We start from the raw sequence: 99,937 nt of genomic DNA, 5'->3' as shown, positions 1-99,937 counted from the left end.
GTTTTGAATCCCAAAACAGGCGACACAGAAGTAGCATGAAAAGTAGCCGCGACTACCCCAGCATAATCAACACCCTAGGTTTAACCCCTCCGCCAAAATCAAGCTCATAACATTGTTGAACAGCAGGGTGTAGCCAAAACTCAACAATGAATTGATCGGGTCCTTGGGTGGGCGACGGTTGCGTTTCATAAAGACCAGATCTGGATTGATCATTAACTGCCCCAGGGCCGGGAAGTAGCGCGCCGCCGTCATCCCTTCATAGCCCCGCAGTTGATCTAGGGTTTCGGCCCGCTCTAGGGCGGCAACATCTCGCTGAATGCCCTCAATCACCTGAGCCACTGGCTCCAAGGTACGCTTACGGTTCAGGCGTAGCAAAAGCTGTCTAGAGTTGGTCAACTTACCCCGGATCATGCTACGGGCCGTTTCTAGCTGAAAAGTGACGTCAGCATACTGGCCGAACTGGCGGCGCTCGGCCTCCAGATCACCTCGCTCAACCCCCCAAAGATGGCCCTTGTATTGGCCAGTCTGGCTCAAAAACACCACTGGAATTTGCCGCCCCAGACAGATCGCGATCGCGGCGGTGCTGAGGTGGATATTGCCAAAGAGCAAAATCCGCTCGACTTCACGAATCGGAATTTCTAGATCCTCGTCACGGCGTGACTGCAGCACAAAGCGCCCCTGATCCTTGCGCAGATAGGTACCCTGCTCGACCAGATAAAGATCACACATAGCGTATTCTCCATAGGATGGTAGAACTCGCCTTTAGCAAAAGACAGCAGATTGGCCCCAGGAAAACTCTGGGGTATCGAACTCGATGGTGGGGGTAGTTAGTTCGCTGAAAAAGGCGAGATGAACTGTGGTTGCGATCGCCTGATGGTCATCCCAAAGTGCCCTATGGCTGGGAAAAGGCCCAAAAGATCAACGGCCATCATAAAGACTTTGCATTTTGCCAGCCTGTAGGATAGTTTCAGCTGCGATCGCCAGCTCTGGAAACAACACCGATTGGATCACCTCGGGTCCGCGAAATTGGTTGACCTGGTACTCATCATCAACCAGGGTATAGATCGACAAGGTAGGACGCTTAGGATTGCCAATGTAGCGGCGTCCCCCCAATCCTAGATAATCCACAATCCAATATTCGACAATGCCCAGGGCCTCATAATCAACCAACTTTTTGCCATAGTCTACCCGCCAGTTGGTGCTCACCACTTCTATGACTAGCGGCACTGAACTGCCCTGGGTAATGGTCGATGCCTTTTTCCAAAGGGGTTCTTGGGATAGGGCTGGACGATTGACCAAGGCAATATCAGGCAAGTAGGCGGTGTCTTCCTCCGGCAGCTTGATTAACGCTTGCTTGGGCAAGATCAGCGGCTGCTGTCGCCGCTGCACTTCGACCAGCAGTACAGCATTTAGAAAAGCAATAACTTCTTCATGATCGCTGGTGGGCTGCATAGCAATGGGAATACCGTGGTGCAGTTCGTAGGGGAAATTCTCGGGTTTCCAGGCCAGAAACTCGGTGAAGCTGATGGGATGGGCGTCGGGGAGAGGGACGGTTACCATAGGAATTTCCATGGATGGGGCGATCGCCAGTATGGAGCCAGCATAGCGCAACCCTGTTTTGCTCTCCATCCCCCAGCCCCTTCCTCCCAGAACGGGAGGTAGCGCTTTGCGCTTCTCGAAGAGTAGGGGGGACAGACGCATGATAAATCGCTTGATTGAGGACTTGCGTGTCAAAGCTTAAACAGATTAAGTTACTTTCCCGATCCGGAATTACCGTAGGGGAACGTGAAAGAACCTATGACGGCCATTATCTTGTACCTTGCCAAGATTAACGGCCTTGCTCCAGCCATTGCCCCATCCTATGACTTATCTCAATGCAATTCCCCAGGCCCAAAACGAACCACAACAGCTTGAACGGCTGGGGGCCTATAGTCAGCTTTATCTAGAGGCCAAACGGCTGATGGGAATCCATATGCTGCTGAGTGTGCCCCTGGTGCTGGTCTGGGTGCTGGTGGTCGCGGCATTTCCCACCTTGCAGATTTATGCAGCCCTGTGGGGGATTTTGGTTACCTTGCTGGGGCTGTTTTATTTGACCCCAACCCAGAAAAAACTGCAAAAGCAAGCGGCTAAAGTACAGCAGCTTTTCGACTGCGATCTCTTTCAGCTGAACTGGCAAGATTTTCATAATATTGGCCAACCCCCTGACCCTGAAGTCATTTACCGGGCAGATCGGCGCTATCGCAAAACTAACCCGACCTATGAGCGACTCAGGGATTGGTACCCCAACGTAAGCCAGCTATCGTTGCCCCTGGCGCGACTCGTGTGTCAGCGCACCAACTGCTGGTGGGATGCTGATTTGCGGCGGCGATACGCGAGTTGGGTGATTATGCTCCTATCCATTTTCGCGGTGGTGGTGCTGCTGGTGGGAGTGGCTGGCGGACTGACGTTGGAAAGCTTCTTTCTGGTGGTGGCAGCCCCTTTAATTCCGGCCCTGGTGCTGGGCATCACCCAGTACCGAGACAACATGGAGGCCGCCAACCGGCTCGATCAGCTGAGGGATAGGGTCAACGATATTTGGCAAAGGGCGCTGAATAATCGGGAAACCCCGGATACGCTCTATCAGTATTCAGTTGGGCTACAGGACGCCATTTTTAAGAATCGTGCCGCTAGTCCATTGATTTTTAATTGGTTTTACCGCCGTCTGCGGGATGAGAATCAAGATTTGATGAATAAAGCAGCTGAAGACCTGGTTCAAGAGGCTAAAGCCGCCCAAGATCAAGTTAGCTAGGTCCGGCTAGCGCCCGAGTCGCTTTCTATATTGTTCGTTTTATTGATGAATGACCATGGCAGAACCGGTGTTTACCGCAATTACCTTTTCCCCGGTCACAGAATTTATCGAAAAAACCCGCAAGCTGCGGGACTTATATGGCAGTTCTTTTATTCTGTCTTACCTGGCTGATTCGGTCTGTGGCGCAGCCCGCCAAGCCTTAGGCGAAGATGCGGTCATCTCTCCGGCCCGGATAAATATTCGCATGGGCACCCCCGATCAGATTGTGATTCAGGGCGACTTTACGGAGGCCCAGGCCAGGGCTGCTTTTTTGCAAGCCTGGGGGCAAATTATGGATGCCTGCCGGGCCTGGGTTTGCACCGAACGTCAGGAGTGGATTGATAACCATTACAAGCAGTGGGTTCAAGCAAGGTCATGGCCTGACAGTCCGGCCCACACTCTCCCCTGGGATCGGGATTGGCAGCAGTGGAAAACCCATGCTTGGGAATTTTTCTGGGTGCAGAGACCCAGTATTTCAGAGGCGTTGGCGGCGATTGTTGAGGAAGAGAGCGATCGCGACTGGGTGGGCATCAACTGGGTGGGGGAAAGCTCGACCCTATCGGGGGCAGATGCCATTGCCTGGCCAGGGCTAGGGCTGAATATTGCGCCGAAGCGGCGATCGATGGCCGAGGCTGATCAGCAGATTCGCAGTTTCTTCGAGGTACTGAACCAGAAAATTGGGGCCGCGATTTTAGAAGACGACTTAGCTAATTTCCGCCAAGACCCCGCTGCTCGCTTACGCACGTTGGCAACGCGCTATGAGGTCGGGCTACCGGGGGCCGAAGCCGCTGATCATCCAGAGCATTCAACCTTAAGAAAGAAGCTGGCTGAGGCATTAGGGGAAGCTATTGTCACCCATCGAGAGCAGCTCAGCATTCCGGAACTGACCAAGCGGCTGTTTACCCTGCGGACTGTGGCTAGGACCATTCCTGATTTAGCCCGACAGCGTGGCGACGACTCCTTGCTAGAGGAATTGCCAAAGAGCTTTAAGGAGGTCAACCTGTGGAAGACCGACTTACCCATGGGTTGGTTTCGCGGTGATGGCGATCGCGCCGGGCACCATATTCGAGACATTACTCAAAATCCGGCCACCGCAGCCCAAAACCTGAGTGGCTTCAGCCATCAAATGCGACGGTGGGGCAAAGGGCTGAAAGACAGCTTCGACCAGAATCAGGGGCGGATTGTCTTTGCCGGGGGGGACGACTTCCTGGGGGTGTTTCACCCGGCGGAAAATCCTGGCCAGGCGATCGCATGGCTATGCCGCTTTAAAGAAAATGTCTGGCATCGGGGTGACGGAGGGATCGAAGACATCAAGCCAGTGACGCCCAGTGTGGGGTTTGTCTGGGCGTCGTCCCAGGTGCCCCAGCGAGATATTTTGCAGCACTGCGAACTGGCGGAACAAACTGCCAAGCACAGTGGGCGCGATCGCTTGTGCCTGCGGGTGCTCTTCAGCAGCGGTACCTATCTGGAATGGACCTGTCCCTGGTGGCTATTGCCCAAAATTGTGGGGGGATATTGCGATCGCCATGCTCGTTCTCCCCATCGCCCCCATCCCAAACACCAAAACTGGACCCACCTGTATAACGATGTGGCCACCCTCAAAGCTCGCCATGGGTTTCGGGGTAATCACCAGGTGGCCCTGGCCCTGTTCAACCTCTATTTTGTCGATCCAGATACCGGGGAAGCCCTGTTGGAGGGCAATCCTGAGGCGCTGTTTGGCGCACATAGCCTCCTCTGGACCCAGGACAGCCAAAGCGGCATTCTCAGCGACGACCTGAAAGACGCTGGCCTAGACCAACAACAAGCCGCCTTCAATGCCTGGGTCATTGCCCTGGCCGAGGTGGGTTTCCACCTCTTTAACCCTACCGACCAAACCCAAGCTGATCACCGTACTGCCGCCTGACCATGGTTAATGCCTCGAATAACCCTCGTTTTACCCAGTTCACCCACCGGATTTTGATCCATCCCCTGGGGTTGCTCTACGGCAGCAAGGGGCGATTTTTGTCTCCCGAAAACCTGGTGGGGCGATCGGGTGCCCACTTTCCCCCCGACACCCCCACCCTGTCGGGGATCTATGCCGCCCAATATCGAGACCAGCCCGACATTCTGGGGGCGCTGCTACTAGCCGGGCCGTTCTGGGCCAAGACCACCGAGCCAGAGAATATCTATGTGCCCACTCCCTTTCATGCCTGGGTGCGAGACCATCACATTCGGCATCGGCTGGTCTGGCGGGATGGCCGCTGGCAGCCTGAATCCTTTGTCAACGATCAGGACAAGGACTACAAGCACCGTCAAGCAGACACCTGGATAGGGTTGAAAGATTGGGCGACGTTGCGATCGCCCCAGCCCTTTGACCCAATTCCCGTGCGAGACGCGCCCTGGAAGCCAGTGCCCCACCTGCACCCTCGCCTGCGGGAGGAGGAACGGCGCAGCGTGGGCTCAAATGGCGATCTTGGCAGCTTATTTCTGGAATACGGCATCCAGCTCGACCCAGAGGTTTGCCTGGTGTACCTGAGCAATGCCCCCCTGCCAGAGAACTCGGTCTATCGGTTTGGGGGGGAGGGTCACCTGGTGCAAATCACATCCCACAAAATTCAACCTGGTGAGTACGTGCGATCGCTGCTGGATCAGCCAGTGGGCGATCATTTCTCGCTGGTCTGCCCTGGGGTGTGGGGGTCAAATCGTCTGTCCTACCGGGCTCCCTGCCGCCATAAAGACACGGGTTCTCTCTCCTGGCCAGATGGCAACGCGGTTCAGGCTTTGCTGACCCAGCGCCCTCGGCCATTTCGGTTTCGTATGGGCAATCAACAAGATGAGGCCGGTAACGATATACACCAAGAAAAACAACCGAAACTTCTGTCCCGAGGTCGTTATGCTGTTCCCTCTGGGAGTGTCTATGTGATGGAGCGATCGCTTCCCCCCTGGTTGCAATGGCCCGCAGAGCAGTTCCCAAAGGAGGGCTATTCCTTCAAGCGCTGGGGCTGTGGGCTGGCCTTGCCCCTGTCGGCTGCCTGACCAACGACGTTCTTTTTTTCGTTATTCTTTATTTCCCTATGTATCAGAAAGCCTACGGCATCATCGAAACCCTGGCCCCGCTCCATGTGGGGGCCAGCGCCGGAGAAGAAACCGGCAACCTGAACTTGATCTTTCGAGACCAGTTCACCCAGACCGGCATTATCCCCGGCAGCTCCATTCGCGGTCGCTTTCGCGCCGATATGCGAGGTCAGCGCCAGGCATGGCTAGAGCAACAGTTGGCCGATCAGGGCATCGAGATTCCTGACCCGTACCAACAGGACATTGAAGTCGAGAAAGACGGCAAGACAACCCTTGTTCCTCGGCTGAAATGGCTAGAAAGCCAGGCTAAACCTCACAATTGGCAGGCACCCAATGCCTTTAATGAACACCTGTGGTACGGCCATGAAGCTGTAGAGGGTCAGAACGATGGCGGCACCACTGAGGCGCTGGTGAAGTTTGAATATGCTTCATTGCTGTGGTTGCCGGTATTTTGCCCAGGGCAACCCGTGGTGTGGGTTAGCTCTCCCCGATTGCTGGCTCGCTACAAGTTGATGAATCCCAGCATTACAGCCACCGTGCCCGATGCTTACACCGCAGCTAAAACTCTGGAGGGAAAAACGATTCCAGGGGAGGCAGACAAGCCCGATCGCAAGCTGCTGTTTTTTAACCTGGGCTATTTGGAGATTCCTAACCTGGTAGAGGAGGATGAGATCACGCCCTGGATTCAGCACTGCCAGGGGCTAAACGCCAAAGATGTGGTGATTGTGGATGACAATGACATCGCCATGATCCACGACATGGCCCTATTTCGGCAGACCCGAGTGAAGCTGGCGGATACTGAAAAAAAGGTGGCGGGGGGAGCATTTTTCAACGTGGAAGCGTTGCCAGAGGGCAGCTATCTGGCGTTTCCGGTGGCGCTCAAGCTGCCGGATTGGCAACCCTTTGGGATGGAAGCTGAAAATAAACGCCAGCCAACCCAGGATTTGTACTTTGGTGGGCTGGAGTCCATTGGCTTCGGCCATTGTCGTGTGACCTTAGGAGGGGTTTAAGATGACCTGGCATACCTACAAGCTAGATGAAATTGCCCAGGAGCTGGTGCTGGATGCTTTGGCGCGATCGCAGGATTCCCTCAACCAGTCCTACAAAATGAGAACGACGGTAGCCTTTGGCCTAGAGCGGTTCTGGGGCGAGCATGTACGGCTGCTGTCAAAAAACAAAAAGGACGAGCGGGATAAGGGGCTCTACTGGCACGATACCTGGAAAGTCTTTCGTAAGACCATGGGTGAGGCGCAGATCCATCTGCCGAAACCGCTAAAGAAAGGCGGGAAACCTGAAGAACTGAAGCAGATTGCCGGGCAGTTTTGGGGATCTGTACCGATAAAAGTGGGTGAAACAGAGGTGATATTGACCTTGGAAGATCGGCGGGTAGCCCAAGCCGTCCTCACGCAGCTCTGCGATTGCCTGGTTTGGTGGACCCAGCGGTACAAATCATAATAGACCTAGTGAAGAAAGGCAGAAGTCCCGTAGGGTGGGCACTGCCCACCAGCCCCGAATCAGCGCCACCCATGTCCTAGAGCAGGCAGCGAAAGTCGCCATGACCACCACCACCCCACTATTGAGCTTTGAAGACTATGTTGCCTACGACGACGGCACCGCCGCCCGCTACGAACTCGTGGATGGAGAACTGGTCGAAATGACCCCGCCAACCTTTCGGCATTTCCTCATCGCCAAGTGTCTAGAACAGGCCCTAGATGCCGCCATTCAACAGCTAGGGCAGCCGTGGCTCTGTTTTAGAGCAGCCGGAGTAAGAACCGGCATTCGCAAATCTCGACTGACCGATGTTTGCGTCGTCACCCTAGAGCAAGCCCGAGAGCGACAGGGAAACGCCTTAATTTTCTCGACCCCACCGCTACTGGTTGTCGAAGTCGTCAGCCCAGAGTCGGTGACCCGCGATTATCGCTATAAACGCACTGAATATGCCGCCCTGGGCGTACCAGAATACTGGATTGTCGATCCCTTACAGGCCAAGGTGACTGTGCTGCAATGGCAGGAAGGCATGTACGAGGAGACCGTTTTCGTCAGCTCCCAGCCGCTGATATCGCCCACGTTCCCAGGGCTAGACCTGACGGTGGCCACCATCCTGGCGGCTGGGGACCTTGCAGAAGATGAGGAAACACTATGACCACAGACATCGCTGACAGCATTCCCCAAATGTTTCGTGCTCAAACTGAGCATCGCTGTCAGTTGCAACGGCTAAAGAAACGCCAAGAGCCTCACATCATCAAATGGACCGACGAATGGCGAAATTTTGTAGATTCAGAGATTCCGAATTTTGACGAATCAGTAGCTACAAGAACCTATCGTATTCAATGGCGTTTAGTCAGCAACAGCGGCCAAGATGAAGACCTAATTCGACCCGTAATGGGTGCTGGTGGTTGGCCTTTAATACCTGGTAGTTCTATGAAAGGGGCGTTTCGGCGAGTCTTTTCGGCCGCCCAGACAGAACAAAGGGATCGCTACTGTGGTAAGGAACTGGAAAATGGTGACTTTCGCCCAGGGATATTGCGCTTTCATGGGGGCTATCCAGCTGATCAAAGCTGGAAGAACGACCTAATCGACTTAACCCATCCTCAGCAAGACTGGCAGGTTAGAGGCAAATCCAAATCAGGGGGCGCATTTTCTGTCATTTCCCTGAAACAAACAGCCTTAAGGTTCGGAATCTCCAGTACTCAGCCCCTAAATGCAACAGAATGGGACACGATCTGGCAGCTTTGGGAGCAAGCCCTGGCCCAGGGGTTAGGCTGCCGGGTTTCCAGTGGCTATGGTCAGTTTGCAGAGGAGGCTGTAGCATCACTGGCAAAGGATGTTTTGCATGAAACGGGCCTCATAGGACAGGGGGTAGCGCCAATACTGCTAGGCAATGGCACTCCAGAAATTCGGCCTAATATCTTCAAAGCTGCCTTAAGGGGCCATGCACTGCGGCTGTTTGGTGGGTTTGTCGCCTGGGATGATAGTGCTGAAGCGTTAGTAGAAACTCTCTTTGGCGGTGTCCGGGGCAACGGCACCCAAGGACTAGTCGCCCTGGATGTGCAGTGGCAACGCCAGGACTTGCGGGAGGTGGATCATTACACAGGCAGTCCTGACTTAGTGACGTTCTACGACGTAGCCTGTACCGTACAGTGGCGCTTAGCTCGTCAACCGCAAGATGCCAGACAGAAGCAGGTACTGGCCCGACTGATGCAAAAGCTGACTGAATTTGCCGTAGTTCTAGGGGGCTTTGGCAAGTCTTGGCGACGGGCAGACCACAGCATTTTTCGGCCAGGGTATACCAAACATCCCATTGGCTGTCATTGGCAGTGGGGTAATGAAGCAGCTCAACCGATCCAGAGTTTAGCTGATGTGACGACCCTAATTGATGAGACCCGACAAGCTATCTGGGAATGGATTGATAGTCAACCTAAGGGATTCCATGCCCGCCATGAAGCTCGATTGATGCAGCATATCAATCCACCCATTATCCTCAAATCAGCAAAATATAGAGATGCTAAAACATCAGCTTGGCGGGAAGTTTGGCAACCAGGCAGGGTGGAAGTGTGGGGACGCCTGAGTAATGGAGATAGTAAGGTCTTAGACTGGCTGCATGATAAAAGCAGCTATCAGCGTCAATCAGCATCTTCACGCAATGGTCGTTCTGGCCCTAGACGCCGTGAGCAGAGAAGCATAGGTGCTGCCACTCAGCGATATCAAGCCCCAAAAGCTAATATTTATCGCACCACTGTTTCAGGTTATGTGGGTGAAGAAGTAACTCCAGGTTCCAAAGAAACTCGTGTGGGTCGTATTTGGCACCGCATGTATCCCCTAGGGGGTGAACAAGCTGGGAAATATTTAGAGTTGCTTACTTTTTTCCCAAGTTCTGAGGCCAATGATTCAGCTTCGCGAGATTTTCAAACTTTTTTGGCAAATCAACAGGAATTTCAACGACTTTGGAGGGCGTAATAGCTACAATACAGGGGTGCTTTCGTCGGGTACGGCCAACGGCTGAAACCCGCATTCTTTCGTCGAACCCAGCGGACGCCTTGCCACATAAGGGATACAGCGATTTTTTCACGACCTTGTTGAGAACGCACCCCCCTTTGTTGACAGCAGTCTGGGACCCCGAGAATTTTGGGGGTCTGGACCTGGCTCCTCGCAAGGGTTTCAGAGAGGCACCCTTACCGATTAGGCAAAATCGGACTTGTTGGAAACTCCCAGAGAGCTTGCATTGCTGCTCGGGTAAAACCTTACCGATTAGGCAAAATCGGACTTGTTGGAAACGCGATAAAGTTATCTCTACGATTCGGAACGTTTACCAAAGCTTACCGATTAGGCAAAATCGGACTTGTTGGAAACTTTTGCGATGGTGCAGGCGCTTGGGGTCCAGAGTGCTTACCGATTAGGCAAAATCGGACTTGTTGGAAACCAGGAGTTTACAACTGCAATAATGAGTATTACAGCTTACCGATTAGGCAAAATCGGACTTGTTGGAAACATCCATCTCGAGGGTTAGGCCCTGGAGAAGGCGGAAGCTCTTACCGATTAGGCAAAATCGGACTTGTTGGAAACGAGCTCCTAACTCTATTAATGCTTTTGCCTCTTCTTACCGATTAGGCAAAATCGGACTTGTTGGAAACTCTTGGGCCCCATCATGACCTTGGACTAGGGAGATACTTACCGATTAGGCAAAATCGGACTTGTTGGAAACTAGTGAGGCGGCGGATCACCACCTCACGTTTTGGAGCCTTACCGATTAGGCAAAATCGGACTTGTTGGAAACTCGCAGCGGCGCAAACATGCCTCCAGCGATCCAGCCTTACCGATTAGGCAAAATCGGACTTGTTGGAAACGTCGTATTTGCAGGCAAGGGCTCTGAAAAGGTAACGGCTTACCGATTAGGCAAAATCGGACTTGTTGGAAACATGTCGAATTACACACTGCGTATCATCATCTATAACTTACCGATTAGGCAAAATCGGACTTGTTGGAAACCTTGAGAATTCGCAGAACGGTAGAACTGCAAATAACCTTACCGATTAGGCAAAATCGGACTTGTTGGAAACACGAAGGTTGGGAGGGAGATTGTGGGGTCAAAGGAAACTTACCGATTAGGCAAAATCGGACTTGTTGGAAACACCCCCCAACCAATGCTCTGATGAGGTTGGTCCAGCTTACCGATTAGGCAAAATCGGACTTGTTGGAAACTCAAACCCGCCAGCGTTAAACCGACGAGCTGACCCTTACCGATTAGGCAAAATCGGACTTGTTGGAAACTTTGCCAGCGCACACGACTTGATGCATATCTACCCACTCTTACCGATTAGGCAAAATCGGACTTGTTGGAAACTCAAGCGGCTGGGTCATAGTTACACCCCAAATGCAGACTTACCGATTAGGCAAAATCGGACTTGTTGGAAACGCCCAGGCAGCAATGAACACCGAACTGATGACCAAGGACTTACCGATTAGGCAAAATCGGACTCGGCAAAAAGATCCCTGGGTTTTTGAAAAACCCAGGGATCTGAATCTCTTGGGTACCTATCCAGGGTGGCTCTGCCGCCTATAGCCTGAGGCAGAGCCTCGGGGGGGCATTCCCACGCAGAGCATGGGAACGAGCGGAAAGAACTCTGGGGGGTCTCTGGTGCCCAGGCTCCGCCTGGGTGCCTATCCGGGGTGGCTCTGCCGCCCATAGCCTGAGGCAGAGCCTCGGGGGGGCATTCCCACGCAGAGCATGGGAACGAGCGGACCCCAGGGATTCCCACGCAGAGCATGGGAACGAGGGGAAAGAACTCTGGGGGTTAACAGTGGGATTTCTGGTAACGGTAACAATTCTTACTTGCAACCAGGGCGCGATTGGGCTACCTTACTGAGCTAAGACTGTGTGCGTGCAGTCTTAGCTTCCCAAAAATTTGGTCAAGCGCCACTGGAAGGAGATTAGGCCCTCCAACCAGTGGCTGACCCCTTCGACAGATCTAGGCTGTCTCGGAGGCTGAGTAGCATTTTACTCGTGGCCGCTCCGAACTGCACATTGTCTGGGAGTGGCCAAGTTTTTGGGATTCCTACCCATCGTTTCTTGGAGGAATCCCGATTATGTTGTGTTTTACCCGTCAAGATCTCCGAGGTCTTCAAGACCTCGGAGATCTGAGTCCGCTGCACCTGACCACCCCCAGTCCCCAACCGGGCCGAGAGCGGTTGCGCCACCTGGTGATTGGCTCCCCCGCCGGGGTGCAATCCACCCTGCACACCCTGCATGTGCTCAACTACGCCGAGCAAGCCACCTGGAGCCAGTTGATTACCATTCCAGCCTCAGGCATTTTGCTGACCCCAGACCAGGGGGAGGTGTTTAGTTATCTGTTGCGGTGGCGACAGGGGTAGGGAAGAACGAAAAAAGAATAGGGGGGGAGGGATAAAGGGCAGGAGGATGAAAGGGAAATCCAGGCTAGGCAAATGTTTGCGCTAACAGCAGTAGGTGGGACATCTTTGCAGCAGAGCACTGGTACAAAGAAAGCCCCTAAAGCCAGCACAATGGTGTTCAGGTAACTCGTTACGGGCCAAGCCTATGAACCCACTGACCCTGAAGCTGTACCAGGCCTGGGCCGATGCTGTCGCCGCTGGAGATGTGACCAACCAGTTTGTCGCCCCCCAGGATGACAGCGCCGGTCGCTGGCAAGCGGGCGATCGCATCCTCTATGGCATTCGCCTTGATGACAGTGGCTTTGCCTTCTACGCCAAAAACCTGGACCAGGCCCAGGCCATCGATGGCGCCGTAGAAGAACGGACCATTGGCGAGGCCGGTTACATCTGCCAATACAACGGCTACCGGGCCTTGCGGCCAGGGTTAAAACGCAGCCCCCCCGGACCGCAGCCCCCCCTATCCGCCCAGGTGAGCGACTGTCGGTTTTTCTGCACCGACCCGCAGCAGCCCCTGAGCTTGCTCAGGCGACGGCCCTTGATGCAGTTGCGCCTCGACCATTACCTCTGGCAGGCCTACTACAACGCGGCCCCGATCGAAAAAGCGGGTCACTTTCTCTGGCTGCCGGTCCACCCAACCAGGCCAGCGGTGTTGCCCCACTTCCCCCAAATGTTGACCCTGGGGTTTTTGCAGGATGCGATCGCCCTATTTCGTCAGCTCGATCGCACCATCGTCTTTTTCAATGGCTTAGGGGCTGGGGCATCGGTCAACCACATCCACCTGCAATCGGCCTTCCATGCCCACCCCGTCGCCCTAGAGCAAGCGGCCCTGCGGCCCCTGGCCCAGGTGACCGTGCTGGCCGACTACCTGACCCCAGGCATGGTCTTCACCGCCGAGGCCACCGCCGAAGAGGTGTTCGCCTGGGTACAGCGGCTCCAACACCAGGGCATTCCCCACAGTCTGGTGATGGTGGGCGATCGCATCGTCCTATTCCCCCGCGACATCAACCATGAGGTGGTGGCAGAGTTCCCCAGCGATCGCCCTGGGGCACCGGCGTTTTGGGGGAAGCTGCTCACCGCCAACCACACCACCTTTACGTCGGTCACTCCAGCCCGCCTACGGCAGGCCTTTAACAAAATGGGCCTGGACGAAGACCGATTTATCGCCCTGGTAACTAGCCCGTGAGGGAAAGCGGAGGTGAGGAGGTGGGATACATTTCGCGCCGCTTTTCACCGTCATCAGAAAATTCAATCACCCCACAGATAGATCTTTAAATCAAAGGTGCTATCGTTCTTTTATAGACTTAAGTCGATACAAGAGTCTTTACCATTTACTAAAATCAATCAAAGGATGTAGGTGCTGCCATGGGCATCACGAATCGTGTACATTTCCGTAATCTGCGGGGCGATATATTTGGTGGCGTCACAGCGGCGGTGATTGCCTTGCCCATGGCCCTTGCCTTTGGTGTCGCCTCTGGGGCTGGGGCCGCCTCCGGGCTGTACGGCGCGGTGATCGTCGGCTTTTTTGCGGCGTTGTTTGGGGGGACGCCCACTCTGATTTCAGAACCCACTGGTCCCATGACGGTGGTGTTCACAGCCGTTATTGTCCAGATGATGGCCGCCAACCCTGACAACGGCATGGCCATGGCCTTTACTGTGGTGATGCTAGCAGGGCTGTTTCAGGTGGTGTTTGGTTTGCTCAAACTGGGGCGTTATGTCACCCTGATGCCCTACCCAGTCATTTCAGGGTTTATGTCAGGTATTGGCATTATTTTAATTATCCTGCAATTGGGGCCTTTTTTAGGCCATGCTGCCCCTCCAGGGGGTGTGATCGGCACCCTGACTCGTTTACCAGAGTTGGTCAGTACCCTAGACCTAGCGGAAGTAGCCCTGGGTGGGCTGTCCCTGGCAGTATTGTTTTTGATGCCCAAGTCGTTAAAGCGCTGGGTGCCGCCGCAATTGTTGGTGCTGGTGGCGGGTACCTTGCTGGCCTTGACTGTCTTCGCCGGGGCTGACCTACGGTTGATTGGCGAAATTCCCACCGGCTTGCCAAACCTGCAGTGGCCACACTTCCAACCCGCTCAATTGAAGACAATGCTGATTGACGGTCTGGTGCTAGGTATGCTGGGCTGCATCGACGCGTTGCTGACGGCGATGATTGCCGACAGCATCACCCGCACCCAAAGTGATGCCAACAAAGAATTGGTTGGTCAGGGTATCGGCAACCTGATGTCAGGGTTATTTGGTGGTATGCCAGGGGCAGGGGCCACTATGGGCACCGTAGTCAATATTCAGGCCGGGGGTAGAACGGCCTTATCAGGGCTGGTGCGGGCAGGCATTTTATTAGTAGTGATGCTGTGGGCCGCTCCGCTGACCAAGGTGATTCCCCTGGCTGTGCTGGCGGGCATTGCCGTTAAAGTTGGCTTTGACATTTTGGACTGGAGTTTTTTACGACGGGCCCATCATGTCTCTTGGAAAGGTACCGCCATCATGTACGGGGTAATGTTTCTGACGGTATTTGTGGATTTGATTGTGGCCGTGGGCGTAGGGGTGTTTATCGCCAACATTCTCACAATCGATCGCCTTAGCAGCCTCCAGGCTGAGCAGGTAAAAACCCTGACTGACTTTGACAGCGACCTACCCCTGACCTCTGAAGAAGAGGCGCTGCTAGATCGAGCCAAGGGACGAATTCTGGTCTTTCATCTGAATGGACCGATGATCTTTGGGGTGGCCAGGGCGATCGCCCAGGAGCACACCGCCATGGCTGACCATGATGTATTGATTATGGACCTACAGGATGTGCCCCACCTTGGGGTAACCGCAGCCCTGGCATTGGAAAATGCCATTCAAGACGCCATCGAGGCTCGACGTCAGGTGTTTTTGGTGGGGGCTCGGGGTAAAACCCTAAAACGTTTAGAGAAGCTAGGCGTGCTGCGGTTTGTGCCATCTGATCAGTTGATGGCTACCCGCACTGACGCCCTAAAAGCTGCCCTGCGCCAACTAGCAGCGATTGACGGCCAGGGCAGCCTCAGTCGGTCGGGGGAACCGGAAAGAACGCCTCTGTAGTAGGGTAAGGCTAAGGACAAACATGTCCTTAAGTGCTTTATCCGATCAATTACTCCATGTCTACGCTCTACACCCAGATTTTTCGCCTTAGCGGCGAGCATCCGGCCCTGTTTTGGTTAGGTCTGCTGGGTTTGACGGCACTAGTGGCCTGGGTGGTGGGTAGCTTGGGGTCCCGGGGGGTGACCTGGTTGCTGCGCCGTCTCACCTCCAATCGTACCGATGAATTTTACGATCGCGTGATCTACCCCCAGCGGCGGTTACTGGGGGTAGTCCTTGGCATAGGGCTCCTAGATGCGGGTCTGTGGCTGGTGCTCCACCAAGACTTGCAGGTGCGCTGGTACTCCAGGGTAGAGGTGCCGATTACCCTGGCCTTTACCCTAGCCCTGGGTTGGTTTTTAATCCGTAGCTTTCGGGCTTATTTCGACTCATATCTGCTCGATGCCGCGCTCAAAACTGGGCGCAAAACCAATAGTGAGTTGCTGGTGCTGGGGCGGGTGGCGGCCTACATCACGATTGTGGTGGTGCTCACCTTGATCTTTGGCCAAGCCCACAATCTAAACATTGTTGGCATTGTGGCCAGTCTGGGGGTAGGGGGGATCGCGGTCGCCTTTGCGGCCCAAAAGGTGCTGGAGCAATTACTCGGCGGCATTGTGATTTATGTGGATCGCCCCTTTGGGGTCGACGACTACATTGGGTTGTCCGACGGCACCTTTGGCCGGGTGGAAGCAATCGGGCTGCGCTCTACCAAAATCCGCAACTCTGGTAAGGGCACTGTGGCCATTGTGCCCAACAACGTGATTATTCAATCTACTGTAGAAAACTTCTCGGGGGCCAAAAAAGTGATGGCCCTAGTTTATTTAAATGTGTACCGCCGAGTCACTGACGAAGAACAGGCTCTAATTCGGCAGGTAATTTTAGAAAGTACCCAGGATATTTTCGGTATTGACCCCCGCAGTACCGATATCACCTTTCGTGATCTGGACGGCGGCCGCTTAACCCAGGTGCAAGTTACGTTCTTTATTCTGGGTTCAGGAGAGGTGTCTATGGATATCCGCCGCCAACTGCTGGACATCGCCAGTCAAAAGTTGACGGTGCAGCTCAAGGCCTATGGCATATCCTTTGAGCTGGAAGAGCCCACTATCTATGTCGATTCCCCGATTACCGTTTAAGCCATAGCCTTGTTTCTTCGTGATTCTTCAAGACCTGCTAAATCTAGTTCAAATCGAGCTACCTGATATCCCCAACTTCATCATGTTTTTGGTGGCTCTGCTGTTGTCCATCCTGGTGGGCCGCTACACCCCCAGCATTGTGAGGATTTTTCTGAATCGCTTCTCTCCGGGCCAATCGAGCCCCATTGCCAACAACTTTATTAAGCCGGTTCAGGGGCCTTTTCGGATGGCTGGCACCTTTTTACTAATCTCCCTGTCCATGGTGTGGTTACAGCCGGAATACCCAGGGCTATATAACTTTTTTCGGCCTTTTGTGGATTTTGCCACCATTTTCAGTGTGGCCTGGTTGGTCTCTCGCCTGTTTCGGCAGGGGGTGCGCATTTATGGCATCGACTTGCTGCGTCGCCTGGGGCGAGAAGTCGACGAGTTGTTGCTGGTGTTTGAGACCCTGGTGAATGTGGTGATTGGCTTTATCGCCATGCTGGCCTTTGCCCAAAGTCAAAACTTCAACATTGTCGGTTTGATTGCCAGCCTGGGGATTGGGGGGGTGGCCCTGGGGCTGGCCGCCCAAACCATTTTGGAACAGTTGCTCAGCACCATTGTGATTTATTTGGATCGGCCGTTTATTCCCGGCGAATACATTCGGTTGAATAATGGGCAACTCTGTCGGGTCGAGTCGGTGGGGTTGCGCTCCACCAAAATTCGCACAGCGGCCAAAAGTACGCTGATTATTGTGCCCAACTCAAAGCTAATTAAAGAAGAAATTGAAAATGTTAGTCGGGCCAAAAAGGTGATGGTGCTGCTTTATCTGGACTTTGTGCGTCTGCTGTCTGAAGAAGATGCGGCCTTGGTCAAGCAGGTGGTGACCAAGTGCACTAACTCGCTCTTTGGCATTGATCCAGGTAGCACCAGTATTCATTTTTCGGGCGGGGCGGTGGACGACAATGGGCGATCGCAGCGGTTCAGCGCTAATCGGGCCCGGGTGACGTTTTTTATTCTGGGGTCTAACGACAACTCGATTCAGCTGCGCAAGCGGCTGCTAGAGCTAGCCAATGATAGTGTTGCCGAGCAACTCCAGGCCTACGGCATTGAATTTACGGTGCAGGATCCCACCATTTATGTCGAGTCTCCTGTCACCCTGTAGCGATGAACGCCGTTACAGATCCCAGGGCAGAACCCTGGGATGCCCCGAAACTCATGGCTAACCAGCCTAAGGCAATCTCTGGATAACAAAATACCCCCGTAGGATGGGCAAAGCTTGCTTGCCCATCAGGTATCGAGCTACATCAAGGGAAAATCTTTCCTAGAGATCGCCTAAGAACCCTGGGATCTTGACATACTGTACCAATGCTCTAGCACCTGACACCCTCAGCAATGGGAGTCATATTTCTGCCTTCCTGTACAAAGCTGTCACAGGTTTTCCTGACTGGGGAAGTGTAGATTCAGATAAATCCGCAAATTTACGTATAAAGATTTTCCTGACTGGGGTGGTTTGCTTCCGTAACAAGGAGTAGAAGCGCTAAGAAACTCACTCCTATGGAAACGTCTTTAAACCGTTCAGTGATTGGTCGCTTAGCCTATACCACCAGTTTGGGCTTGCTAATCACCTTGCCAACCTTGACCTTTGTCCACAGAGTTGAGGTAGGTATACCAACCAACACCCATATCGTTGACCCCAATGACGATGATCGGGGTAGTGGCCGGGTGGCTGCTGTAACCCCGTTGCTGCTGAGTTGGCGGGGTAGTGGCCGGGTTGGTACCGACCCGACTCATCAAACCTCCCAGAACAGGCCCATGGTGACCCCCTTGGCTTATCGGGGTACGGGTCGGCTAGGGGGTAACGCCTCAGAGCAAACGGCCTACCGTGGCACCGGTCGGCTAGGGGGTAACGCCTCAGAGCAAACGGCCTACCGTGGCCGTTCAGTCAGTTAAGGAGCCGCTGAAATGCCACTGTTTTTAGGTCAGCCGCGGAATTTAGCGCGACCAAGGTACCGGCAAAGCGGTATAACTGGTAAGAGTGCATCTGCGTATATTGATTCTTAACCCCAAAGCTCGCCTGAGGTATCCGATCTCAGGGTTCCCTGGGCAAAGTTGTGACTGGGGTGTAAGTAGAGCTTCCTGACGTTCAGGACTGACTCAAACCAATATTTATAGTTTCCCTAAACAACTTATTTTCATCTTTACCTGAATAAGGCTAAAGTTATGGCCTGTTTCGGGTAGTTCTCTGGTGGTGTGGCGCTAGTCAGTCATTGTGCTAGCCAGCCATTGATGTTGTACTCAACCGTGTGTCTGATGGCAGATTCTTTTTTCCCAGCGGCCCAAGCCTTGCCTACGGTTCAAGACGAGGAGTTAATTCGCCGCCTTAGCCCCAGCGCCATCGATCAAATTCTGCTTTACATTGCCTTCAGTGCCATGCGCACGGGGGGGCATCGCCACGGCGCATTCTTGGATGCGGCCGCAACCGCAGCCAAGTGTGCCATCTATATGACCTATGTCGAGCAGGGGGAAAACCTGCGGATGACGGGGCACCTGCACCACATCGAACCCAAGCGGGTAAAAGCCATTGTCGAAGAAATGCGTCAGGCGCTGACTGAGGGCAAGTTGCTGAAAATGCTGGGCTCTCAAGAGCCACGCTATCTGATTCAGTTTCCTTACATGTGGCTGAACCGGTACCCCTGGCAGCCCGGGCGATCGCGGGTATCCGGCACCTCCCTATCCCCAGCCGAGCGGTCCCATTTAGAGAACAAGCTGGGGGCCGACTGCCCAGATGCCCAAATTATTAATTCGTTTCAGTTTCTAGAGCTGATTGAAATTCTACATGAAAAGTCCCAGGATGACCTACCGGCTGAGCGCTGTGTGCCCCTCAGCGATGCCTTAGCTGAGCACATCCGGCGACGGCTGATTTATTCTGGCACCGTAACCCGTATCGACGCCCACTGGGGAACCTCTTACTATGGTTTGGCGCGCTCGTCCTATGCCCCAGAAGATGACCAGGAACGGCTCTATTCCATGGTTGATGACACGGCTCAGTATTTTCGGATGATGCGGGAATGGGCCAACCGGGCATCGGGAACCATGCGGGTTTTGGAGGAATTAGATATTCCTGAGCAAGACCGGCAGGCGGCGCTGAAGGAGTTGGATCAGGTGATTCGGGCCTGGGCCGACAAATACCACCAGCCAGGGGGGGAACCCACCCTGTTGCAGATGGTGGTCGGGCATCAGTAAAGCATCACCTGATTAGAGTGGTCTGACCAGCCAGAAGTGACGGGTCAACCGGGTCTACGGTGCAAGGTTTGCGGTTCCCGGTTTAAGGTAGACGGGTCACCGTGAGCCGCGGGCCGTCAGCCGTAAACCCCAGCTCACAGAACCCGCCATTATTCAGATTGCCTGAGCATTAACGGTGGCGAGGGTTGCGACCAAAGCTGGGTAACTCAACAGCCGCAATGGATTTGATTTTTTTCTGCGATCGCAGCGGGTAGACCAGCGGCGACGGCGATCGCGAGGCACCAGGGCTGGGGCGGTGAGCAGCTGAGGCCATGGCTGGTATGGGGCTGGGGGCCGTCTCTAGCGGGGTGGCTGGAGCTGGCGTAGCCGACGGCGACGCAGCGAAGGGTGGGGTGGGGGCGACTTCAGCCACTGGTGGCACTGGCTCTGGGGCGGGGGTGGCTAAAGGCTCTCCCCAGGGGGAAGGCTCGGTAAATTCAGGGCTTGAGGCCTCAGTCGATGCGGCTGCCGGTGTCTGGGGAGCCGCATCGGAGCCACTGGTGGGGGCCTCAAACCAAGGATCGGTCTGAGGCGTGGAGGGCCGAGCCGCTGACTCTGCTGATGGGTCTGGGGACGACCAGAACGACACCTCTGGGGCAGGGGGGTCGGTGTGACTGGGGCTGGGCAAAGGCTCCGGGGCTGGTGCCTGAGCTGTTTCTGCCGCCTGGGGCTGGGCACCTTTAAGACCACGCAATAGATCCGTCAACGCAGGGGCATCAGCTGCCACCGTCTGGTTGGCTGACCAAGGGCGAATTTGCTGAATTTTTGGCATGGCTACGGGTTGAGCCTCAGCGGCATCATGCTCAGGGGATGGACTGGGAGCCACTCCCCCTTCCCGATCGCCCGTCATACTTAAGCACTTTTCTAAAGCAGCCTTAAATTGCAAGGTGTAGTGCTGTTGGCGATGCAGGCGAGATTTCAGATCACGACAGGAGGTTTCCGCCTGCTGCAGGGCATTGGCTTTGTCGTTAAATCGTTGCTGTAGCAGGGTGCAGTCCCGTTCCAGTTGCGCCACCCGCTGCTGGTTTACCTCTAGCTCGGCTTGCAGAGCCTCGTTGTGGATGGTGGTACGGCGTAAACCGTCGTTAGCAATGTCTAATTCACTTAAGAGCTGGGCAATTTGCTGGGCCACAGGCCCTGCCTGGCTAGGGGCAGGGGGGACCGCTGGCGCGGCCTGGGACTGGTTGCGTTCAATTTCGGCTTGCAGGGCTACCTGCGATCGCTCTAATGCTTCCTCTAGATCCGAAACTCGCAGAAGCAAGGCATCGTTGCACTGGTTTAAATCTTGAATTAATTGAACTAGTTCATTTGTATCATCAGAAAGAAACTGATTCCCTTGGGAATCAGTTTCTTCGGAGCCTGCTTCAGGACAAGAATTCGCTGGGCTTAATCCAGCTGATGTCACCTCAGAACTCTCGTCAGGGCTCTGATCGTCAAGGGTGATTTGCCCGGGCAATATCACTGGTTCCCAGTCGTTAGCAGGGGGCGTATTCCCCGCCTCAGGGGACATGCGGGCTTTAGTCTCGGGAACAGTTTGAGCCTCAGAAAGGTTCTGGTCTTGGGGATCTGGGCCGGGATTAGCAGCAATAGTGTCAGTCATGATCTTGCCTGAGCCTGGTCGCGTTATCTCTCATCAACACCCGAATTGTTAGCGGGGCTATTAGCCCATAAGAATAGCTAATTTTACTAATTTAATCACCCTTATTTGTTACCACGAAAATTCGAAGTTGGGGCAATCAAAATCGAATGGGATCAAGAATTGGGATCAAAGTTTTGTAAATGACACTGGCCAAGGCGGTTGACCGATCGGGGATGAATGGCGCAAACCTGGGCAGATTTTCCGGAAACGTACCCTGGCTTGCTGTTAGACATAAAGGGCGCTATCTCAAGGCTGTAGCCAAGGCCACAAAATGGCCCAAGAATGTCTACCATTAAAAGCGCGATCCTCATTCAGGATGTCGTTTCAGGGTTGAATACCGTCAAACCATGATCAAATTTGGGCTTCGTCACACTGTGTTGCTCGCGATCGCCGGGTTGGTAGTGGTAGCGACTACCAACTGTAGCCAATCGGCCAATGTTACCGATAGTCATCCAGATACAGATGCCTCCACCCAGATCGCCCCGGCCCGCGATCCCGACACCTTACGGTTGCTGTACAGTCGCGCCGCTGTGACCCTCAATCCTCACCTGGCCACGGGTTACCAAGATTTTGAAGCCGCCCGCATCACCTATGAGCCCCTCGCCAGCTTTGACCAAGAGGGCGAGTTAGTGCCGTTTTTGGCGGCGGACATTCCGACGGTTGAGAATGGTGGGGTGGCCGAAGACGGTACCACCGTCACCTGGGAGCTGCGCCCTGATGTCACCTGGACTGACGGAGAACCCTTCACCGCTGACGATGTAGTCTTTACCTACGAATTCATCAGTAACCCAGAGGTGGCGGCGGCCACGGCCCAGTACTACGAAGCGGTTGAGTCAGTGGAAGCCCTGGATGACTATACCGTTCAAATCACCTTTAACGCCCCTAACCCAGCCTGGGCGGTACCGTTTACAGGTCAAACGGGTGGCATTCTACCGCGCCATATTTTTGCAGAGTACAACAGCTTAACGGCCCGAGAGGCGATCGCCAATGTGCAGCCCGTGGGCACAGGTCCCTATCAGGTGGTGGGGTTTGAGTCAGGCAACATTATTTTTGAGCCTAACCGTCACTATTGGGGCGGCCAACCCGGCTTTAAGCGGCTGGAATTGCTGGGCGGCATTGCCCCCTATGCGGCGGCCCGAGAGGTACTGCAAGCCGGCAATGCCGATTTCGCCCACAACCTACAAATTGAATCCGAGGCCTGGGACGATTTAAAGGTGGATGCCCAAGGCCAAGTCACTAACCTGTTTGGCTCTAAAGTAGAGCGGCTTATGCTCAACTTCGCGAATCCCTTTGTGCGTACCGAGGAGGGAGAGCGCGCTAGTGCCACTGTACCCCACCCCTATTTCAGTGATTGGCGAGTGCGCCAAGCCATCAATCTAGCGATTGATCGAGAAACCATTGCCAAGGAGTTGTATGGGGCTGCTGGTAAGCCCGTGGCCCAGCTGTTAGTAGACCCCGATATTTACCAGGTGCCGGAGCTGACCTACACCTATGACTTAGACGCCGCCAAAGCCCTGTTGGATGACGCTGGCTGGGTAGACACCAACGGTGACGGCTTCCGTGAAAAGGATGGGATCACCCTAGAGGTACTGTTTCAGGCGGCAGTCAATCCTGTGCGGCAAAAAACTCAGGCCATCGTTAGCGATAGCCTTAAAGAATTAGGGGTTGATGTGCAAATTTCTCGGGTACGGGTGGATGAGTTCTTTTCCGCCGATCCCCAAGACACCAACAGCCTCAATCACTTTTATGCCGACATGCAAATTTACTCGATCGGCAACGAAAGCCCTGATCCCGCCACTTACATGGGCTGGTGGACCTGCGGTAAAATCGCCTCCCAGGAGAATCAGTGGCAAGAACCGAACAATGCTCGCTATTGCAACCCCGAGTACGATCGCCTCTGGGAGCAAGCCCGGCAGGAGCTAGACCCAGACCGGCGAGTGGCGCTGTTTCAACAAATGAATACCATTTTGGCCGAAGAGGTGGCGGTGATCCCAGTGGTGCATCGGGCCATGGCCAATGCGGTGAGCGATCGCCTCGCCCAGGTTCAGCTCACCCCATGGGATGCCAGCACCTGGGCCATTAAGGACTGGCAACTAGCTGACCCCGCCGACCAGTAGGGGATCAGGCCGGACGGACGGGCGGGCCTGGGATCAGGGGGTCGGGTGTCGGGTGTCAGGCAGGCTGGGCTGACTGATGCCCCAGACCGCTGGTGGTCTGTCAAGGCTAAACATTAGGGTAAGTGCTTTGCAAAAGCCTTTTAATCGTCAGGGAGGTTGCTTCAACACATCAGGACCTTTCATCCCCTCCCACGGAGGGGTGCCCGTTCGCGTTCGCGAAGCGTTCCGAGGAAAAGCGTTCCGCAGGAAAGGGCGGGGTAGTCCCCTCCTGGGAGGGGTGCCCGGAGGGCGGGGTGCCCGGAGGGCGGGGTGCCCGGAGGGCGGGGTGCCCGGAGGTAGGGGTGGGTCTTCGGGCTTGCTTGACCCACCCCTACCTACTTCGACAGGCTCAGCACAGGCCTCCAAAGGAGGGGATTTCGGACCTTGATGCCACCAAATCTCTACATCTGGAAACCCTAAATTCAAGACTGGACTTGGGTCTGGGATATTTTCAGAAATTTGTTTCCTATTTTCTCCCAACAAAAGTTAACATAGAGATTAATAAATCTTATTTGAATCCGGCTAAGTCTCGTTGCCCTGCGTTGATGGGAACTGGCCTGGCTTGGCGGATTCCCATTGATTTGCATCCATTGTGTTAACGCAGGAGAGGTCCATGACCGGATTCATTCGCGGATTGTTTGGTGGCAAGGCTAAAAACCCAGGGGAGTCAGATCGCCCTGTTCAGCCTACCCAACCGACCATTGAGCGGGCTGGGGAAGCCTTTTACCTAGATCCCGACGACGCTAAGAGCTACGGCGATATTGAGTTTATGCGATCGGCCAAAACCGTACGGCGCACGTTCGCCAAAAAGCGGGGTGAGACCGAAGAGAAGGAAAGCATCCGGCAAATTTCTTCGATGCAAGCGCTGCGGGTAGAACTGCAGGAAAATGGCTTGACCGCACAAAAGTTTGACAATATTCAGGGTTCATCTGCGTCCATGGTGAAAAAGGACAACAACTCTGACCGCCGCCGTACAGACACCAACCTTGACATGTTTCGCCAGATGGCTAAAGACATTAAAAAATAGCTTAGGGGATGGCGAGCTGAGCAGTTGACGAAAAGGGGGATGGGGCTAGACAACCCTACCCCCTTTTTCGCTAACCTTTGTTAAGGAACTTAACTAAGCACAAAGCACACCCCTCTGGAGACCCCCATGCTGCGTTTAGAGCACATCAGCAAAATCTATCCCACTGGGGAAGTCCTGAAGGATGTGAACTGGGAGGTGAAGCCTGGGGATCGCATTGGCTTGGTGGGGGTCAACGGGGCCGGGAAGTCTACCCAATTGAATATTATTACGGGTAAGACTGAGCCCACGGCCGGGGCGGTCATTCGCCCCGCAGATCTAAAGATTGCCTATCTGTCCCAAGAGTTTGAGGTCAACCCTGATCACACGGTGCGGGAAGAATTTTGGACCGTCTTCCACGAAGCCAACCAGGTGCAATCGAAGTTGCACCACATTCCCACCCTGATGGCCCAGGCTGAACCCGACGAGTTGGATCGCCTTATTCACCTGTTGGATGATCACCAGCGGCGGTTCGAAGCCATGGACGGCTACGGTCTTGAGGCCCGGATTGAAAAGATTCTGCCAGAAATGGGCTTTGCCTCTGGGGATGGCGATCGCCTGGTGAGCGAATTCAGCGGCGGCTGGCAAATGCGCATGGGGTTAGGCAAGATTTTGCTGCAAGCCCCCGATGTGCTCCTGCTGGACGAACCCACCAACCATCTGGATCTCGACACCATTGAATGGCTAGAGGACTACCTCAAAGGCCTCAATACTCCTATGGTGATTGTTTCCCACGACCGGGAGTTCTTAGACCGGCTCTGCACCCAGATTGTTGAAACCGAGCGGGGGGTATCCACCACATACCTGGGGAACTACACCGCTTACCTGACCCAAAAGGCCGAGAATCAGGCGGCTCAACTCAGCACCTTTGAGCGCCAGCAAAAGGAATTGGCCAAGCAGCAGGCCTTTGTCGAGCGCTTTCGGGCCAGCGCTACCCGCAGTACCCAGGCCAAAAGTCGCGAAAAGCAACTGGAAAAAGTGGAGCGGGTTGAAGCCCCAGAGGGCGGAACGAAAACCCTACACTTCCGCTTTCCTCCCGCCCCTCGCAGTGGGCGCGAGGTGGTGATGATCGAAGACTTAACCCACACCTATGACGACAAGATTTTGTTCTTGGGGGCCAATTTGCTGATCGAACGGGGCGATCGCATTGCCTTTTTAGGCCACAATGGTTCCGGCAAATCCACCCTGTTGCGCTTAATTATTGGCCTCGAACCCCCCAGCGATGGCCAGGTGCAACTGGGCCAGCACAACGTGATCCCCAGCTATTTTGAACAGAACCAAGCCGAAGCGCTGGACCTCAGCAAAACCGTGATCGACACCGTCCATGATGAAGTCCCCGACTGGACCAATGAAGAAGTGCGCACCCTGCTGGGGCGATTTTTGTTCAGCGGCGATATGGCGTTCAAATCGGTCAAGGCCCTCAGTGGTGGTGAAAAGGCCCGGCTAGCCCTAGCCAAAATGCTGCTGCGTCCGGCCAACCTGATGATCCTAGACGAGCCCACCAATCACCTGGATATTCCGGCCAAAGAAATGCTGGAAGAAGCCCTGCAACATTATGATGGCACTGTGTTGCTGGTCTCCCACGATCGCTACTTTATTTCCCAAGTTGCCACCAAGATTGTGGAAATTCGCGATGGCGAACTGCGCCTCTACCGGGGAGACTATCACTACTATCTGGATAAACTGGAAGAAGAAGCGGCGGCAGCTCGTCAAGCCGCCCTGGAGGCCGAACGGCAAGCCAAAGCTGAGGCTAAGCGGCAGCAGCAAAAACAAAAGAAAGCGGCTAAAGCTAAGCCTTAGCGTTCCCCAGAGACGAAGGGCCGCCCTCACCCAAGCCAGAGTCATACCAGTCTTATGGACAAATCGTTTAACTTGAGGCCGTTTCTAGAGTAAAATCCCTTTTATAAAATTTCTTGAATCTACCTTAAGTAGGTTCTCTGCGATAACAAACTTTGCTATACCAGGCCTAAGGGTGCTGTTTTGATTGTGCATCCTGTTTAGGATTGTCCCTTGGGTGGACGCCATAGGGCCGATGCGGCCTAGGCTAACCTAAAGTCGACAACCACTCATCAATCATTAGCATCGACCAACTGTAGAGCAAACTACTGCCATGGATTGGGCACTTTAGCCCCAAAAACCAGGTGGTATGATCGCTGAGATATTAGTCGAAATCACAAGGATTCTTACCCATGAATCAAGCATCTGTGCCGCCGATGGTGCTGGTTATCCTCGATGGTTGGGGATACCGGGACTCCGCTGACGGTAATGCTGTTGCCGCCGCCAAGACTCCTGTGATGGATAGTCTATGGACTGCTTATCCCCATACCCTGATTCGTACCTCTGGCAAAGATGTCGGACTGCCCGAGGGGCAAATGGGTAATTCTGAGGTCGGTCATCTCAACATTGGTGCTGGTCGGATTGTGCCCCAAGAGCTGGTGCGTATTTCCGATGCCGTCGAAGAGGGTACCATTCAGGAAAACGAAGCATTGCTAGGGGTTTGCCAGGCCGTACGCTATCGCCAAAGTAAGTTGCATCTGATCGGCCTGTGCTCCGAAGGCGGCGTACACTCTCACCTCAACCACCTATTTGGGTTGATTGAGATGGCCAAGGCCCAAGACATTGATGAGGTTTGCATCCATGTGATTACCGATGGCCGCGATACAAAGCCCACAGAAGGGCAGTATGCGGTGCAGAAAATTCAAGATTATGTGGCATCAGTGAGGCTTGGACGCCTGGTCACCCTGAGTGGTCGCTACTACGCCATGGACCGTGACAATCGCTGGGATCGGATTGAAAAAGCCTATCGGGTGCTGACCGATGCCGGGGAGGGCACCGGTCAATCTGCCCTAGAGGCTTTGCAGGCGTCCTATGCTGAGGGCATCCAGGATGAATTCATCGAACCCGTAAGACTAGCCCCAGGGGCCATTGCCCCTGGGGATGGTGTGGTCTTCTTCAACTTCCGTCCTGATCGGGCTCGCCAGTTAACCCAGGCCCTGGTTGACCCTAACTTTCAAGGGTTCGAGCGGCAGCTGGTTGATCCCCTCAGTTTTGTCACCCTGACCCAGTATGATGCAGAGTTGCCGGTTGGCGTCGCCTTCCATCCCCAAAACCTCAGTAATATTCTGGGAGAAGTGGTGGCTGACCACGGGCTCAAGCAGTTTCGCACGGCTGAAACTGAAAAGTATGCCCATGTCACCTACTTCTTTAACGGCGGTCTGGAAGAGCCACTCGCCGGAGAAGATCGAGAGCTGATCTCCAGTCCGATGGTGGCCACCTATGACAAAGCCCCGGCCATGTCTGCCCAGGCTGTGACCGATACGGCGATCGCAGCCATTGAGAAGGGAATTTATGCCATGGTGGTGATTAACTATGCTAATCCTGACATGGTGGGTCACACTGGCAAGATGGAGGCCACGATCACGGCCCTAGAGGCGGTCGATCGCAACCTGGGCCGTCTGATTGACAGCATTGGTAAAGCCGGGGGCACTGCGATTATCATTGCTGACCACGGCAATGCTGAGCTGATGCGGGATGAAAATGGCAAGCCCTGGACGGCCCATACCACTAATCCAGTTCCTTTTATTTTGGTAGAAGGGGAAAAGCTGAAGGTACCGGCCCACGGTGGTGACGTTAGACTCAGAGACGATGGTCGGCTGTCAGATATTGCCCCCACAATTCTGCAACTGCTGGACCTGCCCCAGCCGCCGGAAATGACTGGGCGTTCTATGTTCCTGCCAGCGGGGGTAGAAATGCGGCCTAACCGCACCCCGGTGAAGCTAACCCGTTAGGGCACCTAGGGCTCAGTCAATCTGATAAGGGTGGATTCTGCCAACTGGGGTTCACGGTTTACGGCCTGCGGTTCTGGGCCATCCGTAGACTTTAAACCGTGAGCCGTAAACCCTTTCAGCCCGTCATCTTTAACTTGATGGGATACCTAAGGCACAGCAATCTCTGATGCTCGTCTGGGATCTGCGGTACCATAGCAAATGGGTGATTTTGACCCACAGCGAAAGCGGGTGCCAAAGTCACTTCACTTTCCCCGGTTCGGGTTTAGACTTTGACACGTTAGGTGGTAAGCATATATGTCAGCGACGACTGTAATAACGGCGATTTGGGTAATCTCGGCAGTGGGCTTAACGGCGCTGGTGCTGTTACACAGTCCCAAGGGAGACGGTCTAGGGGGGCTGGGAGGTCAAGCCCAACTGTTTACCAGCACCAAAAGTGCAGAAACGACCCTAAACCGTGCCACCTGGATTTTGACTGTCCTGTTCATGGGGATGACAGTGATACTCAGCGGTGGTTGGCTGGATGCCCCTCCACCCACGCTATAGTTCACTGAGCGTCTATCCAAAGGGGATATTGAATTCCTGTTCTGGAAAAAATGTTTTTACCAGTCACCCGACAGAATCGGCAATCCCTGGCCATCGGTGGTAATCAGGGTTAGCGGTAGTTGAGTCGCTATGTCTTGACGCTGAAATTGCACAAGCTGGAGACCACCTTGGCTGGGCTCGACTGTTAACAAATAGTGATCTTCCTGCCACTGGAGATCCACCAGGCGATGATTTAGTAACCAGATCTCGGCCAGTTCCCCCGCATTAATTCGTTCTGGTTGGTCATCGCTATAGCAATCCCAAATCTGATCCATAGCCGTCCAAACCCCTGATAAATAGAGGGGATCAGTGCGGGCACTAAGGCCATAGGTGGTAAAGGAAAAAGCGTCGTGGTGCCACCAATCTTTGCTGTCCTCGGCAACGGTTTCAGGGATCAGTGTCGCTTCATAGCGCCCCATGGCCTCCAATTGCTTCACCTGATCGTCGGGGGAAGGGCGCTGCCAATGGGGCAAGTCGAGGCAAATGTCTGTGAGGATGCTGGCAGGAGCGTTAGCCAACTGCTCAAAAGAGCGATCGATGGTGGCTGCTGTTTCCCTGGTTGCTGCGCTGACACTGTAAAACCCATCAGCAGAATTGACGGTAGAGTCTACGGGCCTGATCCATAGACCCAAGGCGCTGGTGGTGAGGACAACTAAACTGGCAGTGGCGAGAAAATTGCTCATAGGGAATACAACGGCGAAATGATCAAAAGTGAGCAACTTGGCAGTGCCCCTGGGGGCGGCGCCTGGCGGCTAGGGCAATTCAGTCGTCGCAGTAATGGCGAGACCCACACCGAGTACTGAGTGCGGATTTACTGGCTAGCTTCGCTGCCTTGGGTTTAACTAGGGTCTATTCCCCGATTCCTAGGGTTTGTTAGGGGAGGTTCAGGGGCTCCGCGAGTCCTTACCATCGGGTTTGCAAACCCACGATGCCCAACTGTCACTGAAATCAGCTGAGGTCAACCCTTGCGAATCGCCGAAAGGCTTGACCTGCCCTAGGGTGGGCACTGCCGATCAGGCTTAGTTCAGTGCCATTTCACTATGCCCCAATCACACCGCTAAAGTAGTGAGAGTTAGCCTGTTTCCTAGCTGTCATAAACCAGATCGCGATCGCTAAAATTTTAGACGGCTAATTGTGGGCATAGAGCCATAGCTATAGACCACTGCACCGCCGGAGCCAAGGCTACCTTAAGGCTGAATTGACCCGTGATCTGGCGGCGGCTGTGTTGCTGCTCAATATACTACTTAGAATAGCGACTAGCGAATAAATTGACCTTGAAATGTAGCTGTTTATTGCGAGATTTTTCGCCAAAACTTTATTTATGGAAATCTAGCTCACCCTTGAGCGAGCGGACCCCAGCAGGGATCATGGCAGGGCAACCGTTAGCGCCATCTAAGGCGAGCCAATCATATCGGAGTCGCCTGGGGCAAGACCGCCTCTGGCAAGATCAACATGGCATCGCCAAAGGAATAAAATCGGTAGTGCTGCTGAATGGCCTGCTCATAGAGATCTAGTAGGCGATCGCGGCCAACCAGCGCACTGACCAGCATCAGTAGACTTGATCCCGGCAGGTGGAAGTTGGTGATTAAGCCATCGATCACCCGGAAGCGATAGCCTGGGTAGATATAGAGGTTGGTTTTACCCTGCCAGGGGTGCAACGGCCCCGCCTGGGCAGCCCCTTCTAAGGCCCGCACTACCGTCGTGCCCACGGCAATCACCCGTCCTCCCTGGGCTTTGGTAGCTTGAATTTTGGCCACGGTATCGGCGGGTACGTCGATCCATTCCCCATGCATCTTGTGCTCCAGAATATTGTTGGTTTCCACCGGACGAAAGGTGCCGACGCCCACATGTAGGGTCAGCTGCGATCGCCCGATTCCGGCCTGATCAAGCCGCTCAAAAAGCTCGGGGGTGAAGTGTAAACCCGCTGTCGGGGCGGCGACAGCCCCTGGTTGCTCGGCATAGATGGTTTGGTACTGGTCAGGGGAGGCGGTGGTGTCAGTGATGTAGGGAGGAAGGGGCACCTGGCCCAGGGCCTGGATTACCTCATAAAGGGTACCGTTGCCCCGGTGCTCAAACCGCAGGATGCGCCCCTTGGTGTCGGCATCGGTGCTCAAGACCTGAGCCGTGAGCAGCGGCGCTTGGGGATCAGGGCCAAACTGAATGGTGGCCCCGGGCTTAAGACGCCGCCCAGGCCGCACCAACCCAAGCCACTGATCGGGGGCCTGTTGCTCCAGCAAAAACACTTCCACCTGGGCACCACCGAGTTTGTACCCGAGTAACCGGGCTGGGATCACCTGGGTATTGTTGACCACCAGCAAATCCCCAGGCTGCAACAACTGGGGTAGATCGCGAAACTGGCGGTGTTGATGGCCAGTGGCCGACTCTACCACCAGTAAGCGGGATGCATCCCTCGGAATGACAGGGGTTTGGGCGATCGCCTCGGGGGGCAAGGTGTACTGGTAGGCGGCTAATGAGTAATCTACGGAAGAGCAGTCGGACATTGGGAACAACAGCTTTGGGGGGATACACCCAGGTCAGGACGGGGGGAATGCCCCTAACCAACCCGAACCCCAACCACGACAATAAGAACTGTAGCACCTGGCGGAATCTTCAAATGGAATACACTTACTACCTTGCCAATGCCAGTTTGACCTTACGAGTGGTTGAACATCTATTGGGCACCCCCAGGCTACCCTTTATGTTCATGACAGTGATTCACCAAATTGACGGCTGGGTGATTCGCATCAAGATGAATGATGCCATTACCCCCTCCGATGCCGAAGACTTTCGAGCCTACATGAATGAACTGGGGGTCGCTTACGACCCAGGCATTCGGGTGCGGATGGCCCTGTGGGGTCTAGAAAACGGGCAATCGCCGATTGATGTCATGCGCCGTTACCAGGTAGCCATTGTGTCCCACGGCACCCCCGATCGCGAAGAAATTGAGGCCTTTCGGCGTCAGTTTGTAATGGGGCTAGGTTACTGCCCGGAAACCCTAGCGTAAGCTATGGGGATCGCGCCCAGGAGCTTTCCCTAGGTAGATCGTTGGTGAGGGCTTAACTTTAGCTTTAGAGGCCGGGTAGCTGCTGTAGATAGCGGCGCTACCCGGCCTCTTTTAACGCTTGCGGCTATGCCTCTTGCGACTGTGGGATACCCACCGACCCCATACACCCGCTGGCACTATAGGATAAAGACATTGTCACTCAGTGCCATCGGCCAGACGCACCATCGTGGGGAACGGGAATGGGCCACCCAAAAAAAACATCATCACATCCGCCACAATCCAGCGAATCCAAGTCCAACCCGCTGGCGGGGCTGTGGCACCAGGTCACTCACCAAGTGGGCCAGTTACGACCGACCCGACAGATTAGCCGCTGGTTCAACGTCGACGACGAAAAAATAGCGGAGATTTTAGCGGCGGTGCGGCAACAACTGCCCACCACCGAAGCCCTGCTGATCGGCAAACCCCAAACCGGCAAAAGTTCGATTGTGCGCGGCCTGACAGGGGTCTCTGCTGACATTGTGGGCCAGGGGTTCAAGCCCCACACCCGCAACACCCAGCGCTATGCTTATCCATCCGAGGACTTACCCCTGCTGATTTTTACCGACACCGTCGGCCTGGGGGATGTTACCCAGTCCACCGACAGCATCGTGGCCGAACTGGTGCAGGACCTACAAGTCAGTAGTGGCAAAGCTCGCATTCTGATTCTAACGGTGAAAATTAGTGACTTTGCCCTCGATAGTCTGCGACACATCGCCCAGGATCTACGTCAGCAGTTTCCAGCGATCCCCTGTCTGCTAGCGGTTACCGCTGTGCACGAGGTTTACCCCCCTAGCCTCCATAACCATCCCCCCTATCCCCCCGACATTGAAACCGTCAGCCGTCCCTTTCAGGTCATCCAGGACAGCTTTAAAGACCTGGTAGATGGCACCGTGCTGATCGACTTTACCCTCGAAGAGGACGGCTTTGACCCGGTGTTTTACGGTCTAGAGAGCCTCCGGGATGCCCTGGCGGATTTATTACCCGAGGCGGAGGCTCAAGCCCTGTACCAACTCCTGGATGAACAGGATGACGCCTCTGAACAGTTGGGTAACCTCTATCGAGATGTGGGCCGCCACTATATCTCTGCGTTTGCAGTGATGGCCGCTACCCTGGCGGCGGTACCGCTGCCGTTTGCCACCATGCCCGTGCTGACTGCCCTGCAAGTGTCCATGGTGGGACTGTTGGGTAAACTCTATGGTCAAATCCTCACTCCGTCCCAGGCCGGAGGGGTGGCTAGCGCGATCGCAGGGGGCTTTTTTGCCCAAGCCATTGGTCGAGAACTGATCAAATTTATCCCTGGGTTGGGCAGTGTGATTGCCGCCTCCTGGGCTGCCGCCTACACCTGGGCCCTGGGGGAAGGGGCCTGTGTTTACTTTGGGGATTTGATGGGGGGCAAAAAGCCCGATCCCCAGAAGATTCAGGCGGCGATGAAAGACGCCTTTTCCACGGCCAAAGCCCGGTTTAAGGATGAAGGGCGACCGATCTAGATCGGTTATCGACATCTCCTCCTGGGAGGGGCAGCCAGATTTTGGATTTTGGATTTCTGGTATCGACATCCTCTCCTGGGAGGGGCAGGGGTGGGTTAGCCAGATTTTGAATGCGGCAAGTTACCAATTTGGTAACCAACGATTACCAATCGTTGTTCTATGGCAGATTGAATGGGCAATGCGAAAAAGGCGGTGTGAGGATGATTCAGCCTGTGAAACACTATGGAGTCAGACGGCTGGGAGCGGTGGTATTGACCTCTGTGGCCCTGGTCGGTAGCTGGGGATTTGCCCCTTTGATCACCCCAAGGGCGATGGCCCAGGAGATAATGATGCGTACGTTAACTGTAACGGGCCAGGGTGAGCAGTCAGTACAGACGACAAAAGCCCAGGTGGTTCTGGGGGTAGAAGCCCAGGGGCCTGATGCAGCCACGGTGCAGCAGGAGATCGCCCGGCGATCGACGGCGGTGGTGGACTTGCTGCGATCGCGCCAGGTGGAAAACCTGGAAACAACAGGCATTCAGCTCAGTCCCCGCTACCGCTATGAGGATGGTGAGTCTATCCTGGTGGGCTATAGCGGCAGCAACACCGTCAGCTTTCAAATGCCCACCGAAGCGGTCGGCCCTCTGCTAGACGCCGCCGTCGATGCCGGGGCCAACCAAATCCGTAGCGTCAGTTTTCTGGCCGACGACGACGCCCTAGACGCCGCCCGCCAGCAAGCCCTACGCGAGGCCGTAGCCGATGCCCAGGCCCAGGCTGACACCGTCCTAGCTAGCCTCAACCTTAGTGCCCAAGAGATTGTCAGCATTCAACTGGATGGGGCAGCTGTTCCCCCTCCCCAGCCCATGCCTCGGGCGATGAGTGCCGATAGTCTGGCCGAAGCCTCAACACCAGTCATCGGCGGCGAACAAACCGTAGAGGCGCGCGTCACCCTACAGATTCGCTACTAAACCAGATCCAAGTCCAGACCTGGAGTTCTGCCTGTGGGAAAACTCCAGATCCCGAGCTGGACTTGGTATAAAACGCCGGTTCATACCAAATCCTGCTGGACTACCCCCGATTTGATCGGGCGAACACTTGGGTTCGCCCCTACGGGTTGGCTGCTTGGGAATCGGGGTTATGCAGATCGGATTCGGTATCAGATCCCAGAGTTCTGCCCTGGGATACCCCAAAAATCCTGGTTAATTAGTCTAAGAGCCCTGGGATCTCGACATCCTGGACCGATGCCCTAGCCAGATCAGCTTCCCCGACAGGCACTGTCTCTCCTGCCCGTCGGGGTTTCTAGTCCAAGAAAGCAGAAAGATGAAAGGAATACCCTGAAAGGAATCCCTTGGCAAAAGGGGTTTTCACATTATGGTTAGCGACTGAGCATGCGAATGATTTCGTCATTCAGCTCCTTAAATACTCCCCGGGGGCTGACGTCGTCCAGCATAGCCACCATCCGCTGGATTTGAGCGTCTGTCAGCTCCTGGTTACCCGTTAGGGACTCTAGCTTGACCCGTACTACATGGTTGCGAATATCCTCTACCGGGGCACGGCTGGCTACCATATCGGCCACCACTTTGCTGGACTTGGCAAACTGAATAAAGTCTTTGTTGAGCAGGGCATAGGACAACTCGCCTTTTTTGTTGGTGTAGGCATCCACCACCGCTTGATATTCGGCACTGTCCACCGTCGCCAGTTCTTCCGGGGTCTCCGCTTCGGTGCCCGGTGCTTCCTCCTCGCTACTTAGCTTCACTGGCCCCCGCCGAGAGTAGGGCATCCCTGAAGTGAGCTCAATCGCCTCCTCAAAGGCCGCCAGGGGAAACACCTCAGGGTTGTTGTTGGAGGAAGGCTCAGGCTCGCCCGTGCGGCGGTCTACAGAGGCTAAGCCAGGCTGCTCCCTGTCGTAGCGCATGATCACAATCCCGGCTTTGCCCCCTTTCAGCTTCTGGCGATAGGCCGCTGCGTTCAAGGTGGATAGCTCAACCAGTTTAGTTCTAATCACTGTCGTACCTCATTCGTTTAATGTACTGAAGAATCATCTGTCACAACCGCCAAATCTAGCAGCGGCTGTCCATAGCGTCCATAGGATAAACGATCTTCTGCTCAGATCTGGCCAACTTCAGTCAGCCAGCTGAATAACGGCGGATCCTAAGAGCCGTTGCAATAGTGTGTAGCCTCTGCGTAAAAACGCTAATCTGTTGTATTAGGGAAGGTACAGATCCCAGAATTCTCAGGCTAGTTGGCCCTGAATTCTGGAATATCCCAGGGCAGAACCCTGGGACCTTGACAGACTGTACCGATGCCCTAGCCCTGCCCCCCGGGCGACCTTTGCCAGTAGCCTGCCCCCTCGTTAAGGTTCAGACCTATGCCCTCCGCCCTTCGCCTGTTTCGGGATGACAACAACGGTTATAAGTCCTTTGAAATGCCGGGAGCCAAGCCCCACTACAATCCTGATCGCCCTGGGCAGGTCGAGCACATCGCCCTGGACTTGAGTCTGGATTTGGAGGCCAAGATCTGCGAGGGCACCTGCAAGATCCGGATTAACCCAGTGCGGGATGGCATCGACAGCCTCACCCTGGACGCCGTCAACCAGCAGATCGAGTCGGTGAAGCTGGGCAGTGCCAAACAAACCTTTGACTACGACGGTGAGCAGCTACAGGTTCGACTGAAGAAACCCACCGTTGCCGGGCAGAGCTTTACCCTCACCATCGCCTATCGCCTGGAACAGCCGGAACGGGGCCTTTACTTCATCGGCCCAGACAAACACTATCCCGACAAACCGGTGCAGGTGTGGACCCAGGGGGAAGACGAAGACTCCCGCTTCTGGTTTCCCTGCTTCGACTATCCCGGCATGCTCTCTACCTCAGAAATTCGGGTGCGGGTACCGGCCCAATACCAGGTGGTCTCCAACGGTGAACTGGTGGACACCAGCGAAGACGGCGACCACAAAATCTATCACTGGCACCAGCAGCAGGTGCACCCCACCTACCTGATGGCCCTGGCTGTGGGCCAGTTCGATGTCATCCAAGACCAGTGGCAAGATATTCCCGTCACCTACTATGTGCAGCAAGACCGCAGCGATCAGGGCCAGCTCACCATGGGTAAGACCCCCCGCATGGTGGCCTTTCTCAGCGACAAGTACGGCTATAAATACGCCTTCCCCAAGTACGCCCAGGTGTGCGCCGCCGACTTTATCTTTGGCGGTATGGAAAATACCTCGGTGACCATCCTCACCGATCGCTGCCTGCTGGATGAACGGGCCGCCCTGGACAATCGTGGCTCTGAATCATTGGTAGTGCATGAGCTGGCCCACCAATGGTTTGGGGATCTGCTGGTGATCAACCATTGGAGCCACGCCTGGGTGAAGGAGGGCATGGCCACCTACTCCGAGATCATGTGGACCGAGCAGGAGTACGGCCCCGATGACGCGGCCTACTACCGACTGGGAGAAGCCCGCAGCTACCTCAGCGAAGACAAAAGCCGCTATCGCCGCCCCATGGTCACCCACATCTATCGGGAGGCGATTGAGCTGTATGACCGTCATATTTATGAAAAGGGGGCCTGCGTTTACCACATGATCCGGGCCGAACTGGGGGACCCCCTCTTCTGGCAGGCGATTCAGACTTTTGTGCAGGACAACGCCCACAGCACGGTGGAAACCATTGATCTGTTGCGGGCGATCGACAAAGCCACCGGGCGCAACCTGCGGCCGCTGTTTGACCAGTATGTGCTGCGGGGCGGCCATCCTGACTATAAGGTGGCCTATAACTGGGACGGCGACAGTAACCTAGCCAAGGTCACCGTCACCCAAACCCAAGCCAAGGATGGTGATACCAGCAGTACCAGCGGTCTGTTTGACCTGCGCATTCCCATGGGCTTTGGCTATGTCAGCAACGGCAAAACCCAAAAGGTGGAGGTGAAACCCTTCACTGTGCGGATCCACGAGCGAGAGCAGGCTCTGTTCTTTCCGCTAGATAAAAAGCCCGACTTCATTAGCTTTGATCTGGGCAACCACACTCTGAAGACGGTGGAGCTAGAGTATCCTATGGCTGAATTGAAGGCCCAGCTCCAGCATGATCCCGACCCCCTGGCGCGGATTGAAGCCGCGATCGCCCTGGCCAAGAAAGGTAACCTGGAAGCGGTCACCGCGCTGACGGCCGCTCTCACCGATGACCCTTTCTGGGGAGTGCGGGTAGAAGTTGCCGAGCAATTGGCCTCCGTGAAGCTGGACCAGGCAGTGGATGGGGTCTTGAAAGGACTTAAAGATCCAGAAGCCCGGGTGCGGCGGGCGGTGGTCGGTGCCCTGGGGGGGATTAAAGCCGCCGCTAGCTACAAGGCGCTCAAAACTGTAGCCGACAAGGGGGATCCCAGCTACTATGTCGAGGCGGAGGCGATTCGGTCTCTGGGCAAAGTGGGAGCCGCTGATTGGCAAGACAAACCCAAGCACAAAAAGACCCTGAAGTTGCTAGAGAGCATTCTCAAAGAACGCCAGGGCTGGAATGAGGTGGTGCGCTCCGGGGCGATCGCCGCCCTCAGCCAGTTTAAAACCTCAGAAGATGCTCTGGATCTAGTGCTGAAGTACACCGAGGCTGGCACCCCCCAAGCTCTGCGGCTGGCGGCTATTCGCGCCCTGGGTACTATTTCCACAGGCCAGAGCAAGCCTAATGTCGAGCGCATTCTAGACCGGCTCGACACCATTGCCAGCGAAACCTTCTTCCTCACCCAGGTGTCGGCGGTGTCAGCCCTCGGCACCATGGAGACCAGTCGGGCCATCAGTATTCTGCAAAGTCTGGCCGACCACACCCCGGATGGCCGCGTCCGTCGTCGCGCCCAGGAAGCCGCGCAGCAGGTGCAAAAGGCAATTGGCAAAGACAAAGCGGTGGAAAAGCTCTCCCAGGAGGTGGATGAGCTGAAAAAAACAAATCAGGCGTTGAAAAGTCGCCTGGAAGCCCTAGAAGCCAAAGCAAAGTGACCCGCAGGGCACTGGGGGCGGCCGAAAAAATCTGGTTGGTTGGAACGCAGGGTCATCCGATAGCCGTAGACCCAGCAGTAGACCTTGTCAGGTTTTACGATGGCTCACCCAGCTTTCAAAGCTAGGATAGATAGGTCCCTAGGGTGAGTTGCGATGACTAAGCCCAGTATTCTAGAGCCTGGGAAAGGCTATACTTTCCGCAACTATTTTGAAATGGCCTACGAGCCAGACGATATTCTGGCAGAATTTGGGATTGCCCTAGAGCGGCGATCGCTAACACTGCCAAACGCTAGCGGTAACGCTGAGCAAATTAAAGCGCTCAAAAGTAGTCTCCAGCGCCGATTACCCTATGTCAGCCTCACCAGTGAAGCCGCCCGCCGGGAAATTTTAATTTCGCCTATTGTGCTAGCACTGATCGACCAGACCCAAGCCCAGCTAAGGATTGAATACTCTGTTAACGTCTCCGAACAGCTCAGGGGTTCCCTAGACTACTATCTACACACGGATCGCAGTCTGCTGATTATTGAGGCTAAAAATGCTGATTTGGCCCGGGGGTTCACCCAGCTTGCCGTCGAGTTGATTGCCCTAGATCGCTGGACTACCTCAGAGGAACCGCTACTCTACGGTGCTGTGTCCACAGGGGACGTGTGGCAGTTCGGGCGGCTGCATCGCCAACAACGGCGGATCGAGCAAGACCTGAACCTGTACCGAGTGCCTGCCGACCTGGAAGAACTTTTTCAGTGCCTGACTGGAATTTTGGCCTCCAATTAGTACAGATTAGTACAGAAAGATAGCGGATTGGACTGGTTGGTCGGGTTGGGCAACTTGTCTGACTGTCACAGGGTGAGATAGGCAAGTCCTGAGATCTATTGTTAATGTTAGTAACAGGGGCTGATTTCCTGATCAAATCTTCCCTTCCCAACCCAGTGGTCTGTGCTAGATTGGGCGTAATTTGCTGCTAGAACTCTAAAGCCATATGACAATTGCAAAGCGGGGACTGATTTTAAGCGCAACTGCCCTAGCTGTAGCTGCGGTTTCGGTGACCGGGGCAGGGCTGCATTTGTCCCAGAGCAAAGCCTTCTTCCAAGAAAGTCCAAAGGAGCTGGTGGATGAAGTTTGGCAGCTGATTGATCGTAATTATGTGGATGCCACCTTCAATCAGGTGGACTGGGAAGCGGTCCGCACTGAATATTTAGAGCGCGACTATACCAATCAGGAAGAGGCCTACGTGGCCATCCGCGAGATGTTGGAGCAACTGGATGATCCTTATACCCGCTTCATGGATCCCCAAGAGTTCCGCAACATGCAAGTTGATACCTCCGGGGAGCTGACTGGTGTCGGCATCCAAATCTCTCAGGATGAAGATACTAAAGAGATTGTGGTGGTAGCCCCGATTGAAGATACCCCAGCGGCAGATGCTGGAATTCGCTCTAAGGATGTGATTCTGTCCATTGATGGCGAGTCCACCGAAGGCATGGAACTGAACGATGCTGTCAGTAAGATTCGGGGACCCGTTGGCTCTGAGGTGGTGCTGACCATTCGTCGGGACAACCGCGAAATGGATGTCCCCATTACCCGAGCTCGCATTGAGATTCATCCAGTGCGCTATGACGTGCAGACCGGTCCTGAAGGGCCAGTGGGTTACATTCGCCTCACCCAGTTCAGTGCCAATGCCGCCAGCGAAATGAGCGACGCCATTGAGGCTCTTGAAGAGCAGGGGGTAACGGGCTATATTCTTGATTTGCGCTCTAATCCGGGGGGGCTACTGTATTCCAGTATTGACATTGCTCGCATGTGGCTAAACGATGGCACGATTGTCTCCACTGTGAACCGCCAAGGTGTTGCTGATGAAGAAAGTGCTAATAACCGGGCCCTCACTGATAAGCCGCTGGTGGTGTTAGTGGATGGCGGCTCGGCCAGTGCCAGTGAAATTTTGTCTGGGGCACTGCAAGATAATGAACGGGCTGTCTTAGTGGGTACCCGCACCTTTGGAAAAGGGCTGGTGCAGTCAGTGCGTAGCCTGGGGGATGGCTCTGGGGTAGCTGTGACCGTGGCCAAGTATCTTACCCCCAGCGGCCGCGATATAGACAAGCACGGTATTGACCCTGACATCGCTGTCGAACTGAGCGATCAGGAACGGGAACTACTGGCCGAAGACCGCGATCGCATTGGCACCAGTGAAGACCCACAATTTGCCCGAGCTTTCGATACCCTGAACGATGTGATTCGGGCGGCCCAGTCCGGGGAAAACCTGACGGTTGCCCCCAGCAACTAGTACAGAAAGGCAGAAATCAGCCTACTGTTCAGGACGCTTAAAATCCTGGCGCAGCAGCAATTTTTCACCTTGAACTTTGCATTTTTAATTCCTCGTAGCGGTACTAGTGATCTATCAAGCCACAAGAGGCGGATCAACAGGGTCGCGGTTCACGGCCAGCCGGAGACCTGACTTATACCAAGTCCAGCTCGGGATCTGGAGTTTCCCCCAGGCAGAACTCCAGGTCCGGGCTTGGAACTAGTGGTCTGTCAAGACTAACTAGTGGTCTGTCAAGACTAAAAATTAGGGTAAGTGCTTTGCAAAAGCCTTTTAATCTTCAGGGAGGTTGCTTCAACACATCAGGACATTTCATCCCCTCCCACGGAGGGGTGCCCGGAGGGCGGGGTGGGTCTTTTCGGGCTTGCTTGACCCACCCCTACCCCTCCAAGGGAGGGGATTTCGGACCTCGACACCACAAATCTCTACATCTGGAAACCCTAAATTCAAGTCTTGACGCTGCACTAGTTTAGTTTCGCTTTCGGGCTGGACGCCTGAATCCTTTGCTGCTGAGGACGATAAGTACCAGGGCGGCGGCGATCATGCCCCCAGCGGCACTAAAGGCTAGCAGCACCCCAAACGGTATTTCAATGGACTGGAACGTCAGCCATTGAATCGACACTGGAGTGGCGTTTTGGACAGCAATAATGGCGATCGCCACCACCCACAACGCGGGTACTAGGGCAAGGACAAGTTTAGTCATAGCAGTCAAGATCTAGTAGTTGCCAATGCACATGTCTTTTGAGTAGTATAGTCAACTGGGCTATACGAGAAGAATCATGGCAAAACGGGTACAGGTAGTTCTCACAGAAGATATTCGCAAATTAGGGTATAACGGCGACCTGGTAGAGGTGGCCCCTGGTTATGCACGTAATTATCTCATTCCGAATGGTAAGGCTGTACGCACCACCCCCGGTGTGCTAAAGCAGGTGGAACGACGACGGGAAGCGCAGCGGCAGCGCCTGCTAGAGATTAAGCAAGAGGCCGAAGCCACCAAAACGGCCCTGTCTACCATCGGCATGTTTACCATTCAGAAACCGGTGGGTGAGAACGACGCTATTTTTGGTACGGTCACCTCCTCTGATGTGGCCGATGTGATTAAGTCTCTTTCTGGCAAAGAGGTCGATCGCCGCGACATCAGCGTTCCCGACATCAATAAGTTGGGCGAATATCAAGCAGAAATCAAGCTGCACCCTGAAGTAACCGCCACAGTAAATCTGCGGGTGATCGCTGAGTAGGTCGTCCCTTGCTCTTCGTGGGAATACTCCCCAGAGGTTCTGCTTCTTCTATTGCCCCCGTGGGTTTAGGCCAATTGCTAGAACCACCCAAGGTAGCCTCAGGCATGGAATGTCTGGGGCTATTTTAGCTCTATAATATAGTACAAAAGAACTTGTTTGCGGGTTCTTCTAGGGTATCGGTCAGTATGGCTAAAACCCCGGTTGCTTCGTCGCTGCTCAAGCGACATAATCGGCTGGCTGGCCAAGCAGCTAGGTTTCTGTACCGGCGTTCTCGGTGAATCGGTGCCCCAACCCCAAGATGAACTTGATATAGTGATGGCCTAGGCCAAACCCTGACCCCAGCCGCCATATCTAGAGTCCTATGGTTCAGAATCTCAAGTTTGATGCGGTCAGCGATCGCCTACCACCCCAGAACATTGAGGCCGAAGAGGCGATCTTGGGTGGCATTCTGCTAGATCCTGAAGCCATTGGCCGGGTGATGGAAATCCTCACCCCTGATGCCTTTTACATTGGGGCCCACAAAGATATTTATCGGGCGGCCCTGGACCTGCATGCCAAGGGCCAGCCCACGGATTTGATGACGATCACGGTCTGGTTAAAAGACCACGACAAGTTGGAGAAGGTGGGAGGGCAAACCCGCATTGCCCAACTGGTGGATCGCACCACCAGTGCTGCCAACATCGACCAGTACGCCACCCTGGTGATGGATAAGTACACCCGGCGGCTGCTGATTCAGACCGGGGGCGAGATTTCGCAGCTGGGCTATGACACCACCATTCCCCTGGAAAATGTCCTGGACCAGTCAGAGCAAAAGCTGTTTGGCATTACCCAGGTGCGGCCCCAGGGAGGCCTGACCGCCACCTCAGATATTTTGATCGATACCTTCTCAGAAATTGAGCAGCGCTCCCTGGGGGTGGTGCTGCCCGGTGTACCCTGTGGCTTCTATGACCTGGATGCCATGACCCAGGGGTTCCAGCGCTCTGATCTGATTATCGCGGCGGCCAGACCATCCATGGGTAAATGCCTCAGCGCTGATGCCCAGATTGTGCTGGCCGATGGCAGCCTCAAAACCATTGGCGAGATTTATCAGCAGCAGTCTGCTTCCCTGCTCACCCTGGGGGCTGACTGGCGCTTGCGGCTCACTCAGCCCAGTGCTTACGTAGACGACGGTCAAAAGCCGGTGTTTCGGGTGAAAACGCGATCGGGACGAGAGATCGAGACTACCCTGAGCCACCCCTACCTCACCATTCAGGGTTGGCGGCCCTTGGCAGAGCTGGCCGTGGGTCAAAAAATAGCGGTGCCCAGAATACTGCCGGTGTTTGGCACCGAAACCTTGCCTGACTATCAGGTTAAGCTGCTGGCCTACCTGATCGGCGATGGCTGTCTGACAAGTACCTCACCCCAATTCACCAACCAGGACCCGGCTATCCAGGCCGACTTTACTGCCGCCGCCCTTCAGTTCCCAGGGGTAAAGGTACGCCAAGAAACGTCTCAAGGCGGCCTTGCCACCATCCGTTGGATGAGTCAAAACAACCTGACACTTTGGCTGCAAGAGCTGGGGAGCTGGGGTAAGTCAGCCCACCAGAAAACTATTCCGGCGGCTGTCTTTCGGCTCAACAAATCGCTCCTCGCCCTCTTCCTGAATCGCCTATTTGCTACCGATGGCTGGGCTACCGTGCTGGCTTCGGGACAAGCCCAGTTGGGGTTTGCCACCGTTAGCGAAATCCTGGCCCGCCAAGTCCAGCATTTGCTGCTGCGGTTTGGCATCTTGTCTCAGCTCAAAGCCCGATCTGTTAAATATCTGGATAGCCACCGCCCCGCCTGGCAACTCGACATCACCGATGCTCCCTCGATCAAGACTTTCCTGAGTGACATCGGGATTTTTGGCAAAGAAGCCGCCCTGGCCAAGGTGGCAACGGCCCTGACCAGCCGTCGCTACCAGACCAACCGCGACCTGATCCCCCTTGAGGTGTGGGAGATGCTTCGTGCCGCCAAGGGCGATAAATCCTGGGCTTCCCTGGCCACCCGTGCCGGGTTCCAGAGCACCAGCAATATCCATGTTGGCAAACGGGCACCCAGCCGCCATCGCCTGTTTGCCCTGGCAACCGCCCTAGAGCATAGCGAACTTCAGCACATCGCTACCAGCGATGTCTACTGGGATGAGATTGTGGCGATCGAACCCCAGGGGACTAAGCAGGTCTACGATCTCACCGTTCCCGATACCCACAACTTTGTGGCCAACGATATCTGTGTCCACAACACCAGCTTTGTGTTGAATATTGCTCGCAACATTGCGGCCCTCCAGAAATTGCCGGTGGCGATCTACAGCCTGGAAATGTCCAAGGTACAGCTGGTCTATCGCCTGCTGTCGAGCGAAGTGGAAATGGAGAGCAGCCGCCTGCGCACCGGGCGCATTGCCCAACATGAATGGGAAAAGCTAGGCCATGCCATCAGCGTTCTGTCCCAGATGCCGGTGTTCATTGACGATACCCCCAATATTTCGGTGACCGAGATTCGCTCCCGCTGTCGGCGGTTGCAGGCGGAACAGGGAGGTGCCCTGGGGCTGATTTTGATCGACTACCTGCAGCTGATGGAAGGGGGCGGTGATAACCGGGTGCAGGAGCTGTCGAAGATGACGCGATCGCTCAAGGGCCTGGCCCGGGAACTGAACGTGCCGATCATTGCCCTCTCCCAGCTCAGCCGGGGGGTCGAATCTCGCACCAACAAACGCCCAATGATGAGCGATTTACGGGAGTGCGTCACTGGCGATACGCTGGTTGTCCTGGCCAACGGTCAACGAGTGCCGATTCAAGCGTTGGTGGGCAGTACCCCAGAGGTAATTAGCTTAGATGCCCATGGTAAGCTCACCCAGGCTAAGGCCGATTTGGTGTGGCAAGTTGGTACTCGTCCGGTTTATGAATTGACTACTGCTAGCGGGCGCAAAATTCGAGCCACCGAAAAGCACCGGCTCTACACCCTCGACGGCTGGCAGCCACTTGAGTATCTAAAGAAAGGAAGTCGAGTTGCGGTAGCCCAAGACCTTGAAGAGATTGCCTCAGCCGATATTTTTTGGGATGAGGTTGTTTCTATCGAGCCTGTAGGGGAAGAGCCAGTCTATGACCTGACTGTACCGGGGCCTGCTTCGTGGTTAGCAGACGGCATTGTTTCCCACAACTCAGGGGCAATTGAACAGGATGCTGACCTAATTATGATGCTGTATCGCGAAGAGTACTACGACCCAGATACCCCCGATCGCGGCATTGCTGAAATCATTGTCACCAAACACCGCAATGGGCCTACGGGGACCGTTAAGTTATTATTTGAACCCCAGTTCACCCGCTTCCGCAACCTGGCTACCCCAGGCATCTAGAGCATGGGTACAGGATGTCAAGATCCCAGGGGACTTGGGCTGATTGACTATGATTCTTGGGGTATCCTTGGATTCTGCCCTGGGATCTGTACCGGCGTTCTAGGGTTTTGCCATAGCTCGTTTTTGATCTCAGCCGTGGTGGCTAGACCGATGGGGCATCAGCGAATGGGGCTTCTCCAAACCATGGGCCTCCATTAAGGTCTGATCCCCCATCACCACCTGGGGGCAGCCATCGGCAACAATACGCCCGTCGTCAATCAGCACCACGCGATCGCAGACCTCCAGCACAAATTCCAGATCGTGGGAGGAAATCAGCAGGGTTTCCGAGGCGGTTTGTAAAAAGTGAATCAGCCGTCGCCGGGTACGCAGGTCTAGGTTGGCGGTCGGTTCGTCATAGAGCAAGATTTTAGGGGTCATGGCCAGCAACCCTGCGATCGCCACCATTTGTTTTTCCCCCCCTGATAGGTGGTGGGGTAAGCGATCTAGCAGGTGGGTTACCCCCGCCATCTCAGCCGCCTCAGCCACCCGCACGGCCACCTCCTCTGGGGAAAAACCCATGTTTTGAGGCCCAAAGGCAATGTCATCCCACACCGAGGCCGAAAATAGTTGGTCATCGGGGTCTTGAAACAGCAGGCCCACCTCTGGTCGAAACTGTCCGGGTTTTAGAGGTTCGCCAAATAGAATAATGTCCCCCGATGCTGGAGTCAGCACCCCACACAGCAGCATAAACAACGTCGTCTTGCCACAGCCATTGTGGCCAATGATGCCCACCCGCTCCCCCTGGCGAATCTCTAGGGAAATGTCGCACAACACGTCGGGCCGGTCGGGGTACGCAAAGGAGATAGAGCGAGTCGCGATCGCCTCTGTTTCTTGCCCTGCCCTGCCCTGGGAATTAGCTATGGCCGCACCAGAACTTAGCCTATCGATAACGCCACCTCTACTGCAACAATACAAACCGCCATGGCCAACACACCGACGGTTAACCCCCATCCCGCCCGGAACTGGCCATTGGCGTTGCCCCTTCCTAAGGTAGCCTGGTTACCCGGGCCATAGCCATACCCCCGTAACCGCATGGCTTTGTATACCCGTTCCGACTGTTCATAGCTGCGCAGCAGCAAGCTACCCACCAGCATGGCCAGCTGCTGTACCGTGCGACGACTCACTCCCCAACGTCGGGGCTGATGGCCAAAGCCCCTGAGCGCCATAGATTGCTGCATGGTGGCCAGATTTTCAGCAATTTCGTACAGATAGCGGTAGGCCAGCAGGGTCATATCCGCCAAAATCTTGGGCAGTCCCAGCCCCCGCATGGCCTGGATAATGGTCAAAAAAGGCGTGGTGCCCAACAGAATAAAGCCCAGGGTCAAAATTGAGACAAACCGCACCACAATCAAGCCGGCTGCCTCTAGCCCCTCCTGACGTAGCGCTAACCAACCCCACTGGGCGATCACCGTGTCCCCGGACGTGAAGGGCAGCAGCACCACTACGGCGGCAATAAACAACCCTGGGTAACGCAGTCGATGGCTTAAAAGGCTCAGGGGCAGCCCCGATAGACCATAGAGTCCAGCGGCGATCGCGGCGATCGGCAGCAGCAACACCATCTGCTGCACCATAGCAAAAGCAAACATCAGCGCCCCTAGCCCCACCAGCTTTAGCCGAGGGGGCCAGCGATGCACCATGGATGTGCCCTGCACATAGGCGTCTGAACTCACCAATGCCATGGGGTCAGCCCTCCAGCAGCTCAGGCTTCACCCGATGTAAAAACAACACCAGCATGGCGGTAAACGCCCCCTCGATCGCCATCAAAGGAACATGGGCCAGGCTGAGGGTAAGCACAACCTGGCGTTCCGTGTCCACATCAAACCCGGCGGGAATCGTGGTAATTACCAGCACCAAAAAAATTAACGTCGACAACCCCAGGCCCACCGCTCCGCCTAAGAAGGCAAACCCCCCCAGGGCAACCCGGTCAGGTAAAACCTGCCCCAAACCCTGCCTCAGGTTAAACAGGTGGTAAGCCACCAGGGCTGGGATTCCCATCATCGCCGCATTTACCCCCAGGGTAGTCAGCCCCCCGTGGCCAAGCATCAGTGCTTGAAAAAACAAGCCAATCAAAATCGCTGGAAAAGCAAAATACCCTAGCACCACTCCCAGCAGCCCATTCAAAATCAAATGGACACTCACTGGCGGCACCGGTACATAAATCGATGACGCCACGAAAAAAGCCGCCGTCAGTAAAGACGCCTTTGGGATTTCGGCGGTGGGATCAGGTTTACGGTTAATTTGCCGCAACGAATACCAGGTGGTTAGCCCGGTGATGGCGTATCCGGCGGCACAGACCTGAGCAGGAATCAGGCCATCTGGAATATGCACTACCGCTTACCCCTAACAAAAAACAACGCTGTGCCAATAAATCCCCAGATTACCGCACCAATGGCAATTCCCTGCTGCACAGACGACAGATTTTCTGACGAGGTTGTATCGGGTTGCCTTTGAACGACGGCGGTTCCATTGTCATCAGCCCCAGAGTCGTTACTAGCCACCGCTTCGCCATTAGCGGCAGCCACTGGCACGGTCACGATGCCACCGTGGCCCGCCTGACGAATCATCACCTCCCAGTTACCGGGCTGGGAGGTATCGGGGGTAAACGTAAACAGGCCATCCGCATCAGTGGTGCTCTGCATCCAGGGCTCAGTGGGATCGTCAGGGGCGTAGACCACCACTTGGGCTTCCGCCATCGGCTCGCCCGTGTCGTAATGGGCCTGAATCTCTACGCTATTGACTGGTTCGTAGCCCAAAACCACACCGTGGGCCAGAGTTGGCATTGCCCAACCCAGGGTGGCCCCTGTTGCTAAAGCAGCGATTAGTCGAGGTAATGTTCGATAGGTCATACCGTTTACTTAACCCGTCTGCCAGGAAAATTCAATCCCTGGGGGGGGGTTGGGGAGGTGGGGAGGTGGGGAGGTGGGGAAATGGGGAAGGTGGGGTGGTTTTGGATTTTGAATTTTGGATTTTGAATTGTTGAAAGCGTAGGGTGCATTAGCGGTCGGGGCCTGGGTATTGGCGGTCAACCTGGGCCCGCAATGCACCGCTTCCCGAGAGGAACTTTGAACTTTGAGTTCTCCCCTTTTCGTTTTTCTATTTTCGTTTTTCGTTTTTCATCTGCCGACCCGTGTGTCCGCCCTGGCAAGGATATGGAGTTGAGGCTGTAGCGTGGGTTAGGCGGTCAGGGTTGGGGCGATCGCCAGGCCAATCAAATGCCGCCGTAACCCACGGGTGGGGAAGGTGTGTGGGTGATGGGGTGTAGACGCGTTCACTTGGGTTCAGAACACTACCAGGCTGGTGCGTTATGGGCTTCCTTGCCGACCGAAAATGCGCCTTAGGGGGCAGGCAAAATCAGGTAGAAGCGGTGAGGTCAGGCTGTCAGCCCCCTGCAGGGTAACCACCAGGGTCAGCACAGCATAATCTCGACGATAAACCTGTACCTGTCGTAGAGTCTGATCAACAATCCAATACTCCTGCACCCCTTGCTGGGAATACAACTTGAGTTTAAGCTGACGATCGCGCTGTTCGTCTTTCTTCCCTGGAGACAACACTTCTACCACCAGCTCAGGAGCCCCGGTCAGGTGCTCAGCCTCATCCATTAGAACGTCTAGGCGCTCGTTGCTGGCCCACACCACGTCAGGAATGACGTTATCTTCATCGGTGAAAATAATGCCAGGATTAATGGCCGCTCGCCCCAGCCCTGTATCCTGGCACCAGTTATCCAGGGCAGCAAAGATTCGACCAGTCACTTCCTGATGGCTCCATCGCGGCGCTCTGGTCACGATCAGTTCTCCATCAATAATTTCGTAGCGCTTGCCATCATCAGAAAACAGCGCCAGATCTGCTGTGGTCCATCGAATGCGATTGGTTGCGGGTGTCATAACAGAAGCCTCAATGCTCAGGCTGCTCTTACCATAGCGAAGAACAACCACACTCATGCCATACCCCAGTCGATTGTTCGCGGCAGCCATCAGGATACGTCGCTGCGGTGGCTAGGGGGTTGGGGAGGTGGGTGGGAGACAGTCCAATGGTTTAAGCTAAGGGAAACTGACTTCATGGGCCGAAGCTCTATGGCAGCTACCCTGATCCAAAGTCCAGATCGGGTCATTTTGAGAAACATCAGCTGGCAAACCTACCAGCTGCTGATTCGAGATTTTGATTCAGATCCGAGGGTGCGTCTGACCTATGATCGCGGCACCCTCGAAATTCGCATGCCCCTAGACCCCCATGAAACCTACAAAAAATTGCTGGGGCGGCTGATTGAGGCTGCAACTGAGGAACTAGGCTTAGAAATTCGCAGTTTGGGATCACGCACCTGCGATCGCGCTGATTTGGAACGAGGTCTGGAGCCGGATCAGTGCTATTACATCCAACATGAAGCTTGGGTGCGGGATGTTGAACAGGTGGACCTGAGCCGGTTTCCACCCCCTGATTTAGCCGTGGAGATTGACATCACCCGTAGTTCTCTGGACCGATTTTCTATCTATGCTGACTTGGGTATTCCTGAAATTTGGCGTTATGACGGGCAAACCCTGACGATCTATGGGTTAAACGACGGTGGCTATGTACAACGCGATCGCAGCTTAGCGCTTTCCCCGATTACCGCCACCGATATCACCCACTTTGTCAGCCTCCGCTTCCCCGACCGTGATATTCAGCCTGGGTTAGGGGAAAACAGCTTAATCCGTCAGTTTCGCCAATGGCTAACCCACCCACCGAGGCCATAGGCAAGCGTCGATAGTGTGCCAAGATGCTAGAGGGAAAGCTGATTTCATTACCTTCATCTGCTAGCTATGTACGACTGTATTGTGGTTGGCGCTGGGCCAGCCGGGGCATCCACTGCCTATCACCTGGCTAAGCGTGGGCACTCTGTTTTAATCGTCGAAAAAGATTCCCTACCTCGCTATAAGCCTTGTAGCGGGGCAGTTTCCCCCAGTGTGGCCGCTTACTTTGACTTTGACTTTGCCCCCGCCATCGATCGCCAGATGCGCCGGGTCCGCTATACCTGGAAGCTGGGGGACCCGATTGAAGCCGCCCTAACCACCACCGACCCAATCTGGATGGTGCAGCGCCAGGTGTTTGACCAGTTTTTGGTGCAGCAGGCCCGGGGGCAAGGGGCCGTGCTGAAGCAAGGCACCGCCGTGACTGGCCTTGAATCAAAAGGAGATGTTTGGCAGGTGATCACCGATACCGGCTCCTTAGACGCGGCTTACGTGGTAGCGGCGGATGGGGCCCAGGGGCCGATGGCTGAGTGGTTGGGGTTTCCGGCGGTGCCCTTGCGATCGGCCAGCGTGCTGGAGGTGGCAATGGCAACCCCAGTCAGTGATGACTGCGCCATTAACTTTGAATTTGGCTTGCTGAAGCAGGGCTGTCTGTGGAACTTCCCCAAGCAGCAGGGCTACTCGATCGGGGCCGCCACTTTTTTGGGTAAATCCCCCAAAAACATCAGTTCAATCATCGACCAGTACAGTCAGTCCTTTGGGCTGTCCCAGGGGCAAGGCCACCTCCACAGCCACCCGCTCAAACTATGGGACGGCAACCATCCCCTCCATACCCATCGGGCGGTGCTGGTGGGGGAAGCCGCCGCCATTGTCGACCCCCTCAGTGCTGAGGGGATTCGTCCTGGGATGATCAGTGGGGTGAACGCTGCTGCCGCCATCCACGCCGCCCTGACGGGCCAGAGTGACACCTTGGCGGGCTATACGGCCACCATGCATGACTCCTGGGGAGCCGACATGCAATGGGCCAAGCGCATTTCGGGGCTGTTTTTTCGGGTGCCCGGCATTGGCTATCGAGTGGGCATCAAGCGGCCTACGGCGACTCAGCGCCTGGGGCAGATTCTGGCGGGGGAAGTACAGTACGTCGACATCGCCAATCGGGTGATGAAGCGTCTCAGCGGTGGCCTGTTGTCTTAAACGAATCTCTTAAAACGGATCAAAGATGTAGTTGTCAGCATACTTCTTGGCCCTGATTTGGTCAGTTTTGGTTCGGACCGTCCAGGCGAGTAGGGGGAGATGAAAGCTGTGACGGGCCAGGGTGGTGGGCAGATTGGGCAGGGCTTTGACGTTATAGGCAATAAAGTGGGGTTTGCTAGCCCAGGTGAGGAGCAGGTGGCTACGCAGAAACTGCTGGGGCTTGCTGGCCAGTTGCCCCCGCAGCACCGATGGCGCCTGGCGCTTAAACCACTGGAGCGATCGCGGGTTGAAAGACTGCACCGCAAAGTCACCTTGGTAGCCCGTCAGGGTTTTAAGCAAGGCCTGTTCGGCTGGGCCGACTTTTTTTTCATTTTTAATTTCAATCAGCAGGGGGACTTGACCATTCACTAGAGCCAGTACATCCGCTAAGGCCGGAATCGTTTGATCACTGCCTAAAAGGTGAAAGTGCTGGATACTGTGCAAGGTTTGCCCCGCCAGCCGCCCCCTTTTGCCCGTCAATCGCTTTAGATCGCGGTCGTGGAACACCGCTATGTGCCCGTCGGCCAGCAATTGCACATCTAGCTCGATGGGATGATTAGCCGCGATCGCCGCCCGAAACGCCGCCAAAGAATTCTCTGGCACCTGGCCCCCCCGGTGTAGACCCCGGTGGGCAATGGGTCGAGTTGAAATCCATTCCATGGATTGGCCTCATCAATGGCGCTGGCCAGATAGCTGGGATCATCAACCGTGGCCCCCTTTTACCCATGGGTAGAGTGGGTCAGTAGTCCTCAACCAACAAGCCATGCATGACATAGAGCCAAGGGTCAATCGTTTACCCCCTTGCCTTAGCAGAACTTAAAACCATAGACCCACTATCCGTCAAGGTACTGGGATACAAGCGGGTGGGCCGCTATGACAACAAGGGCGATCGCGACATCCTCTACAGCACCCGCAGCACACTAGGAACGCTATAGATCTCAGAGAACTCGCGAATTTCATCCAGGGCGGTTTGGAAGTTGGCTTCCGTCACTTCATGGCTGACAATCACAATCTCAGCTCGGTTATCCCGCATGCCAATTTGCACAATCGACTCCAGGCTGACATGGTGACGGCCAAAACACAGCCCCAGTTTGCCAATGACCCCGGGTTGGTCTTCGGCCAGCAGCCGTAGATAAAACCGACTGACCAGGTCGGCCATGGGGCTGATTTTGCAATAGTGTTGGTGGGTGCAGGCCAACAGCGGATTAGCGGTTTGGGGGGTAATTGTAGTGCCCTGACCGGAAATCAGGGTGGCGGCAATATTGATAATGTCTGATACCACGGCACTGGCCGTGGGGCCTTCCCCGGCCCCAGGACCAAAGAACATCACCTGGCCAATTGGGTCCCCTTCTACCAAAATCGCGTTGTATACGTCGTTAACCGTGGCCAGGGGGTGCGCCTCTGGTACCAGGGTAGGGTGCACCCGCAGTTGAAGCTCATCTACTGGTTCATCCCCCGACGCCGCCTCAGGATCGGGAGAACAGCGGCGGGCGATCGCCAACAGCTTAATTACAAAGCCGAGGCGGTTGGCATAGGTAATATCGGCAGCGGTGACATGGCGGATCCCCTCACTGTAGACCTCCGACAGCTTAATTCGGCCGCCAAAGGCCAGAGAGGCCAAAATCGCAATCTTGTCAGCCGCATCTAGGCCATCCACATCAGCGGAGGGGTCAGCTTCGGCATAGCCGAGGCGCTGGGCATCAGCCAAGATCGGCTCAAAATCCCCCCCCTCCCGCTGCATACGGGTGAGGATATAGTTGGTGGTGCCGTTGATAATGCCCGTCACCGCCTGGATGTGATTCACCCCCAGGGCTTGTTTCAGGGGTTGAACCACGGGAATACCGCCCCCCACTGCCGCCTCAAGTAGGACATAGACCCCAGCGGCGTTGGCCGCGGTAAAAATCTCATCCCCGTAGCGGGCAATTACCGCTTTGTTGGCGGTAACCACATGCTTGCCGTGGCTAATGGCTTTGAGAATCAGCGATCGGGCTGGTTCTAGCCCACCAATTAACTCCACCACAATGTCAATGGCGGGATCGCTGACGATGCTCTCTAAATCTGTGGTTAGGCAATCGGTCGGAATCTCCACTGGGCGGGGCTTATCTAAGCTGCGTACCCCCACCTTCGCCAAGGCCAATCGGCTAACCAAGGGATGACGGTGGGCCGGATCAAGCAAGATCTTGGCGGTCCCCGACCCTACCGTTCCTAAGCCCAGTAAACCAACGTTAATCACCAACGGTCTTAAGTCCTAATCGCATCATTTCTGACCCAATTGTAAAGGGATTCGTGGGCGGTGGTGCCATCGCTAGTATCAGCAATGGCACCAAACAAAACAGGAAGGACGACTCGCCCTTCCTGTAGCCTAGCGTTATTCACGTCAAGGTCCAGCCTAGGTCGTGGCCATGGCTGGACTTGGCGGCGTCTCAAAGCGACTTCTCAGGCAGTTCCCACTAATGCTCAGAAATGCCCAGACAATCTGATAATGGCGGGTTCTGCGAACTGGGGTTGATGATTTACGACCTGCGATTTAAGGCCAGCCGTAGACCTTAAACCGTGAGCCGTGCTCCCTTTCAGCCTGTCACCTTTAACTTGATAGACCACTAGTACGTTTCAACGTGCCAGCGGTGCTGTTTCTTCATTTGCTTGCGGAACTCTACCCAGTCAACCCCATGCTTACTGGCTTCGGCAGACAGGGCCTCATCAATGCCGTCTTCCATCCCCTTCAGACCACACATGTAGGTGTGGGTGTTGGGCTTCTGCATCAGCTCCCACAGCTTTTCAGCATGTTCTGCAACTCGGTGCTGAATGTACATCCGGCCCCCTTCTGCATTTTGCTGCTCACGGCTAATGGCATAGGTGAGCTCAAAGTTATCGGGGTACTCGGCCTGCATTTTCTCCAACTCCTCTTTGTAGAGAATGTTGGGGGTATAGGGGACGCCAAAAATCAGCCAGGCAAAGCCCTTGAAGTCATAGTCGGGGTTGGCCTTCTTCTCTTCTTCCTTGAACATCCGCCAGAGATAGGCTCGGAAAGGCGCAATACCGGTACCCGTAGCCAGCATAATGATGGTGGCATCGGGGTCGTCAGGCAGCAGCATTTCTTTGCCTACTGGTCCGGTAATTTTGACACCTGCCCCAGGTTCGATGTTGCACAGGTAGGTTGAGCAGGTGCCGTATACCGTTTCCCCAGTTTCAGGATGCTTGTACTCGAGCTGACGCACACAGAGGGATACGGTTTTGTCGTCCATATGATCGCCATGGCGGGTGGAGGCGATGGAATACAGCCGTAGCTTGTGGGGCTTGCCATTCTCATCGGTGCCTTCGGGAATAATGCCAATACTCTGACCCTCTAAGTAATGCAGGTTGCCACCAGAGAGATCAAAAGTAATATGCTGTACGATACCCGAGCCGCCCTCCCGAACCAGAGGCTCGTTGGACATCACTTTGCCAATATAGGGATCTTTAGGCTTATACAGATTAACCGGAACACTAGTGGTCGCGGCCTTAGGTTTTGCTTGAGTCATGGGCTTCTCTGTGGTTTCTGGTTGCGCTGTGGGCGCATCGATCACAGTAGGCGTCTGGTTGCTAATAGCTCCTGCATCTTCGATGGGGCGAATGCTGACAATTTTGCCGCCCAACCGAGTAATCCGCTGCATTTCTTGATTCATACGACTGTAGGGCACCGTGATGAAGACGCTGCCACTCTTGCGAATGGGGCTATTCATCTGATCGGTTTCAGCGTTCTGGCGCAAGCCCTGCACCTCGTATAAAAATAAACGGCTACCAGCTAAGGTACTGGCGTTGCCGCCGCTCACACTTGGATTGTACATAGTTAACTTGTGACTCTCTGGACCCAACTAACTGCAACAAAGACATATCGCCATGCCCTGTCGCGCAAAAACGCCAACATGGTGGCCAAGGATACCTCGCCGCCAATATCCAGCATTCTTTACCCTACAGTATCACTGTAAGACGGTGTCAATTTCAGAGTACACAAGTCATTTACAGCCATCATCAACCAGACCACCGCGATCGATAACCCATTGATATCTTCCACTGTAGTCAAAGCTTCAGGCTCAGACTGTGTTCCTTGCAGCATCAAAGGTTAAGTCAGTCTAAACAATTGGGGATAATGGGGAGTGCTTTCAGCCCATACCACCGGCTCAGACGGCTTAATCTACTAGGGCTAGGCCATGTGCCTAGCCTCAAAGTCTGACAGCTGACTAACGGGCTTGAAGTATTTTGGAGCGTATCCCCGCCTCAAAACTGTTGTAGGGGATACCTGGTTCTGATAGGATAATCATAAATGCGGTAGAAATACTTATCGCTTTGGGGTTGCTTCAGCCGCGTAGTACTTGATTACGCTGATCCAGTGGATTTAATGCCAGTGGCTCCGTTTCAGGAGTGGCATTGTGAGGTGGCGTTGAAAGGCGTTTTGCCGCTCAGCCAGTCACTGAGCCGGTCTGAGGGGCTGCTGAGGCCAGTCTCACTTTTCCTTGGATCAATACTTCTCAATACTTCCTTGAAGCAATGCTGTATCCCGGCTTCACGGCCTCACGGGGTTACAGTATCAAGGCTAGTTGAGGTTCACAAGTGTGGCATTGTGCGAGATATTTTCTCTAGGGGAAATTGCGGCCAGCACTGAAGTAACGGTCTAATCTTCTGTGCCTGATTGAACTGCATTCACCGTATAAAAGTTGTTTAGAGGGAACCTATGATTAGCAAGTCAGACAAAGTCGTTCTAATCGGTGTCGCAGGGGATTCTGGATGCGGCAAATCTACCTTTCTACGGCGCCTGAGTGATTTGTTTGGCGCTGAGCTAATTACGGTTATTTGCCTAGATGACTATCACAGCCTTGATCGCAAGCAGCGGAAAGCTGCCGGGGTTACAGCCCTCAACCCCGAGGCTAACAACTTTGATCTGATGTATGAGCAGATCAAAGCCCTGAAAGAAGGCAAAAGCATTGATAAGCCCATCTACAACCACGAAACTGGGGAACTTGATCCGCCTGAGCGGGTTGACCCTAACCGTATCGTTGTGATCGAAGGGCTCCATCCCCTTTATGACGAGCGCGTACGTGGGCTGATTGACTTCAGCGTTTACCTCGATATCAGCGATGAGGTAAAAATCGCCTGGAAAATCCAGCGAGACATGGCTGAGCGGGGGCACCGCTACGAAGATGTGTTGGCCTCGATTAATGCCCGCCGTCCCGACTTTGAAGCGTACGTTGATATTCAGAAGCAGTACGCTGATGTGGTGATTCAGATTCTACCCACCCAGCTGATTCCCAACGATGAAGAGAAAAAGGTGCTGCGGGTACGGCTGATGCAACGGGAAGGCATAGCCGGGTTCGATCCAGTTTATCTGTTCGACGAGGGGTCAACCATCGACTGGATTCCCTGTGGCCGCAAGTTGACCTGTTCTTACCCCGGCATTCGCATGCACTACGGCCCTGACTCTTACTACGGCCATGACGTCTCTGTACTCGAGGTGGACGGTCAGTTTGATCGTTTAGAAGAGATGATTTATATCGAAAGTCACCTTAGCAATACCTCTACCAAGTACTACGGTGAAATGACCGAGCTGCTACTCAAGCACCGGGAATATCCTGGCTCGGGCAATGGCAGCGGCCTATTCCAGGTGCTGGTGGGGTTAAAGATGCGCGCCACCTATGAGCGCCTAACCGCGACCAATATGGAAGTGGCTACCCACGCTTAGGCCACCGACGCTAGTTTGGCTTAGTCTACAGGGGAGAGAATGGACATAGTTGCTATTCTCTCCTGTTTTTTGGCATGCTTCAAGGAGTGTGCGTCACATTTAAGCCGGGAAATTTTGGATAGGCCAGAAGCTAGGAGTCAGAATCCAAACCCTTCTTATATTCTGACTGCTAGCTCCTGAATTCTATTACGGGCATAGCTTCCCGCCTTGAGGAATACGCCATTTATTGCACGTGCAAAGTAATGGCCTGGTTGGGCTCGATCACCACGACTCGCTGGGCCGTGGTGTTGCCGATGACAGCTCCAGCGGCGGCACCGCCAACAATGCTGCCCACGCTGACCCGACGGCCAAAAATACCGCCTAGGGCTGCTCCGCCAGCGGCACCAATGGCGGCATCTCGGGCGATCGCGCCGCCTGTGGTTTCCCGAGGGTCTTTGACATCATGGAGCAGGTCAGAGGTCGCTTGTAGAGGATAAATCTGATTGCCCACCTCAACTGAGGTGGCCACATAGCGTAGCCCACCAGGAGCTGGCTCAAATTGGCCCCGAATCACCGACCCAGCGGGCACTGACCGACCGTTTATGGTGGTGGCGCTGCTAACAGTCAGCGATCGTTCGACCACTGTATCGTTGTTGAGGAACAACTTTTCTTGGGTGGGGTTGACCGCTTGCACCGGCCCCGACACAAACACTTGGGCCTGGGCCACGGGGGCGTTAACTAACCCCTGGGGCATGCCAGCTAAACCGACTAAAACCAGTGGTAGGGTAGCAAATGGAATTGTTTTCATCATGGCCTCGTAAATAGTCAACAATCTGGCCCCCACGGCCAGGGCTAATTGCATGACGCTATGGGAGACATGACGCTATGGGAACCTTTGGCGTTCCCCAACCTCCTATGGTAACTCCTGCACTTTATTTTGCACCCCTATGGAATCTACGGCTGACTACACCTGCGCCTTTTGTGGAGAGGTGAATACCACCTTTGTGGATCTATCGGCTGGGCTGAGCCAAACCTATATCGAAGACTGCCAGGTGTGCTGCCGCCCCAACCAGCTCTATATCACCGTTGATGATGTCAGCCTGGACATCCAGATCAATACCGACTATCTAGAATGAGCAATTTGCTACAGCCTTCGCCGTTGTCGCTTAAAGCCCGGGTCAATCGGTTTCTCCATGCCCCTGGTACAGAGCTGGTATTAATTATCCTAATTTTGCTATCGGTAATTTTGGTGTTTGTGGAGGTGGGGTCTACCCCAGATAGTCTAGGCTACATGCGGCTACGACACCTGCAAACCGGGCTCACCGCTATTTTTTGGCTAGAACTGGGGACTCGCTACTGGGCCGCCCGCAACAAGGCTCGGTTTTTCCGCCACTACTGGTTTGACCTTTTAGCGGTGTTTCCTTTTCCCTACCGGTTTCCCGTACTGCGGCTGCTGCGGCTGCTGCGGCTGCTGCGGGCCAGCATTTTGGTGAACCATAACTTAGCCCGATTTTCCTCATCTTTGGCGATTGGGCTAGGAGCTCAAGTGGGATTGTTGGCCACCTTGGGGGTGATTGTCTTGTCTGGTGCCCTGGGGCTTTATTTAATTGAAAGTAGCCAAAACCCAGACCTTGATTCTTTAGGCAAAACCATCTGGTGGAGCCTGTTTATGTTAGTAGGAGCTGAACCCATTGGTGGGGAACCTGAAACGGCTGTCGGCAAAGCGCTGACGTTGATGTTGATGTTGGGGGGGTTGACCTTATTTGCGGTGGTTACGGGTTTGGTGTCGGCCACCATGGTCCAGCGGCTACGTTCTGCAGTAGGATTTCACATGATTGAGCTTGATGAATTGACCGGCCATACCGTCATCTGTGGCTGGAACCGCAATGGGGTCCATGTGGTAGAAGAGCTGTTGATGGACCCGGAGATCGAAGATAATGTGATTGTGATTGTTGCCGAATTTACCGAAACCCCAGAAAAGGCGTTACAACACTTAAACTTGTCGCAGCTGTATTGCTATACCGGCGACTATACCCGCATTGATGTGCTGGAAACCATTCGCATCATCCATGCCTCTCGGGCTATTTTACTGGCTGATTCTTCCCGCCCCCGCAGCGATCAAGACATTGACGCCCGCACGGTACTGGCCGCCCTCACCATTGAAAAGCTAAACCCAGCAGTCTACACCTGTGCCCAGTTACTCGATCGCCAAAACGACGTCCAACTTAAAGTCGCTGGGGTAGATGATGTGATTGTCTCTGATGAAATTGCCAGTCACATGATCGCATCTTCCGCCCGCACCCAAGGGTCTGTTGACGTACTGGCAGAACTATTGACCGTGCAGGTGGGCAACCAAATCTATAAACTACCGGTGCCCGCCTCCTGGGTCGATTTGCCCTTTTGGCAAGCGGTGGATCGACTGAAGCAGCGCCAAGATGCCCTGATTATTGCCTTAGAAATTGGCCATCCCAAGCGTCACACCCTCGTTAACCCCCCAGCCAGCTACCGGTTAGCCCACAAAGACCAGATGGTGGTGATTGCCCGCAAAACTCCAAAAATTCGGGAGGATTGACCAGGATGAGGGGGTTAGCCCAAGATCCCAGGGTTCTTGGATTCATAGATTGTGAACTTCTCGATATTCCAGGACAGAACCCTCCTAAGAAACACGGCTCCGATCGTAGGGTGGGCTCTGCCCACAAGCCCCAAGAAACGCCCTCACCGGGTTTCTTCCTGTTCTATCGAAGGGCACCGCCGTTAGTCAAGCGCTGGGAGCTGTACCGGCGTTTTGGCAGGATTGCGGCAGGGCCAAAAAAAGACGCCTTTGCCCTGGTTGGTACCAACCGGGTAAAGGCGTCTGAGGACAGACAACTGAGACAGGTCTAGAAGGAGAACTGAGTTTGGAGGTTAAAGATAAAGATGTCCGGATTGCTGTCGAAGTTATTGGCGTTCATAATCCAATAGGCAGACGGCATCAGGGCAATATTCCGGGTCAGAGGGTATCGGTACGATAGCTCCAGCTCTTGCTGGGTACCGCCATCCCCACCCCCGGAGATCAGAAACTCGCGGCCACCGGTTACGTCAAAGGGGATGACATAGGACAGGGTGGCCAGAGCACCTTCTTTAAACAAGTCGGGGAAGGCAAGGCCAAACTGGAATGCCTGGGCGTTGACGTCTCCTACTCTGGCACCGGTTGTGGCAGACGTTAACTGAGTGGAACCATAACTATAGCGACCAAACAACCCCAGCCAGCTGGCCGGGGTCCAGTCAAAATTGACCACAAAAGTATCCGCTGGGGCATTGGTTAACGGACCACCAAATCCATCATCCGCAAACCCGTAAATGGGTTGGAAGCTACCGCCAATAAAGCCAGTGCCCGGAGCTGGCTCAATGTTGGAGCGGGTGTAAAGGAATCGCAGGTTGAGGTTGTTGAAGGGGCGCAAGCCAATTTGACCGGTTAGGGTGTTGGTGCCGCCAAACAGGCCACGGGTCGGATCTGACGCAGCCCGAGTTCCGGGTAGAAACTCGTTATTTTCCGCCAGGTAGCCCACTCGCAGGTCGAGCCAGTTGGCAATGTCCCACACGGCGATGACACCAGCCCCCCGGTCCAGGCTATTGACTAGGGTGCTACCGCTGGAGTTAAAGCTGTTGGCCCCGGTGCCAAAGAAGGTGTAGCGGTTTTGATCGAAGTAGCCGTACCAGTTAATCCGAGGTCCAATGTCCACCGTGAGACTATCCCCCAGGGGAAACTGGTAGCTGAGCTCCCGAATAAACAAGCTGTAGTTACCACCACCACCGCTTTGGAAGGTGAAGGGCACCCCGAAAGTGTTGAATAGCCCGGCAGAGCCATACAAGTTACCGACCCCAGTCCCAGAGCCAGCGGTGAATTGTAGTTTCAGTCGGTCAGCTCCGGTGAAGGAGGTGTCCATGTTGATCCAGGTGAGCCCACCAAACGGGGTGCCGGGATCGCGATCGATGGTGCGCACAACGGGCTGCCCCGCACCGTCTCGGGCGGCCGCAAAGACGCTGTTCCCCTCGGCCAAAATGGCCCCATTGGTAAAGCCGGTGCCCAGGTTAAAGTAAGCCGATCCCCGCAGTTTGGTTTGGGTGGCAAATTGCTGCGATCGCAGTTCCGCCACCTCCGCTTCCAGCAGGTCAACCCGACCATCGAGAGACGCCAACTCCACAGCAAACTCGTCTTGTAAGCGCCGAATTACCTCTAAATCTTCCCCAGCCACACCGCCAATCAGGGTGGCTAGTACGTCTAGACAGGCATTGAGGCCAGCGGCAAATTCAAAGCGGGTGATGCTGCGCTGCCCCCGGAAGGTGCGATCGGGATACCCCTGAATACAGCCATAGTTTTCCACCAGGCCGCTCAGGGCTTGAAACGCCCAGTCGCTGGGCAGCACGTCTGAGAAGTCAGTTACCCGGGTCACCTGGGCTAAATCCGTCGCCATTGGCAGGAGCCGTTCACTAGTGTCTAGACTAGCCGCCAGATAGCTCACCTGGAAAGTGTTAGCGGGCTCAGCAAGGCTACTTTCCGCCAATTCCACGCCCCCATCGGCAAAGCCAAGGCGAGAGCTATCTTCCCCCAGAGCTGTTACTGGGACGGTGGTGGGAACCTCAGCCCCGGCTAATCCGTCTGGAGTTAAAGTTGCGACTGAAGCAGTGGTGGCAGAACTAGGGGCGATCGCAGCCAACCCTGCCCCAGAAGACACGGCCCCAGAAGACACGGACTCAGCCGTCGGGGGCTCAGCGGCCACCGCAGATAAGCTAGGCAACAATAGCAAGGCCACCGACCACAGGCTACGGCGACAATTTGCAGCCGTAAACCAGCGCATAACTGCGCTAGGAACAACATGGTTAAGCATTCGTACTCCTCACACCATAAATGTCTGAAATTAAATCAAACCCAAGTCCAGATCTAGAGTTCTGCTGGTGGGAAAACTCCAGATCTCGAGCTGGACTTGGTATAAAACTCCTTGACGGTATCAAGGAACTTGATGGCGATATGTAGCTGAAAGAACAGCCCAGAAAATATGTCGTTTTTTCAAATCGCCGGATTTAGCCAAGACCTTTGGACGATCAAAACCCTTGGCCAAAACATCGAAATAGCCTGGCTGGGGTTCCCTCCAGGCTTGCGGATATTAGGCTTCGGCCGCCGCTGGGTCAGGGGTGCGGCGGGGTGCAGGGGGACGCCCCGGCAGAATAATGTTGAGCAAAATAGCCGTTAAACCACCGGTCGAAATCCCTGAGGAAAATACATTCCTAATCAGAGGGGGTTTGTCGGCCAAAATTTCCGGAGAATAGACGACCCCAAGCCCCAATGCTAGGGAAACCGCTACAATCACCGCTGAGCGGCGATCTAACCCCGTAGACGCCACAATGTTTAAGCCAGCCACGGCGATAGAGCCAAACATCACGATGGTGGCCCCTCCCAGCACAGGCTGAGGAATGGCCTGCAAAACACCGCCCAACAGCGGGAAAAGCCCCAACAGGGCAAAGATACCGGCAACAAAGAAACCCACATAGCGACTGCCGACGCCGGTCATTTGAATGACACCGTTGTTTTGGCTAAAGGTGGTATTGGGAAAGGTGTTGAATACGGCTGCCAGGGCAGAGTTAATCCCATCCCCTAAGACACCCCCCTTGATGCGGCGGAAATAGATATTCCCTTTCACCGGCTCCCCAGATACAGCCGAGGTAGCCGTTAAGTCCCCAATCGTTTCAATCGCCGTAATCAGGTAAAGAATTAAGAAGGGAGCCAGGGCCGCAAAGGTGACGTCAAACCCAAAGCGCATGGGAATAGGTAAACGAAACAGGGGAAGCTCATTCAGGGCACCAAAATTAACGATACCTAAAGCCAGTGCAACCAGGTAACCAATGATCAAACCAATGGCGATCGCCCCCATCCGTAAATAGCGGTTAGGGGATAGGGTCAAAGCCACCACAATCGCTAACACCATCCCTCCCAGCAGCAGGTTTTGCACACTGCCATAGGTGCCCCCAGCCTGCGCTGCCGCCCCTCCGGCCAAGCTAGTAATCCCTGTCCGAATCAGGCTGAGCCCGATGATCATCACCACGGTACCAGAGACAACTGGAGTGATAATGCGTTGCCCCAAATGCAAAAACTGACTGAGCAGAATTTCAACTGATGAGCCAAAAAAGCAACAGCCGAAAATTAGGGCCAAGGCTTGTTCAGGGGTACTCCCTGCATCAATGGTAGCGACACCAACACCAATGATTGGCCCTAGAAAGGCAAAACTAGTTCCCTGCAAGCTCAGCAGTCCAGACCCCACAGGGCCAAACCGGCGGCACTGAATGAAGGTACAAACACCACTCATAAACAAAGACATGCTGATAATAATGCTGGTGTTTAATGCATCCACACCAAGCGCATTACTGATCAGCAGTGGCGGCGTGATGATACCGACGAAAGAAGCCATAACGTGCTGAATGGCTACAATCGTTGACTCTCCAAAGGAAGGACGGTCATGTAAACCGTAAAGTAACTCAGAATCGATTCGAACTGTTTCAGCCTCTTTAGTTTCTTCAACTATGTTTTCCCGGTCTGCCTGTGCCATGTACCCTCCAAACAAGACGTGGCTAGTTAAACGGAACTTGCGTGACCTATCAAAGAGTTACAAGCCCCCAGAAGTTTTATTGTTGCCGACGCTACAAAATCCCTTGCTGTGAGTGTTAGGAACATCGACGGAAAAGGAAAAATCCAAGTCTCGGCATCCTTCCCAGGGGAGGTTTCAGCAACGTTTAACAACTGCGGCTATATTCTTTGCGTACGGTGTACTGTATACATTTAAGGTGTTTACCTTTATAGAGGTAATGGCGAGCAAGTTCTGTAACCCTAAACACAAGACAGGAAGAAGCCCTATGGGACTTAGCCTTGAGGCGCTTTGCAGGTCAACAAGATAGCTGTAATCGGGTCATCATCGGGTCATCAACAGAGTCACAAAGAGGCGATCGCGCCAGATAAACAGTATCAGAGAATACCTTTTCTTGGGTTTGTGAACCATGATTTTGCCAGACCGTATATCCGGCTACATTTAGTCGTTTACCTGTGGCGTTACGATTCGATCCAGTTCAGCCATAGTCCACAACAGAGCGCCACTGGGTTAGGCGGTGCTGAGTTGCTTTTAGGGAGATAAGATCGGCACGTCTATGATTCGATCACTGCAACGTAATCTGCTTGCTATTGGACTATTCTTCAGCGTTATGGTCATGGGCTGGGGGGTGGTCATAGAAGCAGTCCTAGCCAATAAAACGCCCGAATTGCTGATGTTTGATTCAGCGAGTGGAGAGGTGAATATGGTGTCGGTCTATGCAACCACCGCTGAAACCCAGGCTGACACCATTAAAACCTTCTTCAAGACAAGTAAGTCCTTCTACAAAAAGATCCCAGGATTCCACAGCTTTTCTATGCTCGCCAGCCAGGATGGTGCCCGCATTATCGAGCTGACCCAGTGGCAAGACCAGGCCAGCTATGATGCCTTTAAAGCATCTCTAACTAGCGACGCCAGTCAGGCTGAAGACTATACAAAATATTACGAAAAGTATAAGAAAGCCAAAGATAAAGGCCAATCAGAAACCAAGGCTACCGCAGTCGAGCCTTTTTTGACAGCCTCTTTCGTGATTGACCAGGTGGTGTCTCCACCTGGTCTATTAGCCGCGATCGCAGGCGGTGCATCATTGGTTCAGTTCAGTGGTTTTACCACGGATACGGTGGAGCATCAGGATGATCTCTTAGCCATGGCCCAAACCTCCCTGGCCGCCGTGCCAGCCATGTATCCAGCCCCGCGTACAACGGTACTTCTGAAGGGAGTCGAATCTCCCTATGTGGCGCTCTTAGCCAACTGGGGTAACACCACAGAGTTTTCTGATCTCGACCAAATCCCCAGAATCACCCTGACAACTGAATCGGTTGAGCAGGACTCAGTTAAGCCAGAATCAACTGAGCCAGAAAAGGAGCCCGTGCTGATGACAACTGATGACAACCTTTATCAAGTCGTGAAGGTGATTTCGTCAAAGCCAGAAACGTACGATAAAGACTAGATAAGGTCACGTCTGTTACTGAAGCAGTGATTATCACCCAGGATGATGTTTGTGCATAGGTGCCGTTTTGACTATACCTGCAATTCCGTCCGCTATATCCTGTCTGATTGCTTGCCAGGTCTCATCTTAAATTCACCGTCTTAAATTCACTATGGTTGCAAGTCCATCCATTACTAAGTCAGAATTCAGCCTTGGCGGCTTTTTACTTAACGATGGCCCTGCAGGGTTTATGCTAGGTTGGGTAGCGGGCTTTGTCGATACGTCGGCCTTCATCATTTTATTTGGCATTTTTACCGCCCATGTCACCGGCAACATTGCCTTAGCTGGCTATGAGTTTGTCAATGCTGATGAAGAGGCAACCATCACCCACCTGCTCATGTTCCCAGCTTTTATGATTACCGTAGCAGCCACCTCGTTGCTGGCTCGCTATGCCCGCAAAAAAGACTGGCCTGTATTTGCTGTACTTTTGACCGCTGAAGCGATCGCCCTAATCGTTTTCTTGATTATTGGGGTAACGTTATCTCCAGCTCTAATTTTCAGCATCCAGGAAGAATACATTTTGCCCATTGGCATTGCTGGGGTCGTGGCAATGGCGATTCAGAATGCATTGATGAAAGAGGCTAAAGGGGTGTTCAAGAGCTATATACCAACTACGGTTATGACGGGTAATACGACGCAGCTCACCATTGATATTGTCGAAGTGGTTCTTTCCAAGTTTGCGGCCAAAGATAATATGAAGGCAGTAGCTGCCGCCGCTGAATCGATGGAGCGCATGGGACGGGTATTGCCGGTCATGTTTGGGTTTGCTCTAGGCGGTTTGGCCGCCACCTATTTTGTCCTGATTTCTGAAACTTGGTGGAGTTTAGTCCTGCCTACAATTGTAATTTCATTTATGGCGATTGTGGCCTTCACTGAACATGCCAAGGCTGCCAAGGATAAGGATTAGGGCTTGATCAGATAGGCTCCCAGCCTGGCTCGTTTGCTCGATATAGATTTGTTCAATCTAGATTAGACAAGGAGATTACGTCAGCATGGTACGCAAGTTTTTGGCCGTTATTCTGTGTGCGGTTTTATCTCTGGTGCTGGTTGCTAGCCCAGTGCAGGCAAAGCCCTTCTTTTTACCCTGGCTTAATGATTTAGATCTGACCGAAGACCAGCAGGCCTATATCAATGATTTAGCGTCAAAGTATGTGCCTGAAATCGAAAGTATTCTATTTCCCGAACAGCAGGAAAAGTTTGAAGCAGCTATTCAAGATGGCTACAGCCTGCGGAAGGCCTTTAAGTCTATGGCTTTGACATTAGAACAAAAGTCAGAGCTGTCTGCCGCCATGAAGTCTCTACCCAAAGGGGAACTGTTTGCCACCCTGACCCCCGAGCAAAAGAAGGAAGTCTTCATGAAGAAGAAGGAAATGTTTATGCCAACAGCTGAGGAAATTACCGAGAAAATTAAGGCGGGTATGGAAGCTAAGAATGCTTTTGCACCGGATACCCCAGGGGCGGAAATGGCCCCCACAGCGGAGGAAATTGGCGAAAAGATCAAGCTAGGGTTTGAGAAGAAAAAGGAATTCATGCCCAGCATGGAGGAGATCAAGGCCAAGATTACTGAAAAGATGGAGGCAATGGCAGAAGACTAGGGCTTGAAAAGGCAAAAGGCAGCAAAGGGGGTATAGGCTTGCAGGTGCTCTCGCCCTGGTTGGGGACAGGGACGTGTCAGTTTAGCCGCCCCAGACGTTGTGCAGTTCGGGGCAGCTAAGATAGCTTTCTGCAAGGGGCCGGCTTTACCGAAGCCAGCTGGGGCCACCCTAGAAGCCTGGAACATCGAAAGCTCCATCTATTTAGAGGGGGCACACTACAACTATGTGTACCTGAACTATGTGTACCTGCTGCGCAATCAGCAAGAGCGCCGCCCCAGCAGCGGTGTTTTTGGACCCGGCGAGTTTACCAAGCTGTTTCGAGAAGTGCTTGACACCATCGACCTGATCTTCCGCGATGGGGTCGATTGGAAGGCATTTATTCAAACCCTTAACCAGATACAGGTGGAGCATGGGGATGCCCAGTTAGCCATTCAAGCCATTGAAAACAAAGGCGACGGCGTGGTCGTGGTCAAACTCCAGGCGGCTCCCGATTCTGATCAAGAACCTCTGCACCGCAGCTTTATGCAGGGCTACCCAAAAGCCCTCAAAGCTGCAGAGCGCAAGTACAAAGCCCAGCTTAAGGCTAAAGACCGAGAGATTCAGATTTACCACCAGCAGAGCGCTAACCTGTACGAAATTGTCAAACTGCCCTGGAGACCACTGATGACCGTGTTAACGACCCATCAACACCCTACGGCAGACTTTATTCTGTTTGCCCAACATGGCTGGGCCGATAACAATCGGTGGATGCTGGCCCTGGCCCAGGAATTGGCCACTGAGGCCACTGAAATTGTGGCTCCCAGTCTGAACTACGCCATGACCTGGCTGCGCATGGCACCGCTAATTGAGGCGGTAGACCAAATCGCCACGGCGGTGATCGACCAGCAACCCACTGTGCCTCTCCGAATTATTGGCCATTCCATGGGGGGGCTAGTCTGGCTGGAAGTGCTGACTCGCCATCCCGAGTGGTGGCCCAGGGTGCAGGCTTTGGTGCTGGTGGCGTCCCCCGTGGGCGGGGCCGACTTGGGCCGTATTATCGATCCGCTGCAAGTGGGCCTGGGAATTGCCGCTGACTTAGGTCGCGATCGCCGTCCTCTGGCTATGGCGATCGCCGCTGCCATCAACACCCTGGTGCTGGCGGGTAATACCGACGGAGGCAGCGATGGCACCATTACTGTGGAAAGTACGAAAGTGCCCAATGCTCAATTTGTCTGTCTAGAGGGCCTCAGCCATGCAGACATGCGGTACCATCCGGCTGTGGTCGAACATATCCACCAGTTTTGGGATGGCCAGATCCTCAGCCTGCCACTGATGCAGCACCCTCTGGTAGAGCGGCTACGGAAAATTCGTGGGATGACCGATGCCCATCTGCGTGCCTTTGATCGAGCCAAGCGATACTTAACCTTAGACGACGGCACTAGCCTGTATGTGTGGCGACACCCGTTAGGCATCGACCATGTGTTTGTGGTCGATGCCGAGGCGGCACTCCTGTACTCCGGCTACGTGGGTTGGCTCCACTACGAGGATTTTTGGCAGGCTCTCCGTACCATTAAGGCTGAGCAGGAGGAAGTTCTGTAACATCTGTAACAGAGGTGTCGGGGGCGACCGGTTCCGATGAAGCTGTTTCTGGACTGACCTGCGTACGGGTCGAGGTCCAAGGGCTGGAGATGGATAGACCATCCTCGCTAATTAGGCCTGCTAATGGGTCGCTCAAGTCCTGGGAATGATCGCGATCGCGAAGAAAGTCTGCCACCGCCTGATGCAACTCAGCGGCCATCTGCTCAGCTGATTTGGATGGGATCGGAGACTGCTCCATGGTATTGAGCTTAAAGCTCACCTGCTGAATCAACAATTGACGATCGACCAGGTGAACATTGACATCAATGCCAAAGTTCACCTGGTTGTTGAGAATGGCGCTGAGGGCGTTAGCGATCAGATCCGCACCAATCCGGGTGATTCTGGGGATCACAGCGGACACATAGGCAGTGACCGTTTGCTTTACGGCCTCTTCTAGGGGGTTTTGACGCAGTACTGTCGCTAAAGTTGCCGCGAGCTCTATATACACAGGGTTATGGGTCGACCTCAGGGGCATTTGCACGTCAAAGGTTTCCGCCAATTGATCCACCAGCCCATGCACCTCTGCCTTAGTAATTGTGCCGTAGTCGAGCAGCGGAATGGCCGCTACGACCACATCCTGAATCATCTCCACCGTCAGGTCTGGGGCGTAGCGTTGGACATAGGCATTCAAGGTGTGCCTAACCTGCTGCTCCAGCGCCGTTTGCCACTGGTAGGCCCGCTGGGCCAGCCGATCCTGGGCCGCGTCAACCACGGTCTGCATCACCGCCATAGACTCAAACTGGGCTAAGACCTGCTGGATCCATAACTCCAACTGATGGGTAGAGACCGTCACAGACATGGCTCTGGCCCTCAGTTGGCACAGGGTAGCCACCAGCCCTTGCCGCTGGGCAGGGCGTTCGGGCAGTCCATAGCGCTGCCCATAGGCCCAGAGGCTGCCTAAAATATCGTCGATGGGGCAATTGATGGCCAAGGGTGATGTCATTAGCAATAATCCACTGTGACCTCTTTTTGAAAGTGGCGTAACACCGCCACTAGCTCCTCAATCAAACTCCGACGGATGGAGATGTTCTTGGGCAAGAGCGGGTTTTGGTAAAACTCGTTAATGCTTTGGCCGACTAAAAAGTGAATGGCATCCGCCTGCAAAATCTCCCGGGCCAACAGGTAGGCGCCGTTGTTGTCAAACCGTAGACGCCCCAGATCACAGTGGCAGTGGCGGATGTATTCCGTGGCTTTAGAGAGGGTAAGAATGCCCTCTGTAACCAGATCGACGCAGCTTAACATGCCAATGGGGGGCAAGTCGGGGCGCATGGTAGACAAGTCCATCTCTACGATTTCCCCCAAATAGCTAGCGACGATATTGCCGGTAGTCCCACCACAGACCACCTTGCGCCCCTCAAAATCCAGCAGTTGATTCACGTACTGTTCGTCCTGAGCTTCCGCCAAGGGGGGGCCAGTAAAAATCATTAGGGGATGGCGTTGACGAATGTAAAGGCCCACAAAGGTAGCATCGTCACCCACCGCCCCCTGGTATAACTCAAAGGTATGGTCGATTACTTCTTTGACAATGGTGCGGGCGGTGTGGGATTTGCCGACCAGCACCCCTTCCACATACTGGGCAATGTTGTCCCACCCCCAGCCAAAATTCATGGTCATGCCCATGCCGGCATAGAGCACCCCATCACTAATCGCCCCCAGAAAATCCCCTCGCTCTAGCCACCCTTCCGCCGACTGAATTTTGCGACCCAGAATTTCCTGAACCTGCATCGCTAAGGGGTTAACCCGACCCTGGTGGCAAAACACTGGTGGTGGGTTGTCAAAGTTAATCACTTTGAATTGGTTGGTGCGGCTATCGACCCACAAAATGGTGAAGGTCGAGTAAGCAATTTTGCGCACCTGACAGATGGGCAGCGTGGCAATCACCGTCTTTAGCACCTCTTCTAGGGGCACATCCGCGTTCAGCATGGTGATCAAAATCTCGGTGGTCAGGGTCGCCAAAATGTTGGCTTTGACCCCGCTACCCAACCCATCGGAGAGCACCACGGTGGTTTTAGGACCTGTCTTTAAATATTTGACCTTATCGCCACACAATTCCTCGCCCCGCTTGTTGAGGCTAGCACTATGGATATCGATGAAGTTATCTACAGCCATCAGAGAGGTGAGGTGACCTAGGGCTCATTGTCTTTGGTCTCAGACGGTATCACCGTATCGACCGCTTCATGTTGCAGCATTTGCACAATCTTCAGGAGGCTCACTTTGGTTTGGGCGGTGGTTTCACCCAGCAGTCCGGCAATCTCTTGGACGACTTTCATCTGGTTGTCGACAACTTGGTTCACATTCTTGATGGTTTCGTCCTTGATCGCGATCAGTTCTCGCCGTTCCATCAATTGATGACTGTAGTCGGCCATGATGCAAGCAATGATGCCTTCCTCAGGAATGGGGAAGATCACCTGACTCACCAACAGGTCATATTTGGGAAATTCTCTGGGCTTGCTCCGAAACACGGCCCCTGTTTCCCAAACCCGACGAAAGTCGCTGGTGTCATCCAAGATGGTGGATGCAGGTTCGCCAATCACATCTTGCGATCGCACCTGAAACATCCGGCAAAAGGCCGGATTCACCAGCTTGATGTAGAGGTTAGCATCCACCACAATCAGCCCATTCGGGTCATACTCCCAGATCAACTGCCACAGGTGCTGATGATCGCTAGCCTCAGTCCCCTGGGTGGGGTTCATACTACTCGCCTGGTGGGGAGACGCAGAATTAGCCATGGGCACAGATCCTAGGGAGTATGGGCAGTGGCGGCTCGCACCGCTGGCAGAATGTTTTCGGTAAAGACGGTATCTACATTTTGAGGACTAATTTTGGCAAAGCGCTGGTCCTGAAACTTCATCACAATGCCCTGGCTACAGGTTTCTAGGCAAAAGGACCCCTTCAGCTCGATTGTATCGGCCAACCCATGATCTTTAATCAAAGCCTGAAGTTTGGGCAGCACATCATAGACACCCATTTGGTGACAGGCAGAACCCATGCATAGAAAGAGATTTTCTTTAGCCATAAGCTAGGGGGAGAGGAGACTGGAGACTGGAGACTGGAGACTGGAGACTGGAGACTGGAGACTGGAGACTGGAGACTGGAGACTGGAGACTGGAGACTGGAGACTGGAGACTGGAGACTGGAGACTGGAAACTGGGCTCGCGGTTAATTTCATTCTCGGTCAACCCTCTCGCCAGGCCCCATTTGATCAGCTTTTTTTCAGTTCTATACCAAGTCCTGCTATACCAGGTCCCGCTTCGGATCTGGCGTTTACCCACAAGCAGAACGCCAGGCTTGAACTTGAATTAGTCTAGTCTAGTAATAACAACTGCCCGTGACCGCCTGCCGCTGTTCCCGCTGCCTGATCTGAACTCAATGGCAGATCCTGCATCTGGCCGCTCCTGGTATTTTCCCACGTTCCTCCATGTCCTGAGTCTCTATGCTTGACCCTCGCACGCCGCCTGGTCCCCTCAACCAAAAATGGAGCCATTTTAAGGACCATTGCCGCTTAGTTAGCCCCAAAAATAAAGGACGACACACCATTCTGGTGGTGGGTACTGGTTTGGCTGGGGCTTCGGCGGCGGCCACCCTAGGGGAGTTGGGGTACCAGGTAAAAAGTTTTTGCATCCAGGATTCTCCCCGGCGGGCTCACAGCATTGCCGCCCAGGGGGGGATTAACGCCACCAAAAACTATCCCAACGATGGTGACAGCGTTTGGCGGCTGTTCTACGACACCATCAAAGGGGGGGACTACCGCTCCCGGGAAGCCAATGTGCATCGCCTGGCGGAAGTCAGCAGTGCCATCATTGACCACTGTGTGGCCCAGGGGGTGCCGTTTGCCCGAGAGTACGGCGGCCTGCTGGATAACCGTTCCTTTGGCGGCGCCCAGGTATCGCGTACCTTCTACGCCCGGGGACAGACGGGGCAACAGCTACTGTTGGGGGCCTATAGCGCCATGATGCGCCTGGTCCAGACCGGCCAGATCGAGGTGTATCCCCGGCGAGAAATGCTGGATCTGGTGGTGGTCGATGGCCAAGCCCGGGGAATTGTGGTGCGCAACCTGGTCACTGGCGCCCTGGAGCGCTATGCCGGGGATGCAGTCTTGCTGTGTACGGGGGGCTATGGCAATGTCTACTACCTCTCTACCAATGCCAAAAACTCGAATGTGACGGCGGCCTGGCGTTGCCATAAACGGGGGGCCTTTTTTGCGAACCCCTGCTTTACCCAAATCCATCCCACCTGCATTCCGGTCTCGGGGGACTACCAGTCGAAGCTGACGCTGATGAGTGAAGGGCTGCGTAACGATGGCCGGGTGTGGGTGCCGAAGCAACCGGGGGATCGCCGCCCCCCGAACGATATTCCTGAAGCGGAGCGAGACTACTACTTGGAGACCCGCTACCCGGCCTTTGGTAACCTAGTGCCTCGGGATGTGGCTTCCCGCAATGCCAAGGCGATAACGGACGAAGGGCGTGGGGTGGGTGACACTGGCCTAGCGGTCTATTTGGACTTTCGGGATGCGATCGCCTCCCAAGGCCGTGACACCATCGCTGCCCGCTACGGCAACCTGTTTGACATGTACCAGCGCATCTCTGGGGAAAACCCCTATCAGGTGCCGATGCGCATTTACCCCGCCGTCCACTACACCATGGGCGGCCTCTGGGTTGACTACCACCTGATGAGCACCATCCCTGGCCTGTTTGTGCTGGGGGAAGCCAACTTCTCGGATCATGGGGCCAACCGGCTTGGGGCCAGTGCCCTGATGCAGGGGCTAGCCGATGGCTATTTTGTTATCCCTTACACTCTGGGGGACTATGTTGCCAATCAAAACTTACCCCCGGTTACTCCCGATGACGATGCCTTCCGCGAGGCTGAGGCCAGCGTGGAACAGCGGCTGACCCGACTGCTGACCATTCAGGGCAACAAAACGGTGATGACGTTTCACCGTCAACTGGGGCAAATTGTCTGGGATAACGTGGGCATGGCCCGCCACCGGGAGGGCCTAGAGCAGGCCATTATCCAAATTCAGGACCTGCGCAGCGAATACTGGCAGAACCTGAAGCTGCCCGGCGAGGCCAACACCTTGAACAAAACCCTGGAATTTGCCGGACGAGTGGCCGACTTTATGGAACTGGCGGAACTCATGGCCCGGGATGCCCTGTACCGGGAGGAGTCCTGCGGTGGCCATTTCCGAGAAGAGTATCAAACGGCGGACGGCGAAGCGAAGCGGGACGACGAACACTTCGCCTGTGTGGCCGCCTGGGAGTATCAAGGGCGCGATCGCACGCCCACCCTGCACTCAGAACCCCTGCAATTTGAGCAGGTCCAACTCACCCAGCGCAGTTATAAATAAGGAACTAACGGATGACCACACCACTACGAGATGTACAGCAAGCTCAAGGGGCAACCTTAGATACGGCCGGTATCCCAACCAGTTTCGGGAATGATCCGGTGGCCCTAACGGCGGCCCACACAGGGGCTGTCTTAGTGGATCGCAGCCACTGGGGCGTGCTACAACTGTCAGGCCGCGATCGCCTGCGCTTTCTCCACAACCAAACCACCAACAGCTTTAACCAGCGCCAACCTGGGGAAAGCTGCGACACCGTGTTTGTCACCTCCACCGCCAGAACCATCGATCTAACCACGGCTTATATCACTGACGACAGTGTGCTGATTCTCACCTCCCCCGGACAAGATCAGCGACTGATGGATTGGATGGACCGCTATATCTTTCCAGCGGATCAAGTCACCCTGACCAACCTCACCCCAGCGATGGCTATCTTTTCATTGCTGGGTCCCGACAGCCGCTCAGTCTTGGAGAATAGTAGCATTGCTATCGATACCGACTTAGAAGCTGGGCATCACGGGTGCGCCCCCCTAGGCAATGGCACCGTTAGAGTCGCCGCTGGTAGTGGACTAGCCCTGCCGGGATACACCCTACTGGTGCCCGTCGAAGGCAGCGATCATTTGTGGACTAAATTGACCCAGGCTGGGGCGATCGCGGCTGGAGAAGCCGTCTGGACCCAACTCCGCATTCACCAAGGTCGCCCCAGCCCTGGGGCCGAGCTCACCGACGACTATAACCCTCTAGAAGCTGGCCTCTGGCAAACCATCGCCTTTGACAAGGGCTGCTACATCGGCCAGGAAACCATCGCCCGCCTGAACACCTACCAGGGGGTAAAGCAGCAGCTTTGGGGTATCCAACTCAATGAGAATGCTTCCCCCGGGGCCACGATCTATGTGGGCGAAGACAAGGTCGGCACCCTAACCAGTGTGGTCAATACTCCGGATGGCTATCTAGGCCTAGGCTACATTCGCACTAAAGCTGGGGGGGCAGGGTTAACGGTCACCGTCGATAGCAGCCAAGGCACCATTGTCGATCTGCCCTTTGTGTCTCGGGGCTACTTAGCCCCTTAGCAGATGCCCTGGAACTGTCTGGGCCATACTCCTGTCTCTTTGATGTGGTATGAATTTGTGGTTAACCAGCTGCATTTTCAGGTCTATACTGCCAGAATTGATTAATCTATGGGTTAATCGATCATTAATCTCCCGTCAACTGTTCTTTGGGCATTCAGGTATGACTCAGTCTAAGCGAGCTCTGCTCACCGGCATTACTGGTCAAGATGGTTCGTACTTAGCAGAGTTGCTGCTAGACCAAGGGTACGAGGTTCATGGCATTATTCGCCGTACCTCCACCTTTAATACCGATCGCATTGACCATATGTACGTTGACCCGCACAACGAAAATGCGCGGCTCTTCTTGCACTATGGCGACCTGACTGACGGCACGATGCTGCGGCGCCTGTTAGAGCAGGTCCAACCCCACGAAGTTTATAATTTGGGCGCTCAATCCCACGTGCGGGTCAGCTTCGATTCGCCAGAGTACACTGTCGATTCAGTCGGTATGGGCACCCTGCGGATTTTAGAAGCGATTCGTGACTATCAACACCGGACTGATTTAGAGGTGCGCTTTTACCAGGCTGGGTCGTCAGAGATGTTTGGCAAAGTACAAACCATTCCCCAGACCGAAGCCACACCGTTTTACCCCCGCAGCCCCTATGCCTGTGCCAAGGTGTACGCCCACTGGCAAACGGTGAACTACCGCGAGTCTTACAACTTGTTTGCCTGCAATGGCATTCTGTTTAACCATGAGTCGCCGCGCCGGGGAGAAACTTTTGTAACCCGCAAAATCACCCGTGCCGTAGCCCGGATTGTCACCGGACAGCAAAAAAAACTGTACCTGGGCAACCTCGATGCCAAACGAGACTGGGGTTACGCCAAAGACTATGTCAAAGCGATGTGGTTGATGCTCCAGCAAGATCAGCCCGACGACTATGTGGTGGCCACCAACGAAACCCACTCCATCAAAGAATTCCTAGACCTGGCCTTTCACCATGTCAACCTTGACTGGCATGACTATGTTGAGTTTGACCCCCGCTATCTACGCCCGGCCGAAGTGGAACTGTTGATTGGTGATGCCAGCAAAGCTAACCAAAAATTGGGATGGCAACCCAGCGTTTCTTTTGAGGAATTGGTAACGCTGATGGTTGATGCTGATTTAGAGGCCGTGGGCGTTCCGGTAACTCAGGGACAGAACACTGACAATACGGCTACCATTCGTAAAGCCATCCTGAATCTAGCCCCCTAAGGACAGAAACCCAGAGGTCAAGCGCCAGTAGATTAAACCAGAGCCAAGGCCAGCCCTGGATTCTGCCCGTGGGAAACCTCCAGATCTTGAACTGGGCTTGGTCTGTATGCTTTTGACCTCTGAAAGCGTCTGGGGTGCCGCGCTGCAATTTGGGATGCTTTTTGAAAGCCTTTCCTCTAGTATGAGAAAGAATCGTGGCTTCACTACCCCCTGCTTTCCAGTCAGGCTGGCAACTTTCCGGCTAAGCTGAATGGGGCACTGGGGCTTGGACCCAATCTTTCCCAGGGGTCATTGTTATTCTTGATGTGTTCAGGGTTTTCTCCCTATGGTCGACGAAAAAACGTCTAAGTCTGCTTCCGAGTCTAATGCTAACCAGACTACCCCCGCCCCTAAGGCTGACTCTGCCAAGGGGGATTCCTCTCAGGGGGATACAAAACCAGCGGCTAAAGCCCAGGCGAAAAAGAAGGAAAAGCCGCCTCCGGTGGAAGATAAGCCCTTCCCTGAGTTTATTCAGGAGCACTTCTTTCCGTCCCTGCAATCAGCCTTGCAGGAGGAAGGTATTGATGATATCCAGCTCAGCTTGGATCAGCGCCCCCTAGCTGTCATTGGCATCGATGACTCAGAACCGTATTGGCATGTTCAAGGGCAGTGGCAAGGGGGCGATCGCCAGTTCAATATTGCCTTTACCAAAGACGACATCAAGAGTTCCAAGGTATTTTATTTTGCTGACAAAGGGTCTCAACCCAGTACCATTGAACAGTTCATGGGGGATGAGCGTAGAGTCAACTTGGATTTAATGGTGCTGTACACTGTGCAGCGGCTCAACGCTCAGAAGTGGTTAACCCGCAATTGAGCCCCCGAATGGGCTGTGGTGGACCGATATATTCAAATAACAGCAAAAGCCCCCAATATTGGGGGCTTTTGCTGTTATTTCGCTGAGTAGAACTAGGACGTGGGTGCAGATTCTAGGGTTATGTCCTGGAGTGCCCCAAAATTCATGGTCAATAGCATGGGCAACTCACCAACCCTAACCAAGAGCATTGGCACCAGAGACGACTTCCAGAATTTCCTGGGTAATAGCCGCCTGCCGAGCCTTGTTATAGGTCAAGTTCAGAGTCTTAGCCAGCTCTTTGGCATTGTCACTGGCGTTATTCATCGCCGTCATCCGAGCCGCTAGCTCACTCGCAGCCGACTCTTGCAGCGATCGCAAAATCTGATTGTTCAAATACAGGGGCAGGAGCGCATCCAGAATTTGCACCGGATCTTGCTCAAACAGCATGTCCTGGGGAAAAGACGCAGGCGCTTGAGCTGGTAATTTTTCCCGCTCTACTTCAAATGCCCCACCCCGGGTGGTTAGGCGGAAGATTTCGTCATCAGATGCTTCCAAACCTTGAGGATCCAAAGGTAGCAAGGTTTGAACTACGGGGCGTGAACTCACCAGAGAAACAAACCGGGTATACACTAATTCCACCCGATCCACCTCTTCTGACAGAAACAGCGACAGCAGTTCGTCAGCAATCCGCGACGCTTCATCCGCCGTCGGAATTTGTTCCATCCCAATGAAAGACGCCTCAATCGGCTGCTCTCGACGCTTAAAGTATTGATTCGCCTTACGTCCCACCAGAATGTAGCGATAGTCTAGCCCTTCGCTAGCAATCTCCTTGGCCCGTAGCTCAGCCCGACGAATTACATTGGTGTTGTAGCCGCCACACAGGCCGCGATCGCCGGAAATCACCAGAATCGCAACCCTTTGAACATCTCGCTGCTTGAGTAGTGGCAAGTCAGCTTCTTCAAACTTGAGGCGACTTTGGAGGCCATACAAGACTTGCGCCAGGCGATCAGCAAAGGGCCGAGTAGCAATCACTTGCTCTTGAGCCCGTCTCACCTTGGCCGCAGCCACCAAGCGCATGGCCTCTGTAATCTTTCGAGTATTTTTGACAGAATTAATGCGGTCTCGAATTGCTTTCAGGTTAGCCATTATGTGTCCTCAGCGGTAATCGAAGCGCCAACCCTTCTAACAACAGACTTAGAAAGGTTGGCGTCAAGGCAGGCAAGGCTAGGCCGCTGCCATAAAGGCCTGCTTGGCCTCAGTGATACCTTCCTTTAGAAGGGACTCGCTCTCGTCAGTGAGCTTCTTATCGGTCTTAATCAGCTCAGCAAACTTGGGCTTGTTATTACGAATGTAGCTTCGTAATTCCTGGGCGAAGGATACCACTTGAGCCACCGGCACATCATCCATGTAGCCATTAATCCCGGCGTAGATAACCACCACCTGCTCTTCCACTGGCAGGGGAGAATACTGGGGCTGCTTCAGCAATTCCCGTAACCGCTCTCCCCGAGCTAACTGCTTCTGGGTGGCTACATCCAGGTCAGAGGCAAACTGGGAGAAGGCTTGCAGTTCGTCAAACTGAGCTAGTTCTAGCTTAACTTTACCAGCCACTTGCTTCATGGCCTTAATTTGAGCCGCCGATCCTACCCGTGATACCGAAATACCAGCGTTAATCGCGGGCCGCAGACCTGAGTTAAACAGGTCAGAAGACAGGAAGATTTGACCGTCAGTGATGGAAATGACGTTGGTGGGAATGTAAGCTGAAACGTCACCCGCTTGGGTTTCAATGATTGGCAGGGCCGTCATACTCCCCTCACCCAACTCGGGGCTTAGCTTAGCAGCCCGTTCTAGTAGGCGAGAGTGGAGGTAAAACACATCCCCAGGAAAGGCTTCACGACCGGGGGGACGACGCAACAGCAAGGACATCTGGCGATAGGCCTGGGCTTGCTTGGTTAAATCGTCATAGACCACCAGGGTAGCTTTGCCCTTGTACATAAAGGATTCTGCTAAAGCTGCACCAGTGTAAGGGGCCAGATATTGTAATGGAGCCGGATCGTTGGCGTTCGCCATAACCACAATGGTGTAGTCTAGGGCACCCCGCTCTCGCAACACATCTACAATCTGGGCCACCGAGGATGCTTTTTGGCCAACGGCGACGTACACACAGACCACATCCTCAGATCTTTGGTTGAGGATGGTGTCGATCGCGATCGCGGTTTTGCCAGTTTGCCGGTCACCAATAATCAGCTCCCGCTGGCCTCGGCCAATGGGAATCATGGCATCAATAGCCGTAATCCCAGTTTGTAGCGGCTCATACACCGACTTCCGTTCGATAATGCCAGGGGCAGGAGACTCAATCAGACGAGTTTCACTGGTTTGGATATCTCCTTTACCATCAATGGGGCGCCCCAGCGCGTCCACAACCCGCCCCAACATCGCTTCCCCCACTGGTACAGAAGCAATCTTCCCAGTGGCCGAAACCGAGCTACCTTCACGGATGTCGATGCCATTGCCCATTAGCACAGCACCCACATTATCTTCTTCCAGGTTTAGGGCAATCCCCACAGTGCCATCTTCAAACTCCAGCAGTTCGCCGGACATGGCATTCTCTAAACCATAGATCCGAGCAATACCGTCGCCCACCTGAAGCACGGTACCCACATTGGATACTTTGACATCCTGGTTGTACTGCTCAATTTGCTGCTTAATGATGCTGCTAATTTCATCAGGTCTGATGCTAACCATAGGACTTGCTCTGCTAAACCTTTACAACGATGACAAATATGACAACGGAAACGAAACCCTGAATCTTAAGTCGCAGCGGACAGCTGCAAACCAATACGACGGAGCTGGCCCTTCAAGCTAGCGTCAATCACCTGAGACCCAACCTGCACAATTAAACCACCCAACAACGATGGATCGACCTGAACCGACAACTCCACATCACGGGCACTGGTAAACCCGGCTACCCGGGCCTTAATGTCAGATCTCTGCTCTTCAGATAGATCCACCGCAGACGTGACTTCTGCCAGCACCGTTTGATTTAACTCTCGCAACAGAGCCTGGTACTGCCGTAGAATATCTTCAACCATGGGAATGCGCCCACGATCGACTAGAAGTAGTAAAAAGCTCAGGACAAAGGGGCTGACAGAACCCTCAGCAATTTGCCTCAGCACCGCTTTCTTAGCCTCAGTTTCCACCAGCGGATTAGCTAAAAACTGCTGGAGATCTTCGCTGCTATCCAACAAATCTAAAAGCTCAGCTGCCTCAGCACCCACCTGATCCGTGACATTATTATCCTGGGCAATGGACATAAGCGCCTGGGCGTAAGGCGCAGTGATTTCAGAACTTACAGTGCCATTTTTCATGACTGTCCTCCCAACCGCGCGATACTAGCGTCAACCAAACGTCTTTGCACATCATCGTTAAGCCGATTCGGCAACTCTGCTTCGCAGCGCTCTAGGGCCAAAGCCGTAATGCGCTGTTGTAACTCGCGCATTACCTTCGCTTCTTGAGAGCTTAAATCCTGGGCCGCATTTGTCTTCATCCGTTCCACATCAATTTCAGCCTGGGCCAAAATACTCTCTCTGGTACGAGCTGCCGTTTGCTCAGCATCGGCCACAATTTTCTTGGCATCTTCCTGAGCTTGAGCCAACTTTTGCTGCTGTTCAGCCAGAGCTGCAGCAGCCTCTTGCTTGCGCGTTTCAGCATCAACGATGGCCTCTTCAATCGTCGACTGACGAGTGGACAGGGTTTTACCCAAAAACTTGCGTCCAAAATAGAAGAGAACGCCCAGAACAATAATGAGGTTAATTAGGTTGGTCTCAAGAATATCGAAATTAAGACCAACTCCTCCCTCTTCTGCTAGAAACCAACCAGTAATCATATCTTCACTATCCGTCAACGACGCTGGTGACACCTTATTACCCAGCCAACCTGTGGAATCAAAGAAACTCTAGCGGAGTCCCCTTAAGCCCCTACAGAACTCAGTAGCTTATCGACAATTTGGCGACTTAACCCATCCACTTGCTGCTCTAGGGATGCCATCGCCTGCTGCTTCTGCTCATCCAGTTCCCGCTGGGTTTGCTCGCGCTGAGCCTGGGCTTCTTGCTGCGCCTCAGCCATACTTTGAGCGGCAATTTTTTGAGCAGCCTCCTGAGCTTCAGCAATCACGGCCTGGGCCTGACGACGACTCTCGGCCAACTCTTGCTGATATTGCCGAGCAATTTTCTCAGCCTTAGCTAAGCGCTCGGCAGCATCTACCTTATTACTACTGATATAGCCGTCACGCTCATCAATAGCCTGACCTAGCGGTTTATAGAACAAAGCGTTGAGCACCACAGCTAAGATCACAAACTGCACCGCCATCAGCGGCAGAGTTGCGTCTAGGTCAAACAGCCCACCGCCACCCTCTTCTACGGCTTCAACAGCCAACAACCAAACCAAATTCATTACTTTTCTCCCACTTCCCGCAACCCAAGGGGGATTTAAACACGGTAAAACTCGTAATTACTTTTAAAGAAGGGCAGGGAAGGAGGTTCCCCTTCCCTGCTGAACCGATTTAGCTAAAGGGGTTGGCAAAGAGAAGTACCAGGGCGACAACCAGCCCATAAATAGTCAGTGCTTCCATGAAAGCCAAGCTGAGTAGCAGGGTGCCGCGAATCTTTCCTTCGGCTTCAGGCTGACGAGCAATACCTTCCACAGCTTGACCAGCCGCATTACCTTGGCCAATACCAGGGCCAATAGCAGCCAAGCCAACGGCTAGAGCAGCCGCAATTACGGAAGCGCTTGCGATAATAGGATCCATGTGGTTACCTCGATTTAGACAGTCAAAAACAAGCGAATCAGGTCATAGACAACGCATGGGAGCGTCTCTGTCAATGTGGCCTAGGGGCCAACTCAGCTGATGGAAACCTGACGCATCAGCTGACGAAACTGAATGCCTCTATTCAAGGTCACTCATGCTCTTCTGCACCATGTCCCTCGATAGACTCACCGATGTAAGCAGCTGCTAGGGTTGCAAAGATCAGCGCCTGAATTGCACTGGTAAATAACCCTAAGATCATGACTGGTAAGGGAACGAAGAGAGGGACCAGCAAAACTAATACAGCAACCACTAACTCATCGGCCAGAATGTTTCCAAACAGACGGAAACTCAGAGAGAGGGGCTTGGTGAAATCTTCTAAAATGTTGATCGGCAGGAGGATGGGAGTTGGCTCAATGTATTTGGCAAAGTATCCCAACCCACGTTTGCTAAAGCCAGCATAGAAATAAGCCAAGGATGTCAGCAAAGCTAGCGCTACCGTCGTATTGATGTCATTCGTGGGAGCGGCTAATTCACCAGAGGATAGATGAATCAACTTCCAGGGAATGAGCGCACCAGACCAGTTAGAGACAAAGATAAACAGGAAAAGCGTACCAACAAATGGCACCCAAGGCCGATACTCCTTCTCTCCGATCTGGTTCTTAGCGAGGTCGCGAATAAACTCCAGGGCATACTCCATGAAGTTTTGCATGCCTGTCGGGATCCGCTGGATATTGCGGGTAGCCAGAATTGATACCAATATCAGCACAGCAATCACAAACCATGAGGTCAAAAAAACTTGACCATGTATTTTAAGGTTGCCAATTTGCCAATAGAGGTGCTGACCAACTTCTAACTTTGCCAAGGGCAGGGGAGGAAATATAGACATATCCAGTGCCATCTCTACCAAACCAAAACTTTCCGCAAAACTTGCCTGGAAAAACGTGCTAAGCTGAGGAATTATCAATCGACATATTGCCCAGGAAGGACAGCCGTCCACAGGGTATAAGCGATTAGAGCCGCTTTATAGGTTAAAAAACCCAAAAAAACTGGCACCACCTCAAGTTGCTGCCACTGAGTCGCCACCAAAATCAAGCCGACGAAAACAGCTAACCGACCGCTTCCTGCCCTTGCTTGGCCACGCCCGATGCTAGCGACATTTTTGCCCAACATCCTCAAGTAAACCACACCAGCGCACGCTCCAATTAAATAATTGAGAGCAATATGCAAAGAATACGCAATCCATACACTTACACATATGAATGCACTAAATACCAGCGTACAAATCAGCAAATTTTGCTGAAGCCGGTAATACTCTTCCATGGCCGTATCAGAAGCAGGAGGCAGAACGACTACCTCACTCTGGTTATCTAAGCCCTGAGCCGAATCATCATCTTGAATATCAGTGGTGGAATCGGGGGGTGTTGAAGCCACGAAAGCAAATAATCCTTGCTGCCAGAGGGTTGAACCTGACTTGCAGGCCGTAGACGATAATATCACGGCAACAATACTTAATGGATGAATTCTTCTAGAAATCTCCTGCTCCCGTTTTAGTTCTCTGCCAGCTTGGTGGAGTTGGCAGTAGTGAGCAGAGCGGACGCGGTCTTGGCCGGCCTTGGGGGCAGCGCCTCCCCTAGCTTGGGTGCTGAGCTAGGACTAACGGGCAGAAATTAGCTCCCTTTGCTGAGGGTGTCAGGTTCTGGGGTAGGCCAAGGCAAACAGCCTGGGAGAGGCTGGGCGCGATCGCCCCAAACGCAATCCAAATCGGCTCCTCAGAGGCCGCTCCACAGGTTTATTTATCACGAAACGTAACAAAACTTATCGACATTCTCAGGAGGGGGAAGCTCATCCTCTATGATCACCACAGGTATTTACCAGTGGTGATGTAACACAGTTTTTAACAAACCGTGTTACTGACCTGAAACGGTTTACTCTGAGTCCAGGTTAGTTTACGACCCGTCCTCCATAGGTCAGCCTACGGGTGGTTCAACGGAGCGGGTTGATTTTAACTAAAGGACGCTTTACTAAAACGCAGGTTCACATTCTCTTGCAGCCCTCCAGGGATGCCGTGAGTTCTGCCAAATGAATCGCCTTTAATTGATATTGATGCAGTCATTGTCCGCATAGGGAGCCTTTGAATACGCATGAGTGTTAAAGCAAGTGGTGGTAGTGCACCGGCGCGGCCCCAGCTCTATCAAACTCTGCCGGTCGCGACGATTTCCCAGGCCGAGCAGCAAGACCGTTACATGGGTCGAGGAGAACTTGAGGAGCTATCGGGCTTCTTCAATTCAGGCCTGAAGCGAGTCCAAATTGCTGAAACTCTGACCCGGTATTCAGAGTTAATTGTGTCCCAGGCCGCTAATCGGATCTTTACTGGGGGCTCGCCGCTGGCCTACTTGGAGCGGCCAGAAAGCGAGCAGCCGATGGAAAAAACCCGTGCTGGCACTGTTCTTAACGATCAAGAGGCGACCCGGCTCGGGACGGCCACCTTTATTGAAAGCAGCAGCAGCGGTGGCCTATTTAAGGGGCTGTTCGACTCTACGCCGTCAGGTCCAATTCCTCCTGGGTTTCGCCCCATTAACGTTTCTCGCTATGGTCCCAGCAACATGCAAAAGTCTCTGCGAGACTTGAGCTGGTTTTTGCGCTATGTCACCTACGCCATCGTGGCAGGTGACCCCAATATCATCTCGGTGAATGTGCGCGGACTGCGGGAAATCATTGAGAATGCCTGTTCTTCTGCAGCGACCCTGGTGGCGCTGCAGACCATGCAGCGGGCCTCCATTCGTTATGTCAGTAGCGATGCCGAAGCTAAAGACATTGTGACCCAGTATTTTGGGGTATTGCTGGCCGAGTTTAAGGCTCCAACTCCATCCAATAAGCTGCGGCAGCGTCCCTCGGCTGATTTACAGGGCTTAGAGTTGCCTCAAATTTATTTCAATGCCGCTGAGCGTCGGCCCAAGTATGCCATGAAGCCTGGGCTGTCGGCCATTGAAAAGAATGATGTGGTTAAAGCGGCTTACCGTCAGGTGTTTGAGCGGGATATCACCCGCGCTTACTCCCTGTCCGTATCTGACCTTGAATCCAAGGTGAAAAACAGCGAAATCTCGATGAAGGAGTTTATTCGCCGTCTTTGTAAGTCGCCGCTATATCGCAAGAACTTTTTCGACCCATACATCAACAGCCGAGCCCTAGAGCTGGCTTTCCGTCACATTTTGGGTCGGGCACCTAGCTCCCGCGAAGAAGTGCGTGACTATTTTGCCATCGTGTCTGCAGGGGGGTTATCAGCCTTGGTAGATACCCTGGTGGATTCGAAAGAATACGCTGATTATTTTGGCGAAGAAACGGTTCCCTATCTACGGGGTTTAGGGCAAGAAGCTCAGGAATGCCGCAACTGGGGACCCCAGTTCGACCTGTTTAACTACAGCGCTCCCTTCCGTAAGACGCCACAGTTTATTACACTGTTTGCGGCTTACGAGCAGCCCTTGCCCGACCAACATCCCTACGGTTCAGGGAACGATCCCCTGGAAATTCAATTTGGGGCGATTTTCCCGAAAGAGACTCGCAACCCCAGCGCTACCCCAGCTTTCTTTAACAAAGATACCCGTCGCATCCTGATTCACCGGGGGCCGGGCATCAACAACCAGCTCAGTAACCCGGCCGCCCGGGGCGAAAATCCTGGTTCTCTGGGGGCCAAGGTATTCAAGCTGGATCAAATTCCCCGCACAGGCAATACCCAGGCCAGCGTTCGTTATTCCGAAAGTTCAACCCAGGCGCTGATCAGTGCCGCTTACCGCCAGGTGTTTGGTCGCGAAGTCTATTCCGGCCAGCGCTCTAAGGTGGCCGAAATCAAACTGGAAAATGGGGATATTACGGTTAAAGAGTTCATTCGGGCGATCGCTAAGTCCGAGGCTTTCCGTAAGACCTATTGGACCTCCCTGTACGTGATGAAAGCGGTGGAGTATATCCATCGGCGGCTGTTGGGACGTCCCACCTATGGGCGCAAGGAAACTAACGCCTACTTCGATATCTGCGCCAAGCGGGGCTTCTATGCTCTGGTGGACACCATCCTAGACAGCCAAGAGTATGCCGAAGCCTTCGGAGAAGACACCGTTCCCTACGAGCGCTATCTGACACCCAAAGGATTGTCTTTGCGGAGTCGGCGGGCCGGTTCTTTGGCAGAAAACGGTCTTGTGCCAATCGAGGACGACAGCGTACCCCGCTTCGTGGAACTGGGTACCGTCACCGAGGAGCGGGCGATTCCCGATGTGCAGAGGCGCATTAGCCAAGGGGTGAACCGCCAGCGGCAACAGACTAAGGTGTTCAAGCTCACCTCCTTAGCTGACAAGCCCAACCTGAAGCTGGTCACCGCTGCGGCTTATCGCCAAATCTTTGAGCGGGATATCGCCCCTTACATCGTGAGGAGTGAGTTTACCGTCCTAGAAAGCAAGTTGAGCAACGGCGAAATTACCGTTAAAGAATTCATCGAAGGGTTAGGAACCTCTTCTCTCTATATCAAGGAATTTTACGCCCCCTATCCCAACACCCAGGTGATTGAGTTTGGTACCAAGCACTTCCTGGGTCGGGCACCGATGGATCAAGTCGAGATTCGCAAATACAACCAGATCTTGGCCAGCGAGGGGATCCGAGGCTTTATTCAAGCCATGCTGACTACCCCTGAATATGCCGAAAACTTTGGCGAAGATACGGTTCCTTACCGTCGCTTCCCCACCTTGCCTGCGGCTAATTTCCCCAACACCGAGCGGCTTTATAACCGGTTAACCAAGCAAAACCGCGATTTGGTTGTGCCCAGTTTTGTCACGACCAAGTCTATGTACGAGGTCACTGATCTGCCGCTAGTGGCTGATGCCGTTGCCACAGAGGCGGCTAAAGATGCTAAATTGGCGGCCACAGTCGGCCGTTCGTCCCAGACCGATGAGATGATTTTGCCGATTTCCCAAGGGGCGACTCGGTTGTATCGGCTCCAGGCTGGAGCTAGCCCAGCCCAGATCGATGACGTGTTAGTGGCTGCCTACCGCCAAGTGATGGTTCTGCCAGAGGGAGACATTCCCACCGACTGGCGATTGCCATCCGCTGAAGCTCAAGTAGGCCAAGGGGCAATGACGGTTCGCGACTTTATTGTTGAGCTACTGGGGATGCCAGCCTATCAGACTCGATTTGTGACGGCTTACCCTGCCGCCACCCTCGTGGCGATCATGGCCCGGCAACTCCTCGGACGTAATCTAAGTGACGATGAAGTCCGGTCTTACCAGACGAGGGCTGACCAGCAGGGGATTATGGCTGTGGCTAAGGCCATGGTGACCTCGGCAGAGTATCTGCGCTACTTCGGCGAACAGGGGGTGCCCTACCGCCGTAGCTAGAGCCTGTTAGCTTGCTATGATCGCTGACCGCTTGATCAGCGATGTATCCCTCTGCCCTAGCGACATCATTAGGCTGATACCTGGGCCGAGGGGCAGCAAGCAGAGTAACAAAATATTAAAAGCAGTCTCTAGGTCAGGGTTGATTTAGTGGCTGCTTTTATGCTGATTTAACTCCGGATCCCTTTAGGGGCAATAGCTAGAGAACCTGAGGAAGACTGTTACAAAATATGTCGTCAGTTTCAAGAAGGCTTACGCAATACCGGACAATAAATCGGGAAGGCGGCTGAGCCTGGGTGATTCGTTCAGATCAGCCATTTGACCATGAATGCCAGTTTCATAGACATCTGGTTATATTTTTCGGAGGAATCCATCAATGAGTATTGTCACGAAGTCAATCGTGAATGCTGATGCTGAGGCTCGTTACCTCAGCCCCGGCGAACTAGATCGCATCAAAGGGTTTGTAACCTCTGGGGAGCGTCGTCTGCGCATCGCCCAAGTGCTGACCGAGTCCCGGGAGCGGATTGTTAAAGAAGCCGGCAATCAGTTGTTCCAAAAGCGCCCTGATATTGTTTCTCCCGGTGGCAATGCCTACGGTGAAGAAATGACCGCTACCTGCCTGCGGGACATGGACTACTATCTGCGCCTAATCACCTATGGTGTGGTTGCTGGTGATGTCACCCCGATTGAAGAAATTGGTTTGGTGGGCGTGCGCGAGATGTACAACTCCCTGGGTACTCCCATCCCCGCTGTAGCTGAGGCCGTACGTTCGATGAAGAGCGTGGCTACCTCTCTGCTCTCTAGCGAAGATGCTGCTGAAGCGGCTTCTTACTTCGACTATGTGGTCGGCGCTATGCAGTAGCATAGGCTACCCCATACCGTCGATTCGTTGTTGAGATTACGTCAGTTCTAAGGAAGCTTCACCATGCAAGACGCAATTACCTCTGTTATTAACTCTTCCGACGTGCAGGGCAAGTACCTGGACGGCTCCTCTCTGGATAAGCTGAAGGCTTACTTCCAGACCGGTGAACTGCGGGTTCGAGCCGCTACCACCATCAGCGCCAACGCCGCTGAAATTGTTAAGGAAGCTGTGGCTAAGTCCCTGCTGTACTCTGATATCACCCGTCCTGGTGGCAACATGTACACCACTCGTCGCTATGCAGCCTGCATCCGCGACTTGGACTACTACCTGCGCTATGCCACCTACGCCATGCTGGCTGGGGATCCCTCCATCCTGGATGAGCGAGTGTTGAATGGCCTAAAGGAAACCTACAACTCCCTAGGGGTGCCCATCGGTGCCACTGTTAATGCTATCCAAGCCATGAAAGAAGTCACCTCTAGCCTGGTGGGTGCTGACGCTGGCAAGGAAATGGGCGTTTACTTCGACTACATCTCCTCTGGCTTGAGCTAGGCTCTCCCTGAGTGAGGGTTGCCACTTCGGCCCTGAGTCGAGGTATCTGTTAGCCAGGGTCAGAAGCGAGTGTTAGAGACAAGAGGTGAGGCTGTATTGTCTACCTAGGGTCTGTGACATTGGCTTTGGACTCTGGCTTTTCAGTGTTTAGCTGAGACTTGCAGGCTGCGATGCCATTGTGGCCTTTGAGGGTGGTTGTGGGTCATCGTATTGTTATCCACCGTTGAGATAGTAGGAGCGTTTTCTGCCATGCGCATGTTTAAGATTACGGCTTGTGTCCCGAGCCAAACCAGAATTCGGACCCAGCGGGAACTACAAAATACTTTTTTTACCAAGCTAGTACCCTACGACAATTGGTTCAGTGAGCAACAGCGGATTCAAAAAATGGGCGGTAAAATCGTCAAGGTCGAGCTAGCTACAGGTCGCCAAGGGGCTAATACTGGCTTGCTTTAACCTTGGGCAATCGACAAACTCATTAATCAGCATCGACCCTAGCTGCGGAATTGCAGCCAGGACAGGGAGAGGGTACCGCCAGGGGCCCTCTTTTGCTTTGGCCGATTTGTCTTGAAATAGCCGCCACAAGTCGTTGTGCTGCAACGGCTGTCCCCTCAGAAATCCGATGTGTTGTTCTGACGCGCCTCGACTATACTTGACCCTTGATATTGACTTGGCCCACTTTTGTCCACTGGCTGGAACGATGCCGCATGGGCAATAGGCGTGACATTGCAGAGGTACACCAGGGTGAACGTGACTCATATCGTGCCATGGATAGATCCGACGGTTAGTCAGTGGTCTGCGGAGGCACGCTGGCTGCGCTGGTTGACGTTTCTCTGGTTGGGTATCGGTCTTCTGGTCTTATTTTCCGCATCCTACTCTGTCTCCATTGCCGAGCGGGGCTATGGGCTGCACTATGTGCTGATCCAAATGCTTTGGGTTGGGGTGGGGCTAGTGGTGTTTAACCGGATTGTGCATACCTCCCTTGACCAGCTGCTCAAGTTGTCGGGTACAGTGCTGCTGATTGTTTTGGGCCTGGTTTGTCTGACATTGATTCCGGCCTTGGGGGTAACCGTAAATGGGGCCACCCGTTGGCTACCCCTCGGTCCGTTCATGATTCAGCCCTCAGAATTGATCAAGCCCTGCTTGGTGCTACAGGGGGCAAGGTTATTTGGTCGTTGGCACCAGCTGTCATGGCGTACTCGGCTGACCTGGCTGAGTATTTTTGTGACCGTCTTGGCTGTAATTTTGGTGCAGCCTAATTTAAGTACAGCGGCGGTATGCGGTCTCACCCTTTGGTTGATTGCCCTAGCATCGGGGATGCCCTACCGCTATATCACTATGACCGCCCTCGGCGGGAGTATGGCAGCGGTGGTCAGTGTCAGCATCAAGACTTACCAGCGACAACGGATTGTGTCGTTTCTAAATCCTTGGGCTGATCCGGGCAATCAGGGGTATCAGCTGATTCAAAGTTTGCTAGCCATTGGCTCTGGTGGGTTATGGGGGCAGGGATTTGGCCTTTCCCAACAAAAGCTCTATTCCCTGCCGATTCAATACACTGACTTTATTTTTGCGGTGTTTGCTGAGGAATTCGGCTTTATGGGCTGTTTGGTATTACTGCTGTTGTTGGCGGTCTATGCCTCAACGGCTATGGTGGTTGCCCTCCGCTTGACCCAGCCCCTGCACCAATTGGTGGCGGTAGGGGCAACTGTGGTGTTAGTGGGGCAGTCCCTGCTCAATATGGGGGTGGCCACTGGGGTTTTGCCGACCACTGGGCTACCGTTTCCCATGCTGAGCTATGGCGGCAGTTCGATGGTGGCTAGTCTGGCGGCAGCGGCCTTGCTGGTGCGAGCCGCCCGGGAAATCAATCTAGAGACGACGCCAGTGCCACTGCCTTTACAGGGGCGATCGCGCTTACGGCTGATAGATCAGGCAAGTCGGCCAGGTTTATGAGGGAGGGGGTTGCGAGATCGTTACAATGGGAATTGCTGGTAACGGTCCTGTCCCTCCATGTTAGAAAGCGTTCAGCTTTATCTCTATAACCTGGCCCAGTGGGCTACCCAGCTGGTGAATCATCAGCTCATGCATCTGTCTTGGGTTAGCCTGTCGGTTGTGGCCCTGGCCGGGCTGCTCACCAGCCTGTCCCCCTGCTTGTTGTCGATGTTACCGATTATGGTGGGCTACATGGGGGGCTACGACAGCGAAACCCGTCAAGGGGCGGTGCTGCGCTCATTTGGGTTTGCCCTAGGCCTGGCCACCACACTGGCGCTACTAGGGTTGCTGGCTGGGCTGTTTGGCGTTGTCTATGGTCAGGTGGCGGTAGGACTCCCGATTGTCGTCAGCCTCGTGGCTATTGTCATGGGGCTAAATTTGCTGGGGGTCCTATCCATTTCTTTGCCTACGGCGGGTGGTCCTACCCTGGAGTCTTGGAACCTGCCCCCCTGGCTGAAGGCCTATGGTTTAGGGCTCACCTTCGGCATTGTGGCCTCCCCCTGTAGCACCCCAGTATTGGCCACACTGCTGGCCTGGATTTCCGCTAGCCAAAACCCGGTATTGGGGGGAGCTCTGTTGCTGGCCTATGCTACCGGCTATGTCATGCCCCTGGTGCTGGCGGGCACCTTCACGACCACCCTCAAGCGACTCTTGGCCCTACGGCAGTGGTCTAGCTGGATTACCCCCGCCAGTGGCGCGTTATTGCTGGGTTTTGGCGTCTTTTCTCTATTGTCGCGGCTGTTGCCTACCACCCTGGTCTAACCTCGGAGAACTGATATCAATGACTCCCTCTGAAGCGATTAACCGTTGGCCTATTGTCCAGGGTTTAAGGCGTTACCTACGGCAAGACCTAATCCCTTTGCTAGCGGATCTGAGATTGGCGATCGCGCTTTTGCTGACTATTGCCATTTTCAGCATTGCTGGCACCGTCTTAGAGCAGGGGCAGACCTTAGCGTTCTACCAAGAGAACTACCCAGAGGATCCGGCTCTTTTTGGCTTTTTAACCTGGAAGGTCATTGTTGTCAGCGGTCTGGACCATGTGTATCGCACCTGGTGGTTTTTGGCCCTGTTGATTGTATTTGGGGCCAGCCTGACCGCCTGCACCTTTACCCGGCAATTTCCCGCCCTAGGGGCGGCCCAACGATGGCGGTATTACACCCAGCCCCGCCAATTTCAAAAGCTGGCCCTTAGCGCCGAACTCACGGATGCGACCCTAGCCACCCTGGCCACCCAACTGGGACAACGGCGCTATCGGGTGTTTCAGCAAGACCAGCAACTTTATGGTCGCAAGGGTCTAGCTGGACGCATTGGCCCGATTGTCGTCCATGCCAGCATGTTGATCATCCTGCTGGGGGCGATTGTCGGAGCGATGACCGGCTTCTTTGCCCAGGAAATGGTGCCCAGTGGCGAAACCTTTCAAATTCGCAATATTTTTGACGCCGGCCCCTGGGCTAAATCACAAATTCCTACGGATTGGTCGGTGCGGGTAAACCGCTTTTGGATTGATTACACCCCTGACGGCAATATCGACCAGTTTTACTCGGATCTGTCTGTTTTAAACCAGGCGGGGGAAGAGTTAGACCGTAAGACCATCTACGTTAACGAGCCCCTGCGGCACCAGGGGGTCACCCTCTATCAGGCGGACTGGGGGCTAGCCGCCGTTCAGGTGAAGTTGAATAATAGTCCGGTGCTGCAACTGCCGATGAAACCCCTAGATACCGATGGACCTCGGTTTTGGGGCACCTGGTTGCCCACCAAGCCTGATCTGAGTGAAGGGGTAACTCTGCTGGCCCGAGATTTACAAGGGTCAGTGCTGATCTACGATAACGCCGGTCAACTGGTCTCGACGGTGCGCACGGGCATGGCCACGGAGGTGAATGGGGTTACCCTCTCCCTGGTGGATGTGATTGGCAGTACAGGACTTCAGATTAAGGCCGATCCTGGCATTCCCCTGGTGTATGCTGGCTTTGGCCTGCTAATGGTAGGGGTGATTATGAGTTATGTGTCCCACTCCCAGGTGTGGGCCTTAGCGCACCAGGGCAAGCTCTATGTGGGGGGGCGTACCAACCGGGCCCAGGTGGCCTTTGAACGGGAACTGCTGGGGCTACTGGAGGGATTGGAACGGCCGACATCCAGCGCTGAAGGATAGTCGTCGGACTACTCAATGCTGATGCCGCCGAAGGTTTCTGCTTTTTGGCCAGGACTAGCGATCGCCGCTTGATCAATCGCCCGGCTGCGCTGACGATGCTGCTGAAAATGGCCTAACCACTCTACAGGGGCGTTCATGGTTTCGCCGCCATGTTGGGTCAGGCGTTGGCGTACCTGACAGAGCACTGGGGTATTGACACAGGCCCCAGCCACAATCACTTGCCCTTTCGTTAGGGCCGGAAGCTCTTTCAGCAGATCACGCCCAGCGGCTTCAACCCCATATTTCAAGCTGTCCTGGTCGACTGGGTTGACGATACGCATCAGAAACTGACTCATACATTGGGACAGCACGTCAGAATCCAGCTTGCCCGGGCGCTGGGTAATTAACCCCACCCCCATGCCAAACTTACGGCCTTCACTGAGGATGGTGCGCAAGACCTGCTTACACCGGGCCGGTTCGTGGGCCGGGGCGAAGCGGTGGGCTTCCTCAATCAAAATAAACACCGGGTAGGGCAGGTAATTTTCGTCCCCTGGGGCGATCTTTTCTTTGGCTGTATTGATCCGGGCCTGATAGCTTTGGCGGAGCACCGCCGCACAGATCACCTGCTGCTCTTCCTGGCTAATTTCGTTCATTTGTAAAACGGTGACCTGGCCGGGGGTAAACAGATCCTTGGGGGCCAGATGATCCATGCGGTGAAAGTAGTCTGACCGCTCTAGCTTGCCCAGCTTCCACTCTAGGGCCGGGGCCGAAGAACCGGTTTTTTCGTTGCCCTCGTCATCGGTGCTGCGGTCAGATTCATAGCAGGCGGAAATTAGATCCTGCACATCCCAGCGGTGATCACCAAACTTGTGCTTGCCCAGCAGGCTAAAGGCTTTGTTGAGAATAGCTTGCTGGCGATCGCTCATATCCGGCAGCAGGGTCAAAATATCGTAGTAGTCGAGGGAAGACATGCGGATGCGAATGTCGTCAGGGGTCAGTAGCCTCACCTCTGGGCTGTAGCCATCCTCCCCCACAAAGCTGGGATGCCCCCGCATATCGGTGAGGGTGCCATACTCGCCGTGGGGGTCAAAGATCAGCACCGCCGCCCGGTTGTAGGGGCTGAGCAACTCTTCAATCAACACTCCGGCCGTGTAAGATTTGCCTGACCCCGTACCGGCTAAAATCGCCATGTGGGTGCTGACCAGTTCCTTCACATCCAACGCCACTGGCACCCGACCACCGGGGCGCAGCAGCAAAGAGCCCACATGGGCCGAGCCGATTTCCTGGGGTTGCTTCTTGTTAATGATTTGGCGCAGGCTCTGGTCATCGGCTAGGGTGACTTTGGCCCCAGGGTCTGGAGCAATTCGCGGGTTCATAAACCCCAGGGCCGGGTGAAAATGCCCAATCACATCGACAGTCACTTCATAGATTTCGGGGTTGGGATGGGCAAACCCCACCAAAGCTGCGATCGCGTCTGGGTTGATATCTGGATCGGCAAAAATCCGATCGGGGAGGTGGTCAATTAGGCGGCGATCGGAAATTTTACCTAGAATTTGAGCCTGGGGCAGATCGGCCAGGTCCACGGTGTAGTACACAAACTCACCAATTTTCACCTGTCGATTATTGACGGTAATAAAGACGTACTGATTACCGTTTTCCCCCGGCCCCTTCACCGTGCCAATCACTGTCGCTGCCGTTTGTCGTTTAGATCGCGCCATAAGCCTACCTGGTCTTGACGATGGGTCCAGTGCTGTCTGTAATTTACCCTAATACTAATGTCCTGATCCGTTGATTTTCGGTAATCGACTATGCTCACAGCATAAAGCTGTCGCCTTGGTCCCTCAAGAATGCGGAGTTACCCCGGCAGTGGTGCTGAAACATTGGCGAAATCACGGATACGGCTACGGCCTGAAGTGAGTACGCTAAGAGTAGTCAGGGAGTTTGGTAACACCCCATTAGCTGACCAACTCCCTGGCTTAGGCAATAGCCAAGTAGCGTACCTTACACCCTGGGACCATGGCATCTGAATCCCCTCCTGTCCTGTTCTCGGCTCGCCCCCCTGCCAACCTGGGGCTGGCCCGTGCCTCCCAGGCACCAGAGGCGAATGCCCTGATCACTCAGGTGGTGCATGGGCTAGCGGCCACCCTGGATGATCCAGAGTCATTACCTTACCTCTCAGAACTCTTGGGGCGTCAGTTAGGAGCTGACGCCTGTTTACTGTTGAGCTATCACCCCGCCACTGAGATCATCACCTATACCTATTGGCATCACCAGGTACCACCGGCGGTTTGGCTCTTGCAAGCTGAGAGCCCGTCAAGCCAAGCTGACGTACAGCGCCAGCTGGCCCTGGGCCTGATCCATCGGGTTACTAGTCCCGATGGCGACTCTAACCGTTCAGGCTCGGTCGAATCAACTCTGATGGATGGCATCAGCGGACTGCTCCAGCCCAATAACCAGTCCCTGGATTGGCTGGCCCCAATCAAAAGTTTTCAGGCGATCGCCATTGATGCCCCTGCTGACACCCAAGGCTGTGTGCTACTCCTCAGCCAGCGTCACCGGTTTAACCACCGGCTTGATCCAGCGGTTAAGGCCCATGTGGCTAGTGCCGTCGCGATCGCCCTCCACCAGCACCACTTACAGCACCAGGCCCAGCGCCATGCCGAACAACGGCTTTACCTCAATTCCCTCAAGGAAGACTTTCTCAGTACCCTGAACCACGAATTGCGCACCCCTCTAACCAGCATGATGCTGGCCATCCGGATGTTGCGCCGTCCTGACCTCACCCCCGAACGGGCCGCCATGTATCTCGATATTTTGGAGCAACAATGCTCCCAGGAAATTAACCTGGTTAATGATCTACTGCTGCTGCAAACCGTCGACACCAAGCCGCCTCAGCCCCTACTGACCACCATCAACCTGTCCCAACTTTTGGCTAGCGTGGCGGCCCAGGATCAAGGGCAATTTGCCACCGCCCAACTGGCCCTAAGGCTTGACTTGCCGACCCACCCTGTTACCCTCACCACCGCTGTCGCCCCCCTGACTCGGGTTTTACAAGAACTGTTAACGAACGCGCGTAAGTATGCTTCTCCCCAATCAACGGTCACCCTTACCCTCAACCGCCTGGCGGATCAGTCCGTGGCTATTCACCTGAGCAATCTAGGTGCCGAGATTCAACCGAATGAATTGCCCCATATCTTCGACAAATTCCGTCGGGGGCACAAGGCAACCCAGAACGGCATCCCAGGGATGGGGGCAGGGCTGGCCTTAGTCAAAGGCTTGGTAAAACAAATCGGTGGCACCATCACCGTGGCTAGTCACCCCACCCCAGAGGGGCTCTGGCAAACCTGCTTCACCCTGGGCTTACCCACCCATAGGGAAAATTCATAGGAGCCGACTTGCAGCCCTGAGATTTGCTGGTATTCTGGGCATGGGTATAGCTAAGTGTTGGGCATTGTGTCCATTTTGCGAACCTATCATCATTGTGACGATGACGCCGAAAACTCCCAACCTAATCAGCTCTGAAGCGCAGCCTGCAGCGGCAATCCTAGATGGTGCTTGGTCAAGTGCCAATGGCTCTGTAGCAGTACGCACCGAAAAGTTGGCCGGTCGCCAGCGGCGCATTCAAGCCTATACCGATCTTCCTTTCAAACCCGATCAGGTCTGGCAAGTGCTGACGGACTATGACAACCTAGCTAACTTTATCCCTAACCTTTCCCTGAGTCAGCGCCTGCCTCACCCCTATGGGGGAATTCGGCTAGAGCAAATGGGAGCTCAGTGTTTTCTGAACGTGAAGTTCTGTGCGCGGGTGGTTTTGGATATGGTGGAAGCTTTCCCCAGGGAACTCCGGTTCTCGATGGTAGAAGGGGACTTTCGCCAGTTTGAGGGACATTGGCTGTTAGACCCGTTGACCACCCAGGCCAGGGAAGGTACTCGGCTGAGCTATCACCTGCTGATTCAACCGCCCCGAGCCATGCCCGTGGGCTTGATTGAACGCCACATTCGCCACGACCTAAGTCAAAACCTACGGGCGATCGGTACCCAAACCTCAATTCTGTTTGCGGCGACCTAAGGGCGATCATCTCCTGGCCAGTTGGGTTGGCAAGTTGCTAGCAGCATCTGGTATCGGTATCGGCTGTCAGAAATATGATCACCTTTATTGAGGGTGTCAGATTCTGGGTGTCAGGTATCAGGACTGGTTGGCCGGCTTATGCTGCATCTCACTTTTGCAAGTTGGCCCTCATCCCCCAGCCCCTTCTCCCAAAATGGGAGAAGGGAGGCCGGATTCAAAGTCCCTCTCCCGCTCTGGGAGAGGGATTTAGGGTGTAGACGCGGAGCGGCTTCTCTTGAGTGGGCTGCAAAACTGGGATGCACTCGGCTTATGCTGCATCTCACTGGTACTCTGAGATAGAAATAACCCACCTATTTCCGTTAGCGCAAACCTTTGTGTGGAAAGAGATTTCCTGTCTGCCTTCTGCCTGCTACTAGGTGCGGGCTGCGCCCTACGCACGGGCAAAGCCCTACATGCATCTGCCTTTCTGTACTGGATCGGTGTTCTGCTGCCATGGGTACGTTGCCTTAAATCCCCCAAAAATATCATCACAAAAATTTTCATAGTTGGATAACCTGGCTGTTTTAGCAAAGATTTTAGAGAAATCGTTGCCAGGGGGTAATTTAACAGGATAAATCAAGGGGAATAGGTCAATAATAGTTTGCGAGATGCAAAGTTTTTTGAATTTTCGATTAGCCTTACCGTGGGAGAAGTGGACATGAACGCCAATTTGATCATGTCTAATATTTTGAACCCGCCAGTGTTATTTTTCTTCTTAGGAATGATAGCGGTTTTGGTGAAATCTGATTTGGAAATTCCGGCTCCAATTCCCAAGCTCTTTTCCCTATATTTGTTACTGGCTATAGGTTTTAAGGGTGGGGTAGAGCTGACCAAAAGTGGTGTAACCCAGGAGGTAGTCCTTGCCCTGCTGGCAGCCATGTTGATGGCTTGTGTGGTACCGCTGTACACATACTTTATTCTGCGAGTCAAACTAGATACCTACGATTCAGCCGCGATCGCAGCTACTTACGGTTCCATTAGTGCGGTCACCTTTATTACGGCCAGTGCCTTCTTGACTGAGCTGGGCATCGACTTTGATGGGTTTATGGTGGCAGCACTGGCCCTGATGGAATCCCCCGCCATTATTGTCGGGCTAATTCTTGTGAACCTGTTTACAGTGGATCAAAAGCGGGAGTTTGCCTGGTCAGAGGTGCTCCGAGAAGCCTTTCTCAGCAATTTCTCAATAACCGCTGGTGAAGCCAGGCTCCAGGGATTGCAAAAAGAGACAAAATCTGGTCTAACAGAGACATGACATCAAGCAGCAGCCCCGTCCTCACTCATGCCCTATCCAGTGCCCCCTCTGATGGTGTGGATCGCTGGGTTGCACTAGTGCGTCAGCAGCAAGCCACCATCCAAGGGCAGCAAAAAACCATCGAGGTTCTGGAACGGCAACTGAGGCAACAGCAGGAGCGGATTGAGCAGCTAGAAGCCGAACTCAGAGCGCAAAAGAAGCTGAAAGGGAAACCTAAGTTGGGTCCCAGTCGGCTGAATGAGCCCTTGCCTAAGACAGACGGCGAGAGCAAGGGTAAGCGACCTGGCTCAGCCAAGCGGAGTAAGAAGGTGGGCTTTGAGATCCATGAGGAACGGATCATCCCCCCGAGTGCTATTCCGGACACCGCTAAGTTCAACGGCTATCGCGACTATGACGTGCAGGAGTTAACGCTGAAGCGGCACAACATCCGCTTCCGCTTAGCGGAGTATGTTTGTGAAGATGGCACCACGCTAGTCGGCCAATTGCCTGAGGAGTACCGCCATGGCCATTACGGCCCACTACTGATAGGGTACATTCTTTACCAACATTATCAGTGCCGAGTGCCCCATCCCTTGATCCATGAGCAATTGCAAGAGTGGGGGATTGATATCTCAACCGGCCAAGTACACAACCTGCTGAGCGAAAACAAGGAGAGCTTCCACGCTGAGCAGCAACAGGTGCTGCGGGTCGGGTTAGAGACGGCAAGCTATGTGCACACTGATGACACTGGTGCGCGTCACCAGGGCAAAAACGGGTACTGCACCGTCATCGGGAATGCGTACTTTACCTACTTTAGAACCACGACCCGGAAGAGTCGTCAGAGCTTTTTAGAGACGTTGCAAGGCGAGACCCCCTGCTATGTGCTCAACGAGTATGCTCAGCAGTATCTGCAATCGTATTCCTTGGCGGCTAAACATTGGCAGCACCTGACCTTTTCGGCTCAAGTGCTGGCCCAAGATCCGGTTCAGTGGCAAACGTATCTCACCTCGATAGGGATTGTCACACCGCAAGCGGTTCGTCTGGTGAGCGAAGCGGCCTTGTTGGGTGGGGTGATTGAGCGTGGGGTGGATCGCCACCTGATCCTACTCAGTGACGGGGCACCCCAGTTCAATGTGCTCGTCCATGCGTTGTGTTGGGTGCATGCCGAGCGGGCCCTGCGTCGCTTAGAAGGCAATACCCGCCAGCAACGGCAAAACATTGAGGAGATGCAGCAAGGCTTATGGCAGTACTATCAGCAGCTCAAGGCTTACCAACAAGCGCCCACCGCAGCCGGAAAAGAGACCCTAGAGCAAGCCTTTGACCAATGCTTTGGTCGCTGCTTCCTGCACCACGCCTCGCTCAATACGGTTTTGAGCCAATTTAGAGCCCACAAGGCTGAGCTATTGCGGATGCTCGATTTCCCTCAGGTACCGTTACACAACAATGCGGGTGAGTCGGATATTCGAGAATACGTCACCCGTCGCAAAGTCAGTGGGGGGACTCGCTCTGATGCCGGACGACGAGCCAGAGATACGTTCGTCGGACTGAAGAAAACCTGTCGGAAGTTGGGCCTATCCTTTTGGCAATTGTTGCTGTCTCGACTGCGCGGTGATGGGCAAATCCCGCCGTTACCCGATGTGATTAGAGCGATGACATCGGGTCTGCGACAGATAAACAGCCCAACCTAAACCCCAAGCTGTAGCTCGTGGGCTACCAGCACTTTTTGAGAAGTTGCCTTTCTCAATAGTTCTGTGTTTTTGTTGGTGGGTAGCCTGATTATCGGCATGCTCACAGGGGAGCATGGCTGGCAAGTGTTATCACCCTTTACCCAAGAGATGTTTTATGGGGTGCTCACCTTCTTTTTGCTGGATATGGGTTTAGTCGCCGCCAGAAGAATTAAGGACTTGCAAAAAACCGGCGTGTTTTTAACCTTAACGGGTGACAACGTACCTAGAGAGCTTGCTGCATCAGGGATAGAGCATAGAAACCTCGCTGAAAATAGAGTTG

81 protein-coding genes, 2 pseudogenes and 1 CRISPR repeat array are annotated in these 99,937 nt (G+C 54.2%); of the genes and pseudogenes, 52 read left to right on the top strand and 31 right to left on the bottom strand.

Annotation, left to right across the window (positions count from 1 at the left end):
• Positions 1-66: 66 nt before the first annotated feature.
• Together cas1 and E1H13_RS09375 are read right to left on the bottom strand one after the other, a co-directional pair.
• On the bottom strand, positions 67-729 hold the full coding sequence (gene cas1, locus E1H13_RS09380) for a CRISPR-associated endonuclease Cas1 (protein WP_169613146.1): 663 nt from the start codon (positions 727-729) through the stop codon (positions 67-69).
• Between the two features lie 189 nt (positions 730-918).
• Positions 919-1,560 carry a Uma2 family endonuclease gene (locus E1H13_RS09375; RefSeq protein ID WP_169613154.1) on the bottom strand — a complete coding sequence of 214 codons (642 nt, stop codon included), beginning with the start codon at positions 1,558-1,560 and terminating at the stop codon, positions 919-921.
• Between the two features lie 301 nt (positions 1,561-1,861).
• On the opposite strand from E1H13_RS09375, the gene E1H13_RS09370 reads away from it, so the two are divergent.
• From E1H13_RS09370 to hetR, 14 genes are all read left to right on the top strand, one after another.
• A complete protein-coding gene (locus E1H13_RS09370) occupies positions 1,862-2,788 on the top strand; it encodes an S-4TM family putative pore-forming effector (protein WP_169613145.1) in 927 nt (308 codons plus the stop codon).
• Positions 2,789-2,843: 55 nt separating this feature from the next.
• On the top strand, positions 2,844-4,730 hold the full coding sequence (locus E1H13_RS09365) for a type III-B CRISPR-associated protein Cas10/Cmr2 (protein WP_169613144.1): 1,887 nt from the start codon (positions 2,844-2,846) through the stop codon (positions 4,728-4,730).
• A 2-nt stretch (positions 4,731-4,732) separates the two neighbouring features.
• Complete coding sequence (locus E1H13_RS09360; protein ID WP_169613143.1) at positions 4,733-5,842, top strand: type III-B CRISPR module-associated Cmr3 family protein; 1,110 nt, start codon at positions 4,733-4,735, stop codon at positions 5,840-5,842.
• 38 nt (positions 5,843-5,880) lie between these two features.
• Positions 5,881-6,891: an RAMP superfamily CRISPR-associated protein gene (locus E1H13_RS09355; protein ID WP_169613142.1), complete on the top strand. Its 1,011-nt coding sequence runs from the start codon at positions 5,881-5,883 to the stop codon at positions 6,889-6,891.
• A 1-nt stretch (position 6,892) separates the two neighbouring features.
• Complete coding sequence (locus E1H13_RS09350; RefSeq protein ID WP_169613141.1) at positions 6,893-7,336, top strand: hypothetical protein; 444 nt, start codon at positions 6,893-6,895, stop codon at positions 7,334-7,336.
• Between the two features lie 100 nt (positions 7,337-7,436).
• Positions 7,437-8,024: a Uma2 family endonuclease gene (locus E1H13_RS09345; RefSeq protein ID WP_169613153.1), complete on the top strand. Its 588-nt coding sequence runs from the start codon at positions 7,437-7,439 to the stop codon at positions 8,022-8,024.
• The gene (locus tag E1H13_RS09340) at positions 8,021-9,838 is read left to right on the top strand and encodes an RAMP superfamily protein (RefSeq protein ID WP_169613140.1); all 1,818 of its coding nucleotides are present in this window, start codon (positions 8,021-8,023) and stop codon (positions 9,836-9,838) included. The genes E1H13_RS09345 and E1H13_RS09340 overlap by 4 nt, the downstream gene beginning before the upstream one ends.
• Positions 9,839-10,052: 214 nt before the next feature.
• A CRISPR array of direct repeats spans positions 10,053-11,367; the repeat unit is 35 nt; unit sequence CTTACCGATTAGGCAAAATCGGACTTGTTGGAAAC.
• Between the two features lie 598 nt (positions 11,368-11,965).
• Positions 11,966-12,250 carry a hypothetical protein gene (locus tag E1H13_RS09335; protein WP_169613139.1) on the top strand — a complete coding sequence of 95 codons (285 nt, stop codon included), beginning with the start codon at positions 11,966-11,968 and terminating at the stop codon, positions 12,248-12,250.
• A 184-nt stretch (positions 12,251-12,434) separates the two neighbouring features.
• The gene (locus E1H13_RS09330) at positions 12,435-13,472 is read left to right on the top strand and encodes a hypothetical protein (RefSeq protein WP_169613138.1); all 1,038 of its coding nucleotides are present in this window, start codon (positions 12,435-12,437) and stop codon (positions 13,470-13,472) included.
• Between the two features lie 179 nt (positions 13,473-13,651).
• On the top strand, positions 13,652-15,352 hold the full coding sequence (locus E1H13_RS09325; protein ID WP_169613137.1) for a SulP family inorganic anion transporter: 1,701 nt from the start codon (positions 13,652-13,654) through the stop codon (positions 15,350-15,352).
• 56 nt (positions 15,353-15,408) lie between these two features.
• Positions 15,409-16,521 (top strand): mechanosensitive ion channel domain-containing protein, encoded by a 1,113-nt coding sequence (locus E1H13_RS09320; RefSeq protein ID WP_169613136.1) that lies wholly within the window; start codon positions 15,409-15,411, stop codon positions 16,519-16,521.
• 82 nt (positions 16,522-16,603) lie between these two features.
• Positions 16,604-17,665 (top strand): mechanosensitive ion channel family protein, encoded by a 1,062-nt coding sequence (locus tag E1H13_RS09315; RefSeq protein ID WP_169613152.1) that lies wholly within the window; start codon positions 16,604-16,606, stop codon positions 17,663-17,665.
• Between the two features lie 392 nt (positions 17,666-18,057).
• The gene (locus E1H13_RS09310; RefSeq protein WP_169613135.1) at positions 18,058-18,453 is read left to right on the top strand and encodes a hypothetical protein; all 396 of its coding nucleotides are present in this window, start codon (positions 18,058-18,060) and stop codon (positions 18,451-18,453) included.
• A 360-nt stretch (positions 18,454-18,813) separates the two neighbouring features.
• Positions 18,814-19,746, top strand: a complete 933-nt coding sequence (hetR, locus tag E1H13_RS09305; RefSeq protein WP_169613134.1) for a heterocyst differentiation master regulator HetR — start codon at positions 18,814-18,816, stop codon at positions 19,744-19,746.
• A 169-nt stretch (positions 19,747-19,915) separates the two neighbouring features.
• Here hetR and E1H13_RS09300 read toward each other — a convergent pair whose 3' ends face one another.
• On the bottom strand, positions 19,916-21,385 hold the full coding sequence (locus E1H13_RS09300) for a hypothetical protein (protein WP_169613133.1): 1,470 nt from the start codon (positions 21,383-21,385) through the stop codon (positions 19,916-19,918).
• Between the two features lie 413 nt (positions 21,386-21,798).
• On the opposite strand from E1H13_RS09300, the gene E1H13_RS09295 reads away from it, so the two are divergent.
• From E1H13_RS09295 to secG, 5 genes are all read left to right on the top strand, one after another.
• A complete protein-coding gene (locus E1H13_RS09295; RefSeq protein WP_347404140.1) occupies positions 21,799-23,541 on the top strand; it encodes a peptide ABC transporter substrate-binding protein in 1,743 nt (580 codons plus the stop codon).
• A 652-nt stretch (positions 23,542-24,193) separates the two neighbouring features.
• Positions 24,194-24,607 (top strand): hypothetical protein, encoded by a 414-nt coding sequence (locus E1H13_RS09290; RefSeq protein ID WP_206070268.1) that lies wholly within the window; start codon positions 24,194-24,196, stop codon positions 24,605-24,607.
• Positions 24,608-24,733: 126 nt separating this feature from the next.
• On the top strand, positions 24,734-26,443 hold the full coding sequence (locus E1H13_RS09285) for an ABC-F family ATP-binding cassette domain-containing protein (RefSeq protein ID WP_169613131.1): 1,710 nt from the start codon (positions 24,734-24,736) through the stop codon (positions 26,441-26,443).
• A gap of 389 nt (positions 26,444-26,832) precedes the next feature.
• Positions 26,833-28,431, top strand: coding sequence for a 2,3-bisphosphoglycerate-independent phosphoglycerate mutase (gpmI, locus tag E1H13_RS09280; RefSeq protein WP_169613130.1), 1,599 nt, complete (start codon positions 26,833-26,835; stop codon positions 28,429-28,431).
• 294 nt (positions 28,432-28,725) lie between these two features.
• The gene (gene secG, locus E1H13_RS09275; RefSeq protein ID WP_169613129.1) at positions 28,726-28,974 is read left to right on the top strand and encodes a preprotein translocase subunit SecG; all 249 of its coding nucleotides are present in this window, start codon (positions 28,726-28,728) and stop codon (positions 28,972-28,974) included.
• Positions 28,975-29,030: 56 nt separating this feature from the next.
• On the opposite strand, the gene E1H13_RS09270 is transcribed toward secG, so the two are convergent.
• Positions 29,031-29,696: a hypothetical protein gene (locus tag E1H13_RS09270; RefSeq protein ID WP_169613128.1), complete on the bottom strand. Its 666-nt coding sequence runs from the start codon at positions 29,694-29,696 to the stop codon at positions 29,031-29,033.
• A gap of 723 nt (positions 29,697-30,419) precedes the next feature.
• Complete coding sequence (gene queA, locus E1H13_RS09265; RefSeq protein WP_169613127.1) at positions 30,420-31,514, bottom strand: tRNA preQ1(34) S-adenosylmethionine ribosyltransferase-isomerase QueA; 1,095 nt, start codon at positions 31,512-31,514, stop codon at positions 30,420-30,422.
• Between the two features lie 113 nt (positions 31,515-31,627).
• Between queA and E1H13_RS09260 the strand changes: the two genes are divergently transcribed.
• The 3 genes from E1H13_RS09260 (at position 31,628) to E1H13_RS09250 (ending at position 34,490) form a co-directional block, all read left to right on the top strand.
• Positions 31,628-32,017, top strand: coding sequence for a hypothetical protein (locus E1H13_RS09260; protein ID WP_169613150.1), 390 nt, complete (start codon positions 31,628-31,630; stop codon positions 32,015-32,017).
• 239 nt (positions 32,018-32,256) lie between these two features.
• Positions 32,257-33,543 carry a GTPase gene (locus tag E1H13_RS09255; protein ID WP_169613126.1) on the top strand — a complete coding sequence of 429 codons (1,287 nt, stop codon included), beginning with the start codon at positions 32,257-32,259 and terminating at the stop codon, positions 33,541-33,543.
• Between the two features lie 200 nt (positions 33,544-33,743).
• Positions 33,744-34,490 (top strand): SIMPL domain-containing protein, encoded by a 747-nt coding sequence (locus E1H13_RS09250; protein WP_169613125.1) that lies wholly within the window; start codon positions 33,744-33,746, stop codon positions 34,488-34,490.
• A 407-nt stretch (positions 34,491-34,897) separates the two neighbouring features.
• Here E1H13_RS09250 and E1H13_RS09245 read toward each other — a convergent pair whose 3' ends face one another.
• Positions 34,898-35,527, bottom strand: coding sequence for a hypothetical protein (locus E1H13_RS09245; RefSeq protein WP_169613124.1), 630 nt, complete (start codon positions 35,525-35,527; stop codon positions 34,898-34,900).
• Positions 35,528-35,890: 363 nt separating this feature from the next.
• On the opposite strand from E1H13_RS09245, the gene E1H13_RS09240 reads away from it, so the two are divergent.
• From E1H13_RS09240 to ctpC, 3 genes are all read left to right on the top strand, one after another.
• Complete coding sequence (locus tag E1H13_RS09240; protein ID WP_169613123.1) at positions 35,891-38,497, top strand: M1 family metallopeptidase; 2,607 nt, start codon at positions 35,891-35,893, stop codon at positions 38,495-38,497.
• 153 nt (positions 38,498-38,650) lie between these two features.
• The gene (locus tag E1H13_RS09235) at positions 38,651-39,268 is read left to right on the top strand and encodes a hypothetical protein (protein WP_169613122.1); all 618 of its coding nucleotides are present in this window, start codon (positions 38,651-38,653) and stop codon (positions 39,266-39,268) included.
• Between the two features lie 205 nt (positions 39,269-39,473).
• Entirely contained in the window at positions 39,474-40,772 is a 1,299-nt protein-coding gene (ctpC, locus tag E1H13_RS09230; RefSeq protein WP_169613121.1) for a carboxyl-terminal processing protease CtpC, read from the top strand.
• A 505-nt stretch (positions 40,773-41,277) separates the two neighbouring features.
• Here ctpC and E1H13_RS09225 read toward each other — a convergent pair.
• A complete protein-coding gene (locus E1H13_RS09225; protein ID WP_169613120.1) occupies positions 41,278-41,511 on the bottom strand; it encodes a lipopolysaccharide assembly protein LapA domain-containing protein in 234 nt (77 codons plus the stop codon).
• 76 nt (positions 41,512-41,587) lie between these two features.
• Between E1H13_RS09225 and rplI the strand changes: the two genes are divergently transcribed.
• Together rplI and dnaB are read left to right on the top strand one after the other, a co-directional pair.
• Complete coding sequence (rplI, locus tag E1H13_RS09220; protein ID WP_169613119.1) at positions 41,588-42,046, top strand: 50S ribosomal protein L9; 459 nt, start codon at positions 41,588-41,590, stop codon at positions 42,044-42,046.
• Positions 42,047-42,407: 361 nt separating this feature from the next.
• Complete coding sequence (dnaB, locus tag E1H13_RS09215) at positions 42,408-45,416, top strand: replicative DNA helicase (RefSeq protein ID WP_169613118.1); 3,009 nt, start codon at positions 42,408-42,410, stop codon at positions 45,414-45,416.
• Positions 45,417-45,545: 129 nt separating this feature from the next.
• Here dnaB and E1H13_RS09210 read toward each other — a convergent pair whose 3' ends face one another.
• The 5 genes from E1H13_RS09210 to E1H13_RS09190 all read right to left on the bottom strand — a co-directional run bounded on the left by E1H13_RS09210 (position 45,546) and on the right by E1H13_RS09190 (position 49,336).
• Positions 45,546-46,316 (bottom strand): energy-coupling factor ABC transporter ATP-binding protein, encoded by a 771-nt coding sequence (locus E1H13_RS09210; protein ID WP_347404141.1) that lies wholly within the window; start codon positions 46,314-46,316, stop codon positions 45,546-45,548.
• Positions 46,317-46,330: 14 nt separating this feature from the next.
• Positions 46,331-47,134: a cobalt ECF transporter T component CbiQ gene (gene cbiQ / locus E1H13_RS09205; RefSeq protein WP_169613116.1), complete on the bottom strand. Its 804-nt coding sequence runs from the start codon at positions 47,132-47,134 to the stop codon at positions 46,331-46,333.
• A 4-nt stretch (positions 47,135-47,138) separates the two neighbouring features.
• The gene (cbiM, locus tag E1H13_RS09200; RefSeq protein ID WP_169613115.1) at positions 47,139-47,783 is read right to left on the bottom strand and encodes a cobalt transporter CbiM; all 645 of its coding nucleotides are present in this window, start codon (positions 47,781-47,783) and stop codon (positions 47,139-47,141) included.
• Positions 47,783-48,301: a carboxypeptidase regulatory-like domain-containing protein gene (locus tag E1H13_RS09195; protein WP_169613114.1), complete on the bottom strand. Its 519-nt coding sequence runs from the start codon at positions 48,299-48,301 to the stop codon at positions 47,783-47,785. The genes cbiM and E1H13_RS09195 overlap by 1 nt, the downstream gene beginning before the upstream one ends.
• 456 nt (positions 48,302-48,757) lie before the next feature.
• Complete coding sequence (locus tag E1H13_RS09190; RefSeq protein ID WP_169613113.1) at positions 48,758-49,336, bottom strand: Uma2 family endonuclease; 579 nt, start codon at positions 49,334-49,336, stop codon at positions 48,758-48,760.
• 174 nt (positions 49,337-49,510) lie between these two features.
• On the opposite strand from E1H13_RS09190, the gene E1H13_RS09185 reads away from it, so the two are divergent.
• Positions 49,511-50,182: a Uma2 family endonuclease gene (locus E1H13_RS09185; RefSeq protein ID WP_240966555.1), complete on the top strand. Its 672-nt coding sequence runs from the start codon at positions 49,511-49,513 to the stop codon at positions 50,180-50,182.
• 66 nt (positions 50,183-50,248) lie between these two features.
• Positions 50,249-51,370, top strand: coding sequence for a geranylgeranyl reductase family protein (locus E1H13_RS09180; RefSeq protein ID WP_169613111.1), 1,122 nt, complete (start codon positions 50,249-50,251; stop codon positions 51,368-51,370).
• Between the two features lie 9 nt (positions 51,371-51,379).
• On the opposite strand, the gene E1H13_RS09175 is transcribed toward E1H13_RS09180, so the two are convergent.
• From E1H13_RS09175 to petH, 3 genes are all read right to left on the bottom strand, one after another.
• Positions 51,380-52,069, bottom strand: coding sequence for a glycerophosphodiester phosphodiesterase family protein (locus tag E1H13_RS09175; protein WP_169613110.1), 690 nt, complete (start codon positions 52,067-52,069; stop codon positions 51,380-51,382).
• A gap of 241 nt (positions 52,070-52,310) precedes the next feature.
• The gene (locus tag E1H13_RS09170) at positions 52,311-53,645 is read right to left on the bottom strand and encodes a homoserine dehydrogenase (RefSeq protein ID WP_169613109.1); all 1,335 of its coding nucleotides are present in this window, start codon (positions 53,643-53,645) and stop codon (positions 52,311-52,313) included.
• Between the two features lie 364 nt (positions 53,646-54,009).
• Entirely contained in the window at positions 54,010-55,236 is a 1,227-nt protein-coding gene (gene petH, locus E1H13_RS09165) for a ferredoxin--NADP reductase (RefSeq protein ID WP_169613108.1), read from the bottom strand.
• Positions 55,237-56,120: 884 nt separating this feature from the next.
• Between petH and E1H13_RS09160 the strand changes: the two genes are divergently transcribed.
• Positions 56,121-57,125 (top strand): phosphoribulokinase, encoded by a 1,005-nt coding sequence (locus E1H13_RS09160; protein ID WP_169613107.1) that lies wholly within the window; start codon positions 56,121-56,123, stop codon positions 57,123-57,125.
• Between the two features lie 223 nt (positions 57,126-57,348).
• Here the strand turns inward: E1H13_RS09160 and E1H13_RS09155 are convergent, their stop codons facing one another.
• Complete coding sequence (locus E1H13_RS09155; protein WP_206070266.1) at positions 57,349-57,966, bottom strand: hypothetical protein; 618 nt, start codon at positions 57,964-57,966, stop codon at positions 57,349-57,351.
• Positions 57,967-58,051: 85 nt separating this feature from the next.
• Here E1H13_RS09155 and E1H13_RS09150 point away from each other — a divergent pair, with 85 nt between their 5' ends.
• Both E1H13_RS09150 and E1H13_RS09145 read left to right on the top strand, forming a co-directional pair.
• Positions 58,052-58,240 carry a CPXCG motif-containing cysteine-rich protein gene (locus E1H13_RS09150; RefSeq protein ID WP_169613105.1) on the top strand — a complete coding sequence of 63 codons (189 nt, stop codon included), beginning with the start codon at positions 58,052-58,054 and terminating at the stop codon, positions 58,238-58,240.
• A complete protein-coding gene (locus E1H13_RS09145) occupies positions 58,237-59,676 on the top strand; it encodes an ion transporter (RefSeq protein ID WP_169613104.1) in 1,440 nt (479 codons plus the stop codon). Before E1H13_RS09150 ends, E1H13_RS09145 begins: the two co-directional genes overlap by 4 nt.
• 307 nt (positions 59,677-59,983) lie before the next feature.
• On the opposite strand, the gene E1H13_RS09140 is transcribed toward E1H13_RS09145, so the two are convergent.
• Positions 59,984-61,942 carry an iron uptake porin gene (locus E1H13_RS09140; protein WP_169613103.1) on the bottom strand — a complete coding sequence of 653 codons (1,959 nt, stop codon included), beginning with the start codon at positions 61,940-61,942 and terminating at the stop codon, positions 59,984-59,986.
• A gap of 306 nt (positions 61,943-62,248) precedes the next feature.
• A complete protein-coding gene (locus tag E1H13_RS09135) occupies positions 62,249-63,685 on the bottom strand; it encodes a nucleobase:cation symporter-2 family protein (protein ID WP_169613102.1) in 1,437 nt (478 codons plus the stop codon).
• 592 nt (positions 63,686-64,277) lie between these two features.
• Between E1H13_RS09135 and E1H13_RS09130 the strand changes: the two genes are divergently transcribed.
• From E1H13_RS09130 to E1H13_RS28290, 4 genes are all read left to right on the top strand, one after another.
• Positions 64,278-65,168: an antibiotic biosynthesis monooxygenase gene (locus tag E1H13_RS09130; RefSeq protein ID WP_169613101.1), complete on the top strand. Its 891-nt coding sequence runs from the start codon at positions 64,278-64,280 to the stop codon at positions 65,166-65,168.
• 151 nt (positions 65,169-65,319) lie between these two features.
• Entirely contained in the window at positions 65,320-66,114 is a 795-nt protein-coding gene (locus E1H13_RS09125) for a YoaK family protein (protein WP_169613100.1), read from the top strand.
• Between the two features lie 85 nt (positions 66,115-66,199).
• Complete coding sequence (locus tag E1H13_RS09120) at positions 66,200-66,802, top strand: Spy/CpxP family protein refolding chaperone (RefSeq protein ID WP_169613099.1); 603 nt, start codon at positions 66,200-66,202, stop codon at positions 66,800-66,802.
• Between the two features lie 99 nt (positions 66,803-66,901).
• The gene (locus E1H13_RS28290) at positions 66,902-68,380 is read left to right on the top strand and encodes an alpha/beta hydrolase (protein WP_347404139.1); all 1,479 of its coding nucleotides are present in this window, start codon (positions 66,902-66,904) and stop codon (positions 68,378-68,380) included.
• Here the strand turns inward: E1H13_RS28290 and E1H13_RS09110 are convergent.
• From E1H13_RS09110 to E1H13_RS09095, 4 genes are read right to left on the bottom strand one after another with little or no spacing between them, the layout of a single operon-like run.
• On the bottom strand, positions 68,352-69,362 hold the full coding sequence (locus tag E1H13_RS09110; RefSeq protein WP_169613098.1) for a hypothetical protein: 1,011 nt from the start codon (positions 69,360-69,362) through the stop codon (positions 68,352-68,354). The genes E1H13_RS28290 and E1H13_RS09110 overlap by 29 nt on opposite strands.
• Entirely contained in the window at positions 69,362-70,528 is a 1,167-nt protein-coding gene (locus E1H13_RS09105; RefSeq protein WP_169613097.1) for a SpoIIE family protein phosphatase, read from the bottom strand. Before E1H13_RS09105 ends, E1H13_RS09110 begins: the two co-directional genes overlap by 1 nt.
• A 17-nt stretch (positions 70,529-70,545) precedes the next feature.
• Positions 70,546-71,148 (bottom strand): PAS domain-containing protein, encoded by a 603-nt coding sequence (locus tag E1H13_RS09100; RefSeq protein ID WP_206070264.1) that lies wholly within the window; start codon positions 71,146-71,148, stop codon positions 70,546-70,548.
• 11 nt (positions 71,149-71,159) lie between these two features.
• A complete protein-coding gene (locus E1H13_RS09095; RefSeq protein ID WP_169613096.1) occupies positions 71,160-71,435 on the bottom strand; it encodes a (2Fe-2S) ferredoxin domain-containing protein in 276 nt (91 codons plus the stop codon).
• 417 nt (positions 71,436-71,852) lie between these two features.
• Here E1H13_RS09095 and E1H13_RS09090 point away from each other — a divergent pair, with 417 nt between their 5' ends.
• The 4 genes from E1H13_RS09090 (at position 71,853) to E1H13_RS09075 (ending at position 76,911) form a co-directional block, all read left to right on the top strand.
• Positions 71,853-73,763 carry a fumarate reductase/succinate dehydrogenase flavoprotein subunit gene (locus E1H13_RS09090; RefSeq protein ID WP_169613095.1) on the top strand — a complete coding sequence of 637 codons (1,911 nt, stop codon included), beginning with the start codon at positions 71,853-71,855 and terminating at the stop codon, positions 73,761-73,763.
• Between the two features lie 11 nt (positions 73,764-73,774).
• Positions 73,775-74,827, top strand: a complete 1,053-nt coding sequence (locus E1H13_RS09085) for a folate-binding protein YgfZ (protein WP_169613094.1) — start codon at positions 73,775-73,777, stop codon at positions 74,825-74,827.
• A gap of 160 nt (positions 74,828-74,987) precedes the next feature.
• On the top strand, positions 74,988-76,058 hold the full coding sequence (gene gmd / locus E1H13_RS09080) for a GDP-mannose 4,6-dehydratase (protein ID WP_169613093.1): 1,071 nt from the start codon (positions 74,988-74,990) through the stop codon (positions 76,056-76,058).
• Between the two features lie 325 nt (positions 76,059-76,383).
• Positions 76,384-76,911 carry a DUF2996 domain-containing protein gene (locus E1H13_RS09075; RefSeq protein WP_169613092.1) on the top strand — a complete coding sequence of 176 codons (528 nt, stop codon included), beginning with the start codon at positions 76,384-76,386 and terminating at the stop codon, positions 76,909-76,911.
• A gap of 174 nt (positions 76,912-77,085) precedes the next feature.
• On the opposite strand, the gene E1H13_RS09070 is transcribed toward E1H13_RS09075, so the two are convergent.
• From E1H13_RS09070 to E1H13_RS09035, 8 genes are all read right to left on the bottom strand, one after another.
• Positions 77,086-78,036 carry a F0F1 ATP synthase subunit gamma gene (locus tag E1H13_RS09070; RefSeq protein WP_169613091.1) on the bottom strand — a complete coding sequence of 317 codons (951 nt, stop codon included), beginning with the start codon at positions 78,034-78,036 and terminating at the stop codon, positions 77,086-77,088.
• A 78-nt stretch (positions 78,037-78,114) separates the two neighbouring features.
• On the bottom strand, positions 78,115-79,632 hold the full coding sequence (gene atpA / locus E1H13_RS09065; protein WP_169613090.1) for a F0F1 ATP synthase subunit alpha: 1,518 nt from the start codon (positions 79,630-79,632) through the stop codon (positions 78,115-78,117).
• Positions 79,633-79,697: 65 nt separating this feature from the next.
• The gene (gene atpH, locus E1H13_RS09060) at positions 79,698-80,255 is read right to left on the bottom strand and encodes an ATP synthase F1 subunit delta (protein ID WP_169613089.1); all 558 of its coding nucleotides are present in this window, start codon (positions 80,253-80,255) and stop codon (positions 79,698-79,700) included.
• Complete coding sequence (locus E1H13_RS09055) at positions 80,252-80,773, bottom strand: F0F1 ATP synthase subunit B (protein WP_169613088.1); 522 nt, start codon at positions 80,771-80,773, stop codon at positions 80,252-80,254. Before E1H13_RS09055 ends, atpH begins: the two co-directional genes overlap by 4 nt.
• Positions 80,774-80,856: 83 nt before the next feature.
• Entirely contained in the window at positions 80,857-81,339 is a 483-nt protein-coding gene (locus E1H13_RS09050; protein ID WP_169613087.1) for a F0F1 ATP synthase subunit B', read from the bottom strand.
• Positions 81,340-81,448: 109 nt separating this feature from the next.
• A complete protein-coding gene (atpE, locus tag E1H13_RS09045) occupies positions 81,449-81,694 on the bottom strand; it encodes an ATP synthase F0 subunit C (RefSeq protein ID WP_169613086.1) in 246 nt (81 codons plus the stop codon).
• Between the two features lie 148 nt (positions 81,695-81,842).
• Positions 81,843-82,592 (bottom strand): F0F1 ATP synthase subunit A, encoded by a 750-nt coding sequence (atpB, locus tag E1H13_RS09040; RefSeq protein ID WP_169613085.1) that lies wholly within the window; start codon positions 82,590-82,592, stop codon positions 81,843-81,845.
• A 62-nt stretch (positions 82,593-82,654) separates the two neighbouring features.
• Positions 82,655-83,191: an ATP synthase subunit I gene (locus E1H13_RS09035; protein ID WP_278002503.1), complete on the bottom strand. Its 537-nt coding sequence runs from the start codon at positions 83,189-83,191 to the stop codon at positions 82,655-82,657.
• Between the two features lie 644 nt (positions 83,192-83,835).
• On the opposite strand from E1H13_RS09035, the gene E1H13_RS09030 reads away from it, so the two are divergent.
• The 7 genes from E1H13_RS09030 to E1H13_RS09000 all read left to right on the top strand — a co-directional run bounded on the left by E1H13_RS09030 (position 83,836) and on the right by E1H13_RS09000 (position 92,612).
• Positions 83,836-87,069: a phycobilisome rod-core linker polypeptide gene (locus E1H13_RS09030; RefSeq protein ID WP_169613084.1), complete on the top strand. Its 3,234-nt coding sequence runs from the start codon at positions 83,836-83,838 to the stop codon at positions 87,067-87,069.
• A gap of 373 nt (positions 87,070-87,442) precedes the next feature.
• On the top strand, positions 87,443-87,928 hold the full coding sequence (apcA, locus tag E1H13_RS09025) for an allophycocyanin subunit alpha (protein ID WP_169613083.1): 486 nt from the start codon (positions 87,443-87,445) through the stop codon (positions 87,926-87,928).
• A gap of 63 nt (positions 87,929-87,991) precedes the next feature.
• Positions 87,992-88,477: an allophycocyanin subunit beta gene (apcB, locus tag E1H13_RS09020; protein ID WP_169613082.1), complete on the top strand. Its 486-nt coding sequence runs from the start codon at positions 87,992-87,994 to the stop codon at positions 88,475-88,477.
• 249 nt (positions 88,478-88,726) lie between these two features.
• On the top strand, positions 88,727-88,930 hold the full coding sequence (locus E1H13_RS09015; protein WP_169613081.1) for a phycobilisome linker polypeptide: 204 nt from the start codon (positions 88,727-88,729) through the stop codon (positions 88,928-88,930).
• Between the two features lie 288 nt (positions 88,931-89,218).
• The gene (locus E1H13_RS09010; RefSeq protein ID WP_169613080.1) at positions 89,219-90,424 is read left to right on the top strand and encodes an FtsW/RodA/SpoVE family cell cycle protein; all 1,206 of its coding nucleotides are present in this window, start codon (positions 89,219-89,221) and stop codon (positions 90,422-90,424) included.
• A 57-nt stretch (positions 90,425-90,481) separates the two neighbouring features.
• Positions 90,482-91,225 (top strand): cytochrome c biogenesis protein CcdA, encoded by a 744-nt coding sequence (locus E1H13_RS09005; protein WP_169613079.1) that lies wholly within the window; start codon positions 90,482-90,484, stop codon positions 91,223-91,225.
• A gap of 19 nt (positions 91,226-91,244) precedes the next feature.
• Positions 91,245-92,612: a cytochrome c biogenesis protein gene (locus E1H13_RS09000; protein ID WP_169613078.1), complete on the top strand. Its 1,368-nt coding sequence runs from the start codon at positions 91,245-91,247 to the stop codon at positions 92,610-92,612.
• 8 nt (positions 92,613-92,620) lie between these two features.
• On the opposite strand, the gene E1H13_RS08995 is transcribed toward E1H13_RS09000, so the two are convergent.
• Positions 92,621-94,309, bottom strand: a complete 1,689-nt coding sequence (locus E1H13_RS08995; RefSeq protein ID WP_169613077.1) for an ATP-binding protein — start codon at positions 94,307-94,309, stop codon at positions 92,621-92,623.
• A 298-nt stretch (positions 94,310-94,607) separates the two neighbouring features.
• On the opposite strand from E1H13_RS08995, the gene E1H13_RS08990 reads away from it, so the two are divergent.
• The 5 genes and pseudogenes from E1H13_RS08990 to E1H13_RS08970 form a co-directional block, all read left to right on the top strand.
• On the top strand, positions 94,608-95,978 hold the full coding sequence (locus E1H13_RS08990) for a HAMP domain-containing sensor histidine kinase (RefSeq protein WP_169613076.1): 1,371 nt from the start codon (positions 94,608-94,610) through the stop codon (positions 95,976-95,978).
• A gap of 100 nt (positions 95,979-96,078) precedes the next feature.
• Positions 96,079-96,660: an SRPBCC family protein gene (locus E1H13_RS08985; RefSeq protein WP_169613075.1), complete on the top strand. Its 582-nt coding sequence runs from the start codon at positions 96,079-96,081 to the stop codon at positions 96,658-96,660.
• A gap of 697 nt (positions 96,661-97,357) precedes the next feature.
• Positions 97,358-97,870, top strand: a pseudogene (locus E1H13_RS08980) (sodium-dependent bicarbonate transport family permease); the annotation flags it as partial.
• A 77-nt stretch (positions 97,871-97,947) separates the two neighbouring features.
• The gene (locus E1H13_RS08975; RefSeq protein ID WP_169613074.1) at positions 97,948-99,618 is read left to right on the top strand and encodes a transposase; all 1,671 of its coding nucleotides are present in this window, start codon (positions 97,948-97,950) and stop codon (positions 99,616-99,618) included.
• A 45-nt stretch (positions 99,619-99,663) separates the two neighbouring features.
• Positions 99,664-99,858, top strand: a pseudogene (locus E1H13_RS08970) (sodium-dependent bicarbonate transport family permease); the annotation flags it as partial.
• Between the last annotated feature and the right edge of the window lie 79 nt (positions 99,859-99,937).

Origin of the sequence: Nodosilinea sp. P-1105 (genome assembly GCF_012911975.1) — a bacterium.
Classification (GTDB): Bacteria; Cyanobacteriota; Cyanobacteriia; order Phormidesmidales; family Phormidesmidaceae; genus Nodosilinea.
Note: the sequence above shows the minus strand (reverse complement) of the source record. Positions and strands in the feature narration are given on the sequence as shown.

What these genes read in the sequence shown, in the direction of transcription:
- E1H13_RS09070 (WP_169613091.1), bottom strand. Translation starts at nt 78,036, where the DNA reads ATGGCTAACCTGAAAGCAATTCGAGACCGCATTAATTCTGTCAAAAAT.
- E1H13_RS09235 (WP_169613122.1), top strand. Translation starts at nt 38,651, where the DNA reads ATGACTAAGCCCAGTATTCTAGAGCCTGGGAAAGGCTATACTTTCCGC.
- E1H13_RS09100 (WP_206070264.1), bottom strand. Translation starts at nt 71,148, where the DNA reads ATGGCTAATTCTGCGTCTCCCCACCAGGCGAGTAGTATGAACCCCACC.
- E1H13_RS09030 (WP_169613084.1), top strand. Translation starts at nt 83,836, where the DNA reads ATGAGTGTTAAAGCAAGTGGTGGTAGTGCACCGGCGCGGCCCCAGCTC.
- E1H13_RS09180 (WP_169613111.1), top strand. Translation starts at nt 50,249, where the DNA reads ATGTACGACTGTATTGTGGTTGGCGCTGGGCCAGCCGGGGCATCCACT.
- ctpC (WP_169613121.1), top strand. Translation starts at nt 39,474, where the DNA reads ATGACAATTGCAAAGCGGGGACTGATTTTAAGCGCAACTGCCCTAGCT.
- atpB (WP_169613085.1), bottom strand. Translation starts at nt 82,592, where the DNA reads ATGGCACTGGATATGTCTATATTTCCTCCCCTGCCCTTGGCAAAGTTA.
- E1H13_RS08990 (WP_169613076.1), top strand. Translation starts at nt 94,608, where the DNA reads ATGGCATCTGAATCCCCTCCTGTCCTGTTCTCGGCTCGCCCCCCTGCC.
- E1H13_RS08995 (WP_169613077.1), bottom strand. Translation starts at nt 94,309, where the DNA reads ATGGCGCGATCTAAACGACAAACGGCAGCGACAGTGATTGGCACGGTG.
- petH (WP_169613108.1), bottom strand. Translation starts at nt 55,236, where the DNA reads ATGTACAATCCAAGTGTGAGCGGCGGCAACGCCAGTACCTTAGCTGGT.
- cbiQ (WP_169613116.1), bottom strand. Translation starts at nt 47,134, where the DNA reads ATGGCATTGGTGAGTTCAGACGCCTATGTGCAGGGCACATCCATGGTG.
- E1H13_RS09330 (WP_169613138.1), top strand. Translation starts at nt 12,435, where the DNA reads ATGAACCCACTGACCCTGAAGCTGTACCAGGCCTGGGCCGATGCTGTC.
- hetR (WP_169613134.1), top strand. Translation starts at nt 18,814, where the DNA reads ATGGCAGATTCTTTTTTCCCAGCGGCCCAAGCCTTGCCTACGGTTCAA.
- dnaB (WP_169613118.1), top strand. Translation starts at nt 42,408, where the DNA reads ATGGTTCAGAATCTCAAGTTTGATGCGGTCAGCGATCGCCTACCACCC.
- E1H13_RS09365 (WP_169613144.1), top strand. Translation starts at nt 2,844, where the DNA reads ATGGCAGAACCGGTGTTTACCGCAATTACCTTTTCCCCGGTCACAGAA.
- E1H13_RS09085 (WP_169613094.1), top strand. Translation starts at nt 73,775, where the DNA reads ATGACCACACCACTACGAGATGTACAGCAAGCTCAAGGGGCAACCTTA.
- E1H13_RS09110 (WP_169613098.1), bottom strand. Translation starts at nt 69,362, where the DNA reads ATGACATCACCCTTGGCCATCAATTGCCCCATCGACGATATTTTAGGC.
- E1H13_RS09000 (WP_169613078.1), top strand. Translation starts at nt 91,245, where the DNA reads ATGACTCCCTCTGAAGCGATTAACCGTTGGCCTATTGTCCAGGGTTTA.
- E1H13_RS09255 (WP_169613126.1), top strand. Translation starts at nt 32,257, where the DNA reads ATGGGCCACCCAAAAAAAACATCATCACATCCGCCACAATCCAGCGAA.
- cas1 (WP_169613146.1), bottom strand. Translation starts at nt 729, where the DNA reads ATGTGTGATCTTTATCTGGTCGAGCAGGGTACCTATCTGCGCAAGGAT.
- E1H13_RS09140 (WP_169613103.1), bottom strand. Translation starts at nt 61,942, where the DNA reads ATGCGCTGGTTTACGGCTGCAAATTGTCGCCGTAGCCTGTGGTCGGTG.
- E1H13_RS09375 (WP_169613154.1), bottom strand. Translation starts at nt 1,560, where the DNA reads ATGGTAACCGTCCCTCTCCCCGACGCCCATCCCATCAGCTTCACCGAG.
- E1H13_RS09355 (WP_169613142.1), top strand. Translation starts at nt 5,881, where the DNA reads ATGTATCAGAAAGCCTACGGCATCATCGAAACCCTGGCCCCGCTCCAT.
- E1H13_RS09345 (WP_169613153.1), top strand. Translation starts at nt 7,437, where the DNA reads ATGACCACCACCACCCCACTATTGAGCTTTGAAGACTATGTTGCCTAC.
- secG (WP_169613129.1), top strand. Translation starts at nt 28,726, where the DNA reads ATGTCAGCGACGACTGTAATAACGGCGATTTGGGTAATCTCGGCAGTG.
- E1H13_RS09260 (WP_169613150.1), top strand. Translation starts at nt 31,628, where the DNA reads ATGGAATACACTTACTACCTTGCCAATGCCAGTTTGACCTTACGAGTG.
- E1H13_RS09175 (WP_169613110.1), bottom strand. Translation starts at nt 52,069, where the DNA reads ATGGAATGGATTTCAACTCGACCCATTGCCCACCGGGGTCTACACCGG.
- E1H13_RS09290 (WP_206070268.1), top strand. Translation starts at nt 24,194, where the DNA reads ATGACCGGATTCATTCGCGGATTGTTTGGTGGCAAGGCTAAAAACCCA.
- E1H13_RS09145 (WP_169613104.1), top strand. Translation starts at nt 58,237, where the DNA reads ATGAGCAATTTGCTACAGCCTTCGCCGTTGTCGCTTAAAGCCCGGGTC.
- E1H13_RS09125 (WP_169613100.1), top strand. Translation starts at nt 65,320, where the DNA reads ATGGTTGCAAGTCCATCCATTACTAAGTCAGAATTCAGCCTTGGCGGC.
- E1H13_RS09300 (WP_169613133.1), bottom strand. Translation starts at nt 21,385, where the DNA reads ATGACTGACACTATTGCTGCTAATCCCGGCCCAGATCCCCAAGACCAG.
- gpmI (WP_169613130.1), top strand. Translation starts at nt 26,833, where the DNA reads ATGAATCAAGCATCTGTGCCGCCGATGGTGCTGGTTATCCTCGATGGT.
- gmd (WP_169613093.1), top strand. Translation starts at nt 74,988, where the DNA reads ATGACTCAGTCTAAGCGAGCTCTGCTCACCGGCATTACTGGTCAAGAT.
- E1H13_RS09095 (WP_169613096.1), bottom strand. Translation starts at nt 71,435, where the DNA reads ATGGCTAAAGAAAATCTCTTTCTATGCATGGGTTCTGCCTGTCACCAA.
- E1H13_RS09320 (WP_169613136.1), top strand. Translation starts at nt 15,409, where the DNA reads ATGTCTACGCTCTACACCCAGATTTTTCGCCTTAGCGGCGAGCATCCG.
- E1H13_RS09155 (WP_206070266.1), bottom strand. Translation starts at nt 57,966, where the DNA reads ATGCAATTAGCCCTGGCCGTGGGGGCCAGATTGTTGACTATTTACGAG.
- E1H13_RS08985 (WP_169613075.1), top strand. Translation starts at nt 96,079, where the DNA reads ATGACGCCGAAAACTCCCAACCTAATCAGCTCTGAAGCGCAGCCTGCA.
- E1H13_RS09270 (WP_169613128.1), bottom strand. Translation starts at nt 29,696, where the DNA reads ATGAGCAATTTTCTCGCCACTGCCAGTTTAGTTGTCCTCACCACCAGC.
- E1H13_RS09015 (WP_169613081.1), top strand. Translation starts at nt 88,727, where the DNA reads ATGCGCATGTTTAAGATTACGGCTTGTGTCCCGAGCCAAACCAGAATT.
- E1H13_RS09350 (WP_169613141.1), top strand. Translation starts at nt 6,893, where the DNA reads ATGACCTGGCATACCTACAAGCTAGATGAAATTGCCCAGGAGCTGGTG.
- E1H13_RS09190 (WP_169613113.1), bottom strand. Translation starts at nt 49,336, where the DNA reads ATGACACCCGCAACCAATCGCATTCGATGGACCACAGCAGATCTGGCG.
- E1H13_RS09335 (WP_169613139.1), top strand. Translation starts at nt 11,966, where the DNA reads ATGTTGTGTTTTACCCGTCAAGATCTCCGAGGTCTTCAAGACCTCGGA.
- E1H13_RS09250 (WP_169613125.1), top strand. Translation starts at nt 33,744, where the DNA reads ATGATTCAGCCTGTGAAACACTATGGAGTCAGACGGCTGGGAGCGGTG.
- E1H13_RS09325 (WP_169613137.1), top strand. Translation starts at nt 13,652, where the DNA reads ATGGGCATCACGAATCGTGTACATTTCCGTAATCTGCGGGGCGATATA.
- E1H13_RS09225 (WP_169613120.1), bottom strand. Translation starts at nt 41,511, where the DNA reads ATGACTAAACTTGTCCTTGCCCTAGTACCCGCGTTGTGGGTGGTGGCG.
- E1H13_RS09105 (WP_169613097.1), bottom strand. Translation starts at nt 70,528, where the DNA reads ATGGCTGTAGATAACTTCATCGATATCCATAGTGCTAGCCTCAACAAG.
- E1H13_RS09310 (WP_169613135.1), top strand. Translation starts at nt 18,058, where the DNA reads ATGGAAACGTCTTTAAACCGTTCAGTGATTGGTCGCTTAGCCTATACC.
- E1H13_RS09135 (WP_169613102.1), bottom strand. Translation starts at nt 63,685, where the DNA reads ATGGCACAGGCAGACCGGGAAAACATAGTTGAAGAAACTAAAGAGGCT.
- apcA (WP_169613083.1), top strand. Translation starts at nt 87,443, where the DNA reads ATGAGTATTGTCACGAAGTCAATCGTGAATGCTGATGCTGAGGCTCGT.
- E1H13_RS09370 (WP_169613145.1), top strand. Translation starts at nt 1,862, where the DNA reads ATGACTTATCTCAATGCAATTCCCCAGGCCCAAAACGAACCACAACAG.
- E1H13_RS09160 (WP_169613107.1), top strand. Translation starts at nt 56,121, where the DNA reads ATGATTAGCAAGTCAGACAAAGTCGTTCTAATCGGTGTCGCAGGGGAT.
- E1H13_RS09185 (WP_240966555.1), top strand. Translation starts at nt 49,511, where the DNA reads ATGGGCCGAAGCTCTATGGCAGCTACCCTGATCCAAAGTCCAGATCGG.
- atpA (WP_169613090.1), bottom strand. Translation starts at nt 79,632, where the DNA reads ATGGTTAGCATCAGACCTGATGAAATTAGCAGCATCATTAAGCAGCAA.
- E1H13_RS09150 (WP_169613105.1), top strand. Translation starts at nt 58,052, where the DNA reads ATGGAATCTACGGCTGACTACACCTGCGCCTTTTGTGGAGAGGTGAAT.
- E1H13_RS09195 (WP_169613114.1), bottom strand. Translation starts at nt 48,301, where the DNA reads ATGACCTATCGAACATTACCTCGACTAATCGCTGCTTTAGCAACAGGG.
- E1H13_RS09315 (WP_169613152.1), top strand. Translation starts at nt 16,604, where the DNA reads ATGTTTTTGGTGGCTCTGCTGTTGTCCATCCTGGTGGGCCGCTACACC.
- E1H13_RS09120 (WP_169613099.1), top strand. Translation starts at nt 66,200, where the DNA reads ATGGTACGCAAGTTTTTGGCCGTTATTCTGTGTGCGGTTTTATCTCTG.
- E1H13_RS09075 (WP_169613092.1), top strand. Translation starts at nt 76,384, where the DNA reads ATGGTCGACGAAAAAACGTCTAAGTCTGCTTCCGAGTCTAATGCTAAC.
- E1H13_RS08975 (WP_169613074.1), top strand. Translation starts at nt 97,948, where the DNA reads ATGACATCAAGCAGCAGCCCCGTCCTCACTCATGCCCTATCCAGTGCC.
- E1H13_RS09360 (WP_169613143.1), top strand. Translation starts at nt 4,733, where the DNA reads ATGGTTAATGCCTCGAATAACCCTCGTTTTACCCAGTTCACCCACCGG.
- apcB (WP_169613082.1), top strand. Translation starts at nt 87,992, where the DNA reads ATGCAAGACGCAATTACCTCTGTTATTAACTCTTCCGACGTGCAGGGC.
- queA (WP_169613127.1), bottom strand. Translation starts at nt 31,514, where the DNA reads ATGTCCGACTGCTCTTCCGTAGATTACTCATTAGCCGCCTACCAGTAC.
- E1H13_RS09130 (WP_169613101.1), top strand. Translation starts at nt 64,278, where the DNA reads ATGATTCGATCACTGCAACGTAATCTGCTTGCTATTGGACTATTCTTC.
- E1H13_RS09050 (WP_169613087.1), bottom strand. Translation starts at nt 81,339, where the DNA reads ATGAATTTGGTTTGGTTGTTGGCTGTTGAAGCCGTAGAAGAGGGTGGC.
- rplI (WP_169613119.1), top strand. Translation starts at nt 41,588, where the DNA reads ATGGCAAAACGGGTACAGGTAGTTCTCACAGAAGATATTCGCAAATTA.
- atpH (WP_169613089.1), bottom strand. Translation starts at nt 80,255, where the DNA reads ATGAAAAATGGCACTGTAAGTTCTGAAATCACTGCGCCTTACGCCCAG.
- E1H13_RS09055 (WP_169613088.1), bottom strand. Translation starts at nt 80,773, where the DNA reads ATGATTACTGGTTGGTTTCTAGCAGAAGAGGGAGGAGTTGGTCTTAAT.
- E1H13_RS09005 (WP_169613079.1), top strand. Translation starts at nt 90,482, where the DNA reads ATGTTAGAAAGCGTTCAGCTTTATCTCTATAACCTGGCCCAGTGGGCT.
- E1H13_RS09340 (WP_169613140.1), top strand. Translation starts at nt 8,021, where the DNA reads ATGACCACAGACATCGCTGACAGCATTCCCCAAATGTTTCGTGCTCAA.
- atpE (WP_169613086.1), bottom strand. Translation starts at nt 81,694, where the DNA reads ATGGATCCTATTATCGCAAGCGCTTCCGTAATTGCGGCTGCTCTAGCC.
- E1H13_RS09090 (WP_169613095.1), top strand. Translation starts at nt 71,853, where the DNA reads ATGCTTGACCCTCGCACGCCGCCTGGTCCCCTCAACCAAAAATGGAGC.
- E1H13_RS09285 (WP_169613131.1), top strand. Translation starts at nt 24,734, where the DNA reads ATGCTGCGTTTAGAGCACATCAGCAAAATCTATCCCACTGGGGAAGTC.
- E1H13_RS09240 (WP_169613123.1), top strand. Translation starts at nt 35,891, where the DNA reads ATGCCCTCCGCCCTTCGCCTGTTTCGGGATGACAACAACGGTTATAAG.